The sequence below is a fragment of the Kitasatospora sp. NPDC023118 genome, assembly GCF_055560875.1.
The window spans coordinates 57672-171907 of the sequence record NZ_JBVHHW010000001.1 but is presented as its reverse complement, the minus strand read 5'-3'; the positions used below and the strand labels follow the sequence as shown (position 1 = coordinate 171907).

Below are 114236 nucleotides of genomic sequence, written 5' to 3'. Positions count from 1 at the left end.
CCGCCCACCCCACGGAGGCGGCCCGCCGCTCGGTCCTCACCAAGCTGCGCCGGATCGCCGAACTGCTGGAGGCCCCGGTCCCCGAGGCGGACCGCCGCCGCCACGACGCGCGGCTCGCCGAGACCATCGACCTGATGTGGCAGACCGACGAGCTGCGGGTGGTGCGCCCCGAGCCCACCGACGAGGCCCGCAACGCCGTCTACTACCTGGACGAGCTGCACGCCAACGCGGTCGGCGACGTCCTGGAGGACCTCGCCGCCGAGCTGGAGCGGGTCGGCGTCCGACTGCCCGACGGCACCCGGCCGCTGACCTTCGGCACCTGGATCGGCGGCGACCGCGACGGCAACCCCAACGTCACCCCGGAGGTCACCTGGGACGTCCTGATCCTCCAGCACGAGCACGGCATCAACGACGCCCTGGCGATGGTCGACGAGCTGCGCGGCCTGCTCTCCAACTCCATCCGCTACACCGGCGCCACCGACGAGCTGCTCGGCTCGCTGGAGCACGACCTGGCCCGCCTGCCCGAGATCAGCCCCCGCTACAAGCGGCTCAACTCCGAGGAGCCGTACCGCCTCAAGGTCACCGCGATCCGCCAGAAGCTGGTGAACACCAAGCACCGGCTCGCCGAGGGCGGCACGCACGAGGAGGGCCGCGACTACCTCGGCACCGCCGAACTGCTGCGCGACCTCACCCTGGTGCAGACCTCGCTGCGCGAGCACCGCGGCGGCCTGTTCGCCGAGGGCCGACTGGGCCGTACGATCCGCACCCTCGCCGCCTTCGGCCTGCAACTGGCCACCATGGACGTGCGCGAGCACGCCGACGCCCACCACCACGCCCTCGGCCAGCTCTTCGACCGGCTCGACGAGGAGTCCTGGCGCTACGCCGACATGCCCCGCGACTACCGGCAGCGGCTGCTCGCCAAGGAGCTCACCTCCCGCCGGCTGCTCGGCCCGGCGCAGCTGGACCGGGCCGGGGAGAAGACCCTCGGGGTCTTCCACACCGTCCGCCGGGCCCTGGACTCCTTCGGGCCCGAGGTCATCGAGAGCTACATCATCTCGATGTGCCAGGGCGCCGACGACGTCTTCGCCGCGACCGTGCTGGCCCGCGAGGCCGGCCTGGTCGACCTGCACGCCGGCATCGCGAAGATCGGCATCGTGCCGCTGCTGGAGACCACCGACGAGCTGAAGGCCGCCGACACGATCCTGGAGGACATGCTCTCCGACCCGTCCTACCGGGCCCTGGTCGCCCTGCGCGGGGACGTCCAGGAGGTCATGCTCGGCTACTCCGACTCCTCGAAGTTCGGCGGCATCACCACCTCGCAGTGGGAGATCCACCGGGCCCAGCGCCGGCTGCGCGACGTCGCCCACCGCTACGGGGTGCGGCTGCGCCTCTTCCACGGCCGCGGCGGCACCGTCGGCCGCGGCGGCGGCCCCTCGCACGACGCGATCCTCGCCCAGCCCTGGGGCACCCTGGAGGGCGAGATCAAGGTCACCGAGCAGGGCGAGGTGATCAGCGACAAGTACCTGGTGCCGTCGCTGGCCCGGGAGAACCTGGAGCTGACGGTCGCCGCCACGCTGCAGGCCTCCGCGCTGCACACCGCCCCGCGCCAGGCCCCCGAGGAACTGGCCCGCTGGGACGCCGCGATGGACGTGGTCTCCGACGCCGCGCACGCGGCCTACCGCGTGCTGGTGGACGACCCGGACCTGCCCGCCTACTTCCTGGCCTCCACCCCGGTCGACCAACTCGCCGACCTGCACCTGGGTTCGCGGCCCTCGCGCCGCCCGGACTCCGGCGCCGGCCTGGACGGCCTGCGGGCCATCCCCTGGGTGTTCGGCTGGACGCAGTCCCGGCAGATCGTGCCGGGCTGGTACGGCGTCGGCTCCGGGCTGAAGGCACTGCGCGAAGCGGACCTCGGCGGCGTCCTGGACGAGATGTACGGCCAGTGGCACTTCTTCCGCAACTTCGTCTCCAACGTGGAGATGACACTGGCCAAGACGGATCTGCGGATCGCCCGGCACTACGTGGAGACGCTGGTGCCCGCTGAGCTCCAGCGCGTCTTCGCGGCGATCGAGGCCGAGCACGACCTGACCGTGAGCGAGCTGCTGCGGATCACCGGCGAGCGCGAACTCCTGGACGCCCAGCCGGTGTTGAAGCAGACCTTCGAGATCCGCGACGCCTACCTCGACCCGATCTCCTACCTCCAGGTCGCCCTGCTCAAGCGCCAACGGGACGCGGCCGCCGCAGGCGAGGAGCCGGACCGCACGCTCTGCCGGGCCCTGCTGCTGACCGTCAACGGGATCGCCGCCGGCCTGCGCAACACCGGCTGATCCCCAGCCCCACGAAGCCACCCCCACGAACTCCCCACGAAGGCCCCTCCCACACAAGAAGGCCCAGCCATGACAGAGCCACCCGAACACCCAGGCGCTCCTTCCCGGCGCGGCGTGCTGCGCAGCGCCGTCGTCGCCGGCGCGGCCCTGGCCGTCCCACTCGCCGGCGGACTCCCCCAGGCCGAGGCCCGGGAGCGGACGCCGGCCCGGGAAGAAGCCCGGCCCCGGGAAGAAGCCCAGACCCGGGAAGAAGCCCAGACCCGGAAGCAGTCACAGCCCGCCCACCGGATCGGCTCGCTCGGCGACCAGTCCGCCGTCCGCACGTTCACCCTGGGCGACGTCCGGCTCACCTATGTCGTCGACGCCGCCATGGAGTTGGACCGCACCGGCTTCCTGCCCGCCGTCCCCTCCTCCTACTGGGCGGAGCACCCCGAGGAGGTGGCGCCCTCCGGTCGGATCGCCGCCTCGGCGGGCGGCGTCCTGGTCGAGCGGGGCCACCGCCGGCTGCTGATCGACGTGGGCCTCGGCGCCAACACGCTCCCACCGTCGCTCGGTGTCTCCCGCGGCGGAGCACTGCCGCGCACCCTCCGGGCGCTGCGGGTGCGGCCGGAGACCATCGACACCGTGGCCTTCACCCACCTGCACACCGACCACACCGGCATGGGCTTCGTCACCGCGCCGGGCCGGGCGCCGCGCAAGGCGTTCCCGCGCGCCGGCTACCTGGTGGCCGGGGCCGAGTGGGAGCCGTTCTGGGAGCACCAGGTCAAGGTCGGGGCGCCGTCCTGGGACAGCTTCATGGTGCCGATGTCGAAGGTGCTGCGCCGCTTCGACGACGGCGCCCAGGTGTGGCCCGGCGTCACCGCGCTGATCACCCCCGGCCACAGCCCCGGCCACACCACCTTCGTCGTCTCGGCCGGCGGCGGGCGGCGGATCCTGGTGTTCGGCGACGCCTTCCACACCCCGGCCCAGGTGGCCCACCCCGAGTGGCCGTCCGGACCGGACACCAACGTCGACAAGGTGCTGAAGGCCCGCCGGACCCTGCTGGCCGAGCTGCGCAAGCCGCACACCTACGGCTTCGCGTTCCACTTCGGCGACCAGGCGTTCGGCCGGGTCGGGGAGGACGGCCGCTGGCACCCGGTGCCCGCCCGGGCCCTGCTGCCCACCCCGATCCAGTTGCCGCAGTAGGTGTTACGACACCACGTCCTTGCGCGCGAACCCGCGGAACGCCAGCGCCAGCAGCACCACCGCGTACGAGAGCGACAGCGAGACGCCCTGCAGCATGCCGCCCCACTCCAACTGCGGCTGCAGGGCGTCCGCCCACGCGTACTGCCAGTGCGCCGGCAGCCACTCCCGCAGGTCGCCGAGCGCGGTGACGGCGTCCAGCACCCCGGTGATGATCGAGATGAACACCGCCCCGCCGACCGCCCCCAGCGGCGCGTCCGTCGCCGTCGACAGCCAGAAGGCCAGCGCGGCGATCACCAGCTCGCTCAGGAACACGAACGCCACCGCGAGCGCGATCCGGGGCAGCGCCTGCCCGGCGGGCAGACTCGCCCCGGCGGGCAGCTTCAGGTCGCCCCAGCCGTACGCGGCGGTGCCGACGGCCAGCCCGATCGCGGGCAGCATCACCACCGCCACCGCCGAGAACGCCAGCCCGACCGCGAACTTGCGGGTCAGCAGCCGGGCCCTGGGCACCGGCGCGGCCAGCAGGTAGCGCAGCGAGGACCAGCTGGCCTCCGAGGCCACCGTGTCCCCGCAGAACAGCGCGACCGGGATCACCAGCATGAATCCGGTGCCCACGAACAGCATGGTGACGGCGAAGTTGGCCCCGGAGGCGGTGGCCAGATCGATGAAGGTGGTCCGGTCCGGACGCCCCGGGGTGCCGCCGATCTGGAACGCGGCCAGGATGACGAACGGCATCGCCGCCAGCACCCCGCCGATCACCAACGTGCGGCGCCGGCGCAGCTGCCGCATCGCCTCCACCCGCAGCGGCAGGGTCCGGCTCGCCCGGTACCCCTCGGCATGGTCCGTCGAGACGGCGCTCACGCCGCACCTCCGATCAACGACAGGAACGCGTCCTCCAGGCGCCGCTGCGGTCCGGCGCTCTCCACCGGCACCCCCAGCCGCACCAGCTCCGCCAGCAGCTCGCTCGCAGCGAGCCCGTCCAGCCGGACCAGCAGCCCGCCCTCGACGGCCTCCGCCGAACCGACCCCGGCCAGCGCGCCGACCTTGGCGACCACCGACTCCGGGTCGCAGGAGTCGGCGACACCGATCATCAGCAGCTCACCGGCGCCGACGATCTCCCCGACCGGACCGGCCGTCACCAGCTGCCCGCGGTCCATCACCACCAGGTCCGTGCAGCTCTGCTCGACCTCGGCCAGCAGGTGGCTGGACACGATGACGGTCCGTCCGCCGGCCGCGTACCGGATCATCACCTCGCGCATCTCGCGGATCTGCGGCGGGTCCAGCCCGTTGGTCGGCTCGTCCAGGATCAGCAGGTCCGGCATCCCGAGCATCGCCTGCGCGATGGCCAGGCGCTGCCGCATGCCCTGCGAGTACGTCCGCACCGCGCGGTCCAGCGCCTCGCCGAGCCCGGCGATCGCCAGCGCCTCGCCGAAGCGGGCGTCCTCCTCCGGCCGTCCGGTGGCCTGCCAGTACAGTCGCAGGTTGGCCCGGCCGGTCAGGTGCGGCAGGAAGCCCGCGCCCTCGACGAAGGCCCCGACCCGCGAGAGCACCGGCGCCCCGGGCCGCACCAGGTGCCCGAAGATCCGGATCTCCCCGGCGTCCGGCCGGATCAGGCCCATCAGCATCCGCAGCGTGGTGGTCTTGCCCGCGCCGTTCGGCCCGAGCAGGCCGAGCACCTGGCCCTGCTCCACCCGGAAGCTCAGGTCCCGTACCGCGTACCGGTCCTGCGCGCCCTTGTAGCGCTTGCTCAGCCCGCTGATCTGCAACGGCACCCCGGCCAGCTCCGGATCGAACCCGGGCCCGGCGGCCGCCGAACGCCGTCGGCGCAGCACGGGCACCAGCACCAGCGCGGCGGCCACCACCACGGCCGCCACCGGCAGCAGCCAGGTCCGCGCGGGCAGCGGCGCCGCTTCGGTGACCAGTTCCTCGTCGGTCGGCGCGGTGAGTGCCCCGGCCGGCGCGACCCGGTAGGTGGCCGGCTCGGCCGGCGAGGCGTACGCCAGGTCGGTGGACGCCAGCACCAGCCGCACCCGGTGCCCGGCCGGGAAGGTGTGGTCCACAGCGGGCAGCTGGACGGTCACGGTCTTGCCCGCGTCGGCGCCGACCACCCGCAGCGGGGCCGCGAGCTGCTGCGGCAGCACCGACTTGCCGTCCGGCCCGACGTCGTACAGCTTCGCGAACAGCACCGCGTCCGGCCGGTCCGCCGTGACCGTCACGGGCACGGTCGGCTGCCCGGTCAGGTGCAGCGGCGTGTCCAGCGGCGCCGAGTCGAAGGCGGCGTTCTGGCCCGGGAAGTCCAGCGACAGCCCGGCCCCGAGCGAGGCCGCCTGGCTCAGCGCGCCGATCCCCGGCAGCGTCGAGATCCCCGGCGGCGCCCCGCCGGGCGGGTTGGCGAGCGACTTCTCCCCGCCCGCCAGCTCGATCGAGCGGGTGCCGGTCCCGCCCAGCCCCGGGTACCGGTCGGCGGAGGCCCCGCGCAGCACGGCCTGGAAGCCGGTGGAGTCCACGCCCCCGGTCCGGGTCACCCGGAAGGCCGGCCCGGTGTCGTTGCCACGCCCGCGCAAGCCGCGATTTTTCAAGAAATGATCGAACCAGGCCGTCACCCGGTCGTCCACCCGGGCGCTGGTGTCCGTCCCGCCGTCGTGCCCACCCGCGAACCAGTCCACCGAGACCGGTGCGCCGTTGGCCGCCACGGCCTTCGCGATCTTGTCCCCCTGGTCCAGCGGGAACAGCGAGTCCTGCTGCCCCTGCACCACCAGGGTGGGCGCCTTGAGCTGCGTCGCCACCGAGGACGGGCTCGACTTCTCCAGCAGCGCGACGGCCTCCGGATCGGCGTGCCCGGCGGTGGCGACCCGGTCGTACATCTGGCAGAGCGAGTCCAGGAACCGCCCGCAGCCGACCTGTCCGTCCGCCTGCGGCTTGGCCCCGTCCCCGCCGCGCGGTGCCCCGCCGGAGGGCCCGAGGTCCCCGGCCGCGCCGGTGGTGAAGAAGATCCCGGCCCACAGCTTCTTGAACACGCCGTCCGCCGCGCCCGAGCCCTGCACGCCCTGCGGGAACAGCGCGTCGGCCAGGTTCCACCAGGTGATCTGGGTCGCGACGGCGTCGATCCGGTGGTCGTACGCGGAGGCCAGCAGCGAGATCGCCCCGCCGTACGAGGCGCCGGTGATGCCCACCCGGGGGTCGCCGGGCCCGTCGAGCTGCACCTCGGGCCGCTGGGCCAGCCAGTCCACCAGGTGCTTGACGTCCTCGACCTCACGGTCGGGCGCGTTCAGCCCGATCTTCCCGCCCGAGTTCCCGAAGCCGCGCGCCGACCAGGTCAGCACCGCGTACCCCTGCCGGGCCAGCTGCTGGGCGCGCTCCCGCTCGCCGTCCTTGGAGCCGCCGAAGCCGTGCGCCAGCAGGACCGCCGGCCGCGGGCTGCTGCCGGTGGTGAAGAACGAGGTGTCCAGCTGGACCTGCTGAGCGCTGCCAGGGGTCTCCGGCATGCTGAGGAAACGATCCTCCTGGTGAACCGCCTGCTCGCCGCCCGACGCCACCGCCACCGTACCGACCCCGGCGACCGCCACCAGGGCCACCGCCCCGGCCAGCACCTTGCGCCGCACCGACCTGCCGCGGCCGCGCCAGCGACGCCATGCCCCACCGAACTCCATGGGGGCTGATCGTATCCGCCGCCCGGGTAGGCGTCCGATAAAGCCACCACCCCTTTTCGCCCGGTTCTGCCCGGTAAGCGGCGGTATCGTACGGCTCACCCGGCTCTCTCCCCACCCCGAGAAGGTCCCGTGTTCTGGCCGCTGATCACCCTGCTCGCCACCGTCGCCGCCACCCTGGTGATCGGCTGGATCGTCGACCAGGCCCTCCAACGGATCAGCGCGGGCCACCCCGACGCCCCGCTCTGGTCACTGCTCCGCCGCTGCCGGATCCCGCTCCAGCTCGCCGTCGTCACAGCCCTGCTGCTCGCCGCCGACCCGCTCAAGCGGATCCTCCACCTCAAGGACGACGAGGGCGCGCACCACGTGGTCCTGCTGCTCCTGCTCGCCTCGCTCGGCTGGCTCACCGTCCGGGTGGTGGCCGCCGCCTTGGAGGCCGTGCTCAGCCGCTACGAGACGGTCACCGGCGACCCGGCCCGGGTACAGCGGGTGCACACCCAGATCAGCATGCTGCGCCGGGTGGTCAGCGCGGCGATTGTCGTGGTCACCGCCGCCGTGATGCTGCTGACCTTCTCCGCCATGCGCACCGTCGGTGCCAGCCTGCTCGCCTCGGCCGGCATCATCGGCATCGTGGCCGGCATCGCCGCCCAGAGCACCCTGGGCAACTTCTTCGCCGGCCTGCAGATCGCCTTCGGCGACACCGTCCGAATCGGCGACACCGTGCTGATGGACGGCCAGCAGGGCACCGTCGAGGAGATCACCCTCTCCTACCTGGTGGTCCGGCTCTGGGACCACCGCCGGCTGATCGTCCCGGTCTCCTACTTCGTCAACAAACCCTTCGAGAACTGGACCCGCCGCGACCCCGGCCTGCTCGCGGCCGTGCTGCTCCACCTCGACCACACCACCCCGGTCGACGAGCTGCGCACCGCCCTGCACACCCAGCTGGAGCGGCACCCCCTCTGGGACGGCACCGAGTGGGCCCTCAACGTCACCGACACCACCCCCAGCACCATCGTCGTCCGCGCCACCATGACCGCCCGCACCCCCGACGACGCCGCCCAACTCCGCTTCGACATCCGCGAGCACCTCATCGCCCACCTACGCGACCACCACCCCCACGCCCTCCCCCGCCTCCGCACCACCGACACCTGACACCCCGCGCACCCCTCTCCCCCGAAACAGAGTTCCCCGCGCCCCGAAAGGGGCGCGGGGAACTGCGCGAAGCGGAAGGCCGAGACCCGCACGAGCCTCCCGACCGCTCACAAAACCCGAGTCATCGTCCGATGCGGAATCCCCGCGTCGTCGTACACCGGCCCCTCCGCCACGTACCCCAGCCGCTCGTAGAACCCGAGCGCCTGCACCTGCGCGTGCAGCTCGACCTCGACGGCCCCACGCTCAAGCCCCGCCGCCTCGATCGCCCGGACCAGCTCGGCCCCGAGCCCGGTCCCCCGCGCGGCGGCGAGGACCGCGAGCCGCCCGAGCAGCACCCGCCCCTCGACGCCCCCGGTCAGCTTCAGCGCGTGCTCACCGAAGATCAGCCGCCCGGTCCCCAGCGCGGCCCCGTCGGCCCCGACGGCCAGCAGGTGCACCGAGGTCCCGTCGTACTCGTCGTACTCCAGCTCCTCCGGCACGTTCTGCTCGACGATGAACACCTCACGCCGAACCTCCCGCACCAGCGCCAGGTCCGCCTCCCCCTCGGCGACCCGGATCGAGGCCGGCACGTCAGCTCTCCGCCGCGATGATGTCCAGCGCCTTCCGCAGGTCCGCCGGGTACTCGCTGCTGAACTCGACCCACTGACCGTCCGCCGGGTGCTCGAAGCCGAGCGAGACGGCGTGCAGCCACTGCCGGGTCAGCCCGAGCCGCTTCGCCAGCGTCGGGTCGGCGCCGTACGTCAGGTCACCGACGCAGGGGTGCCGCAGCGCGGACATGTGGACGCGGATCTGATGGGTGCGGCCGGTCTCCAGCTTGATGGCGAGCAGCGAGGCCGCCCGGTACGCCTCGATCAGGTCGTAGTGGGTGATCGACGCCTTGCCGTCACGCGTCACGGCCCACTTCCAGTCCGAGCTGGGGTGCCGCCCGATCGGCGCGTCCACCGTGCCGCTCATCGGGTCCGGGTGCCCCTGGACCAGGGTGTGGTACCGCTTCTCGGTGATCCGGTCGTGGAACTGCCGCTTGAGGTCGGTGTACGCCCGCTCGGACTTGGCGACCACCATCAGCCCCGAGGTGCCGACGTCGAGCCGGTGCACGATGCCCTGCCGCTCGGCGGCACCCGAGGTGGAGATCCGGTAGCCGGCTGCGGCGAGCCCGCCGATGACGGTGGGCCCGGTCCAGCCGGGGCTCGGGTGCGCGGCGACGCCGACCGGCTTGTCGACCAGCACGATGTCCTCGTCGTCGTGGACGATCCGCATGCCCTCGACCGGCTCGGCCACGATCTGCACCGGGGCGGCGGGGGCGGGGATCTCGACCTCCAGCCAGGAGCCGGCGGTCACCCGGTCCGACTTGCCGGCCACGGCGCCGTCGAGCGTCACCTTGCCCTCGGCGGCCAACTCGGCGGCCTTGGTCCGGGAGAACCCGAACATCCGGGCGAGGGCGGCGTCGAGGCGCTCGCCCTCCAGGCCGTCGGGTACGGGGAGGCTGCGGATCTGCGCTGCGGTACTCACCCGTACGAGTATGCCGGAAACGCGGCCCGGCCCCTCCCGCCGGCGGTTCCGACGGGGAAGGGCGGGTCCCTACTTGTCGCCCTTGTCCGTCTGCTGGTGGACGGTCCCGTCCGGGTTGCTGCCCTTGAAGGAGAGCAGCACCACGAGGATCCCGCCGCAGACGATCGCCGAGTCGGCGAGGTTGAACACCGCGAAGTGCTGGACGGAGATGAAGTCCACGACGTGCCCGCGGAAGACGCCCGGCGCGCGGAACAGCCGGTCGGTGAGGTTGCCGAGCGCCCCGCCGAGCAGCAGCCCGAGGGCGATCGCCCACGGGAGGCTGTACAGCCGGCGGGCGATCCGCCAGATCACCACGATGACGGCCGAGGCGATCATCGTGAAGACGACGGTCAGCGCCTGCCCCATGCCGAAGGCCGCACCGGAGTTGCGGATCACCTGGAGGGTGACGACGTCGCCGATCACCTTGATCGCGGCGTGGTTCTCCAGCTTGGCGACGACCAGCAGCTTGCTGCCGAGGTCGATCAGGAAGGCGAGCACCGCGACGACCAGCAGCACGCCGACCCGCCGTCGGCCCTTGGGCTTCTCGACCGCCGGGGTGCCGCCCGCGGGAGCCGTCCCGCCGTCGGTCGAAGCCGCCTCCGCGGGGTCGGTGGGATCGGCCACGGCCACCTCCACGGCATCGGCGGGGTTCGGGACGGCGTCGTCCCGGGTCTGGGGGGAACCTTGCGTACTGATGATCCGCTCCGCTGCCGGTGGAGCTCCCCCGGGCAGGAGGTGGGGGAGGGTGGTGGGCCGATGCCGCCCTGGAATCCGTCGAGGAACCGCTCCGGACACGTCAGGCGACGTTACGGGGTCGAGCGTACGGCAAGCCCGACCCCCCGCGCCGCCCCTGCGGCCCGGTTCAGCGGCGTTCCTGCTTGGCCTTGCACTGGACGCAGAGCGTCGCCCGGGGGAAGGCCTGCATCCGGGCCTTGCCGATGGCCTGGCCGCAGGATTCGCAGATGCCGAAGCCGACGCCTTCGAGCCGCTCCAGGGCGCGCTCCGTCTGGGCGAGGCTGTCCCGAGCGTTGTTGGCGAGCGCCAGCTCGCTCTCCCGCGAGATGTTCTTCGTACCGGCGTCCACCTGGTCGTCGCCGGCTCCGTCGTTGGAGTCACGCATCAGGCCCGCGATGGCGGCGTCGGCGGCGTCGATCTCGCCGCGCAACCGCGCCAGGTCGCTGATCAGCTCGTCGTGGAGCTCGTGGACCTCCGCCGAGGTCCACGGGTCCTCGCCGGGTCGGACCGGCAGGGTGGCCGGGTCGACGGATTCGGCTCCGCGCGGCGCGGTGACGATGTCGGTGCTGTTCTGAGGTGCGGTAGTGGTCACGGTCCCCTCCCCTGGATCGGCCGCCACGGCCTTGCGTGCCCGCTTGGTGGCGGTACCCGCGCCGGATGCCTTCTCAGCCATGGCTTCGACCCCATCTACGAACGAATCGAGCCGCCGGTTCCCGGCGGCTTCCAGTGCCGGAACGATAATCCCGATCAAAACCGGTCACAACATGACATACCGGCGCCTCGCGATGATCCCACCCAGGCAGCCGCCCCAACCGCCACGCCCCGCGCGCTGACAGACTTGTGCCCACCTCACCCCCGCCTAACCACCCCCGCCGACCAGCCCGTCCATGCCCGGAACCAACCCCGCGGAAACGGTTTGGACAAACCGACTCGCCCGGCCGATACACTGGGCCTGCAAGGCGCAGATGGGACGAGTACCGACGTACGCAGCCACCAGCGACCCGGGGACGGTGCGAGCCCGGGGGTGTGCACGACGGGAAGATCACCCCGGAGCCGCCGGAAGAACGGCCACCGCACAGCCCGCGGCGGCCCACTAGACCCGGCAGCAAGCCCAAACAAGAGGGCCGCAACGCAGCACCGCGGCCAAGGAGGGTGGTACCGCGGGACGGCCAGGCCGTCTCGTCCCTCCGGAGGATCCAGTCCCAGCATCCGCCGGAGGTAGACGCCCGCGATGAGCAGCTCCTACAACCCCGTCCCGGCGCAGGTGGACCTGCCTGCCCTGGAGCACCAGATCCTGTCGTTCTGGCAGGACAACAAGATCTTCCAGCGCAGCCTGGAGCAGTCCGAGGGCCGCCCCGAGTGGGTGTTCTACGAGGGCCCGCCGACCGCCAACGGCATGCCCGGCGCCCACCACATCGAGGCCCGCGTCTTCAAGGACGTCTTCCCGCGCTACCGGACGATGAAGGGCTACCACGTCGCCCGCAAGGCCGGCTGGGACTGCCACGGCCTGCCGGTCGAGCTGGCCGTCGAGAAGGAGCTGGGCTTCTCCGGCAAGCAGGACATCGAGGCGTACGGCATCGCCGAGTTCAACGCCAAGTGCCGCGAGTCGGTGACCCGCCACACCGACGCCTTCACCGAGCTGACCACCCGCATGGGGTACTGGGTCGACCTCGACGATGCCTACCGGACGATGGACCCGTCCTACGTCCAGTCCGTCTGGTGGTCGCTCAAGCAGATCTTCGACAAGGGCCTGCTGGTCCAGGACCACCGCGTCGCCCCCTGGTGCCCGCGCTGCGGCACCGGCCTGTCCGACCACGAGCTGGCCCAGGGCTACGAGACCGTGGTCGACCCCTCGGTCTACGTCCGCTTCCCGCTCACCGGCGGCCCGCTGGCCGGCCAGGCGGCCCTGCTCGCCTGGACCACCACCCCGTGGACCCTGGTCTCCAACACCGCCCTCGCGGTCAACCCGACGGTCACCTACGTAGTGGCCACCGACGGCGACGAGAAGCTGGTCGTCGCCGAGCCGCTGCTCGCCAAGGCCCTCGGCGAGGGCTGGGAGCCCACCGGCGAGTCCTTCACCGGCGCCGAGATGGAGCACTGGAACTACCAGCGCCCGTTCGAGCTGGTCGAGATCGAGAACGCCCACTTCGTCCTCAACGCCGACTACGTCACCACCGAGGACGGCACGGGTGTCGTCCACCAGTCCCCGGCCTTCGGTGCGGACGACCTCGCGACCTGCCGCAAGTACGGCCTGCCGGTGGTCAACCCGGTGCTCGCCGACGGCACCTTCGCCCCCGAGGTCCCGCTGGTCGGCGGCCAGTTCTTCAAGAAGGCCGACGAGGCCCTGGTCGCGGACCTGAAGGAGCGCGGCCTGCTCTTCCGCCACGTGCCGTACGAGCACAGCTACCCGCACTGCTGGCGCTGCCACACCGCGCTGCTCTACTACGCGCAGCCGTCCTGGTACATCCGGACCACCGCCGTCAAGGACGCGCTGATCCGCGAGAACGAGGCCACCAACTGGTTCCCGGAGACGGTCAAGCACGGCCGCTTCGGCGACTGGCTGAACAACAACATCGACTGGGCGCTCAGCCGCAACCGCTACTGGGGCACCCCGCTGCCGATCTGGCGCTGCGAGCAGGGCCACCTGACCTGCGTCGGCTCGCTGGCCGAGCTCACCGAGCTCACCGGCACCGACCAGAGCGGCCTCGACCCGCATCGCCCGTTCATCGACGAGGTGACCTTCGCCTGCCGCGACTGCGGCGGCACCGCCACCCGCGTGCCCGAGGTCATCGACGCCTGGTACGACTCGGGCTCGATGCCCTTCGCCCAGTACGGCTACCCGTACCAGAACAAGGAGCTGTTCGAGAAGCGCTACCCGGCGCAGTTCATCTCCGAGGCGATCGACCAGACCCGCGGCTGGTTCTACACGCTGATGGCGGTCGGCACCCTGGTGTTCGACAAGAACAGCTACGAGAACGTCGTCTGCCTGGGCCACATCCTGGCCGAGGACGGCCGCAAGATGTCCAAGCACCTGGGCAACATCCTGCAGCCGATCCCGCTGATGGACCAGCACGGCGCCGACGCCGTCCGCTGGTTCATGGCGGCCGGCGGCTCGCCCTGGTCGGCTCGCCGGGTCGGCCACGGCACCATCCAGGAGGTGGTCCGCAAGACCCTCCTCACCTACTGGAACACCGTCGCCTTCCAGGCCCTGTACGCCCGCACCTCGAACTGGGCCCCCTCGGCGGGCGACCCGGCCCCGGCCGACCGCCCGCAACTGGACCGCTGGGTGCTCTCCGAGCTGAACACCCTGGTCCGCGAGGTCGACGCGGCCTTCGAGGCGTACGACACCCAGCGCGCCGGCAAGCTGCTCTCCGGCTTCGTCGACGACCTCTCCAACTGGTACGTCCGGCGTGGCCGCCGCCGCTTCTGGCAGGGCGACGCCGCCGCGCTCGCCACGCTGCACGAGGCGCTGGAGACGGTCACCCGCCTGATGGCCCCGCTCACCCCGTTCATCAGCGAGCGGGTCTGGCAGGACCTGGTCGTCCCGGTCACCCCGGACGCCCCGGCCTCGGTGCACCTGGCCTCCTGGCCGGTGGCCGACGAGAGCCTGATCGACACCGAGCTCTCCCGGCACATGGCGCTGGTCCGCCGCCTGGTCGAGCTGGGCCGGGCCACCCGCGCCGAGTCCGGCGTGAAGACCCGTCAGCCGCTGTCCCGCGCGCTGGTCGCCGCCCAGGGCTGGGAGGAGCTGCCCGCCGACCTGCGCGCGCAGATCGCCGAGGAGCTCAACGTCTCCACCCTGGAGTCGCTCTCTGCGTCGTCCCCGTCCGGGGCGGGCGGCGGTTCACTGGTCGACACCACCGCCAAGGCCAACTTCCGCGCGCTGGGCAAGCGCTTCGGCAAGGGCGTGCAGGACGTCGCCAAGGCGGTCGCCGCCGCCGACGCCGCCCGCCTGGCCGCCGAACTGCGCGCCGACGGCGCGACCAGCGTCGAGCTCGACGGCGAGACGATCACCCTGTCGCCCGACGAGGTGATCATCACCGAGACCCCGCGCGAGGGCTGGGCCGTCGCCAACGAGTCCGGCGCCACCGTCGCCCTCGACCTGGCCATCACCCCGGAGCTCAAGCGCCTCGGCATCGCCCGCGACGCCATCCGCCAGATCCAGGAGGCCCGCAAGAACTCCGGCCTGGACGTCGCCGACCGCATCGTCCTCCGCTGGCGCGCCACCGCCGAGGAGACCGCCGAGGCCATCGCCGAACACGGCCCCCTCGTCGCCGAAGAGGTCCTCGCCACCGACTTCGCCGCCGGCACGGCCGACTGGGCCTCCGAAACCTTCACCGACGAATCCCTCGGCCTCGCCTTCCAACTCCGCAAGGCCTGACCCACCCCACGAAGCCGCCGTCGCCTCAGGGCGACGGCGGCTTCGCCACACCCACCGGAAGACTCCAGTCCGCACGACCCCCCACCACACACCCGGCCAGTCGAGAGGGACGCCCCGCACCCACCCTCCCGAGAGCCACCCCCGAACACGAACAAAGGCGCCCCCTCCCCAACCCGAAGGTCAGAAAGGGGACGCCCTCGAAGAGCCCTGCTACAACCTCAGTTGTCGCCGTCCTCGTCGATCAGGAAGCCCCGCATCGGCGCCGGAGCCTGCTGCATCGGCTGCGGCGGCTGCGGCCGGACTGCCGCCATCGGCTGGGTCATCCCGGCCGGCTGCATCTGCGGAGCCCCGCTGTTGCCACCGGCAGCCTGCCCGCCGAAGCTCGGCGCCGACGGGTTCCCGCCGAAGGAGCTCTGCCCACCGAACGACGGCGAGCTGCCACCGAAGGCCGGCTGGTTCCCACCGAACGACGGTGCACCGGAGGTCATCGCACCGGCACCGGCCGGAGCCATCGACGACGCCGCCGGCGGCAGCGAAGCGGTGGCGGGGATCCGCGGCGGGGCGAGCGAGTCGTCGGCCTGCGACTCCAGCTGACGCAGCTGGGTCTCCAGGTACGACTTCAGACGCGTCCGGTACTCACGCTCGAACGCCCGCAGGTCCTCGACCTTGCGCTCCAGCGTGGCCCGCGCGGACTCCAGCGACCCCATCGCGACGCGGTGCTTCTCCTGCGCGTCCCGCTCCAGGGCGTCGGCCTTGGCACGGGCGTCGCGCTCCAGGCCCTCGGCCCGGCTGCGCGCCTCGCCGACGATCTTGTTGGCCTCGGAGCGGGCCTCGGAGATCGCCTGGTCGGCGGTCTGCTGGGCGAGCGCCAGCACGCGGGCGGCGCTGTCGCCGCCGGGGCCCTGCTGCTGCATCGGGCCGCCCATCGGGCCACCCATCGGGCCGCCCATCTGCTGCGGCGGGCCGCCCATGGGGCCGCCCATCGGCTGCATCTGCTGCTGGCCCATGCCCTGGCCCATCGGGTTGCCCATCTGCTGCGGGCCACCGGGACCGCCCATGGGCTGGAGCATCTGACCGCCCATCGGCTGGACCAGCTGCTGCTGGCCGCCCATGGTCTGGTTCATCTGCTGCTGCTGGCCGCCCATCTGCTGGGGGCCACCCGGACCGGCCGGGAGCTGCGGGGCGCCGGAGGGCAGGCCGAGGGGCTGGTTGCCCATCTGCTGCTGCTGGGGACCGCCCTGGCCCATCTGCTGCGGACCACCGGGGCCCATCTGCTGCGGGCCGCCCGGGCCCTGCTGGCCGGGGATCGGCGGGCCGGATATGGCGGCCGGGACGGGAGCGGCGGGACGCTGCGCGTCCTGCGGCGGCTCCTTCCGCATGTTGGCCTGGTTCTGCGCGGCGGCGCGAGTCGCGGCGGCCAGCTTGGCCCGCAGGTCCTCGTTCTCCCGGAGGAGGCGGGTCAGCTCCGCCTCGACCTCGTCGAGGAAGGCATCGACCTCGTCCTCGTCATAGCCTTCACGCAGGCGGACGGTCGTGAACTGCTTGTTCCGAACGTCCTCGGGGGTCAATGGCATCTCTTCACCTCAACGTGATCGTCGGCACACCGGCATCCTGTCGCATCGCTCACCTACGACTAGGGGTGCACAAGCGAGATCAGGACATACACAATGATCATCAGTACGAAGAAGGACAGGTCGAGCGCCACGCCCCCGAAACGCAACGGCGGAATGAACCGCCGAAGAAGCTTGAGCGGCGGATCCGTGACAGTGTACGTGGCCTCCAGGACCAGGACCATGGCCTTGCCGGGCCGCCACGAACGCGCGAACTGGAAGACCCAGTCCATGACCAGTCGCACGAGCAGGAACACCAGGAAGACGGTCAGGGCGTAGTAGAGCACCGCCCACACGATGTCCATCGCGTTTCCCTCTCCCCGGTCCCGGGCCCTAGGGCCTGCCGCTCGTCACCTGTCGCCAACCACTGTCGATCAGATCCACACGTAAAGTCGTGGCCGGGTCAGCTCTGGTTGAAGAACCCACCCTCGGCGATCCGAGCCTTGTCCTCCGCCGTGACATCGACGTTAGCAGGCGACAGCAGGAACACCTTCTGTGTCACGCGCTCGATACTGCCGTGCAGACCGAAGACGAGTCCAGCGGCGAAGTCTACGAGCCGCTTCGCGTCGGTGTCGTCCATCTCGGTCAGATTCATGATCACGGGGGTACCGCCACGGAACTGTTCCCCGATGGTACGGGCCTCGTTGTAGGTCCGCGGGTGCAGCGTGGTGATGCGGTAGGGCTCTCGTTCGTTCACTACCTTGGGCATGATCACCGGGGCGCTCTTCTCCAGATTGTGGCGGCGTTCGGGTGTGATGGACGACACGGGGGCCATCCGCGGGGTCTCCTGCCGGATCGGCACCGCCGCCGGGACCGGTTGCGGGGTGATCGAGGAGACCGGGGCGGGTGCTGCTGCGGGGGCGGCCGGCCGGGGAATGTCCTCGGTCCGCTGCCCGGTACGGATCGGCTCGGGGTCCGCGTCGTAGTCGTCGTCGGGGTCGTACCCCTGGCCGTCGTACGTCTCGTCCTCCACGAGGCCGAGGTAGACCGCCATCTTGCGCATCGCGCCGGCCATGCTCCTGTCTCCTCCGCTCATGGCCACCTCGCTGACGCTCGGTGGCTGCTTCGCGAAACGCGCACCTTCCGATGGTCGCTCGCTTCGCTCGCTCCGTGCGGACCACCGGCTCCGACTCGACGGCCGGGCCACGGCCCTGCCTGCGGATTCCGCAGTCCGCCCACGACGGCCCGTCAAGGCGACGCGCCGTCAGAGTTCGTGGGTAGGTGCCGCGGAGCTGCGATCCACGGTTCGCTAGCGCTCCGCAGAGCTGCTAGATTCTGTCCTATTTTGTCCTGCAGTCTGATCTACTACCCGGTGACGTTACCCGAGGGGTGACCTCACTCCGAGTACCGCCGTTCCGACGCGCACATGTGTCGCCCCGGCGGCAATCGCCTGCTCAAGGTCGCCGCTCATCCCTGCGGAGACCATGGTGGCAGCCGGATGGGCCGCCCGTACGGCGGTTGCGATTTCCGCCAGCCGGTCGAAGGCGCGCACCGGGTCGCCGGCCAGTGGACCGGCCAGCGGAGCGACGGTCATCACACCGTCCAGTCGCAGCCCGGGCGTGTCGGCGATCGCGTCGGCGAGTTCCGCGACGTCCTCCGGGGCGACCCCGGCGCGGTGCGCGCCCTCACCGTGCTCCTTGTCCAGCGCCACCTGCACCAGGCAGCCCAGCTCCGGGCGCTCGGACTTCAGCACCGCCGCCGAGAGCGACTCGACCAGCCGCAGCCGGTCCACCGAGTGCACGTGGTTCGCGTACCCGACGACCGAGCGGACCTTGTTGGTCTGCAGCTGTCCGACGAAGTGCCAGTCAAGAGGAAGGTTTCTGCACCGCTCCGCCTTGGGTGCGGCGTCCTGGTCGCGGTTCTCCGCGACGTCCGTCACCCCCAGTCCGGCCAGCAGCGCGGTGTCCTCGGCCGGGTAGGTCTTGGTGACGACGATCAGGGTGACGTCCTCGCGCGGGCGCCCGGCGGCCGCACAGGCGTCCACGATCCGGCGCTCGACCACGTCGAGGTTGGTCCCCAGTTCCTCGAACCGGGCCCGCTGACCCTCCGTCAGTGCGGCAAGCCAGCTCCGATCGGGAAAGAAGGGGCCGGGGCCCCCCGGGAACGGTCCGTAGATGTCGTTCGTCATGACAGCGCCTCCGTCACGCTGCGTGCAGCCTGATATGCTGTGCGTATCCGACTGCGATAACCGAGCCGTCGGATGTGTCGCCGAAAATGCGACAACTACCGCCGGGCTGGCGGAATGTCAGGCCTGTGGAGCTGATGTAAGACCTTATCTCGGGTTCGTCCCGGAGGGCTGTCGGCCGCGAAGCAGGAAACCCTCCGGGCGACCGGCGGAAGCGCCCCTCCCCAGGTGGCGTTGATGTCAACAGTGATCAGAGCCCAACCAGACATAGCTGGCGAGTCGCCCGGTCCGCTGCTCACGCCTGTAGGAGTAGTGATCGAGCGACTCGAGGGTGCAGACCGGTGATCGCGCCAGCTCGGTGACCCCCACCGCGGCCAGCTGGGCCGCGACCCCCTCCGGTACGTCCAGGGCCGGGGTGCCCCACGAGGTCTCGGCGAAGGCTGCCGGGACCGCCTCGGCGACCTCGGCGCGCAGCCGGGCCGGCACCTCGTAGCAGCGGCCGCAGACCGCGGGGCCGGTGGCGGCGGTGATCCGCGCCGGCTCGGCCCCCAGTTCGACCATCGCCCTGACGACCGCGGGCACCACCCCGGCCGCCAGCCCGGGCCGGCCCGCGTGGGCCGCGCCCACCACGCCCGCCACCGGGTCGGCCAGCAGCACCGGGGTGCAGTCCGCGGTCAGCACCGCGAGCGCGAGCGGCCGGTCGGTGACCACCGCGTCCACCGTGGGGGCCTCCCCCAACGGCTGGCGCCCCGTCACCACGGCGACCTCGGCGCCGTGCACCTGGTTCATCCACACCACGTCGGCCGGGTTCAACCCCAGCTCCCGGGCGGCGATCGCCCGGTTCTCCCGGACGGCCTCCGGGTCGTCCCCCACGGCGCCGCCGAGGTTGAGCTCCCCGTACGGCGAAGTGCTCACCCCGCCCCACCTGTCGGTGAAGGCGAAGTGAGCACCCGCGTGTACCGCGTGATCGATCACTTAAGGAAGTCCGGGACGTCGAGCTCCTCGGCCGGGCTCTCCACGAACGGCTGCCGGGCCGGCTGCACCTGCGGCGGCACCGGGGCGGCGGCGGTCGTGGTGGCCTGGGTCTCGGCCGGACGCGACGGGGCGGCCGGGGCCTCCCCCTCCGAACGGGACGTCACCGAACCGATGCTCCCGTAGGACGGGCGGCCGGCCGGGCGCTCCGGGGCGGCCGGGGCCGCGGGGGTGGTGGACTTGACCACCGGGTCGCGGACGATCGCCGGCGGCTGGCCACCGTCGAAGCCGGCCGCGATGACGGTGACCCGCACCTCGTCGCCGAGCGCGTCGTCGATGACCGCACCGAAGATGATGTTGGCCTCGGGGTGGGCGGCCTCGCTGACCAGCTGGGCCGACTCGTTGATCTCGAACAGGCCGAGGTCCGAGCCGCCCGAGATGGACAGCAGCACGCCGCGGGCGCCGTCGATCGAGGCCTCCAGCAGCGGCGAGGAGATCGCCATCACGGCGGCCGCCTTGGCGCGGTCCTCGCCGCGGGCCGAGCCGATGCCCATGAGCGCCGAACCGGCGTCCGACATGACGGACTTGACGTCGGCGAAGTCGAGGTTGATCAGACCCGGGGTGGTGATCAGGTCGGTGATGCCCTGGACACCCGAGAGCAGGACCTGGTCCGCGGAGCGGAACGCGTCGAGCACGCTGACCTGGCGGTCCGAGATGGACAGCAGTCGGTCGTTGGGGATCACGATGAGGGTGTCGACCTCTTCGCGCAGGGCGGCGATGCCGTCCTCGGCCTGGTTGGCCCGGCGACGTCCCTCGAAGGTGAAGGGGCGGGTGACCACGCCGATGGTCAGGGCGCCCAGCGAGCGGGCGATGTTGGCGACGACGGGCGCGCCGCCCGTGCCCGTGCCACCACCCTCACCGGCGGTCACGAAGACCATGTCGGCCCCCTTGAGGACCTCCTCGATCTCCTCGCGGTGGTCCTCGGCGGCCTTGCGGCCGACCTCGGGGTTGGCGCCGGCGCCGAGGCCCCGGGTGAGTTCACGGCCCACATCGAGCTTGACGTCGGCGTCGCTCATGAGGAGGGCCTGCGCATCGGTGTTGATCGCGATGAACTCGACGCCCTTGAGACCGACCTCGATCATCCGGTTGATGGCGTTGACACCACCGCCGCCGATACCGACGACCTTGATGACTGCGAGGTAGTTCTGCGGTGCTGCCACGTCGAAGGCCTCTCGCCTCGAGATTCCGGGTCGGCCCGGCCCGGGCGAGGGGCCGTACCGACGGATGTCGATGGGTAGGGAGCCTGGTTTCTGACTGAATGTCCGAAATGCCGACCGCCGACCCCAACCCTAAACTTGACCTTTAGGGTTAGTCCTGTGCCTCCGTCACATCGCCAGGGGACACAGTCTGGTGACACAGGACACTAGGTGGCTCCGGGCACGCGTTTCAACGAACACGCCGAGCTTCCCTTTTTCTTTTGAGCCTATGTGATCATCGGCCGGCAATGGAAACCGGGGTGACCACCAAGAGTCGGGCCGACACTTCGACGCGTCAACCCCTCCCTCGGGCACAGAATCTAGCGGATCACCCGGACACCGCCGGCGCCTCCGGCGCACTCACGTCGAAGTTCGCGCCCTTCTGGGCCATCAGCGCCTGCAGCACCCGGGCCTTGCGGTCGTTCTGCTCCGGGCTCCCCCAGCGCACCGTCGCACCCCCGCTGAGCTGCAGTTCGATGTCGTCGTAAGAGTGCACGAGGACCGATCCGGCCCGCTTGGCGATCTCCGGCGGAAGCCCGGCGGCCACCGCCACCGCGCCCTGCACCAGCTGCGCGCGGGAGATCACCCCGGCCACGTCCTTCGCCTGCTGACTGAGCCGCAGCTCCACCACCGGCACGCCCTCCGGCGGGGCCGCCTCGGTGGCGAAGCTCACGCCGGTGGCATCCACCTGGGTGAACTGGCCGTCCTCCCCCTTGACGGCGGCCGCGGCCGTCCGCTGCACCACCTTGACCTGCAGGGTGTGCGGCCAGCCCCGCCACACCTCCGCCTTGGCCACCCGGGGGATCGCCTCCACCCGGTGCCTGACCTCGTCCAGGTCCACCCGGGCCAGCGGGCCGCCGGCCAGCCCGCCGACCGCGCCACGGACCTGGTCCGACGTCAGCTTCTCGTCCTTCGCGCCCTGGACGGCGACATCGCGCACGTCCAGTACCGGGGAGTAGAACACCAGCCAGGCCAGCCCGCCCAGCACCGCGGCGACGAGCACGCTCAGCACCACGATGCCCCGCCGGGAGAGCCGGAGGCGGGGAGCGGACTCCTCCCCCTCCAGCTCCTCGTCCAGAGGGTCGGCGAGCCGACCGTCAGCCACGGCGCCGGCCGCCCCGGTGGGCCTGGATCGCCTCGTACACCATGCCGACCAGCAGGTCGTCGGCGTCCCGGCGGCCGAACTCGGCCGCGGCCCGGCTCATGTCCCACAGCCGCTGGGGGTCGGTGAGCACCGGCAGCACGTTCTGCAGCACCCAGTCCGCGGTCAGTTCGGCGTCGTCCACCAGCAGACCGCCGCCGGCCTTGACCATCGGCTGGGCGTTCAGCCGCTGCTCGCCGTTGCCGATCGGCAGCGGCACGAAGGCGGCGGGCAGGCCGACCGCGGCCAGCTCGGCCACCGTCATGGCGCCGGCCCGGCAGAGCATCAGGTCGGCGGCCGCGTAGGCGAGGTCCATCCGGTCGATGTACGGCACCGGGCGGTACGGCGGCATCCCGGGGACGTCCGCGACCTGCGGCAGCTCGTTCTTCGGGCCGACCGCATGCAGGATCTGCACGCCGTACTGCTGGAGCCGCGGGGCGATCGCGGTGACCGTCTCGTTCAGCCGGCGCGCGCCCTGGGAGCCGCCGGAGACCAGCAGGGTGGGCAGCCGCTGGTCGAGGCCGAAGTACTGGCGGGCCTCCGGCCGGGTGGCGTTGCGGTCCAGGGTGGCGATGGTCCGGCGCAGCGGGATGCCGATGTACCGGGAGTCGCGCAGCTTGCTGTCCGGGGTGGAGACGGCGACGAAGTCGGTGTAGCGGGCACCGATCTTGTTGGCCAGGCCCGGACGGGCGTTGGCCTCGTGCACCACGATCGGCACGCCGGCCCGCTTGGCGGCCAGGTAGGCGGGCATCGCGACGTAACCGCCGAAGCCGACCACGGCGTCGGCGTTGACCCGCTCGATGATCTCCTGGGCGGCCCGGACGGTGCCGCGCAGCCGGCCGGGGACGGTGATCAGCTCGGGGGTGGGCTTGCGGGGCAGCGGGACGGCCGGGATGAGCTCCAGCTGGTAGCCGCGCTCGGGTACCAGCCGGGTCTCCAGACCCTTCTCGGTGCCCAGGGCGGTGATCCCGATGGACGGGTCGTGCCTGCGGAGGGCGTCCGCGAGGGCCATGGCCGGCTCGATGTGACCGGCGGTCCCCCCGCCGGCGAGTACGACATGCACCGAAATTCACCGCTCCCTGCGTGCCGACCCGGGGGCCGGGCGCGCTGTGGTTCGTCGTCGTGGCAGCACCCGGGCCAGTCGCTTCCTGATCCGGGAGTTCTTGCTCCGGGCGGCCAGGGCCGCCTTCGCGCCCGAGGAGCTGCGTGCCAGGCACAGCAGCACTCCGATCGCGGACATGGCCGACAGCATGGCGGAACCGCCGTAGGAGAACAGCGGGAGCGGGACGCCCGCGATGGGCAGCAGTCCCAGCGCCGACCCCAGGTTGATCACGGCCTGCGCCATGATCCAGGTGGTGGCGGCTCCCGCGGCGTACCTGACGAAGGGGTCCTTCGTACCGATGGCCACACGGATACCCGCGTAGCCTAGTGCCGCGAAGAGACCGATCACCGACAGCGTCCCCACCAGGCCCAGTTCCTCGCCGGTCGCGGCGAAGATGAAGTCGGTGTGCGCCTCGGGCAGCTGGCCCCACTTCTCCACGCCGGCGCCGAGGCCGGTGCCGAAGCCGCCACCGAGCGCGAACGAGTACACGCCGTGCAGGGCCTGGAAGCAGGCGCCCTCCGGGTCGAGCTTGGTGACGCCGATGCAGCCCAGGCGCTCGGCCCGGTGCGGGACGGTGATCACCAGGGCGGTGCAGACCACGACCGCCACCCCGAGGGTGGCCACGAACAGCCGCAGCGGCGCGCCGACCATCCAGAGCAGCGCGAACACCATGGCCACCAGGATCATCGAGGTGCCCATGTCGCCGCCGATCATGATCAGCGCGAGCAGCAGCAGGGCACCCGGCACCAGCGGCACCAGCAGGTGCTTCCACGAGGTGAGGGTGCCGGCCTTCTGCTTGCGGGCGAGCAGGTCGGCGCCCCAGAGCACCAGCGCGAGCTTGGCGAACTCGGAGGGCTGGAACTGGAAGAACCCGAAGTCCAGCCAGTTCTGGTTGCCGTTGATCCGCACCCCGATGCCGGGCACGGCGACCAGCGCGAGCGCGCCGATCACCCCGAACATCACGGGATAGACGATCACCCGCAGCACCGCCACCGGGACGGAGGCGAAGCCGACCAGCAGGACCAGGCCGAGGATGGCCGCGATCAGCTGCTTGAGGAAGTAGTACTGCGCCGTGTGGTGCTGGTTCAGGGCCAGGATCTGCGAGGCCGAGAAGACCATCATCAGACCCAGCACCACCAGCAGCAGCGTGGTGCCGACGACCAGCAGGTACGGCGTGAGCGGCCGGTCCAGCCAGTACCGTACGCGGGCCCGGAAGGCCTGCAGGCGGCCCAGCGGACCGGCCGACTTGTACTTGGTCGTGGTGGCGGAGATCACTCGCCACGGCTCGGCGGCATCCTGCTTGGAAACGCCGGAATCCGCCCTGCCCTGCCCCGCCACCGCTCCCCGCTCCAATCTCTGCGGCTCGTTCGCCTCCCGAAGGGCCGCTCTCACTCGCCGGAGGGGTTCGCCAGCTCCCGGACGGCCGCCGCGAACAGGTCGCCGCGCTCGCCGTAGTTGGTGAACATGTCCATCGAGGCGCAGGCCGGGGCCAACAGCACCGTGTCACCCGATCGGGCGAGCGACGCGGCCGTGCGAACCACCTCGGTCATCGCCACCGCGCCAGTCTGGCCCTCGGCCGCCTCGATCACCGGCACATCCGGAGCGTGTCGCTCCAGCGCCTCGCGGATCAGCGCCCGGTCCTGACCGATCAGCACGACCGCGCGCAGCCGCTCGGCCGCGCCCTGGACCAGGTCGTCGAAGGTCGCGCCCTTGGCCAGGCCGCCGGCGATCCAGACGATCGGCCGGTAGGCGGCCAACGAGGCCGCCGCGGCGTGGGTGTTGGTGGCCTTGGAGTCGTCGATGTACGTGACCTCGCGGACCGTACCGACCTCGGCGATCCGGTGGGCGTCCGGGCGGAAGGCCCGCAGGCCCTCCCTGACGGCCTTCGGCTCAACCCCGTAGGCCCGGGCCAGCGCCGCCGCGGCGAGCGCGTTGGCGATGTTGTGCGGGGCCGGCGGGTTGACGTCCTCGACGGAACCCAGCTCGGCCGCGTTCACGGCCCGGTCCTCGACGAAGGCGCGGTCCACCAGCAGGCCGTCCACCACGCCGAAGTTCGACGGGCTCGGCGCGCCGAGGCCGAAGCCGATCGCCCGGCAGCCCTCCTCGACGTCGGCCTCGCGGACCAGCGCCTCGGTGGCCGGATCGGCCAGGTTGTACACGCAGGCGACCACGTTGCCCTCGTAGATCCGGCCCTTGTCGGCGGCGTACGCCTCCATCGAGCCGTGCCAGTCGAGGTGGTCGGGGGCCAGGTTGAGCACCGCCGCCGAGTACGGGCGCAGCGAGGGCGCCCAGTGCAGCTGGTAGCTGGAGAGCTCGACGGCGAGCACGTCGTACGGCTCCTCGGCGAGCACCGCGTCCAGCACCGAGACCCCGACGTTGCCGACGGCGGCGGTGCGCTTGCCCGCCGCGGTGAGGATCGAGGCGAGCATCTGGACGGTGGTGGTCTTGCCGTTGGTGCCGGTGACGGCCAGCCAGGGGGCGGGCTCGCCGGTGCCCGGCAGCGGCTTGCGCAGCCGCCAGGCCAGCTCGACGTCGCCCCAGACCGGGACTCCGGCCGCCTCGGCGGCGGCGAACAGCGGGCTGTCGGGGGCCCAGCCGGGCGAGGTGACGATCAGCCGGGTGCCCTCGGGCAGGCTCGCGCCGTCGCCGAGGCGCACCGCGACGCCCAGCGCCTCCAGCTCGGCGGCGCGGGCCTGGAGGCCCTCGCCGCTGCCGCCGTCGACCACGGTGACGCTCGCGCCGAGCCCGTTCAGGACGCGCGCGGCGCTGATGCCCGAGACGCCGAGGCCGGCGACCACCACGGGCAGGTCATTGAACTGCGACATGTTCATCAGGGGGTTCGTCATCCGGTCCGATATCCCGCGTAGAAGAGGCCGAGGCCGACGGCCACGCACAGGCCCTGGATGATCCAGAAGCGGACCACGACCAGGACCTCGCTCCAGCCCTTGAGTTCGAAGTGGTGTTGCAGTGGTGCCATCTTGAAGACGCGCTTGCCGGTCATCCGGAAGGAACCGACCTGGATGATCACCGACAGGGTGATGATCATGAAGAGGCCGCCGAGCAGGATCAGCAGCAGCTCGGTGCGGGAACAGATCGCCAGACCGGCCAGGGCGCCGCCGAGGGCGAGCGAGCCGGTGTCACCCATGAAAATCTTGGCGGGCGAGGTGTTCCACCACAGGAAGCCGAAGCAGGAGCCCATCAGGGCGGCGGCCACCACCGCGAGGTCCAGCGGGTCGCGGACGTCGTAGCAGGCGTTGGTGGCGGAGAGGAAGTAGGCACAGCTCTGCCCGTACTCCCAGACGCCGATGAAGGTGTAGGCGCCGAAGGCCATCACCGAGGCGCCGGTGGCGAGGCCGTCCAGGCCGTCCGTCAGGTTCACGCCGTTGGAGGTCGCGGCGATCATGAAGTAGGCGAAGATGACGAACAGCACCGGGCCGATCGACCACTTGAAGTCGCGCACGAAGGACAGCGACTGGGAGGCCGGGCTGAGCCCGCGGTCGTCGTGGAACTGCAGTGCCAGGACGGCGAACACCAGGCCGACGATGGACTGGCCGGCCAGCTTCGCCTTGGCCCGCAGGCCCAGCGAGCGGCGCTTGACCACCTTGATGTAGTCGTCCAGGAAGCCGACCAGGCCGAGGCCCGTGGTCAGGAAGAGCACCAGTAGTCCGGAGGCGGTCGGGCTCTCGCCCGTTATCGCCTTCGTGCCGAAGTACGCAATCAGGGTCGCCAGGATGAAGGCGATGCCGCCCATGGTGGGCGTGCCCTTCTTGCTGTGGTGCGCCTTGGGGCCGTCGTCACGGATGTACTGGCCGTAACCCTGCCGGGCGAGCAGCTTGATCAGGGCGGGCGTGCCGACCAGCGAGAGGACCAGGCCGATCATCCCGGAGAAGAGGATCTGCTTCATCATCGGGCAGCACCGTCCGCCAGGAGGGCCTCGGCCACCTTCTCCAGCCCCACCGAACGGGACGCCTTCACCAGGACCACATCCCCCGGCCGCAGCTGACTGCGCAGCAGCTCGACCGCCGCGTCCGCGTCGGACACCAGCACCGACTCCTCACCCCACGAACCTTCGTTCCTCGCGCCGAGTTCCATGCAGGCCGCCTCGCGTCCGCCGACCGCCACCAGCTTGGTGACGTCCAGCCGGACGGCGAGCCGCCCGATGGCGTCGTGCTCGGCCAGGCTGTCCTCGCCGAGCTCCCGCATCTCGCCGAGCACCGCCCAGGTGCGGCGGCGCTCCGGACCGCGGCCGCCCATCGAGACCAGCGCCCGCAGCGCGGCCCGCATCGAGTCGGGGTTCGCGTTGTAGGCGTCGTTGACGACGGTGACACCATCGGCCCGGTCGACGACCTCCATGCGCCAGCGGGACAGCGCACCCGCCTCGCCCAGGGCTGCCGCGGTGTCGTCGACGGTCATCCCGAGCTCCATCGCCACCGCGGCGGCGGCGAGGGCGTTCGAGACGTGGTGCTCACCGTACAGGCGCAGCTGCACGGGAGCGGAACCGGCCGGGGTGGTGAGCGTGAACGATGGCCGTCCGGTGGCGTCCAGGCGAACGTCCGTGGCCCGGACGTGGGCCTCCGGGGACTCCCCGAAGAAGACCACCTTCGCCCTGGTCCGGGAGGCCATCGCGCGCACCAGCCGGTCGTCCGCGTTGAGGATCGCGGCGCCCTCGGCGGGCAGCGCCTCGACCAGCTCGCCCTTGGCCTCGGCGATCGCCTCCTGGGAGCCGAACTCGCCGACGTGGGCGGTGCCGACGTTGAGCACCAGGCCGATCCGGGGCGGGGTGATCGAGGTGAGGTACTCGATGTCGCCCTTGTGCCGGGCGCCCATCTCCATGACCAGGTGCCGGGTGCCGGCCTCGACCCGCAGCGCGGTCATCGGGTGGCCGATCTCGTTGTTGAGCGAGCCGGGCGGGAAGACGGTCTCGCCGTGGCGCTGGAGCAGCTGGGCGATCAGGTCCTTGGTGCTGGTCTTGCCGGCCGAACCGGTCAGCGCGACCACGGCGGTGCCCTCGGCGCGGGCGACCACGGCGCGGGCCAGCTTGCCGAGCGCGTCCACCACACTGTCGACCAGGACGGCGGGCACGCCGACCGGCCGGGAGGCCAGCACCGCGACGGCGCCGGCCCCGATCGCCGTGGCGGCGTATTCGTGGCCGTCCACGTGCTCGCCGACGAAGGCCGCGAACAGGCCGCCGGGGCACACCTTCCGGGAGTCGACCTCGACCGGGCCGGTGACCAGGACGTCCGGGTCCGCGCCGTCCAGGGTGCCGCCGACCGCGGCGGCCACCTCGGCGAGGGTCAGTGCGATCACTGCTGCTCTACTCCTCGGTCGCCCCCGGCGGCCGTGGTCCGCGCGATGGACTCGCGCAGCACCTCCCGGTCGTCGAAGGGGCGGATCTCGTCTCGTACGTACTGGCCGAGTTCGTGGCCCTTGCCGGCCACCAGCACGGTGTCCCCCGCCTGGGCGCGGGCGACCGCGAGCTGGATCGCCTCGGCCCGGTCGGGGACGACCAGGACGGCCCCGCGCTCGGCCTCGGGCACCTCGGCGGCGCCGGTCAGCATGCTGGCGAGGATCGCCAGCGGGTCCTCGCTGCGCGGGTTGTCGCTGGTCAGCAGGGCGGTGTCGGCGAGGCGGGCGGCGATGGCGCCCATCGGGCCGCGCTTGTGCGGGTCGCGGTCGCCGCCGCAGCCGACGACCACGTGCAGGCGGCCCTTGGTGACCTCGCGCAGCGAGGCGAGGACGGCCTGCAGGGCGTCCGGCTTGTGAGCGTAGTCCACGACGGCGACGAAGGGCTGTCCGGCGTCCACGCGCTCCAGTCGGCCCGGCACCCCGGGGACGGCGGCGACGCCGGCCACGGCCCGCTCCAGCGGCAGTCCGGCGGCGACCAGCACGGTGATCGCGGCCAGCGCGTTGGAGACGTTGAACGGGCCGGGCAGCGGGACGGCGGCGTCCGCCTGGGCGCCGTCCGGGCCGAGCACCCGGAAGGTGGAGCCGGTCGGGCCGAGCTGGACGTCCACGGCCCGCCAGTCCGCCTCGGCGGCGCCGGCGGCCGAGAAGGTCGTCACCGGGATCTTCGCCTCGGCGACCAGCCGGCGGCCGTACTCGTCGTCCAGGTTGACCACGCCGTGGCGGGACTTGCCGGGCTGGAAGAGCCGGGCCTTCGCCTGGAAGTAGTCCTCCATGTCCGGGTGGAAGTCGAGGTGCTCGGGGGTGAGGTTGTTGAACAGCGCGACGTCGTACGCCACCCCGTCGGTGCGGCCGAAGACCAGGGCGTGGCTGGAGACCTCCATGGTCACCGCGTCCGCGCCGCGCTCGGCCATCACGCCGAGGATCGCGTGCAGGTCGGTGGCCTCGGGGGTGGTGCGCTCGCTCTTGATCCGCTCCTCGCCGACCCGCATCTCCACGGTGCCGATCACGCCCGGGCTGCGCCCGGCGCCGCGCAGACCGCCCTCGACCAGGTACGAGGTGGTGGTCTTGCCGTTGGTGCCGGTCAGCCCGATCATCAGCAGCCGCTCGGAGGGGCGGCCGTAGACGATCGCGGCCAGCTCGCCCATCCGGGCCCGCGGCCGGTCGACGACCAGCAGCGGCAGACCGGTGGGGGCAGCCAGCTCGGCGCCCGCGGGGTCGGTGAGCACCGCCACCGCGCCGGCGTCCGCGGCCTTGGCCGCGAAGGCCGCGCCGTGGTGGTTGGCGCCCGGGAAGGCCACGTACACGTCGCCCGGGCGCACCGCGCGGGAGTCGTGGGTGACGCCGGTGACGGCGCCGCCCTCGACGGGCGGCAGGCCCAGCTGTGCGGCCAGCTCGGCGAGCGGCAGGGCGGCGGTCCCGGTCGGGCGGGGCGGACTCACGGTGGTTTGATCGGGTTTCGGCACGGCGGGAAGGCTATCCGCCGAAGGGTGCCCAGGGCCAAACCGGGCCTTCCCCGCGTCGCTGGCCGCACCGGCCCGCTGGTTGCTCATCCGCGCTCACGGCTTCCACTCGACGGGCAGGTTGGGCGCCTGGCTGCCGCTCGGCGGGACCTGCATGGTCTTCAGGGTGAACTCCATCACCTGCTTGAACACCGGCCCGCACAGCTGGCCGCCGAAGTGGCCGTTGACCGGGCCCTGGAGGGTGCAGGAGACGGTGTAGCGGGGCGCGTCGGCCGGGGCGAAGCCGATGAAGGAGGCGGTGTAGCCGTCGTAGCCGACCCCGTTGGCGGCCCCCCGGTTGGCGGTACCGGTCTTGCCGGCGACCCGGTAGCCGGGGATGGCGGCCTTGCCGCCCGTGCCCTGCTCGTCGTCGACGACCGACTCCAGCATCGAGGTGAGGGTCTTGGCGGTCTGCTCGCTGACCACCCGGGTCCGCTCCCCCGGCGGGGTCGGGGTGAACTTGCCGTCCGGCCCGGTGGTGCCCTGGACGATGCTGGGCGCGACCCGCACCCCGCCGTTGGCGATGGTCGAGTACACCGAGGTGGCCTGCAGCGCGTTCATCTGCAGCGGGCCCTGGCCGAAGGAGATGTTGTACTTCTCCGAGGCGACCAGGTCCTCCGGCTTCTTGAGCATCCCGGAGGTCTCCCCGGGGAAGTTCAGGCCGGTCGGCTGGGCCACGCCGAACTTGCGCATGTAGCCGTCCAGCACCTGGTTGGCCTTCAGCTGGTCGCCGTCGCCGAGGGTCTCGATCGCCTCGATGGTGCCGATGTTGGAGGACTTGGCCAGCACCCCGGCCAGGGTCAGGTACCAGTCGCCGTGCTCGACGTCGTCCTTGAACTGCTGGCCGGCCCGGACCAGCCGGTTCGGCACGGTGACCTTGGTGTCCCAGTTGGCCTTGCCGGAGTCCAGGACGGCGGCCAGGCTCATCAGCTTGGCGGTGCTGCCCGGCTCGTAGGCGTCGACCAGGGCCGGGTTGCCCATCTGGGACTGCTTGGAGAGGCTCAGGTCGTTCGGGTTGAAGCCGGGCGCGGTGGCCATCGCGAGGACCTGGCCGGTCTTCACGTCCTGGACCACCACGTAGCCCTTCTCCGCGCCGGAGTTGGCCACCTGGTCGGTGATCGCCCGCTGGGCGGCCCACTGGATGTCCCGGTTGATGGTCAGCTTGACGTCGCTGCCGGGCACGGCCTCGTCCATCGAGCCCCCGGCGGTGGGCACCAGCCGCCCGCCCGCCTGGGCGTAGCTGCTGTGGCCGTCCTTGCCGGCCAGCAGCTTCTGGTACTGCAGCTCCAGGCCGCCCGCGCCCGCACCCTCGCCGTTGACGAAGCCGACCAGGTTGGCGGCCAGGCCGTCCGCCGGGTAGACCCGCTTCTGGGTCTCCTGGTTGAACACCCCGGCCAGCGGGTTGGCGCACTCGTTGTCCACCCGGGTCCGCCCACCCTGGTCGGCGGGCTTGCCGAGCAGCTTCTTCTGGGCCAGGCAGGTGCGCGAGCCGGCCTGCTTCTCCAGGGTCGACTTCAGGTCGCTGATCTGGTTCTTGGCGGCCGGGGTCTGCTGGGCGGCGAGCCGCTTGTAGCGGGTCTTGGGGGTGTGCAGGTCGGCGGCGAGCTTCTCCTTGGACACGCCGAGGATCGGCGACAGCAGGGCGGCCGCCTGTTCCGGCGCGTCCGGGATGCCGGTCGCCTCCGGGGTGAACATCGCCGGGTCGGCGGTGATGTCGTACGCGTCGACGGTGGCCGCCAGCGCGACGCCGTCGGAGGACGTTATCGAGCCGCGCTCGGCGGTGATCGGGATGTTCAGGTAGCGGTTGGTGTTGGCGTCGGCGGCCAGCGCGTCGGCGTCCACCAGCTGGAGCTGCACCAGGCGCCCGGCGAAGACCGAGAACACCAGGGACAGCGCCACGGTGATCACCCGCAGCCGGCGCTTCGGCTCGGCCAGCTTCAGCGCCTTGGGGCGCTGCGGCGGGCGGGTCTTCGGGCGCGGCCGCACCGCCGCCTGGCTACGGGCCGGCGGACGGCCCTCGGGGCGACGCTGCTGCGGCGCGCGCGGGGTGCGGGCGGCGGCGGCCTTGGCGGGCTGGGCCTTGGCCGACTGGCCGCGCGCGGGCTGGCCCTTGGCGGCCTGCGGCTTCGCGGCCTGCGGCTTGACGGGCTGCGGCTTCGCGGCCTGGCCCTTCGCCGGCTGGCTGCGGCCCGCGGCGGGCCGGGGGGCACCGCTGCGCGGCGGCTGACGACGGCCCGAGCCGGAGCCAGAGCCCGACGGCTGACGAGGAGTAGTCACCGGTTGCCACCCCCGTGCGGCGCGGGCGGGACCGGGTTGAGCTGGATCACCGAGTCACCGGCCGAGGCCGCCGGGGTCGGCGCCGGCGGGACCGCGGCCGGAGTGCTCGGCTGGGCGCTCGGCTGCGCGGTGGGCCGCGCCGAAGGCGCCGGGGCGCCCTGTGCGGCCGGGGAGGCAGGGGAGGCCTTCATCGGCCACGGCTCGACCGTCGACTTCTTCACCGGCGGGCTGTCCTGCGCCGGTCCGGGCGTGCCGATCACCTTGCCTCCGTTCGGCACGTCCAGGAATGCCATCCCCCCGGCCGGGACCATGCCCAGCTCTCCGGCCCGCTTGGCCAGCGCGTCCGGGGCCGAGCTCTGGTCGATCTCGTGCTGGAGGCTCTGCTGCTCGTCGGTCGCCTTGGTGGTCTGCTTCTGCAGCCGGGACAGCTCGAAGGAGCCCTCGTTGAGCGCGGTGTTCAGCGCCAGCAGCCCGAACAGACCGCCGGCCAGCAGCATCACCACGAGCACCGCGAACGGCGTGCGCCCCCGCACGGGGCGCCGCCCCGGCCGGACCGTGATGCGTGCCCTGCCCTGTCCGGGGAGTCCTCCCCGCCCCGCCCGGACCTCACCGGCCACCGGCCCCACCGCTTTCCTCCGCCCTTCGGACCCCGCCGGGGCTCAGCCCCGCTTGCTTCGGTCCCTGATCCTCTCCGCCACCCGCAGTCGCACGGGCGCGGCGCGCCGGTTCTCCTCGATCTCCTGCTCGGTGGCCAGCTCGGCACCTCGGGTGATCAGTTTGAGCCAGGGCTGGTGCTCCTCCGGGATGAACGGGAGCCCCGGCGGGGCGGTGCTGGTCGCCCCGGCGGCGAAGTACTGCTTCACCAGCCGGTCCTCCAGCGACTGGTACGACATCACGACCATCCGGCCGCCGAGCGCCAGGACGTCCAACGCCCCCGGGATCGCTCGGTCCAGGACCTCCAGCTCGCCGTTGACCTCGATCCGCAGTGCCTGGAACGTCCGCTTGGCCGGATTCCCGCCGGTCCGACGGGTCGCCGCCGGAATGGCGTTGCGCACCAACTCGACCAGACGCGCGCTGTTGGTGAACGGTTCCTTGGCCCGCTCCCGCAGGATGACCGAGGCGATCTTCCCGGCGAACCGCTCCTCGCCGTACACCTTGAGGATCCGGGCCAGGTCACCATGGCTGTAGGTGTTCAGCACCTCCGCCGCGCTGATCCCCCGGGTCTGGTCCATCCGCATGTCCAGCGGCGCGTCCTGGGCGTACGCGAAACCGCGGTCGGCCTCGTCCAGCTGCATCGAGGAGACACCGAGGTCGAACAGGATGCCGTCCACCTCGTCGATGCCCAGGCGCTCCAGCACCTCGGGGATCTCGTCGTACACCGCGTGCACCAGGGTGGCGCGGTCGCCGAACGGGGCCAGCCGCTCGCCGGACAGCTTCAGCGCCTGCGGGTCGCGGTCCACCGCGACCAGCCGGACCTCCGGGAACTGGGTGAGCAGCGCCTCGCTGTGCCCGCCGAGTCCGAGGGTGGCGTCCACCACCACGGCACCGGGGCGCGAGATCGCGGGGGCGAGGGCGTCCATGCACCGCTGCAGCATCACCGGAACGTGCTTGGGACCCGGTTCGTTGGTGGTCATGCGCGGTGGCGCCCTTCCTCGGTGCGGAGCAGCCCGATCTCCGGGAGCTCCGACCATTCTCGCCCACCGTCCCCCGGTACGACGACGCGGCCCGTGGTCCCCGCCCGCTCAAGGGAAGGTCGTGACCGCCCGGCGCCGGGGAAGGTGCGCCAGGTGGGCACGGAGCGGGTGGAGGCCACGAACCGCATCGACCGGGCCACACCGGCCGACAAGGCCCGGTTGACGGGCTCCGGCGGGTGTGCTCCACTGCGCCGCAACTCTATCGCGCGGGCCCCGGCAGTCAATGGTCCGCTCCGGCGCACCACCCGGGCGGCGGTACGGATCACCGCAGGTCGCAGCCGTCGGAGCGGTCCGGTGGAGGCCCCGGCTGGCGAGCCGCGACGAGCGCCGCGCGCCCCCGTCGAGCGACCGGGTACGAACCCACTCCGGGACCAGCCCGGACAAACCCTCCCGTTGTCGCTATGCACTCGATCACAGCGGCCGGTTCTGTAGCTCCCGACCCCACCGCGGGGCCCGGAATCGCACTAACGTCGCCAGCATGACAGTGACCCCCGACCGGCCCACGCCGAACGCCGCTGCCGACACCACCCGACCAGTCATCATCGACCGTTTCGTGACGGCCAACCGCGAGTACGCGGTGACCTTCCGGGACGGCGGCATGGACGCCCGCCCGGTGCAGAGGATCGCCGTGGTGGCCTGTATGGACGCCCGCCTCGACCTGTTCGCGGCGCTCGGCCTCGAACTGGGCGACGCACACGTCATCCGCAACGCGGGCGGTGTCGTCACCGACGACACCATCCGCTCCCTGACCATCAGCCAGCGCGCCCTCGGCACCCGCTCGATCGCGCTGATCCACCACACCGGCTGCGGCCTGCTCGGGCTCACCGAGGACTTCCGCCGCGAGCTGGAGCTGGAGGTCGGCCAGCGCCCGCAGTGGGCGGTGGAGTCCTTCGTCGACCTGGACGGCGACGTCCGCCAGTCCATGCAGCGGGTGCGCACCTCCCCGTTCCTGCTGCACACCGACGACGTGCGCGGCTTCGTCTTCGACGTCCACACCGGGCTCCTGCGCGAGATCGTCTGACACTCGCCCGCTCTCCTCCGGGCATTCGGGGACAGCCGAATGGTGACTTCGGGCCAGCGCCCGGGGGAGAATGCGCCTGCCGGTCGGACCCCGAACCACCTGGGGCGGCCGGGCCGCAGGCCGCCACCCCGGCGCCGGATCCACCGTCGGAACCGCCCCCGGGACGGCCGCGTCAAGCATGGGGTGGGGTCCGGCCTCGGGTGAGGCGGGCACAGGGTGCCAGGGAGCGTAAACGGGTGACGAGCTACAACGACCAGGCCGGTCTCGGCAGTCCTGCGGGGGGCGAACAGCGGGCGAACGGGTACCGCCAGGTCGGACTCCCCGAGCTCGCCGCGGTCGTGGACCGCGTCCGCGCCAACATCGAGAGCGTGATCGAGGGCAAGCCGGAGGCCGTCCGGATCGCCCTGACCGTCCTGCTCGCCGAGGGCCACCTGCTGCTGGAGGACGTGCCCGGCGTCGGCAAGACCATGCTGGCCAAGGCGCTCGCCCGCTCGGTCGACTGCACCGTGCGCCGCATCCAGTTCACGCCCGATCTGCTGCCCTCGGACGTCACCGGCACCAACATCTACGACCAGCAGCGGCACGACTTCGAGTTCCGCCCGGGCGCGATCTTCGCCCAGATCGTGGTCGGCGACGAGATCAACCGCGCCTCGCCCAAGACTCAGTCCGCACTGCTGGAGTCCATGGAGGAGCGCCAGGTCACCATCGACGGCACCAGCTACGAGCTGCCCTCGCCGTTCATGGTCGTGGCCACCCAGAACCCGGTCGAAATGGAGGGCACCTACCCCCTCCCGGAGGCCCAGCGGGACCGCTTCATGGCCCGGATCTCGATCGGCTACCCCAGCCCCGAGGCCGAGTTCGCGATGCTCGACGTGCACGCCGGCGCCAGCCCGCTGGCCGACCTCCAGCCGGTCGCGCACGCCACCGACATCCTCAAGCTGGTCGACCTGGTCCGCACCGTGCACATCGCCGACCCGGTCCGCCGCTACGCCGTCGACCTGGTCGCCGCCACCCGCACCAGCCCCGAGCTGCGCCTGGGCGCCTCGCCGCGCGCCACCCTGCACCTGGTCCGGGCCGCCCGCGCCGCCGCCGCGCTGGACGGACGCGACTACGTCACCCCGGACGACATCCAGCGCCTGGCCGTCCCGGTCCTCGCGCACCGCCTGATGCCGACCGCCGAGACCCAGCTCGGCCGCCGTACCTCCGAGCAGATCGTGGCCGACCTGGTCGCCCGGCTGCCGCTGCCGCGTCCGCAGGGCGGCCCGGCCGTCCGGAGGGGCTGAGGTGGCCTCATCCGATCAGACGGGTGGACTGCGGGCCGGACTGCGCGGCCTCACCACCCGCGGCCGCTCCTTCCTCGCGGCCGGACTGACCGCGGTGGTCTGCGCCTACCTGCTCAACCAGGACGCCCTGCTGCGGGTCGGCGTGCTGCTCGCCGCGCTGCCGCTGGCCGCCGCCCTGGTGGTCGCCAACACCCGCTACCGGGTGGCCAGCGGCCGCCGGCTCAGCCCGCGCCGGGCGATCGCCGGCCAGGAGGCCCGGGTCCACCTGCGGGTCGACAACGTCTCCCGGGTGCCCACCGGCCTGCTGCTCCTGGAGGACAAGGTCCCGTACGTGCTCGGGCCGCGCCCGCGCTTCGTGCTGGACCGGGTCGAGCCGCGCGGGTTCCGCGAGGTCTCCTACCGGGTCCGCTCCGACCTGCGCGGCCGCTACCCGCTCGGGCCGCTGCAGCTTCGGCTGTCCGACCCGTTCGGGATGTGCGAGGTCAACCGGTCCTTCACCGCCTCCGACGTGCTCACCGTCGTCCCGCAGGTCCAGGCGCTGCCGCAGGTGCGGCTCAGCGGCGAGTGGATCGGCCAGGGCGAGAGCCACACCCGCACCCTCGCGCTGGCCGGCGACGACGACGTGATCCTGCGCGAGTACCGGCCCGGCGACGACCTGCGCCGGGTGCACTGGCGCTCCACCGCCCGGTACGGCGAGCTGATGGTGCGTCGCGAGGAACAGCCGCAGAAGGCCCGGGCCACCGTCCTGCTGGACACCCGCGAGGTCGGCCACCGCGGCAGCGGCCCGGCCTCCTCCTTCGAATGGGCGGTCAGCTGCGCCGCCTCCGTCGCCGTGCACCTGCTGGAGCGCGGCTACCAGACCCAGCTGCTGACCGACACCGGCCAGTGGGTGCCCGGCACCGGCGGCAACAACGTCGCCGCCGACACCTCCGGGCTGATCCTGGACGCCCTCGCGGTCGCCGACCTCTCCGACGGCGGCGGGCTCTCCCGCGCCGAGGAGCCGCTGCGGGCCGGCGGCGAGGGCCTGCTGGTCGCCGTCATCGGCGCACTGGACGAGGCGCAGACCGCCCGACTGGCGCGGCTGCGCAGCCGTACCGGCGGGGCGATCGCCTTCCTGCTCGACACCAACACCTGGGCCGGCCTGCGGATGCTCGCCCCGAACACCGGCGGCGACGAGTTCCGCAAGCGGGTCCGGCAGCTGCGCGAGGCCGGCTGGACGGTCCTGCCGGTGCGCTCCGGGGACTCCGTACCGGACCTGTGGCGGGCCGCCGAGGGCGCCAGGACCACCGCCCCCTACCGAGAAGAGGCCGGCGCGTGACCACCCGGGCCAAACTGACCGTGTACTCGGCGCTGGCCACCACCCTCGCCGCGCTGTGCATGCTCCCGCTGCTCACCACCCGGAGCTGGCTCACCCACGCCGTCCTGGTGGTCGCCGTGATCGCGGCGGTCGGAGCGGGCCTGCGCCGCTCCCCGCTGTTCCGCTGGACGGTGCCGGTGGCGCAGCTGCTGGTGCTGCTCCTGCTGATGCTGATCGGCTTCGCCGGCTCCGGGATGACCGGCGGCGTGCTGCCCGGCCCGAACGCCATGCGGGTGCTGAGCCGGGTCTTCTCCTCCGGCATCGACGACATCACGCAGTACGCCATCCCGGCGCCGCCGACCGCCGGACTGCGGCTGATCCTGGTCTCCTCGGTCGGCCTGATCGCCGTCCTGGTGGACACCGTCGCGGTGACCTACCGGCGCTCCGCGCTGGCCGGGCTGCCGCTGCTGGCGCTGTACTCGATCGGCAACGGCCTGGCCGGGGACCACGGCAGCTGGGTCTGGTTCGGCCTGGCCGCGGCCGGCTACCTGGTGCTGCTGTTCGCCGAGGGCCAGGACCGGGTCTCCCGCTGGGGCCGGGTCTTCCGCGGCGGCGCGCGCGGCACGGTCGGCTCCAGCCGGGTCAGCCCGGGCGGCCAACAGGTCGGCGTCCTGGCGCTGGCCCTGGCGATGCTGCTGCCGGTCTTCCTGCCGCGCTGGGACTTGGGGCTGCTGGACTCCGACTCCGGCGGGTCCTCCGGCAAGGGCACCTCGGGCAGCGTGACGACCAGCCTCGACCCGCTGGTCAGCCTGGAGGCCGCGGTCACCAAACCGACCGACACCGAGCTGCTCAGCTACACCCTGGACAGCGACCTGGCCGACCAGATCTACCTGCGCACCGGCTCCCTGGACCAGTTCGACGGCACCAACTGGAAGCTCAGCAGCCCCGTCGTCAGCGACCTCCCGGCCACCCTGCCCTCCCCCGAGGGCCTGCGCAGCACCGACGTCCCCCGGATCCAGGGCGACTTCCAGGTCAGTGACCGGTTGGAGAAGAGCTGGCTGCCGATGCCGTACCCGGCCGCCTCCGTCCAGCTCCCCAACCGCGGCGACTGGAAGCTCGACCCGATGACCCGCACCGTGGTGCCGACCAACGACAAGGCGATCCGCGGCCTGCGCTACCAGGTCACCTCGCTGGACCTGCGGCCCACCGCCGCCGAGCTGCGCGCCGCGCCGCTCGCCCCGCAGGACATCCGGGACCACTACACCGCCCTGCCCACCGACCTGCCACCGGTGGTGGCCGAGCAGGCCAAGGCCGTCACCGCCAAGGCGCAGAACGACTACGACCGGGCGACGGCACTGGTGAACTGGTTCACCGGTCCGCAGTTCACGTACGACACCAAGGTCGCGGGCGGCACCGGCAGCGACGCGATCGCGGTCTTCCTGCGCGACCGCCGGGGCTTCTGCGTGCACTTCGCCTCCACCATGGCGGCGATGGCCCGGGTGCTGAAGATCCCGTCGCGGGTCGCGGTCGGCTTCACCCCCGGCGACAGCAAGGGCGGCAACGTCTACTCGGTCACCGGCCGGATGTACCACGCCTGGCCCGAGCTGTACTTCTCCGGCTACGGCTGGATGCGCTTCGAGCCGACCCCGAGCCGCGGTGTCCCGGCCCACTACCAGGAGGCATCCAGCGCCCCGACCACGGCGCCCACCCAGCAGCCGACCGCCGCCGCGTCGAGTGCGGCCGCCGTCCCGGCGCCGACCGGCAGCTCGGGCTGCACCGCCAAGCAGCGCCAGCTGGGTGACTGCGGCACCAAGAACAAGGCCGTCGACAAGGCCGACGAGCAGTCCTGGCTGCTCTCCACGCAGGTGCTCGGCGCCCTGGCCGCGGTACTGGTGGTGATCGCACTGCTGCTCGCCCCGATGCTCTGGCGCACGGCCCTGCGCCGCCGCCGGCTCGGCGGCGGACGGCGCCGCCCCGGCGGGGACGGCCCGCTCGAACTGACCGACGCCCAGGTGCTGGCCGCCTGGGACGAGCTGATCGACTCCGCCTGGGACCTCGGAATTCCCCCGGACGAGTCACGCACCCCGCGCTCGGCCGCCCGGAGGATCACCGAGACGGCGGAGCTGAACGCGGACGCGGCGGCGGCCGCCGGGCGCCTGGCGCTGGCCACCGAGCGGGTGCTCTACGCCCCGGCCGGGCAGGTCACCACGGCTGCGCTGGCCGCCGACGTCCGAACCGCCCGGCACGGTCTGTGGGCCGGCGCCGGGCGGATGGACCGGGCCCGGGCGCTGCTGCTGCCGCCGTCCTCGGCGCAGCTGTGGTGGCGGGTCTCCGACGCGGTGCGGGCGGCCCGTACCGCTGTCGGCACCCGGGTCGGCCGGGCCGTCGAGGCGGTCACCGGGCCGGTGCGGCGGGTGTTCACCCGGCGCAAGCGGTCCACCCCCCAGTCCTGAGCCGTCCTGGAACGCAATGAGCCGGGGCGGGCAGTCGATCGACTGCCCGCCCCGGCTCATTGCGTTCCACGCCGTCGTCGAGCGGCTCAGAAGCCGCCGGTCTGCTCGTCCCGGCGGCGCTGCCAGCGCTGTTCCACGCGGTCCATCATCCCGGCCTTGCGGCGCGGGGCGGCGGCCTGACGGGGGCCGGAGCCCTGGCCCGCGGGCCCGCGGCGCCAGCCGGTCACGGCGAACACCGCGCACCCGAGCATCACCAGGAAGCCCACGACGCTGACCCAGATCTGGTCCGGAACGACCATGCCGCCCATCAGCAGGCCGATCCCCACCGCGAAGCCGGCAATGGCCAGATAGACCCGCCGACGGGTGTAGGTGCGCAGCCCGGTTCCCTCAAGCGCCGACGCGAATTTGGGATCTTCGGCATACAGCGCTCGCTCCATCTGGTCGAGCAGTCGCTGCTCGTGCTCCGAGAGCGGCACGGAGTCCTCCTACTCGTCGGTCGCGAGTGCGACCGGTCCGCCACCCCGGTCGGGGAGGCAAGTCCAATCAGCCTTGGGCACACGGTCGGACACCTGTGCGGGGGGGACCCGGCCCGTGTCGTCCATATGCCCCACGCATCCGGCTGTCATGCTTTCCGGCTTTACCCAGATCATACGGTCCGTGAGCCCGTTACGGGGTGGTCTGCGCCGCGTGGGACGGGCCACTTCGACCGGGCGGGGCCGCACCCGTCTCAACGCGGGCCGGCCCGGACAAGTGCCCGATGCGATGGAATCGGCCCGGAGCTAGGGAGGATTCGCGAGCGCACCGAGGCGAGGCGCAGAAGACCGGCACCCGTCCGGAAAGCGAACCGCCGCCGCACGGTGTGCGAACCGTACGGCGGCGGGCGGGCCTCAGGGTTTGGACCGAGGGCTCGGCGGGGGCTCAGGCCAGGGTGGCCAGCAGGTGCAGCTGGGTGGCCACGGCGTGGAAGGCGGGCTGCGCGGCGGCGGCCTCCTCCAGCTTCAGCAGCGCCTCCATCGCGCCCGGCTCGGTGTCCACCAGCACGCCGGGCACCAGGTCGGCGAAGACCCGGACGCCGTGCACCGACTCGACCCGCAGGCCCGCGCCCTCGGCCAGTCGGCCAAGCTCCTCGCCGGTGAAACGGCGCGGCATCGGGTCCTGCTCGCCCCAGCGGCCGTCGGCGGCGGAGAGCACCGTCCGGGCCTCGTTGAAGTGGCCGGCCAGCGCGCGGGCCAGGACGGCGCCGTTGCGGTTGGCGGCCAGCAGGCTGACCAGGCCGCCCTTGCGCAGGGCGGCGGCCAGGCTGCCGAGCGACTCGGCCGGGTCGTCCACGACCTCCAGCACGCCGTGGCAGAGCACCGCGTCCACGGTGCCGGGGGCGACCAGCTCGGGCAGCGTCTGGGTGTCGCCCTGGACGGCGCGCACCAGATCCGTCACGCCGGCCTCGGCGGCCCGGCGCTCCAGCGCGAACAGCGCGTCCGGACTCGGGTCGACCACGGTGACCCGGTGGCCGAGCTTGGCCACCGGCACGGCGAAGTTGCCGGTGCCGCCGCCGGTGTCGACCACGTCGAGCACCGGCTGGTCCAGCTCGGCCGCCCGCTTCTCCAGAGCTGCCCGCACCACCTCCCACACCACGGCGGTACGCAGGGCACTGCGGGGACGCGTCGGGTACAAGGTCGGGCTCCTTGGCACGTGCAGTTCGATCAGGATGCCTCCACCTTAAGCCTGCCTGGTGGCCGCGCCGTTCATGGCCGGGAGCTCGTCGGCGTCCAGCGGGAGCCTGGGGGCGGGCGGGGTCGGGTGGAGGCCGAGCAGGCGCTCAACCAGACGCAGGAACAGGGCGGAGTTGCGGATCAGGTCGTCGGCGTCGCGGGCCGAGGCGGCGCCCCGGATCCCGGCCTCGGCGGCGGCCCGGCGGCGGGCGCCGGCACCGTAGTAGAGCGCCCACTCGGCGAGTTCGGGGGCCACCTCGGGCAGCACCTCCCAGGCGCTGCGGATGGCCTTGCGCCTTCGCGGGCTCTTCTCCGGCCGCCCACGCACGGCCAGCACGGCCGCCACCGTGCGCAGCGCGGCCAGGTGGGCGGTGGCGTAGCGCTCCAGCGGGTCCTCCAGCGCGCGGGCGCGGGCGAGGGTGCGGTGGGCGTCGGCGAGCAGGTCGAGGGCGGCGGGCGGCGCGGCCGTCCTGCGCGGCACGGGATGGACGTCCCGCCCGGCGGGGCGTCCCCCGGAGGAGCCCGGGGAGTGCGGGGAGCCCTGGGAGTGCGGCAGGGCGGCGGAGTGGAGGCGGGCGGTGACGGGCTCAGGACGGCCGATGGTCATGGTCTCCCCCGTTCCGAGGCAGCGCGCGGACCGGGTGGTCCGTGCTCCCCCATCGTGAACGGCACCACTGACAATCCTCATCCGGTCGGCGTACCGGCGGCGGGCGCGGGCCCTCCCCCGTGCCGCGCCGCCGCCGTGTGCCGTCGCTCCGCCGTCCCCCCACCGGGAGGCGGGGCGCGATCCCCCCTCGCTGGCCGGTCTCCCCCCGGCCCGCTCCGCCGCCCCGTGTCGGCGGTGCGGGTCCGTGACCGGCACCTGTGCGGACGTCCGCCGCCGTCCCCCGGGCCCTCCCGGCCGGGGGGACGGACGGATCCGCCACCCGGGCGGTCCGGCGCCCGACGCGCCGTCCCTCCCGGGTGCCACTACTTTCCCGTCCCGGCAGGTCGGAGGCCATCCGCTGAGGTACTCAACCCTGGATCTGAGTATCCGTACTCAGTCCGCCGTCCTCCGCCCGGTCCGGAACCGCGGCGGTGGGCCGTGGCGTCCCGGGTCCCGGTACGGTACGCGGGGCCGGAGCTGCCCGGCCGGGGTTTCTCGAATCCCGGGACTGCGAGGAGGGGGACGCGATGACGGTCCTGCCGCTGATCTTCACCAGCGGCCTGGCCAGCGGCATCAACGCGTACGCGGTGGTGCTGCTGCTCGGTCTGCTGGGCCGCTTCGCCGACGCCCAGTCGGTGCCGCACGCGCTGGAGCGCACCGATGTGCTGATCGCGGCGGCGGTGCTGTTCCTGCTGGAGGCGGTGGCGGACAAGATCCCGTACGTGGACACCGTCTGGGACGCCGTGCACACGGCGATCCGGCCGATCGCGGGCGCCGTGGTGGGCGTGCTGATCGCGAGCACCGACCCGGGCTCGCTCAGCGAGGTCGCGGCCGGCGCGATGGGCGGGACCACGGCGCTGGGCAGCCACCTGGTGAAGGCCTCGCTGCGGATGGCCGTCAACACCTCGCCCGAGCCGGCCAGCAACATCGTGGTCAGCCTGCTGGAGGACCTCTCGGTGGCCGGTTTGGTCATCCTGGCGATCTTCCACCCCTGGCTGGCGGCCTCGATCGCCGCCGTGCTCCTGGCCGTCGGCCTGCTGCTGGCCTGGCTGGCGATCAGTAGGATCCGTGCCTTCCGGGCCCGCCGCCGCGAACGCAGGGCCGCCCGGGCGGCCGGGGCGGGTGCGCTCTCCCGACAGGCCTAGGATCGGGTGCCATGGCAAAGATCGTCATCATCGGTGCAGGAATGAGCGGGCTCGCGGCGGCCTCCCGGCTGGCGACCCTCGGCCACCGGGTGACGGTCTGCGAGGCGGGCGGCACGTACGGCGGCATGGTCGGCCGGTACGAGCGCGACGGCTTCGCCTTCGACACCGGGCCCGGCCTGCTCCCGCTGCCCGCCGTCTACCGCGACCTCGCGCTGAAGACCGGCAAGGAGCCGCTGGAGCAGCTGGTCGAGCTGGCTCCGGTGGACCCGGAGAGCCGGCACCTGTTCGCCGACGGCACCGCCGTCACCCTGCCCAACGCCTCGCGGGGCGGCGTCAGCCAGGCCCTGGACGCCGCCTTCGGCGCGGGCTCCGGCGCTCGCTGGAGCGCGGTGATGAACCACGGCCGGACGGTCTGGGAGGCCACCCGCCGCCCGCTGCTGGAGGAGCCGCTCCCGGCCGACCGGGGCTTCCTGGGCACCGACCCGTACCCCGTCCCGGCGCGCAGCGGTCTGGCCCGGCTGCGCCGTCCGCGGCCGTGGACGCTGGCGGACGTGGCGCGGCGCGAGCTGGGCGGCCACCCCGGCCTGTCCGCCCTGCTGTTCGAGGCCGCGGTGCGGTACGGCTTCACCCCGGGGCAGGCTCCGGCCGGGGCCACCGTGCTGCCGTACATGGAGCAGTCCTTCGGCGTCTGGTACGTCCGGGGCGGCCTGCGGGCCCTCGCGGAGGCGGTGTTCCGGCGCTGCGAGCTGCGCCGGGTCGAGTTCCGCTTCGGCACCCCGGTCACCCGGGTGGTCGTCGAGGACGGCCGGGCGAGCGGGGTCGAGACGGCGGGCGGCCGGATCGGCGCGGACCTGGTGGTCTCGGCGATGGACGTCAACGCCCTCCACCGTCACGGCCTCGCCGAGTGGCCGGGCCTGCCGGTCGAGCACTGGGAGCCCCAGGAGGTGCCCGGCCGGTTCAGCGTGCTGCTGGCGCTGCGCGGTCCGCGCCCGGAGGGCACCGCGCACCGGACGGTGGTGCACGCGGCCGACCCGGCCGCCGAGGAGAACGCCCTGACCCTCTCGGCGCCGCCCTGCGAGCGCCCCACCGTCCAGGTGCTGCGCCCGGACGACCCGGCGCTGCGCCCCGACGACGCCCACGAGAGCGTGGTGCTGACCGCGACCGTCCCGGCCCAGGGCGAGTTCGACTGGACCGCCCCGGGTGTGGCCGACCGCTACGCCGACCGGTTGCTGGCCCACGTGGACGCGGCCGGCCTCGGCCTGCGCGAGCGGGTGCTGTGGCGGGTCGTGCGGACCCCGGAGGACACCCGCCGGGAGACCGGCGCGCTGGGCGGCGCGATCGCCCAGCCGGTCCTGGCCGGATCCTCGGGGGCGTGGCTGAAGGCCGCCAACGAGTCCCCCGTCCCCGGGCTCTACCTGGTCGGCGGCAACGCCCATCCCGGCGGCGGGCTCTCCCGGGTCGGTATGTCGGCCTGCATCGCGGCCGGCCTCATCGGCCCGGCGTAACCGGGGAGCTGCCGTCCGTCAGCCCTGGTGCCAGGTGCTCTGCTGCTGGTAGCCGTAGCCGCTCTGGTCGTACATCGGCTGCTGCGGGATGCTCTGGCCGTGCTGGTCCAGGTGGGGCTGCTCAGGCTGGGGCTGCCACTGCTGCTGGGCGTTCGGGTCCCAGGACTGCTGCTGGTGCTGCTGCTGGTAGCCGCCGTACGGGTCCTGCTGCTGGACGTAGCCGCCGTACGGGTCCTGCTGCTGGGGGTAGCCGCCGTAGGCCTGCTGGTCGTAGGCGAAGGCGGGCTGCTGCTGGGTCTGCCACTGCTGCTGGTCGTAGCCGGACTGGTAGGCCGCGGCGTACGGGTCCTGGGGCTGCTGCTGGGACTGCTGCTGCTCGTAGTACGCGGGGGCGTAGACGCCGTCCTGGGCCAGCTCCTGCATCTCGAAGGCGGCGGTCTGCTCGAAGGCGGCGGTCTGCTCGACCTCCGGGACGTCCTCGGTGACCGGTTCCGGGGCCGGGGTCTCCTCGACCGCGCTGACCTCGCCGACCAGGTCCTCGGTCGCCGCGACGGCCGTGACCGCCGCCGCGCCGCCGGTGAGGGCACCGAGCAGCGGCACCTTGGCGAGCGGGCCGGGCAGGCTGCCGTCGGCCTTCCGCAGGGACCAGCCGTTCCGGTAGCCGCGCTTGACCGACAGGGTGACGAAGGCCTGGCCCACCGCGAACAGTCCGGCGCCGGCGCCGATCACCACGACGGAGCCGAGGGTCATCCCGGCGGCGACGCCGAGGAAGCCGACCAGGGCGAGCACCCGCCAGTGCAGCGGCGCCCGGTTCTGCAGCAGGACCTCGGCGATCAGCCAGAGCGCCACCACCGCCAACGCGACGTACAGCAGCAGGAATCCGATGCCCATCCGCGCGCTACCTCCAGTCGCGTGCCCGCGCGCGCCGCGCGTGTGCGGCGACTGTACCGGTTCAACGGCCGGGGTACCGCATCGCGTTCCCGCCGTCGGCGGCACCGGCCGCACACGACCGAGCCCGCCACCGTCGAGACGGTGACGGGCTCGTGAACAGCCGCCCAAGAACGCGCGTGACCGGCGCGCCAGGCACTTCTACCGCCGGTGCAGCCCCAGGTTCTGGTAGATCTCCAGCGTCGCCGTCGAGTGGTTGAGCGTGATGAAGTGCAGGCCGGGCGCGCCCTCGGCGAGCAGGCGCTCGGCCATCGCGGTGGCGTGCTCCATGCCGATCCCCCGCAGCGCCGCCGGGTCGTCGATGGCCGCCCGCAGCCGGGCCTCCAGCTCCGCCGGGAAGGCCGAGCCGCTGAGCTGCGGGAAGCGCTCCAGCTGCTTGGCGTTGGTCACCGGCATGATCTCCGGGATGATCGGCGTCTCGCAGCCCGCGGCGGTCACCCGGTCGCGGAACCGCAGGTAGTCGTCCACCTCGAAGAACATCTGGGTGATCGCGTAGTCCGCGCCGGAGCGGATCTTCGCGACGAAGTGCCGGATGTCCTCGTCCCAGTCGTCCGAGCGCGGGTGCCGGTTCGGCGAGGCCGCGACGCCGACGCAGAAGTCGCCGATGCCCTTGATCAGCTCCACCAGCTCGTACGCGTAGGTGACGCCGTCCGGGTGCCGGACCCAGTCGCCCATCGGGTCGCCGGGCGGGTCGCCGCGGACCGCGAGGATGTTCCGCACCCCCTGGTCGGCGTACTGGCCGATGATGTTGCGCAGCTCGGCCACCGAGTGGTCCACCGCGGTCAGGTGGGCGACCGGGGTGAGCGTGGTCTCGGTGGCGATCCGGCCGACCATGTTGACGGTGCGCTCGCGGGAGGAGCCGCCGGCGCCGTACGTCATGCAGACGAAGTTGGGGTCCAGCGGTTCGAGCCGACGGATGGCGTCCCAGAGCTTCTGCTCGCCGACCTCGCTGCGGGGCGGCATGAACTCGAAGGAGAAGGAGCGCTTTCCGGCCGCCAGGAGCTCGCGGACCGTCTGCGCGCGATCCGGTCTCGTGGAAGCGATGCCGAGTGCCATGCTGGCAGGTTATCCGGCGTTCGAAGGGGCCGGACAACTCGATTCCACGATGTGGGACAAGAGGTGGCCCCCGTCCGCTCGTCTTTCCGGGCGCCCCCGGGATCCCGCTCGCACGCCCGTTCCCAGCTGCCCCGCTACGCTTGCTGCACCCCAGCGAACCAGCGGAGCATCATCGTGACCTCGTCCAGCAACCGGCCGGCCAACCCCATTGACGTGGAGGACGTCCGCGCACGCGTCAACGCCGCCCTCGCCGCGTTCATGGACGGTCAGTCCGTGCTGCTCGGCAAGATCTCGCCGCAGCTGGTGCCCGCCTCCGACGCGCTGCGCGACTTCCTGCTGGACGGCGGCAAGCGGCTGCGCCCGGCCTTCTGCTACTGGGGCTGGCGCGGCGCCGGCGGCCCGGCCACCGGTGAGGGGATCGCCAACGCGGCGGCCGCGCTGGAGCTGCTGCAGGCCAGTGCCCTGGTGCACGACGACCTGATGGACCGCAGCGACACCCGCCGCGGCCTGCCCTCCGTCCACCGCCGCTTCGAGGCCCTGCACCGGGACAGCGGCTGGCGCGGCGACCGCGAGCAGTACGGCACCTCGGCCGCGGTGCTGCTCGGCGACCTGCTGCTGATCTGGTGCGACGAGCTGTTCCTGCGCTCCGGCCTGGACCCGGCCGCGGTGCTGGCCGCCAAGCCGGTGTTCGACCTGATGCGCACCGAGGTCATGGTCGGCCAGTACCTGGACGTGCTGGAGCCGGTGGCGGGCGACTCGACCGACGAGGGCGCGCTGGACCGCGCGCAGACCGTCCTGCACTACAAGTCGGCGAAGTACACGATCGAGCGACCGCTGCAGGTCGGCGCCCTGCTCGCCGGGGCCGGGCCGGAGCTGGTCGAGGCCTTCGGGGCGTTCGGGCTGCCGCTGGGCGAGGCCTTCCAGCTGCGGGACGACCTGCTCGGGGTCTTCGGGGACCCGGCCGTCACCGGCAAGCCGGCCGGGGACGACCTGCGCGAGGGCAAGCGCACCCTGCTGGTCGCGCACGCGATGCGCGCCCTGCCGCCCGGCGACGCCCGGCACCTCGACGCCCGGCTCGGCGCGCCGGACCTGGCCGCCGAGGAGGTCGTCGAGCTGCGCGAGCTGGTCGCCCGCAGCGGCGCGCCCGAGCTGGTGGAGCGCCGGATCGAGGAGCTGATGCGGCAGTCGCTGGCCGCGCTGGAGGCGGCGCCGCTCGCCGACGAGCGGGCCCGTGCGGTGCTGCTGGCGCTGGCCGAGGCCGCCACCGTCCGCAAGTACTGACGGACGGCGCCGGCCCCGGAGGCGGTCAGAGCGCCGCGCGCACCCGGCGGGACAGCTCGGCGGCGGCCGCCTGCGGGTCCTGCGCCGCGGTGATGGCCCGGACCACGACGATCCGGCGGGCCCCGGCGGCCAGCACCTCGTCCAGGTTGCCGAGGTCGATCCCGCCGATCGCGAACCACGGCCGGTCGGTCGGCTGCTTCGCCGCGTACGACACCAGGCCGAGGCCCGGCGCCGGGCGGCCCGGCTTGGTCGGGGTCGGCCAGACCGGGCCGGTGCAGAAGTAGTCCACGCCCGGCTCGGCGACCGCCGCGTCCACCTCGGACTCGGCGTGGCAGGACCGTCCGATCAGCACGTCCTCGCCCAGGATCGCCCGGGCGGCCGGCACCGGCAGGTCGTCCTGGCCGAGGTGCAGCACGTCCGGCCGGGCCGCGTGGGCGACGTCGGCGCGGTCGTTGACGGCCAGCAGCTTGCCGTGGCGGCGGCAGGCGTCGGCGAAGACCTCCAGGGCCGCCAGCTCCTGCCTGGCCTCCAGGCCCTTGTCGCGGAGCTGGACGATGTCCACCCCGCCGGCCAGCGCCGCGTCCAGGAACTCGGCGAGGTCGCCCTGCTCGCGGCGGGCGTCCGTGCACAGGTAGAGCCGGGCGTCGGCCAGGCGGGAGCGCAGGCCGGTCATCACAGCGCCATGGCCTGGGCGCGGCGCTTGACCTCGGTGGCGCGGTTCTCCCACAGCGCCTGCACCGGGGTGCCGGGCAGCGTCGGGTCCTCGGTGAACATCCACTCGATGATCTCCGCGTCGGAGAACCCGCTGTCCCGCAGCACGGTCAGCAGTCCGACCAGGTGCTTGACCGGGCCGGTCTCCGCGATGAACGCCGCCGGGACCTGCAGCGACTTGTTGGGGCCGCGGCGGACCGCGATCAGGTCACCGTGCTTGACCATGTTGCGGACCTCGGTGACCACCACACCCCACCGCTCGGAGATGTCGGGGAGGTACAGCCACTCGGGGACCAGGGCTTCAGTCTTGGCATCGATCTCACTCACGGCACCAGACTGCCACCTCAGCCCCCCGCCACGCACATGCCCCCCTAGCTGGTGGCGGCCTTCAGCGGCACCGACGGGTCCGCCGCGCGGGCCGGGTCCAGCGCCGCACCGCGCTCGATCAGCTTCCGCCCCTGGGTCAGGTCGCGCGGCCGGTCCACCGCCAGCAGCGCGCTCGGCACCCCGTCGCGCAGCCAGAGCACCGACCAGGCGGCGTCCTGCGGGCTGCCGCGCCACAGCAGTTCGTCGCCCTCGGCGTGCCGGCCGGCGTACTGGACCATCCGGCCGAACTGCTCGGACCAGAAGTACGGCACCGGGTCGTACGGCGCGTCCGCCCCCAGCACGGCGGCGGCCGCGGCCTCGCCGGACTGCAGCGCGTGGTCCCAGTGCTGCACGGCCAGCCGGGCGCCGGAGCGGGCCGACGGGTAGCTGACGCAGTCCCCGGCCGCGAAGACCCCGGGCAGGCCGGTGCGCAGCCGCTCGTCCACCAGGACCGCCCCGGCCTCGTCCAGCTCGACGCCCGAGCCGGCCAGCCAGCCGGTCGCGGGCCGGGCGCCGACGCCGACCACCACCTCGTCGGCGGGCAGGTGCGAGCCGTCCGCCAGCAGCACCGCGCCCGGCTCGACGGCGGCCACGCCGACCCCGCAGCGCAGCTCGACCCCGGCCTCGGCGTACCAGGCGGCCATCGCCGAGCCGACCCCGGTCGGCAGCGCGCCCGGCACCGGCGCCGGGCCGGCCTCCACCACGGTCACCTCGCAGCCGGCCTGCCGCGCGGCGGTGGACACCTCGGCGCCGATCCAGCCCGCGCCGACCAGCACCAGCCGCAGCCCTGGGCGCAGCAGCGCGCGCAGCGCCAGGGCGTCGTCCAGGGTGTGCAGCAGGTGGGCGCGCTCGGCGCCGGGCAGGGCGCGCGGGGTGGCGCCGGTGGCGATCACCAGCGAGTCGTACGGGAGGTCGCCGCCGTCGGTGTGCAGCACACCCGGGGTGAGGCCGGTGGCGCGACGGCCGGTGAGCAGCTCGATGCCGAGCTGCCCGTAGTCGATGTCCAGAGTGGTGGCGTCGGCCTTGCCGAGCAGCACGTCCTTGGAGAGCGGCGGCCGGTCGTACGGCGCGTGCGACTCCTCGCCGACCAGGGTGATCCGCCCCCGCCAGCCGCCCTGCCGCAGCTTCAGGGCGCACTGCGCCCCGGCCAGCCCGGCCCCGACGACGACCACCTGATCCGTTCCGCTCAGCTCTGCCACGCCCGTCACTGTACTCAGCGCCGCGGCGGCACCCGGCGGCCGTCCACCCCTCGGTCGGCCCCAGCGGCAGCCGTCCTGCTCACCCGTCCCACCCCTCACACGGCCCTTCGGCCGGGCCGACCCCCGGCGTTAAGGTGGGTGCACCACACGGGAGCCCGGCGTACCGGGCTGAGAGGCGGGCTGGCACGGCCCGCGACCGTCCGAACCTGATCCGGGTCATACCGGCGAAGGGAGAAGAGCAGCTTTGTCACGCTTGCCATCAGGCGCCCGCGCCGACGTGCTGGTGATCGGCGGGGGCATCATCGGCCTCGCCGTCGCGTGGCGCGCCGCGCAGCGCGGGCTGAGGAACGTGATCGTGGTCGACCCCTCCCCCGGCGGCGGGGCGGCCTCAGTCGCGGCCGGGATGCTCGCCCCGGTCACCGAGCTGCAGTACGGCGAGGAGCCGCTGCTGCGCCTCGGCATGGCCTCGAACGAGCGGTACGCGGCCTTCGCCGCCGAGCTCACCGAGGCGAGCGGCGGCGAGGACACCGGCTACCGCCGGTGCGGCACGATCGCCGTCGCACTGGACTCCGACGACCGCGAGGAACTGCGCGAACTGCACGCCTTCCACCAGCGGCTCGGCCTGGAGTCGAGCTGGCTGACCGGCCGGGAGGCCCGCAGGCTGGAGCCGATGCTGGCCCCCGGCGTGCGCGGCGGCCTGCACGTCGCGAACGACCACCAGGTGGATCCCCGGCGGCTGCTCACCGCACTGCTGCTGGCCGGTGAGCGCGCGGGCGTCGTCGGTCGGCGCGCCGAGGCCGTCGAGCTGCTCGTCGAGGACGGCCGCGCGGTCGGCGCCCGGCTCGGCACCGGGGAGACGGTGACCGCCGATCAGATCGTGCTCGCCGCCGGCCCGCACAGCCACCGGCTGCCCGGCCTGCCCGAGGGCGTGCTGCCCGCGATCCGCCCGGTGAAGGGGCAGGTGCTGCGGCTCCACATCCCGGACGCCTACCGGCCGTTCCTCTCCCGCAACGTCCGCGCGGTCGTGCGCGGGCAGCACCTGTACCTGGTGCCGCGCGAGAACGGCGAGCTGGTGATCGGCGCGACCACCGAGGAGCAGGGCTACGACACCACCGTCACCGCCGGCGGTGTGTACGAACTCCTGCGCGACGCCCACGAGTTGGTCCCGGGCATCACCGAACTCCCGCTGGTGGAGACCTCCGCCGGGCTACGCCCCGGCTCGCCGGACAACGCCCCGCTGCTGGGACCGACCCCGCTGCCCGGGCTGGTCGCCGCCACCGGCCACTACCGCAACGGCGTGCTGCTCACCCCGGTGACCGCCGACCTGGTCGCCGACTACCTGGCGACCGGCGAAGTCCCGGACCTCGCGAGGCCGTTCACGCCCGCCCGGTTCTCCCCCGACCACTCCACCACGAAGGCCTCCGCATGACCGAGATCGCCCTGACCGTCAACGGCGAGCCCCGCCGGACGCCCGCCGCCACGACCCTCGCCGAGCTGGTGGCCACCGTCAGCAAGGCCAACACCGGCGTCGCCGCCGCCCTCAACGAGGCCGTGGTGCCCCGTAGTTCGTGGTCCGAGACGCCGCTGAGCACCGGCGACCGGGTCGAGATCCTCACCGCCGTCCAGGGAGGCTGAGCCATGGCCGACGACCTTCTCACCATCGCCGGGACGACCTTCTCCTCCCGGCTCATCATGGGCACCGGCGGGGCGCCCAGCCTGGAGGTCCTGGAGCGCGCGCTGCTCGCCTCCGGCACCGAGCTGACCACGGTGGCCATGCGCCGGGTCGACGCCACCACCCAGGGCTCCGTCCTGGACGTCCTGACCCGCAACGGCATCCAGGTGCTGCCCAACACGGCCGGCTGCTTCACCGCCGGCGAAGCCGTGCTGACCGCCCGGCTGGCCCGCGAGGCGCTCGGCACCGACTGGGTGAAGCTGGAGGTGATCGCCGACGAGCGCACCCTGCTGCCCGACCCGATCGAGCTCCTGGACGCCGCCGAGATCCTGGTCGACGACGGCTTCACCGTGCTCCCGTACACCAACGACGACCCGGTGCTGGCGCGCAAGCTGGAGGACGTCGGCTGCGCGGCGATCATGCCGCTGGGCTCGCCGATCGGCTCCGGTCTGGGCATCCGCAACCCGCACAACTTCCAGCTGATCGTGGAGGACGCGGGCGTCCCGGTGATCCTGGACGCGGGCGCCGGCACCGCCTCCGACGTCGCGCTGGCGATGGAGCTGGGCTGCGCGGCGGTGATGCTGGCCTCGGCGGTGACGCGTGCTCAGGACCCGGTGCTGATGGCCGAGGCGATGCGGCACGCCGCCGACGCCGGCCGGCTCGCCCACCGGGCCGGCCGCATCCCGCGCCGTTTCCACGCCGAGGCCTCGTCCGCGATGGCCGGCCGCGCCGCCCTGGACACCCGGGAGCAGCCGGCCTTCTGAGACCGGGTGTCCCGTGTCACAAGCCGGGCACAGCCGGGCCCGGAGGAGGTGTCCTCCGGGCCCGGCGCGCGGCTTCACCACTAGAATCGCCCGGGTGGACATGGCTTTGCACGACCCCCTGATCGGTACCCTGCTCGACAACAGGTACCGGGTCGAGCAGCGCATCGCGACCGGCGGGATGTCCACCGTGTACCAGGGCACCGATACCCGGCTGGACCGGGTGGTCGCCCTCAAGGTGATGCACCCCCAGCTGGCCGGGGACGAGGGCTTCACCGCCCGCTTCATCCGCGAGGCCAAGGCGGTCGCCAAGCTCACCCACCCCAACGTGGTCAACGTCTTCGACCAGGGCGCGGACGGCGGAAACGTTTTCCTCGCCATGGAGTACGTCCCCGGCCGCACCCTGCGCGACCTGCTGCGCGACCGCGGCGCCCTGTCGGTGCGGGCCGCGCTGGACGTCCTGGAGCCGGTGCTCGCCGCCCTCGGCGCCGCCCACCGGGCCGGGCTGGTCCACCGGGACGTCAAGCCGGAGAACGTCCTGATCACCGAGAGCGGCCTGGTCAAGGTCGCCGACTTCGGCCTGGTCCGGGTGCTCGGCAGCGCCGACGGCGCACCCACCTCGACCGGCACCGCCACCGGCGGCACCGTGATGGGCACCGTCTCCTACCTGGCCCCCGAGCAGATCCTCCCGGACGCCCCCACCGACCAGCGGGTCGACGTCTACGCGGCCGGCATCCTGCTGTACGAGATGCTCACCGGCCGCCGCCCGCACACCGGCGACAACCCCGTCCAGGTCATGTACAAGCACCTGCACGAGGACGTCCCCGCCCCCTCGTTGGTCGCCCCCGCCGTCCCCCCGGCGCTGGACGCCATCGTGGCCGGCGCCTGCGCCCGGGCCGCCGACGCCCGCCCGTACGACGCGGTCGAGCTGCTCGCCGCCGTCCAGCGGGTCCGCCGCACCCTCGCCCCGGCCGAGCTGGACGCCGAACCGCCGGCCTCCACCCGGCCCAGCCCGCGCTACCCGACCAGCGAGCCGACCTCGGTGATCCAGCCGCTGCCCCGGACCGCCGACGCCCCGCCGCCGGAGCGCACCAGCGTGCTGGACGTCCCGGCGGAGCTGATGGACCAGCTGCTGGTCGAGCCGCGCCCGTACGACGAGCCGACCCCGGTGCGGACCCGCCGGCCGGGCCGGCCGCGCCGCCTCCCGCGCAAGCCGATGATCTGGGCGGCCGCGCTGACCGCCCTGGTGCTGGCGGTCGGCGGCGCCACGTACGGGATCTCCGAGGGGCTGTACGGCTCGGTGCCGGGCGTGCTCGGCAAGGACCGGGGCGAGGCCCAGCGGATCCTGGACGAGGAGGGCATGCACGGCAGGTTCGTCGAGGTGTACAGCGAGTCCGTCCCGACCGGACAGGTGATCTCCACCGACCCCGGGGTGGGCGCTCGCACCCGCAAGAGCGACTCGGTGACGGTCACCGTCTCCAAGGGCCCCAAGCGGATCGCGGTGCCGGACGTCACCGGCAAGAGCGCGGACGACGCGGCCGCCGCGCTGGCCGCCGCCCGGCTGACCAGGGGCACCGTGACCGAGACCTACGACGACGGGGTGCCGGAGGGCTCGGTGATCAGCAGCTCGCCCGCCGCCGGGCAGCTGCTGCAGGAGAACGCCGCGGTCTCGCTGGTGGTCAGCAAGGGCATGGTGGCGATCCCGAACGTCACCGGCATGAGCCGGGACGACGCGCAGAAGGCACTGCAGGCGGCGGGCTTCACGATGAAGGCCGCCACCGACTGGACCCTCGGCATCGGCAAGGTGAGCGGCCAGTCCCCGGCGGCCGGCGAGCGGCGCCCGCAGAAGACCGCGGTGACGGTCACCTTCTCGCTCTTCTGACGGGGCCGGGCCTCAGCGCAGCGGCCCGTCGCCGGGCTCCTCCTGGTGGGAGTAGCGCTGCTCGCGCCAGGGGTCGGCCAGGTTGTGGTAGCCGCGCTCCTCCCAGAAGCCGCGCCGGTCGGCCCGCATGTACTCCACCGCGCGCACCCACTTGGGGCCCTTCCACGCGTACAGCCGCGGGACCACCAGCCGGACCGGGAAGCCGTGCTCGGCGGTCAGCGCCTCGCCGTTGCGGTGGGTGGCGAGCAGGGTGCGCTCGTCGGCGAAGTCGGCCAGCCGTAGGTTGGCGCTGTAGCCGTACTCGGCCCAGACCATGACGTGGGTGACGCCGGGCGCCGGGGGAACGAGGTCGAGCAGGGTGGCGGCGGGCACGCCCGTCCACTCGTTGCCGAGCAGCGAGAACTTGGTGACGCAGTGCAGGTCCGCGACCACGGTGGTGCGCGGCAGGGCGGTGAAGGCCTCGAAGTCCCACCTGTGCTTCTCCGCCGAGGCGGTGGCTCCGAACACCTGGAGGTCCCAGGTCAGCGGCTTGAAGCGGGGCACCGGCCCGTAGTGCAGGGCGGGCCAGCCGCGCTGCGCGCGCTGGCCCGGGGGGAGCCTCGGGTCAGACGGCGGAAACGGTTCTTGTTCGGACTGACCCATGGCTCCATGGTGACAGACGGCGGACAAGCCCTGGCGCGCGCCCCTTCACGCGCGGTTCACGCCCTTCCCGTACGGACCAATGGTCGATCGCTCACCCTCCGGCTTCACCCCAAATCGGATATTCCGGCACATGTCCTGGTGAGTGTGAACTTACTGGAATTTCCTCCCAATACGGTGCCAGGATGCGCAGCGCAGGACTCACCGCAGGACGTAGCGCAGGGAGGCAGCACCATGCAGGGCGACCCGGAGGTCATCGAGTTCCTCAACGAGCAGCTCACGGCCGAGCTCACCGCGATCAACCAGTACTTCCTGCACGCCAAGATGCAGGAGAACTTCGGGTGGACGAAGCTCGCCGAGTACACCCGGCACGAGTCGTTCGACGAGATGAAGCACGCCGAGACGCTCACCGACCGGATCCTGTTCCTGGAGGGGCTGCCCAACTACCAGCGGCTGTTCCACGTCCGGATCGGCCAGACGGTCAAGGAGATGTTCGAGGCCGACCGCCAGATCGAGGTCGAGGCGATCGACCGGCTCAAGCGCGGGATCGTGGTGATGCGGGCCAAGAACGACGTCACCTCGGCGAACATCTTCGAGGACATCCTGGCGGACGAGGAGCACCACATCGACTACCTCGACACCCAGCTGGAGCTGCTGGAGAAGCTCGGGGAAGCGCTCTACATCGCCCAGGTGATCGAGCAGCCGGAGTCCTAGGCCACTCGCAGCGGGACCACCGGGGCGATCGGGGCCGCCGGGCCTGGCTTCGAGGCAGCCGGCGCGGGAACGTCCTGGACCTCCGGGTCCGCGAGGCCGAGCTTCGCGGCCAGCCGGGCGGTCGGGCAGGGCCGGGCGCCGTGCTCACCGAGCAGCGTCTGGATGCGGCGGACGCAGGACCCGCAGTCCGTGCCCGCCTTGCAGCCCTTGGCTATCTGGCGCGGGGTGTTGGCGCCCCCGTCGATCGCCTTCTTCACCTGGTCCTCGGTGACCGCATGGCACATGCACACGTACATCGAGGTCTCTCCCAGGGTGAAGCGCGAGTGAAGCGCACAGAGTGGATCTTGACTAAGGCTTGCCTTAGTTCACTAAGCCTCACCTTACCCGGCGATCCGGGTACGAAAAAGCCCCTCCGGGCTCGGGAATCCCGAATCCGGAGGGGCCTTCGTCACATGTGACGCCGCCAGGGGCCTACTGGCCGCGGTACATCTCCGCCACCAGGAACGCCAGGTCCAGCGACTGGCTGCGGTTGAGCCGCGGGTCGCAGGCCGTCTCGTAGCGCTGGTGCAGGTCGTCCACCAGGACCTCGTCGCCGCCGCCGACGCACTCGGTGACGTCGTCCCCGGTCAGCTCCACGTGGATGCCGCCCGGGTGGGTGCCGAGCGCGCGGTGCACCTCGAAGAAGCCCTTGACCTCGTCCAGCACGTCGTCGAAGCGGCGGGTCTTGTGACCGCTGGACGCCTCGAAGGTGTTGCCGTGCATCGGGTCGCAGATCCACACCGGCTGGGCGCCGGAGGCGGTGACCTTCTCCACCAGGGTGGGCAGGTGGTCGCGGATCTTGCCCGCGCCCATCCGGGTGATGAAGGTGAGGCGGCCGGGCTCGCGCTCCGGGTCCAGCTTCTCGATCAGGGTGAGCGCCTCGTCCACCGAGGTGGTCGGGCCCAGCTTGACCCCGATCGGGTTGCGGATCTTGGAGGCGAACTCGATGTGCGCGTGGTCCAGCTGGCGGGTGCGCTCACCGATCCACACCATGTGCCCGGAGACGTCGTACAGGTCGCCGGTGCGCGAGTCCACGCGGGTCAGCGCGGTCTCGTAGTCGAGGATCAGCGCCTCGTGCGAGGAGAAGAACTCGACGGTCTTGAACTCCTCCGGCGCCACACCACAGGCGTTCATGAACGCCAGGGCGTTGTCGATCTCCCGGGCGAGCTGCTCGTAGCGCTGGCCGGCCGGCGAGTTGCGCACGAAGTCCTGGTTCCAGGCGTGCACCTGACGCAGGTCGGCGTAACCACCGGTGGTGAAGGCGCGCACCAGGTTGAGCGTCGCGGCGGAGGCGTTGTACATCCGCTTCAGGCGCTCCGGGTCCGGGATGCGGGACTCGGGGGTGAACTCGAAGCCGTTCACCGAGTCGCCGCGGTAGACCGGCAGGGTCACGCCGTCGCGGGTCTCGGTCGACTTGGAGCGCGGCTTGGAGTACTGACCGGCGATCCGGCCGACCTTCACGACCGGGACCGAGGCCGCGTACGTCAGCACGGCGGCCATCTGCAGCAGGGTCTTCAGCTTGTTGCGGATGTGCTCGGCCGAGACGCCGTCGAAGGCCTCGGCGCAGTCGCCGCCCTGGAGGAGGAACGCCTCCCCACGCGCCACGGCAGCGAGCCGGGCGCGCAGCTGGTCACACTCGCCGGCGAAGACGAGGGGCGGATAGGAGGCGAGCTCAGCAAGGGTCTTGCGCAGAGCCTCTTGGTCCGGCCATTCAGGCTGCTGCGCCGCGGGCAGGGACTGCCAGGAGTGGAGATTCGTCACGGTCACAAGGCCAAGGCTACGGGGTGACACGAGCGATTCGTGCCGATTGCCCGAGGGATGAGACACATCCCGGACAAAGCCGCGTGCACCCTCACCCGCTCGGCAGTATCCGATACGCTCGACCCATGTACGCGCCCCACACCCACTCCTGGTGGTGGGCCTCCCCCATGGGTGGCCCACAGATCGCGCGTTCCTAGACGAACACGACGGCCGCCCCTCGGGGCGGCCGTCGACGTCTGAGGCAGAGACGGCCCTCCGGGAGCGGAACCCAGCACCGCCCTCGACATTCCTCCCGGAAGGAAGCCGTACTCGTGACCACCTCTGCCGAGCTGCTCGCCCGCCTCACCGCCCCCGGCGCGCCCGCCTTCGCCCTGCTGCACCGCCGCACCCCCCGACACGCCCCGGACACCGTCGAGGTGCTGTTGGGCACCGTCGGCAGCTACGACCGCCTCGCCGACCTGCCGGTCCGCGCCGGCATCCCGTCCGCCGGCCCGGTCCACGACCTGCTCGCGCTCGTCCCGTACCGCCAGATCCGCGAGCGCGGCTTCGAGGCGCACGACGACGGCACCCCGCTACAGGCCCTCTCGGTGACCGAGCAGCACGCCCTGCCGCTGGCCGAGTTCACCGCCGCCCTGCCGCAGCTGCCGGTGTCCCTGACCGGCGGCGCCTTCGACGTGGACGACGCGGAGTACGCGGCCATCGTCCGCCGGGTGATCGAGGACGAGATCGGCAACGGCGAGGGCGCCAACTTCGTGATCCGCCGCGACTTCCACGCCACACTGGACGACTTCTCCCCCGAGCTGGCCCTCTCCCTGTTCCGGCGACTGCTGGACCAGGAGCGCGGCGCGTACTGGACCTTCCTTGTCCACACCGGCGAGCGCGTGCTGGTCGGCGCCTCCCCCGAGGTGCACGTCCGGCAGAGCGGCGGCACCGTCGTGATGAACCCGATCTCCGGCACCTACCGCTATCCGGCCGGCGGCGGCGACCTCGACTCACTGCTCCAATTCCTGCACGACCCGAAGGAGTTGGAGGAGCTGACCATGGTGGTCGACGAAGAGCTCAAGATGATGTGCACGGTCGGCGACCTCGGCGGCCAGGTGCTCGGGCCCCGGCTCAAGGAGATGTCCCACCTCGCCCACACCGAGTACGAGCTGCGCGGGCAGACCTCGATGGACGTCCGCGAGGTGCTGCGCGAGACGATGTTCGCCGCCACCGTCACCGGCAGCCCGGTGCAGAACGCCACTCGGGTGATCAAGCGCTACGAGCCCGCCGGGCGCGGCTACTACTCCGGCGCGCTCGCCCTGATCGGCCGCTCCGCCAGCGGCGGGCAGCTGCTGGACTCGCCGATCTGCATCCGCACCGCCGACATCGACCCGGCCACCGGGCAGCTGGTCGTCCGGGTCGGCGCCACCCTGGTGCGCCACTCCGTCCCGGAGTCCGAGGTGGCCGAGACCCACGCCAAGGCCGCCGGGGTGCTCACCGCCATCGGCGCCCGGCCCGCCCCCGTCCGGCTGCCCAGCCCCACCGGGCCCCGGCTCGCCGACGACCACCGGGTGCAGGCCGCGCTCGACGCCCGCCGGGCCGACCTCGCCCCGTTCTGGCTGCGGATGCAGTCGCCGTCCGAGGTCACCGAGGCCGAGCCGACCCTGGTCGTGGACGGCGAGGACACCTTCACCTCGATGCTCGCCCACCTGCTGACCTCGCTCGGCCACCGGGTCACCGTGGTCCGCTTCGACGAGCCGGGCCTGCGCGAGCTGGTCGCGGCGCACCGCGGCCCGCTGGTGCTCGGCCCCGGCCCGGGCGACCCGGCGCTCGCCGACGACCCCAAGATGGCGGTGCTGCGCCCGATCGTCGCGGACGCCCTGGCCGCCGTCCGCTCCGGCGCCCGCACCGCGCCGCTGCTCGCGGTCTGCCTCAGCCACCAGCTGCTCTCCGCCGAGCTCGGACTCGCGCTCGGCCGCAAGGCCGTCCCGTACCAGGGCGCGCAGGAGGGCATCGACCTGTTCGGCAGCAAGCGGACGGTCGGCTTCTACAACACCTTCACCGCGCGCTGCTCGGAGGCCGACGCGGCCCGGCTGGCCGCCGAGGGCATCGAGGTCGCCCGGGACGCCGTCACCGGCGACGTCCACGCCCTGCGCGGCCCCGGCTTCGCCGGCCTGCAGTTCCACCCGGAGTCGGTGCTCACCCGGGACGGCGTGGACATCGTGGCGGCCCTGCTGAAGCAGGCGGCTGCCGTACCGCGCTGAGGAAGTGGAAGGGTCCCGGGCGTGCGCCGTCCCGGGACCGCTTCACAGCTCCTCGTCCAGCCCTCGCTCGATCGCGTACCGCACCAGCTCCACCCGGTTGTGCAGCTGCAGCTTCCCCAGCGTGTTCTGCACGTGGTTCTGCACCGTCCGGTGCGACAGCACCAACCGGTCGGCGATCTGCCGGTAGGACAGGCCCTTGGCCACCAGCCGCAGCACCTCGGTCTCCCGGGCGGTCAGCTGGGGGACGGCGGGCGCCGAGGCCGGGGCCGGCTCGGCGGCCAGCCGGCGGAACTCGCCCAGCACCAGACCGGCCAGCCCCGGGGTGAACACCGCGTCGCCGACAGCCGTACGGCGCACCGCGTCCAGCAGTTCGTCCCGCCCGGCCGACTTCACCAGATACCCGGTCGCGCCGGACTTCACCGCCTCCAGCACGTCCTGGTGCTCACCGCTGGCCGACAGCACCAGCACCCGTACCGCCGGATCGTGCGCGACCACCTGACGGCACACCTCGGCGCCGGGCAGGCCGGGCAGGTTGAGGTCCAGCACGACGACCTGCGGTGAGCAGGCGCGGGCGCGGCGCACGGCCTCCTCGCCGTCGCCCGCCGTGGCCACCACGTCCAGCCCGGCCTCGGCCAGGTCGCGGGAGACGGCGTCGCGCCACATCGGGTGGTCGTCCACCACCATCACCCGCACCGGCCGGTCGGTCGTCGGCTGATCGGTCATCAGAACCCTTCCCTCGGGACCCGCAGTTCGACCTCGACGCCCTCCCCGGGCGCCGAGTACAGCTCGGCCGTACCGCCGAGGTCCAGCAGCCGGCCGCGGATGGACTGGGAGACGCCGAGCCGCCCGGCCCGCTCCGCCTCGCCGAGTCGGCCGGGGGCGAAACCGGGCCCGTCGTCGCGGATGCTGACGGTGACGGCCGCCGGCTCGTCCTCGACCAGGATCCAGGCCCGGGGCTGCTCCCCCGCGTGCTTGCGCACGTTGTCCACGGCCGCGCCGACCGCCGCGGCGAGCTCCCGCGCCGCCGGGCCCGGCAGCAGCACCGGGGTGCCGGGGGCGGAGAGCGTGATCCGCTCGTCGGCGTACGGGCGCAGCAGCGCGGTGAGGTCGCACGGATCGGCGGCGTCGGCCTCCGGCAGGTCCACGGCGCGCTGGACCGGGAGCGGACCGCCGGTCATCAGCGCCCGCAGCGCGCGCTCCTGCTCACCGGCGAGCCGGCCCAGCTCGGCGAAGTCCGCGCCGCCGCCGACGCCCTCGCCCAGCTCCGCGCCCCGGCGCTGGACCAGCGCGAGCACCTGCAGCACGCCGTCGTGGATGTCCCGGGAGAGCCGCTCGCGCTCCCGGGTGGCCGCCTCGACCTGGAGCGCCCGGGCCAGGGTGGCCTCGCTGGCGCGGGCCAACTCGATCACGTACCCGATCGCGATCCCGGCCACCAGCAGCAGCACGATGTTGTGGATGTTGTCGCCGGTCGGGCCGCCGTGCCCGAGGATGTTGGCGACCCCGATCACCGAGCCGGCCGCCGCCGCGGGACGCCAGCCGCCCTTCGCGGCGCACCCGAGCACCGAGCCGGCGGCCCAGATGGTCGGCAGGGTGAGCGCGCCGTGGCTGATCCGGGCCGGGGCGTCGATCATCCCGCTCATCACGATGCCGGTCACGGCCAGGGCGAGGTCGAAGCCCAGCACGAACCAGGTGCAGCGCTGCGGGTCGGCGAAGGCCCGGGTGCTGGCGAGCGTCCAGAGGGTGAGCGCGCCGAGGAAGATCCAGCCGGAGACCGGGTGCAGGAAGTGCAGGTAGGCGTTGAAGTACCGCAGCAGGGCGTAGCAAAGGGCCAGTACCCGGAAGTAGGAGATCGCCTTCCACAGCGGGAGTTCGACGGACATCCCGCCGGCCGCCACCGTGCCGCCGAGCGCTCCGGCTCTCGCGCCCTCCGCCATCCCCAAGCCTCCCCTGGCCCCGACCGGGTCGGTCAGTCCGACCCGGTCCCCTTCTGCTCCGGCTTCCCGGTGTTCTCGCCGTTCTCGGCCTCGGCGGCCTTCTCGGCTTCCGCGGCCTTCTCCGCCTCGGCGGCCTCCGCCTTCTCGGCCTTGGCGGCCGCGCGGCGCTCGGCGTCGGCCTTCTTCTTCTCGTCGGCGATCTGCCGCTTGGCGGCGGTCGCGTAGATGTCCACGTACTCCTGGCCGGAGAGCCGCATGATCTCGTACATCACCTCGTCCGTCACCGAACGGAGGATGAAGCGGTCGTTCTCCATGCCGTGGTAGCGGGAGAAGTCCAGCGGACGGCCGATCCGGATGCCCGGGCGGATGCCGAAGTTCGGGACCACCTGGCCGGGCGGCTGCACCTTCTCGGTGTCGATCATGGCGACCGGGATGACCGGCGCGCCGGTGGCCAGCGCGACGCGGGCCAGACCGCCGACCTTGCCGCGGTAGAGCTTGCCGTCGGGCGAGCGGGTGCCCTCGGGGTAGACGCCGAACAGCTCGCCGCGGTCCAGCACCGCGATGGCGCTGCGGATCGCCGCCTCGCCGGCGCCGCGCACGCCCGAGCGGTCCACCGGCAGCTGGCCGACGCCCTTGAAGAAGGCGGCGGTCAGCCGGCCCTTGAGGCCCGGGGTGTTGAAGTACTCGGCCTTCGCGATGAAGGTGACCCGCCGTTTGATCAGCGCGGGGAAGAAGAAGGAGTCCGAGAAGGACAGGTGGTTGCTCGCGATGATCGCCGCACCTTCGGTGGGGATGTTCTCCTCACCCTCGATCCACGGCCGGAAGAAGATTCGAAGCAGTGGCGCGACGATCATCTTCATCAGTCGGTAGAACAACCCGGGCCTCCTGTTATGCGGACCGGTCGATCCTAATGCCCCGCGGCCGTCCGCTGTGCCCGGCCCCGCCGTAGGGGGTGTACGTCCCGGCGCGGGGCGTGGGACGATGCGAAAACCCGCAGCTCCCCCTTTCAGCGTCCCCTCCCCCAGCGCCACCAGCCCGCGAAGGAGTCCGCCATGCCGCTGCTGCCCGGTGCCGAACCGTACCGCCACCGCGGCGGACCGGTGGGAGTGCTGCTGTGCCACGGCTTCACCGGCTCGCCGCAGTCGCTGCGGCCGTGGGCCGAGGAGCTGACGGCGGCCGGGTACACCGTCTCGCTGCCGCTGCTGCCGGGGCACGGCACCCGGTGGCAGGACATGCAGGTCACCCGGTGGGAGGACTGGTACGCCGAGGTCGAGCGCGAACTGCTGGCCCTGGCCGGGGAGTGCGAGCAGGTCTTCGTCTGCGCGCTGTCGATGGGCGGCGCGCTGGCGCTGCGGCTGGCCGCGCTGCACGGTCCGAAGGTTTCCGGACTGGTCCTGGTCAACCCGTCGGTGCGCTCGGACAACCCCGCGAGTGTGCTGCTTCCGGTGCTCCGTCACCTCGTCCCCAGCCTGCCCGGGATCGTCGACGACATCCAGAAGCCGGACGTGAAGGAGCTCGGCTACGACCGCACCCCGCTGCACGCCGCGTGGTCACTGGCCCGGCTGTGGCAGGAGGTCCAGCGGCGGCTGCCACAGGTGACCCAGCCGGTGCTGCTCTTCCACAGTCCGCAGGACCACGTCGTCTCGCCGGCCAACTCGGAACTCGTGCTGGCCCGGATATCCTCGACCGACGTGACGGAGCGGCTGTGCCAGCGCAGCTTCCACGTCGCGACGCTGGACCACGACGCGGCGGAAATATTCTCGGCGAGCCTGGACTTCATCCGACGGCTGGCCCCCGCGCACGCGGCGGGGGCGGGCAGGGCCGAATCCGACGATCACCAGGGCTGAAGGGCCGGAAGTGCACGAGAGCAGCACGGCGGGCGGCGGGGACGACAAGCCCCGCGAGGACGGCGCGCGGACGGACGGCGCGCCCAAGGACAGCACCGTCCAGGGGGACGGCACCATGGGCGGCCCGACGGGCGGTACGGAATCGGACGGTACGGAGGCGGACGGTACGGAGGCGGGCGCAGCCGTGCCCGCCGGGAGCGCCGCCGAACCGGACGCCGCCCCGGCCCCCGCGGAGTCCCGCGCGCGCCGCACCCCCGAGCGCAGCCAGGCCGAGCAGGACGCGATCTTCGCCGCGCTGGTGGCCCAGTTCGACGACCCGGTGGACCTCACCAACCCCAACTGGCCGGAGATCGAGAACCTCCGGGCGCAGAACGAGCTCAAGGGCGGCTTCAAGGACGGCGTCGGCCCCAAGGCCGACCCCGACGACCTCGCCGACCTGGCCCCGCAGCCCCGTTCCCGCTCCGGCCGGCCCGTCCTCCCGGCCGCCGCGTCCGGCCCGCGCGACTTCGAGCTGGACGAGGAGAGCGACGAGGGCCACTACATCCCGCCGGAGCCCCCGCCGCTGCCCGCCGCCGACGTGACCGCCAAGTTCGCCTGGCTGGCCGTGCTCGGCGGCCCGGCGCTGCTGCTGATCGACGCGGTGGTGTGGCGGGAGATCTCCGGCTTGCCGGCCTGGGTCGGGATCACCGCCTTCCTCGGCGGCTTCGTCACCCTGGTCGCCCGGATGAAGGACCGCGACGAGGACGAGCCGGAGGACCCGGACCACGGCGCGGTCGTCTGACCTTTCAGCCCTCGGGAAGCTCCAGGAACGCCAGCACCGGCAAGTGGTCGGTCGCGGCCCGCAGGTCGGCTCCGGTGACGCCGGGCAGCCCGTGCGGCACCCCACAGCCGAGGACGGTGATCCCGGGCGTGGCGAAGACGGCGTCGATCCGCTGGTACGGGTTCTCGGGCACGGAGGTGAACTCCCCGCCCCAGGGCGCGGTCGGGTAGCCGTCCCACAGCCGCGAGGCCAGCAGCCGCCAGCCCGGCCCGTCCGGGTGCTCGTTGAAGTCCCCGGCCACGATGCCCTGTTCGGCGACGGCGAGCTGGTCGAGCAGCAGCTCGAACTGCCCGTACCGCTCCTCGGCGTCCAGGCTGAGGTGGCAGCTGGTGACGGTGAACGGCGCGGCGCCGGGCAGCCGCAGCAGCGCGGTCGCGAAGCCGCGCGCGTGCAGGCCGCGGGTCTTGGGCAGCAGCCGGTCGTGCACGCCGAGCACCTCCACCGCGCCGGGCCGGCCGAGCAGCAGCGGCCCCGCGGCGGTGCGGCCGCCCCCGGCCAGCACCACCGTCCCGGTGCTCCGGGCCAGCCAGGCGGCCTGCCCCTCGGGCCGCCAGTAGCGCGGCGACTCCTGAATGCAGACCAGGTCGGGCGCGCAGGCCCGGATCACCCGCACCAGCGCCCGCCGGTCGTCGCGCAGCGAGCGGATGTTGTAGCTGAGCAGGCGCAGCCGGCGCGGGCCGGGCGGCGGCGGTTCGACGGGTGCGGCGGGTGCGGCGGTCATGGTCCCCCCTGAGCGTGCGTCACTGGGTCCGACCGTAATGCGACGGCGGCGGCACGTCCGGGATTGGTCGGGGCCCGGTCGCACCGCCGCCGGCGGGCTTGAAGGATCCCCCTGAGCCGCTCTGGCGAAGGGGGTACAGCAGTCAGGCGGTACGGGCGAGGTCCGCCGCGCCGACGATGCCGGCCGCGGAGCCCATCGAGGCGAGCACGACCTCGGCGCGCGGGCGGTGCACGCCGCCGGTCAGGTAGTGCTCGAAGGCCTTGGCGACCGGGTCGAGCAGCAGGCGGCCCGAGTCCGAGACGCCACCGCCGAGGACGAAGACGCCCGGGTCGAACAGCGCGGCGAGGTCGGCCATGCCGCGGCCCAGCCAGTCGGCCAGCTCGGCGTAGCACTCCAGGGCGAGCGGGTCGCCCGCCTCGGCGGCCTCGGTGATGTGGATGCCGCGGATGGTCTCGGCGACGCCGTCGTTGAGCTCCAGCATCCGCCGGCCGCGCACCGGGTCGGCCGCCGCCTTCTCCCGGCCGTAGCGGCGCAGCGCGCGCCCGGAGCCGTACTGCTCCCAGCAGCCCTTGCCGCCGCAGCCGCACTGCAGACCGTCCGGGACCATGTTGAGGTGGCCGATCTCGCCGGCCACGCCGAAGCGGCCGCGGTGCAGCCGGCTGTCCAGGACGATGCCGCCGCCGATGCCGGTGCCGACGGTGATCAGCACCATGTCGTGGTGGTCGGCGGCCGCACCGAAGCGGAACTCGGCCCAGGCGGCGCAGTTGGCGTCGTTCTCGACCACCGTGGACAGGCCGGTGAGCTCCTCGATCCGGCCGCGCAGCGGCTCGTTCTCCCAGTCGATGTTGGGCGCGAAGATCACCGTGGAGCGGTTGCTGTCGACGAAGCCGGGGGCGCCGACGCCGACCGCGGTGACGCCGGGGTGCTGCTCCTTGAGTTCGCGCACGGCCTGCGCGATGGCGTCGACCGCCCACTGCGGGTCGGCCGGGGTGGGAACCCGGGTCCGGGCCAGGATCGCACCCGCATCGTCGACCACGCCTGCCGCGATCTTGGTCCCGCCGACATCGACGCCGATGGTCAGAGCCATGTGTCCCTCAGCTATTCACTCGTTCCCGCTGGACGGAACGGTACCGCCCAACCCTGCCCCCGTACACAGCCTCGCATACATTATCCGAAGACATTTCTGGGACAGCCGGGCCGAGACGCTTCAAAAGTCGTATCTAATCTCCTCTTTCGTGACGCACGAGAGCACAGCGATCACGCTGCGAAATTCACGGATTCACTGCTTGGCGGACGGCCCGTCAGCCCTGTCGGCCCTGTCGGCCCTGTCGGCCCTGTCGGCCCCGTCGGCACCCTCGGCCCCGCCCGGCGCGTCGAGGTCGATCTTCTCCACCGACGCCCCGTCCCCCGCCGTCCAGCGCCGCTCGTGCCCGGCCACCGCGGCGCGGTAGGCGGCCAGCAGCTCGGCGCCCGCGGCGGCGATCCCGGAACCGGCGGCGGCGAGGTGGGAGTAGACCTCCGGCTGCTGGGTGCGCAGGCGGTCGGCCAGCCCGGAGAGGGTGATCAGGGTGGTGGCGCTGGTCTCCTGCGCCTTCTCGCCAAGGGCGGTGGCGAACCGGCGCACCTCGTCCACCAGCGGGCCCAGCTCGGGCCCGAAGGGGTGGGACTGCCCGTCGGCCGACTCGGTGCGGTCGGCGCCGGGCTCGGTGCGGTCGTCGGTGCTGGTCATCGCGGGCGCCTCCTCGGCCGTGGCCGCACCCCGCGGCCCTTGGGCCCGACGCTACCGGACGGCCCCGCGCCCGAAGAAAAGTCGGAAGACCCGTCAGCCGTGCGGCCAGAGCGAAGGGTCGGGCGCGAACCGCACCGAGAGCAGCCCCTCGTGCAGCCCGGCCCCGGCCACCGTGCAGCGGCGCAGCGCGGAGGGCAGGGCGAGCACCCGGCGGTGGGCGCCGAGGCCGACCACCAGGTCGTCGCCCCGGCGGACCAGGTCGAGTTCGGCGCGGTCGGCGCCGGGCAGGTCGAGGTGCCAGACCAGCAGGCCCTCCTCGGCGAGCCGGTCCTCGACCGTCCAGGGCGCCGGGTCGAGCCGCTCAGGGCCGGGCCCGTCCCCGTACAGGTGGTCGGCGACCGCCTCCAGGGTGCCCTCGGCCTGGCTGGAGACCAGCACCGGGGCGTCGGTGTCGGCGGTGAGCCGGTCCAGCTCCTCCTGGCGGCGGCGGGCCAGTGCGGCCAGCCAGGAGTCGGGCGAGGCGAGGGCGGCCGGCGGCAGGGCGCCGTGCACGACGACGGCGTCCGGCCGGTGCCCGTGCAGCGCGAGCCCGGCCCGGATGCGGCGCAGCTCCCGGTACGGGTGGCCGTCGGCCGGGACGACCAGGCGCACGCTGGTGCCGGGGTCGTCGATCGCGGCGCGGGACTCGGCGAGCACCGCGGCGGCCTTGGTGCGCCCCCCGTACAGCCACTCGGCGGGCATCGGGACGCCGGCCAGCCCCGCCAGCAGCGGGCGCAGCGCCCGGGCGGCCTGGCGTTGCTCGGGGACCAGCCGGTCCAGGTAGCGGGTCAGCTGCTCGGGCAGGGCGAGGGTGGCGATCAGCTCGGCGGGCGGCGGGGCGAGCACCACCAGGACGTCCTGGTCGGCGGCGGGCAGGGCACGCAGCAGGGCGAGCCTGGCGATGCCGGGGAGGGCGGTCAGCTCCTCGGGGTCGAGCTGTTCGGCGCCGAGCAGGTCGAGGGCGGGCTTGAGTCGGCCGGTCAGCTCGCCGACGGCGTAGCGGAAGGCGGCCTGCTCGTCGATCCGGGAGACGGTCAGGCCCGGTGCGTAGCGCCGCGGTTCGGGTTCCAGGCGGGTGCCGAGGACGGAGTCCAGGGCGCGGTGCGGGTCGTCGGCGGCCAGCAGCCAGGTGCGGTGGCCGCGCCCGGCGGCGTGCAGGGCGGTGGCGGCGGCCACGGTGGGCGCGCCCGCGTCGCCGCTGACCAGGATGGTGCGCGTCGCCGTCATGCCGTCAGCCCCGTTCCGCCGTGTCAGCCCTCGTCAGCCCTCGACGCGCTTCTTCAGACCGTCCAGCGCGCGGTCGATGATGACCTTCTCGGCCTTGCGCTTGATCATGCCGAGCATCGGGATCTTGACGTCCACGGCGAGCTGGTAGGTGACCTCGGTGCGGCCGCCGGCCAGCGGGGCGAGGGTGTAGGAGCCGTCCAGCGAGCGGAGCATCTGGCTGCGCACGAGGGTCCAGCCGACCTCGCGGTCGCCGTCCCAGGTGTAGGCGAGGACGTGCTCGTCGCGGATGGCGCCGGCGTCCAGCAGCAGCCGGACCTTGGCGGCGCGGCCGTCCTCGCCGGTCTCCAGGACCTCGATCTCCTTGACCTCACCGGTCCAGGCCGGGTAGGCGGCGAAGTCGGCGATCACGGCCATGACCGTGGCCGGGGTCGCGTCGATGGTGATGCTCGACCTGGTGTGCTCCGCCATGGAATGGCCCTCCGTGTCGTCCCTCTGGCTGCCGGTCCGGTCGGGGCGCGCTCGACCCGATCCGCCCGGAGCAGGCTATCGCGACCGACGATCCACTCGGCCGCTCGGGCACCGGCGCCGGGCGGTGCGGGCCGGGCGGCGGGGCATGCCACCGAACGGTCACCCGGGCCCTGCCGTAGGGTGCCAGTCGAACGACCCGGTCACCGCCTGGTCCGACCCGGCCGGGTGTGACACTTCGAACACCGGGGCCGCCCCCCTGGTCGAAGCTGCCTACCGGGCAGTAACGTCCTGCCGTCCCGCAGCGTCGCGAACGAGGAGCAGTCTTGCTCGACTTCAGCCTTCCGGCCCTCTATCAGGTACCGAGCGGCGGTAACCTCTCCGACCCTGTGCACCGGAACGCCGAGGAGCACCCGGACGTCGCGGTGCTCAGCCGGAAGGTGGACGGCCGCTGGCAGGAGTTGACCGCGGTCCAGTTCCTCGCCGAGGTGCACGCGGCCGCGAAGGGCCTGATCGCCTCGGGCATCGAGCCGGGTGACCGGGTGGGCATCATGTCCCGCACCCGCTACGAGTGGACGCTGCTGGACTTCGCGATCTGGACGGCCGGCGCGATCACCGTGCCGGTGTACGAGACCTCCTCCGCCGAGCAGGTCGAGTGGATCCTCGGCGACTCGGGCGCGGTCGCCGTCCTCACCGAGACCGACCAGCACCACAAGGTGGTCGAGGAGGTCCGCGACCGGCTGCCGGAGCTGAAGCACCTCTGGCAGATCGAGGGCGGCGCGCTCGCCGCGCTGGCCGAGGCGGGCAAGGACGTCCCGGACGCGACGGTCCAGGAGCGCCGCTCGATCGCCGGCCCCGACTCGGTCGCCACCATCGTCTACACCTCGGGCACCACCGGCCGCCCGAAGGGCTGCCAGCTGACGCACGGCAACTTCCTCGCCGAGTGCGGCAACGTGGTCGAGCGCCTGACCCCGCTGTTCCGCACCGGCGACAGCTCCGTCCTGCTCTTCCTGCCGCTGGCCCACGTGCTCGGCCGGATCGCCGAGATCGCCCCGGCGATGGCCCCGATCAAGCTGGGCCACGTCTCCGACATCAAGGACGTCACCGCCGAGCTGGCCGCCTTCAAGCCGAGCCTGATCCTGGGCGTGCCCAGAGTGTTCGAGAAGGTCTACAACACCGCCCGCGCCAAGGCCCAGGCGGACGGCAAGGGCAAGATCTTCGACAAGGCCGCCGAGACCGCGATCGCCTACAGCCGGGCGCTGGACGCCGGTGGCGCGGGCCTCGGCCTGCGGATCAAGCACGCGGTCTTCGACAAGCTGGTCTACAGCAAGCTGCGCGCCGCCCTCGGCGGCCGGGCCACCCATGCCATCTCCGGCGGCGCCCCGCTCGGCGAGCGGCTGGGCCACTTCTACCGGGGCATCGGCTTCACCGTCCTGGAGGGCTACGGCCTGACCGAGACCTGCGCGGCCACCACCTTCAACCCGTGGGACAAGCCGAAGATCGGTACGGTCGGCCAGCCGGTCCCCGGCGCCTCGGTCCGGATCGCCGAGGACGGCGAGGTCTTCTTCAAGGGCCCGCACGTGTTCACCGGCTACTGGAACAACCCGCAGGCCACCGCCGACACCCTCAAGGACGGCTGGATCGCCACCGGCGACCTCGGCTCGCTGGACTCCGAGGGCTACCTGACCATCACCGGCCGCAAGAAGGAGATCATCGTCACCGCGGGCGGCAAGAACGTCGCCCCGGCCGTGATGGAGGACCGGATCCGGGCCCACGCCCTGGTCGGCGAGGTCATGGTGGTCGGCGACCGCAAGCCCTTCGTCGCCTGTCTGATCACCGTCGACCCGGACTTCTTCCCCAAGTGGAAGGAGCTCAACGGCAAGCCCGCCACCGCCACCGTCGCCGAGCTCGCCGACGACCCGGACCTGCTGGCCGCCCTGCAGTCCGCGGTGGACGACGGCAACGCGGCCGTCTCGCACGCCGAGGCGGTCAAGAAGTTCCGCCTGCTGGACATCGAGTTCTCCGAGGAGAGCGGCCACCTGACGCCCTCGCTCAAGCTCAAGCGCAACGTCGTGCTGAAGGACTTCGCCGCCGAGATCGAGGCGCTCTACAAGAAGTAGGCACAGCGAGAAGTAGGCAGACGTGCGAGGGCCCGGCCTCCCCGGGAAGGAGGCGGGGCCCTCGCCGCGTCAGCCCGGACTAGCCCGCCAGGAGCGAGGTCAGCCGCCCGGCCAGCAGGTCCCAGCGCCAGGAGCGCTCCACCCAGCGCCGCCCGGCCTCGCCCATCCGCCGCCGCAGCTCCTCGTCCCGCAGCAGCCGCACGATCCGCTCCGCGGCCGCCGCGGCCGAGCCGCCCGGCACCACGTACCCGGTCTCGCCCTCCAGCACGGCGTCGGGCGCACCACCGGAGTCCCCCGCGACCACCGGCAGGCCGGTCGCCGACGCCTCCAGGTAGACGATCCCCAGGCCCTCCACGTCCAGCCCGCCGCGCCTGGTCCGGCAGGGCATCGCGAAGACGTCCCCGGCACCGAAGTGGGCGGGCAGCTCCTCCCACGGCACCGAGCCGGTGAACCGCACCGAGGCCCGTACGCCCTTGGCGTCCGCCAGCTTCTCCAGGTCCGCCCGGTACGGGCCGCCGCCGACGATCAGCAGCACCGCGTCCGGCACGTCCGCCAGGATCTGCGGCATCGCCTCGATCAGGGTGTCCTGGCCCTTGCGCGGCACCAGCCGGGAGACGCAGACCACCACCGGCCGGTCCGCCAGTCCCAGCCGGCTGCGCACCTCAGCGCCCCCCGACTCCGGGTTGAAGGTCGTCTCGTCCACGCCCGGCGGCAGCTGCACCATCCGGGCCGCGGCCTGCGGCCCGACCGCGGCGGCGATCCGCGAGCGGGTGTACTCCCCCAGGTAGGTGAGCACGTCGGTGCCGGCGCCGATCCGCCGCAGCAGCTGCCGGGAGACCGGCAGCTGGGCCCAGGCGGCCTCGTGCCCGTGGGTCATGCCCAGCAGCCGCCCGGCCCCGGCGCGGCGCAGCGTGGGCGCCATCAGGCCGAGCGGGGCGGCGGCGCCGAACCAGACCGAGTCGCACTTCTCGGCGCGCAGGATCTCGGCGGCCCGCCGGGTGACCCGGGGTGTGGGAACCATCACCTTCGTGCGGTCCCGGATCACCGGGAACGGCTGCTCGGCGTCGAACCGCCGCACCTCGCTGCCGTCCCGCCAGGTCGAGGCGTACACCACGACGCTCCCGGCGGGCTGACGGACAGCCATGTTGTGCACGAAGGCCTGGATGCCCCCGGGGCGGGGCGGGAAGTCATTGGTGACGATCAAGGTTCTGTGCATCAGGCCACGGCTCGCTCGGTCGGGGGGTGCTCGGTGTACCGCTGGGTGATCCGTACGATAGGTCAACACCATGACCCGTCGGGAACGGATCCGCGCACGGCAACCGTTTGACCCCCGGGTCAGTCCTAGTACCTAGGCCGTGGCGGACCGCGGCCCGGGCGTCCGTCTGTACGACGCCTCCGGTGAGGACGTCCGAGACGAACGAGGGAGCGCAGTGGAATTGGCCCCGGCCACCGAGCCAGGTTCTTCGCGCGGCCGCCTCGGCCGCCCGCTCGGGGCGCTCGCCGCCCTCGGGGCGACCTGGGTGGCCACCCGTACCGTGCTGGTACTGCTGATGACCGGCGTGCTGAAGGCGCCCGGCGGCGACGTCACCGCCGACGTCTGGATGATCTACCACGCCTGGTACGGGGTACTGCAGACCGGCACCTTCCCGTTCGACGACGTGACCTGGCAGTACCCGCCGGGCGCCGCCCTGGTGATCCTGCTGCCGGGCCTGCTGCCCTGGTCGTACCTGGTCTCCTTCTGGGTGATCTGCGGGATCGCCGACGCCGCCGCGGCCGCACTGCTGATCCGCACCGGCCTGCGCAAGGGCCGGGCGCTGACCGGCGCCTGGATGTGGGTGGTCGCCGTTCCGCTGCTCGGCCCGATGATCTACAACCGCTTCGACCTCCTGGTCACCGCGCTCACACTGGCCGGCCTGCTGGCGCTGATCCGCCGCCCGGCGGTCGGCGGGCTGCTGCTGGGCCTGGGCGGCATCGTCAAGATCTGGCCGCTGCTCGGCCTGATCGGCACCCCCTCCGGCCGCCGCACCCGCCGCGCCTGGACGCTGGCCGCGGCCACCGCCGTCTCGGTGGGCTTCCTGCTCGCGGCCGGGATGAACGGCGCCTTCGACTTCCTGACCTTCCAGGCGGGCCGCGGCATCGAGGTCGAGTCGGTCGGCGCGCTGCCGCTGCACTTCGCCCGGATCGCCGGGGCCTGGGACGGCAGGGTCACCATGAACTACGGCTCCCCCGAGATGCTCGGGCCGTGGGTCAGCGTGATCAGCAAGGTGATGATGGCCGGCACCGTGCTCGGCTTCCTCTGGCTGCTGCTGTGGCGCTTCACCGCCCGCCGCCGCAACGCGGCCACCATGTACGACGCCGCGCTGTGCGCGCTGCTGGTCTTCGTGGTGACCAGCCGGGTGATCAGCCCGCAGTACCTGGTCTGGCTGATCGGCGTCGCCGCGGTCTGCCTGACCGTACGCGGCACCAGCCAGCGCCCGGTGGCGCTGCTGATCCTGATCGCCTGCCCGCTGACGCTGGTCGAGTTCCCGACCATGTTCACCCAGATCCTCGCCAGCGATCCCTGGGCCATCACCGTACTGACCCTGCGCAACCTGCTGCTGCTGACCGCCGCCGTGCTCTCCGGCATCCGGCTCTGGCGCTCCACCCGCGCCGCGGCGGCCCTGCCGCCCACCGTGGTGCTGGACAAGACCCCGGCGCTGCCGCCCGCCTCCTCCTACCCGGTCCGCCCGGGCATCGCGTACGAGCAGGACCTGCTGGACGGCATCGACCACCCCGCCGGCCGTTGACCCTCGGGCCCGGCCGGGCGCCGGCCGCCCTGGCTAGCCCTTCAGGGACGAGACCTCGGCCAGCCAGAGCGCGGTGAACTCGGCCAGCCCGACGCCCAGCTCACCGCGCGACAGCCGGTCGATCCGGTGCTCCCGGTCCTCGCCCTGCCCGTCGCCCGCGCCGACCGCCCGGTAGAAGGCGACCAGCCGGTCGGTCCCCCAGCGACGGGCGATCAGGTCGCAGGCGAGCCAGGACTGCTCGTAGGCCTGGGCGATGCCGGTGGAACCGGCGGTGAAGTCCGCGTCGGCGGGCAGCGCGGTGGGCAGCTTCCCGGCCGCGACGTCCCGGGCCAGCTCGGGGGCGATCTGCTGGGGGCGGCGGCCGGAGTCCCGGTAGGCGGTCCAGTCGGCGACGCCCTCGGAGAGCCACAGCGGGGTCCAGCCCCGGGTGTCGGCCCTGGTCGCGACGTGGGTGGCCTCGTGGGTGACGACCACCTGCCGGCCGAAGTCGCTGAGCCGCCCGAACGCCTCGGGGTTGACCACCACCCGGTCCACCGGGGTGTGCCAGGGCGCGCCGGGGGCGGCCACGGTGACCGCCGCCATGCCCGTCCAGCCCGCCGGGTCGGCTTCCAGCAGCCGGGCGAACTGGGTCTCGGTGGCGGGCAGTTCGAGCAGCAGCCGGCCCGGCCAGGCGCCGCCCCACACCGCGCTGACGGCCGGCACCGCCTTGTCCCCGACCGCGACCAGCCCGGCCGGGTCCGGCCCGTCGGCCAGGCCGAGCACCAGGCAGTGCGCGCCGGGGGCGGTACGGGCCGGGCCGAGGTCCCACAGCGCCGGGGGCCCGCTCACGGCCTCCTCCCGCTCGACCCGCCAGCCTCCCGCCTCCCGGACCAGCGCGATCCGGCGCGGGTACACCACCGGGTACTCGTCGTAGCCGGCGATCCGCACCGCCAGTTCGACGGCGGCGGTCAGCCGGTCCGGCCCGTCGGCCGCCGAAGACCCCTGACCGGGCGACAGCACCAGGTTGCGGTAGACCGCCTCGGCCCCCGTGAGCCCGGACCAGGCGGGCAGTGAGCGCGCCCGCGCCGCCAGCAGATCGGCCACCTCGGCCCGCTGGTCGGCCGGCCGCCCGGCCGGTGCCGGCGGCGCGGCCGGGGGCAGCGACAGCTGGGCCAGCCCGCCGGCCGCCAGCAGCAGCGCAGCGCGCCGGGACAGCACGCGACCGGGTATGTCGGCCGGGTCGGAGGGCGTCGCGCTCAGAGCCTGACCACCCCGGTGACCGGCATCGCGTTGACGCTCTCGTACCGCACCTTGGCGCCCGGGTAGGGGGCGTGCACCATCACCCCGCCGCCGGCGTACATCCCGACGTGGTGCATGTCCCGGTAGAAGATCACCAGGTCTCCCGGCCGCGCTTCGGAGAGGCTGATCCGCTGCCCGGCGTACGCCTGGGCCTGCGAGGTGCGCGGCAGGGTCACTCCGGCCTGCCGCCAGCTGTAGTACATCAGACCGGAACAGTCGAAGGCGCGGGGCCCGGCGGATCCGTAGACGTACGGCGAGCCGATCATCCGCACCGCGGCGGCCAGCGCGGCCGCCCCGCGCTCGGAGGCGGCCGGGGTGGTGCCGAGGTCCAGCCGGTCGGTGCCGCGGGTGGCGCGCCGCTCGGCGTCGTTGGCGTCCTGGACGACCATCCGGGCCCGCTCGGCCGCGCCCAGGCTGTTGAGCAGCTTCTGCGCCTTGACCAGCCGCTGCTGGATCTGCTGCTTGTTCTCGACCAGCGAGCGCCGGGCCTGGTCCAGTTCGGCGAGCTTGCCCGCGGTCTCGGTGCGGCGCTGGTCGAGCCTGCGCTGACGGCTGACCAGCTCGTGCAGCGTCTCCCGCTGCCGCTCGGCGGCCTGCCCGAAGGTGCGGGCACGGGCGAGGTAGGACTCGGGGTCGCTGGAGAGCATCAGCTGGGCGGTCTGGGTCATCCCGCCGCCGCGGTACTCGGCCCCGGCCACGGTCGCGAGGTCCCCGCGCAGCTGGTTGAGCTGGTCCTGGCCGGCGGCGACCTCGCCCTGCAGGAGCGTGGTCTCGGCCTGGAGCCGCTTCTGCGCTTCCTGCGCGGCGTTGCACTTCTCGGACGCCTGCTCGGCCTCGTCGTACAGCTGCTCGACCTGCGCCTTGACGTCTCTGCGGTCGGGTGTGCCCGGTGCGCCGGGAGCGGCCTGGGCGCTGCCGCCGGCCGTCACACCCAGGGCCGTGGTGGCGGCCGCGGTCAGCACCAGCGCACGGACGAGCAGTTGGGAACGACGGTGCACGGACATGGCGGCAACGGCTCCAATCCTGCGGCGCGGCCCCGCGGCCGCGCCCCAGCGGGCGGCCGTCGAGCGGGAGTCCGGTGGCAGACGTTAGCGAGTCAGGGCAAGCGAGTCCAAACCCCTCCAGACCCGAATATTTGATTCCTAATCGGACATCCGCTCGATCCGTCGGAAAAGCCGCAGGCCCGGCCCTCCGTGATGGTGGGCCGGGCCCGAACGGCCTGGGCGGGGATCAGACCCGCACGATGGAGGCCAGCGGCATGTTGGAGACCGCCTCGTAGCGGACCGAGGCACCCGGCTTGGGCGCGTGCAGCACCTGGCCGTTGCCCGCGTAGATGCCGACGTGGTGGGCGTCGCTGTAGAAGATCAGCAGGTCGCCGGGCTGGGCCTGGGAGATGTCCGAGCCGATCCGGGTGCCGGCGCCGGCCTGCTCCTGCGAGGTGCGCGGCAGCGACACGCCGACCTGGTTGAATGCCCAGACCATCAGGCCGGAGCAGTCGAAGGAGCCCGGGCCGGTGGCGCCCCACACGTAGGGGCTGCCGACCTTGCCCGCGGCGGCGGCCAGCGCGGCGGCACCGTGCGAGCTGCCGGGGGCGGCCGGCTTGGCGACCGGCGAGGCCGAGGAGCCCGAACCCGAGCTGATGTCGGTGCGGCCGCTGTCGCGCGAGGCGCGGTCGGCGGCGGCCTGCTGCTGGGCGGCCTTGGCGGCGGCGTCGGCCTGGGCCTTGGCGTCGGCCGCGGCCTTCTCCTCGGCCTGACGGATCGCCTGGCGCTCCTGCTCGGTCAGGGTGTTGAGCAGGTCCTGCGCGGCCTTCAGCTTGTTCTGGACCTCCTCCTTGGAGGTCTTCAGCTGCTGGGTGGTGGACTCCAGCTCGGCGAGCTTGCCCTGGGCCTCGGTGCGGTCCTGGTCGAGCTTGCGCTGCTCCTCCTGGAGCTGCTTCAGCTGGTTCTTCTGGGTGTCACCGGCCTGGTTGAGCGCACCGGCCTGGTTGAGGAAGTTGTCCGGACTGGAGGAGAGCATCAGCTGGACGGTCGGGGATATGCCGCCGTTGCGGTACTGCTCACCGGCGATCTCGGCGAGCCCGCCCTGCATGTCGGTCACCTGGGCCTGCTGCCGGGCCACCTGGTCCTGCAGGCCGGAGACCTGCTTCTCCAGGGCCTGCTGCTTCTCCTGGGCGGCGTTGTACTTCTCGGTCGCCTGCTCGGCCTGCTCGTTGAGCTGGTCGACCTGCTCCTTGACCTGGTCCTTGGTCGGCTGCGGGTCGGCGTGCGCGCCGGACTGCGCGGAGAGGGCGACGGCTGCCGCGGCAACACCGGTCAGGATCGAGACACGGGCGCGACTGGCGGGCTTGGGACGACGATGGGACGCCACGAAGGCGGACTCCTTCTTCCTACGTCCGCCTACCGGGTGAGCTGACGGGTTCGGGCCGGAAGCATGCCCTACGACGCCTCACGGCCGTTCCATCGGCCGACCTGGCGCCGATTCACCCCGGAGGAACGTGGTTCCCCGGCTCCGCTCCGCAGCGCCCCCGACCACTGGGCTCCCCTGTCGGACAGTCGTTTCGACCTGCCCCGCTGTTTCGCGAACTCGACGGTAACCACCGCCGCCACCCCGGCTGGGTGATCGACAGTGCGGTGGTTCGAGGCACGACCCTAGTAACTGAACCGTGATCCGTTCAAATCCTTGTCAGAAAAAAGACGGAAGATTTCCCGTGTTCTTTTGTGAAAATGACCGATGGTGATCGCCGCCGCACGCAAAGCTGATCAGGCCTCATCAGCCGACCACGGAACGGGCAAACCCGAAGCGCCACGCCCGGCAGGAGGGTGGCGCGGATCACAGGGCCGGAACCCGGACTTTCGGGCGTGTCGGGCCGTCAGACCCGGCGGATCGTGTTGATCGGCATCGCGTCGGCCTTCATCACCTTCACCACGTCACCGGTGTGCGGCGCGTGGACCACCATGCCGTTGCCGATGTACATCCCGACGTGGTGCCGGTCACTGCCGTAGATCACCAGGTCGCCCGGCTGGGCCTGGTCCAGCGAGGGCACCCGGGTGCCGACGTTGCCCTGCTCCTGCGAGGTGCGCGGCAGCGAGACGCCGGCCTGGGCGTACGACCAGACCATCAGACCCGAGCAGTCGAAGGTGCTCGGCCCGGTGGAGCCCCAGACGTACGGCGAGCCCTGCTTGCTCATCGCCTTGGCGACGGCCACGGCCGCGTAGCCGCTGGCCGGCGGCAGGCTGCTGAGGTCGACCCGGGCGCTGCCGCGCGAGGCACGGTCGTCCTGCTGCTGCTGGGCCTTCAGCGCGGCGCGGTCGGCGGCGCTGAGCGAGTTCAGCAGGTCCTGGGCGGCCTTCAGCTTCTGGTTGACGTCCGACTTGGCCTGGTTCAGGTCCTTGGTGGTGGAGTCCAGCGAGGACAGGACGGCGGCGGCCTCCGCCTTCTCCTGGTCCAGCCGGCGCTGCTGGTCGAGCAGGCTCTTGAGCGCCTCGGTCTGGCTGGCGCTGGCCTGCTGGACGCTGGAGGCCTTCTCCAGGTAGCCGGACGGGTCGGAGGAGAGCATCAGCTGGACGGACGGGTCGATGCCGCCGGTGCGGTACTGGTCGCCCGCCACCTCGGCCAGGCCCGTCTGCAGCTGGGTCATCTGGTCCTGGCTGCGGGCCACCTGGTCCTGCAGCTGATCGGCCTGCTTGCGGAGCTGGTCGGCCCGCTCCTTGGCGCCGTTGTACTTCTCCGCCGCCTGCTCCTGCTCCTGCTGGAGCTGGTCGATCTGCGCCTTGACGTCGTCCTTGTTCGGCTGCGGCGCCGCGTGCGCGGCCACCTGGGCGGAGAGGGCGACCGCGGTCGCAGCGGCAGCGGTGAGCACGGAGACCCGCGCGCGGCTCGGCTGCTTGGGACGGCGGTGGGAGGCCAAGGGAGCGGCTCCTTCTTCCATCGGACTCACCTGATCGGATGAGATTCCGGAAAATAGGTTTGACGCCAGACCCTAGTGAAGATCTATCCGTTTTGCCACTCCCCCGAAGGCGTGAACTCCGGTCCCCACGCTGACTTCACGGGATCCGCACACCTCGCAAAACGCGCGCTGACCGGCCTTCACGCCGTCCGACCCGAGGTCAGGGCCGGGCCAGCCGGTTCAGCAGCAGCACCGAGGCCACCGGGCGCGCGCCCGCCTTCCGCACGCCCTCCGCGACCTCCCGGTCGGCGGACACCACCACCACCGGACGGCCCTGCGGCTCGGCCCGCACCAGACGACGGATCAGCTCGTCCGCGGTCTCCCCGGTCCGACTGAACCGTACCCGAACCCCGCGCGGTGGCGCCATGATCACCGGAACGTCCAGGTCCTGCCCGTCGAACACGCAGGTGACCTCCGCCTGGGTGCGCTGGGCCAGCATCGCCAGCCCGCCCAGCAGCCGGATCCGCTGCTGCTCCAACGGCAGCGTCGGATAGCCGGTCTTGGTCACGTTGTAGCCGTCCACCACCAGGTGCACCTGCGGGATCGCCAGCAGCTGGTCCAGCAGCGCCGGATCGTCCTCGGCCAGGCCGCGCCGGGCCACGTCGTGCGGCGAGGCCGCCCCCGGCACCACCGCCTCCACCAGGTCCGCCGGGCGGATCTGGGAGACCGGCAGCGCCAGCTCCCGCTGCAGCCCCTGCGCCGACTGCAGCACGGTGTCCAGCAGCAGCCGCAGCCGCATGTCCTCGACGCCGCGCCCCTCGCGGGCCGAACGGCGGCCCTGCTCGGCGGCGTTCTCCAGCTCGGACACCCGGTGCCGCAGCCGCCGCGCCTCGCTCTCGGCCGCGCTGCGCTCGGCCACGGCCTGCGCCTTCGCGGCCTCCAGTTCCCCGGTCACCCGCCGGGTCTCGGCCTGCGCCCGGCGGGTGTCGCTCTCCAGCGAGCGCACCTTCTTGCGCAGCGACTCGGCCTCCCGCCGGACACCCTCGAACTCCGCGCGCTGCCGGTCCAGGTCGCTCCGCGCGGCCGCCCGCACCTCGGCCAGCTCGGCCTGCAGCTTCTCCACCAGCCGGGTGGCCTCCGCGGCCGCGTCCTCGGCGCCCGCCCGCTCGGCCTCCTCGCCGGCCTCGGCGACCAGCCGGCTCCAGCCGGCCGAACGCACCAGGTAGGCGGCGGCTGCGACGTCCATCGGATCGGCGGCACCGGGAACGGTGCCCGACTCCAGCGCCTTCACCAGGTCCGGCTGGCCCAGCCGCAGCCGCTCCGCTATCCGCACCCGGAAGGCCGGCTCGGACTCCAGCGCCGCCGCCAGCGCGGTGGCCGCGTACTTGGCGCGCCGCGCGGGGGTGAACTTGACGTACTGACGCAGGCTCTGCGGCAGCTCCCCGGGCGGCAGCCCGCCCAGCGCGTCCGAGGCCAGCCCGACCACCCTCCGGCGCACCCCCTCGGGCAGCGGCCGGTCGAGCTTCTCGACCGCACGCTCCGCAGCGGCGTCGGCATCGCCGGACTCACCTGACTCACCGGACTCCGCGGTCTCCGGCGCAGCGGCCGCCGGGAGGGGGGTCTCCGTGCGAGGGTTCTCCGTGAGAGGGGTCTCGGACGGGACCGCCTCGGCGCCCGGCTCCGGTGCCGGCGCAGCGGGCTGAAGCCCCTGCGCTTCGGCGGGCTCCTTCGCTGCGTCCACCACGTCCTCGGCTCCGATCCTGGTCCAGCGGGTGCGGCCGCGGCCGCCCCTGTCGTCACGCTCCGTGCGTCTTGTCTGTATTGTCCCGTGCGGCGGACGGGCGCGTCGCGCACCGCCCACCACACCGGCGGGGATCAGCCCTACGCGGCGGGGGCCTCCGCGCCCTCGGCGCCAGGACGGGCCACCAGCTCGACCTGGTCCACCGCGTTGCACCAGCGGCAGCGCACCGACTCGATCGTCTCGCTGAGCACCTCGGTCTCCTCGACCTTGGATTCGCCGGCCAGGTCGAAGTGCAGGAACTCGGTCACCCGCGCGGTGCGGGTCACGTCGAAGCGGGTGAGGTTGCTGCACAGCGTGCAGCGCCAGCGCGTCTCGGCGGTCAGAGCGGGGACGGTCATCGGGGATCCTCTCGGCTGGTCCCTGGGTGGGCTAGGCGCTTCCCCCGGAGCCCCGGCGTCGGCGGCGGGAGGCGGGAATGCCCGCCCCAAGCCTATTGCCTGGGGCAACCACCACGACCACCGGTTGCCGGAACATGAGGGCTAGCCCACCTGCCGTAAACCGCCGTGTCACCTGCGCCGTCCGGAGGGATGCTTGGCCGCATGGCGCTCGCGGCCCCCGACCACACCGACGCGCGGGACGGCCGCCCGGCGGTGCCCGCCCCGGCGGTCACCTACGCCCTGATCGCGGTCAACACCCTGGTCTTCCTGCTCGGCCCCGCCGCCGGGCTCAACCCGCTGTACGGCCGGGACCAGGCCCGGGTCTGCGCCGAACAGAGGTACGAGCAGCGCTGGGGCGCCGTCCCGGCCGAACTGCTGACCGGACACCCGCTGACCGCCGAACAGCTCGCCGAGGCGCCCGACCCCGTCCCCGGCTGCCCGGCCGCCCCCACCCCGGGCAAGCACCCGGCGGTGTCCGCCCTCACCGGCCTCTTCCTGCACGCCGGCTGGCTGCACCTGCTGGGCAACCTGCTCTTCCTCTACGTCTTCGGTCCCACCGTCGAACGACGGCTCGGCCGGCCCAGGTTCCTCCTCTTCTACCTGGCGGCCGGCAGCCTGGCCGCGTACGGCTTCGCGCTCGCCGAGGCGCACTCGGCGGATTCCACCCGGGTCCTGATCGGCGCCTCCGGCGCGATCTCCGGGGTGCTCGGCGCCTATCTGCGCTTCCACCCGCGTGCTCGGGTGACCACCCTGGTCCCGCTGCTCCTCTTCCTTCCGCTGCGCTTCCCGGCCTGGCTGGTGCTCGGCCTCTGGTTCGCCCTGCAGTGGTGGTCGGTGCACTCGGCCGGGCCCGGGGTGGCCTACCTGGTCCACGTGATCGGCTTCTCGGCCGGCTTCCTCTACGCGTGCACGGCGGTCGGCCACCCCCCGAGACGCCCCCGCTGAGGCCCGATACGCTGGCGGCACCCCACAAAGGAGCCCGAACAGTGATCACCGCCATCGTCCTGATCAAGACCAGTGTCGACCGCATCCCGGAGATCGCCGAGGCCATCGCTGCCATCGAGGGCGTCAGCGAGGTGTACTCGGTGACCGGCGGCTACGACCTGGTGGCGATGGTCCGGGTGCGCCGCCACGACGACCTGGCCGAGGTCATCCCGGGCCGGCTCAACAAGGTCCCGGGCGTGGCCCACACCGAGACCCAGATCGCCTTCCGCACCTACTCCCAGCACGACCTGGAAGCGGCCTTCGCCCTCGGCCTGGACGAGTAGGGCTCAGCCCTCGCGACGCCCCCTGTCGATCTGCACGGTCGCCACACAACGGCCGCCCTCGTTGCGGTAGTTCCAGGCCGCGCCGTCCGTGACCAGCTCGCGGACGGCGGTCAGGAAGCGCTCGACGTGCTCGTCCGGGGTCCCGGCGCCGAAGCTCACCCGGATCGCGTTCAGGCTTCGCTCGCCCGGCAGCGAGGGCTCGGGCGCCCCGCACTCGGACGCGGGGACGTCCTCGTCGCCGAGCAGGGTGCGCACCAGCGGGTGCGCGCAGAACAGCCCGTCGCGCACCCCGATGCCGTACTCGGCGGACAGCGCGGCCGAGAAGTGCGAACTGTTCCAGCCCTGGACGACGAAGGACAGCACGCCCACCCGGGCCGAGCCCGCCCCGAACAGGTTCAGCACCTTGACCTGCGGGATCTCCGCCAGCCCCGCCGTCAGCCGCTCGACCAGCTGCCGCTCCCGGGCCTCCAGCGCGTCGAAGCCGGCCTCGGTCAGCGCCCGGCAGGCCGAGGCGATCGCGTAGGCGCCGATGACGTTCGGCGAGCCGGCCTCGTGCCGGGCCGGGCCGCTGTGCCACTGGACGGCCACCGAGCCGTCCACCTCCCGCGCCACCGTCCGGGTCGCCCCGCCACCGGCCAGGTACGGCTGGGCCGCGTCCAGCCAGTCGGAGCGCCCGGCCAGCACCCCGGCGCCGAACGGCGCGTACAGCTTGTGGCCGGAGAAGGCGATCCAGTCGACGTCCAGCTCGCGCACCGAGACCCGGTGGTGCGGGGCCAGCTGGGCGGCGTCCAGCACCACCCGGGCGCCGTGCCGGTGCGCCGTCCCGGTCAGCTCGGCGACCGGCCACAGCTCGCCGGTCACATTGGAGGCACCGGTGACGCACAGCAGCTTCGGCCCCTCGGGCGCCGCGGCCAGTGCGGCGTCCAGTGCGGCCACCGCCTCGGCCCGCGAGCGCGGCGCCCGCAGGTAGCTGACCTCCAGCCCGGCGTGCGCCCAGGGCAGCAGCGAGGCGTGGTGCTCGGTCTCGAAGGCGAACACCCGGGTGCCGTCCGGCACGGCGGCGGCCAGCAGGTTGAGCGAGTCGGTGGTGGCGCGGGTGAAGACCACCTGGTCGCCCTCGCGCAGGTCGAGGAACTCGGCGACGGTCCGGCGGCTCTGCTCGAACAGGTCGGTGGAGAGCTGGGAGAGGTACCCGGCGCCGCGGTGCACGCTGCCGTAGTACGGCGCGTAGGCGGCGACGTCGTCCCACACCCGCTGGAGCACCGGCGCGCTGGCCGCGTAGTCGAGCGCCGCGTAGCCGACCTTCTCCCCGCTGGCCAGCGGGACCTGGACATCGTGGCCCAGGACGGCGAGCGGCGCGCAGATTTCGGTGGAGAGGGACATGAGGATGCACTCCTTCAGGGATGAGGGACCCCGGGAGTGCTGGTCGTCGGGCGTCCGCGCTTGTCGCACGGACGGCTTGCCGAGCGACCCGGTCCTCACCCAGGGCACCCCGCCACGGACGGAGGGTTGCCGGACAGCAAGCTGGGGCTTGACGCTGTCACTCATGACCTGGCCAAGACTCTAGGTCGGGTCCGCCGAGTGGTCAAACAGTCATCCACCATCCGGACAGTGTTCTCGCCCGCTCGCCTCCGGGGCGCTCGAACCCGGCGCCGACGCTCGTCACTGCGGCGCTCGTACCTCGCTCGTCGCTCCTCAACTTTCGGCGCCGGCGCGCCCCTTCGGCTCGGGGCGTGTGCGCAGGGCCCGCACCGGCGAACCGGTACGGGCCCTCGACTTCCGCCTCAGCTACGGCTGGTGGCATCCGCCCAGCGCCGCAGCAGGTCCCGCGCGGCGCCCGAGTCGATCGCCTCCGCCGCCCGCGCCATGCCCGCGGCGAGCTGCTCCGTCAGCGGCGCGTCGCCCAGGTCGAGCGCCACCAGCGCCGCCGCGGTGTTCAGCAGCACGGCGTCCCGGACCGGCCCGTGCTCTCCGGCCAGCAGCCTGCGCGCGACCTCGGCGTTGTGGGCGGCGTCCGCCCCGCGCAGCGCCTCGATGCCGACCAGCTCGATGCCGACGTCCCGCGGGTCGAAGGAGGTCTCGGTGACCACCCCGTCGCGCACCAGCCACACCTGCGAGGTGGTGGTGATGGTCAGTTCGTCCAGCCCGTCGTCGCCGCGGAACACCAGCGCGCTCGCCCCGCGCCGGGCGAGCACCCCGGCGATCAGCCCGGAGAGCCGGGTGTCGAAGCAGCCGATCGCGTGCGAGGTGACCTTGGCCGGGTTGGTCAGCGGGCCGAGGATGTTGAAGGCGGTCGGCACCCCGAGGTCGCGCCGCGCGGTGGCGGCGTGCCGCATCGAGGGGTGGAACTTCGCCGCGAAGCAGAAGGTGAGCCCGACCTCCTCGGCCACCTCGGCCACCCGGCGGGCCGACAGGTCCAGCGCCACGCCGAGCTTCTCCAGCACGTCCGAGGAGCCGCTGGTGGACGAGGCCGACCGGTTGCCGTGCTTGACCACCTTGGCCCCGGCGGCCGCCGCGACGATCGCCGACATCGTGGAGATGTTGACGGTCTTCGCCCGGTCCCCGCCGGTGCCGACGATGTCCACCGCCGGGCCGGGGATGTCCAGCGGCTCGGCGTGCTCGTACATCGCGTCGACCAGGCCGGCGATCTCGTCGACCGACTCGCCCTTGGCCCGCAGCGCCACCATGAACCCGGCCACCTGGACGGGGGACGCCTCGCCGCTCATGATCCGGTCCATCGCCCACGCGGTGGACGAGCGGTCGAGGTCCTCCCCCTTCAACAGTGCCGCCAGGAGGTCCGGCCAGGTGCGGACCACCTGCGCGGGGTCACTACCGCCGTTCGCAGGGTTCACGTTCACCATGGCTGACTCCAGCTGTCGTGGGTTCCCCTGTACCGGGGACGTCCGTACGGATGGAGCCAGCCTATCGAGCGGTGGGGTTCCTACGGCGGTGTCTTCTCTAGTACTGAGACAACCCCGCTCAACGCGTGGCCGGGGCCCGCTTGGCCAGTCGCGCCCGCAGCAGGGTGGCGACCGCCCCGGCCAGCGCGACCGGGTCCACCGGGCGGGAGATCGCGGCATCGGCCCTGCTCCAGGCGGCCAGCCAGGAGTCCTGCGGCCGGCCGATCAGCACCAGCACCGGCGGGCAGCCGTAGATCTCGTCCTTGAGCTGGCGCCCGAGACCGAGCCCGCCGGCCGGCACCGCCTCGCCGTCCAGGACGCAGAGGTCGATGCCGCCCTTCTCGAGCGCCTTGAGCACCGCGGGGGTGGTCGCGCACTCCAGGTAGGACAGCTCCGGAAGATCCTCGGCGGGTCGACGGCCGAGCGCCGTCAGCACCTGCTCGCGGGTGTTGCGGTCGTCGCTGTAGACGAGGACGGTGAGCGTCTCGTCGGTCGTGTACGCCATGGACCCTGCTCCCTCAAGTGTGATCCGGACCACGTTCACCTGATCCGGATGCTACTCCCGTTTCCCCCCGTCCCGGGTCCCCCTCGCGCACGTTCCCGCTCAAGCCGCCACGCCCACAGCTCACCCGCCCGGAGGACGGCCCGTCACCCGGACCCGCCCAGACCACCCGGACGGCCGATGCGGCACCCTGTCCCCTACAACCCGACGCTGCGCCGACCGTGCAACGACCCGCCGGGCAAGGGGGTCGTGGGCCTCGCCAAGGAACCGTCAGAAAAGGGACACGCCGCTGCTCAGCCCCCGCCCGGACACCCCGTCGACCGCCAAGCGGGCATACCGCACGCACCGGACACTCCGAGGGACACCCCCCGACGTGAAGACGGAATAAGGGACCGACATAATGTCCGTCGTGGCGACAGCAACAGCAGTAGAAACCGGGCACGCGCACGGATCGGTCAACCGACCGAACATGGTCAGCGTCGGAACGATCGTCTGGCTCAGTTCCGAGTTGATGTTCTTCGCGGCCCTCTTCGCGATGTACTTCACGCTCCGCTCCGTCAAGGGAGCCGAGTTCTGGACCGAGAAGGCGCACGCCCTGAACGTGGGCTTCTCCTCGGTCAACACGACCATCCTGGTGCTCTCCTCGCTGACCTGCCAGCTCGGCGTGTTCGCCGCCGAGCGCGGGGACGTGAAGAAGCTCCGCATGTGGTTCATCATCACGTTCATGATGGGCGCGATCTTCATCGGCGGCCAGGTCTACGAGTACACCGAGCTGGTCAAGAAGGACGGCCTCTCGCTGTCCTCCGACCCGTACGGCACGGTGTTCTACCTGACCACCGGCTTCCACGGGCTGCACGTGACGGGTGGTCTGATCGCCTTCCTGCTGGTCCTGGGACGGACGTACGCAGCCAAGCGCTTCACGCACGAGCAGGCCACCGCCGCGATCGTCGTGTCGTACTACTGGCACTTCGTCGACGTCGTGTGGATCGGCCTGTTCGCGACCATCTACCTGATCAAGTAACCAGCTGATCAGGTCGCTGGCCACCGGCTGCGGCCCCCGCCCTCATCGGCGACGGGCCGCTTCTGCCGGTGCCGACGCTCCCACCGACCGACCGCGCGCGCAGCCTTGGAACAGGCAGCCTCGTGCCGGCCAGACCGGCCGCCGGGTGCACCCACCAGTCGACCAGATCCTGACACCGGGGTTATTCCGTGAAAAAGCTCTCCGCACGACGGCGCCACCCATTGGCGGCGCTGGTCGTCCTACTTCTCGCCCTGGCGGCAACCGGGGGGCTGTACGCCGCGTTCGCGCCCGCCGACAAGGCGCAGGCCGACGTCGCCGCGCAGTCGCTCGCGATCGATGAGGGCAAGAAGCTCTTCGCCGTGGGCTGCTCCTCCTGCCACGGCCTGAACGGCCAGGGCGGCAGCGACGGTCCGAGCCTGGTCGGCGTGGGCTCCGCCGCTGTCGACTTCCAGGTCGGCACCGGCCGCATGCCGGCCCAGCAGCCCGGCGCCCAGGTGCCGCGCAAGAAGAACATCTACACGCAGGCCGAGATCGACCAGCTCGCCGCCTTCGTCGCCTCCCTCGGCCCCGGCCCGGTGACGCCGGACCAGAAGCAGTACACCTCGACCGACCCCGAGGACATCTCCAAGGGTGGCGAGCTGTTCCGCACCAACTGCGCCCAGTGCCACAACTTCGCCGGCCAGGGTGGTGCCCTGACCAAGGGCAAGTACGCCCCGTCGCTGGAGGGCGTGGACGCCAAGCACATCTACGAGGCCATGCAGACCGGCCCGCAGAACATGCCGTCGTTCCCGGACACCACCATGCCCGAGGAGCAGAAGAAGCAGATCGTGGCCTTCGTCCGCCACACCACTAGCGAAGAGCCCAACCCCGGTGGTCTCACGCTGGGCAGCCTCGGTCCGGTGACCGAGGGTCTGTTCGGCTGGATCTTCGGTCTCGGCACGCTCATCGCGGTCGCGATCTGGGTCGCCGCCCACACCACCAAGGCCAAGAAGTCATGAGCCACGACATGTCAGAAGAGAAGCTCCCGGAGCCGCACGGCTCCGCCGGCGAGGTCGCCGAGCACGGCAACCCCTTCGCCGACCCGGGCCTGCCGGCCCACGAGCCCCGTCGCACCGACATCGACGAGCGGGCCGCCAAGCGCGCCGAGCGCCAGGTCTCGCTGATGTTCGTGGTCTCGATGCTCGCCACCATCGGCTTCATCGCCTCGTACGTGGCCATCGACCCGGACAAGATCGTCTACATCTTCCCGCTGGGGCACGTCAGCGCACTGAACTTCGCGCTCGGCCTGACCCTGGGCGTCGCGCTGTTCATGATCGGCGCGGGCGCGGTCCACTGGGCCCGCACCCTGATGTCGGACGTCGAGCTGCCGGCCGAGCGTCACCCGATCGAGGCCGACGACGAGGTCCGCGCGGACGTCATCGAGCAGTTCAAGACCGGTGCCGCCGAGTCCGGCTTCGGTCGCCGCAAGATGATCCGCAACACCCTCATCGGGTCGATGGCGCTGGTCCCGCTCTCCGGCGTGGTCCTGCTCCGCGACCTGGGCCCGCTGCCGGAGAAGAAGCTCCAGGAGACGGGCTGGAAGGAGGCCACCCCGGCCAAGCCGCTGCCGCTCGTCAACATGAGCACCATGCAGCCGCTGAAGCCCGAGGACCTCGTGGTCGGCTCGCTGACCTTCGCCATGCCGGAGGGTCTGACCACCCACGACGAGGACTTCCAGCAGCGGATCGCCAAGGACGCCCTGATGCTGGTGCGCATCGCGCCGGAGGACATCAAGGACGACAAGTCCAAGGAGCTGGGCTTCGAGGGCATCCTCGCCTACTCGAAGATCTGCACCCACGTCGGCTGCCCGATCAGCCTGTACGAGCAGCAGACCCACCACGCGCTCTGCCCCTGCCACCAGTCGACCTTCGACCTGTCGGACGGCGCGCGCGTCATCTTCGGCCCGGCCGGCCACCCGCTGCCGCAGCTGAAGATCACCACTGACGAGAAGGGCAATCTGGTCGCCACCGGCGACTTCGAGAAGCCTGTCGGCCCGAGCTTCTGGGAGCGTGCTCGATGAGTAGCGCGAGCAGCACCACCACCGGTGCCGCCAAGCCCTCCAGCACGCGCGCCAATCCCGCCAACAAGTGGGAGGCCGCGGCTGACTGGACGGACGGCCGGCTGGGGATCTACTCCCTCGCCAAGGCCAACCTGCGGAAGATCTTCCCGGACCACTGGTCCTTCATGCTGGGCGAGATCTGCCTTTACTCGTTCGTCATCATCATCCTGACCGGTGTCTACCTGACGCTGTTCTTCAAGCCCTCGATGGGCGAGGTCGTCTACAACGGCGCCTACATCCCGCTCAAGGGCATCGGGATGTCCGAGGCGTACGCCTCGACGCTCGACATCAGCTTCGAGGTTCGCGGCGGTCTGCTGATCCGCCAGATCCACCACTGGGCCGCCTTGGTCTTCGTGGCCGCGATGTTCGTCCACATGATGCGCGTGTTCTTCACCGGCGCGTTCCGCAAGCCGCGTGAGATCAACTGGGTCTTCGGCTTCCTGCTGCTGGTCCTGGGCATGTTCGACGGCTTCTTCGGCTACTCGCTGCCGGACGACCTGCTGTCGGGTACCGGTATCCGCTTCATGGAAGGCGCGATCCTCGCCGTCCCGCTGGTGGGCACCTACATCCAGATGTTCCTGTACGGGGGCGAGTTCCCCGGCACCGACATCATCCCGCGGTTCTTCACCATCCACGTGCTGCTGATCCCGGGCATCATGCTCGGCCTGCTGGTGGCGCACCTGATCCTGGTCTTCTACCACAAGCACACCCAGTGGGCGGGCCCGGGCAAGACCGAGAAGAACGTCGTCGGCATGCCGCTGATGCCGGTCTACATGGCCAAGGCCGGTGGCTTCTTCTTCCTCGTCTTCGGCATCATCGCCGCCATGTCGGCGATCGCCTCGATCAACCCGATCTGGGCCTACGGCCCGTACCGCCCCGACCAGGTGTCCACCGACGCCCAGCCGGACTGGTACATGGGCTTCTCCGAGGGGCTGATCCGTGTCATGCCGGGCTGGGAGATCAGCCTGTGGGGCCACACCCTGAACCTGGGTGTCTTCGTCCCGCTGATGATCTTCCCGCTGGTCCTGGTCGCGATCGCGGTCTACCCGTTCATCGAGGGCTGGATCACCGGCGACAAGCGCGAGCACCACATCCTGGACCGCCCGCGCAACGCCCCGGTCCGCACCGCCCTGGGTGCCGCCTGGATCAGCCTGTACCTGGTGCTGTTGGCCGGTGGTGGCAACGACCTGTTCGCCACCCACCTGCACCTGTCGCTCAACTCGATCACCTACTTCGTACGCGCCGGCTTCTTCGTGGTGCCGGTCATCACCTTCATCGTCACCAAGCGCTGGTGCCTCGGCCTCCAGCGCCGTGACAAGGAGAAGGTGCTGCACGGCCGCGAGACCGGTGTCATCAAGCGCCTGCCGCACGGTGAGTTCGTCGAGGTCCACGCCCAGCTTCCGCAGAAGGACCTGTTCAAGCTCACGGCGCACGAGCAGGTCCAGCCGATCGAGCTGCCGGCCCAGACGGACGAGAACGGCGTGGCCCGCAAGGCCGGCGTCCTCACCCGCACCCGGGCCAAGCTCTCCCGCGGCTTCTACGGCGAGGGCAGCCAGATCCCCAAGCCGACCAGCGAGGAGCACCACGAGATCACCAGCGGCCACGGCCACCACTGATCCCGTACGCACCCCGGCGTCACCCCGAGGGCCGCTGACCAGAGTTCACCTGGTCAGCGGCCCTCGGGCTTTCCTGTACCGCACCGCCTCTCCAGGAGCCCCTGTGCAGCTGTCCGTCGACCCCGCCGCCGCCACTCCCCCGTACGAGCAGATCCGCGCCCAGATCGCCGAGCGGGCCCGCTCCGGCGAGCTGCCGACCGGGCTGCGGCTGCCCACCGTCCGGGCGCTGGCCGAGGAACTGGGCCTGGCCGCCGGGACGGTGGCGCGGGCCTACCGGGAGCTGGAGGCGGACGGCGTGGTGGAGACCCACGGCCGGCGCGGCACCCTGATCGCCGCCACCGGGGACACCGCCCACCGGCTGGCCGCCGCGGCCGCCGGTGAGTACGCCGAACGGGCGAACCGTCTGGGCCTGTCCCACGCCGACGCCCTGGCCGCCGTGGTCACCGCGCTGGGGCTGGCCTACCCGGAGGCCTGAGTCGCCCCCTAGCCCCCTGCCTCCCCCCTCCCCCCTCCCCCCTCCCCCCTCCCTCCTCCCCCCCCGAGCCGAAGGGCGCGCCGCTGCCGAAAGCGAGGAGTGACAAGCGAGGCACGAGCGCCGGAACGACGAACGTCGGCAGCGGATCAGAGCGCCCGGAGGCGAGCGGGGGAATACCAGCCTCAGACCTCCGGCCGCATCATCCCCGCGGCGGGGGCCTGGGAGGCCGGTGCGGTGGTGCTGAGGGGCTGTCCGAGGGCGCTGTGCTTGACCCAGTCCGTCCAGGAGACGTTCCAGTCCCCGAAGCCGTTGCCGAAGGGCTCCATCCTGGCGCCGCGGCTGTTCACCACCGTGACCAGATCCCCCACCCGGGTGTTGTCGTAGAACCACTTGGCGTTGTCGGTGCTCATGCCGGTGCACCCGTGGCTGACGTTGTCGATGCCCTGGGAACTGACCGACCAGGGCGCCGCGTGGACGTACTCGCCGCTCCACGTCACCCGGGTGGCCCACTCGACGTTCAGGTCGTAGGAATCCGAGGTGCCGGCGGCGATACCGATCGTCTCGCCGTTCATCCGGACCGAGCGCTCCTGGCCGAGCACCACCTTGATGCCGTTGCGGGTGTCGAAGCCGGGCCTGCCGGTGGTCACCGGGATGGTCCGGAGCACCTGGCCGTCGCGCTTCAGGGTGAGCTCGTGGGCGGCCGCGTCGATCACCGACTCGACCCGCGCCCCGATCCGCAGCCGCAGCGAGCTGCGGTCGCCGCCGTAGAGGCCGTCCGCGATCCGGGTGCCGGTGCCGTCGAAGGCCAGCGAGACGGTCGTCCCGACCGGCCAGTACTCCTCCGGGCGGAAGTGCAGGTTCTTGTCGTCCACCCAGTACCAGGCGCCCGTGACGGCGGGCTGGGAGGTCACCGTCAGAGCCCGTTCGACCTCCTGGCGGGCCTGCGGGTCCTTCACCGCCTGGGAGAGCTGCACGGTGAGCGGCTGGCCGACGCCGTAGACGCCGCTGCCGGAGGAGTCCGGGCCGAGCTTGGCGGTGAGCACGCGCTGGCCGGCCAGGGTGCTGAAGCCGGCGGTGGTGTCGCCGCGGCCGTTCCTGCCGTCGTCGGCGGAGATCCGGACGCTGTACGCGGTGTCGGCCTTCAGCCGGCCGGTGGTCTGCCAGCTGCGCTGGTCGTCGGCGAGTTTGCCGGCCACCACCCGGCCGTCCGGGCCGACCACCGTGACGTCGGTGAGCCGGCTGCCCTCCACGGCCGTCACGGTGACCGGCTGGGACGGGTCGACCTTGCCCTTGGCCGAGAGGTGGACGAGCCGGGCCGCGTCGATCCGGTGGGGTCCGGACTCGTCACCGGACGAGCAGGCGGCCAGCGGGGCCAGCACTGCGAGGGTCAGCGAGATGCCGCCGATACCTGCGATTCCGCGCCTGTCGGCCATAGCCGCCTCCCAGGTTTTCGCACGATTAATCAGATCGTAGGAACGCCCTGCTCCGAACGACATCCGAGCGACCCGCCGTTCACCCGGGCGAGTGAGGCGGTCACCCCCGGGACGCGGCAGGGCCGGTTCCCCCGTGCGGGGGAACCGGCCCTGTCGGCGGAAGCTGAACCTTACTGGTTCTGGTTCTCGCCGCGGTAGAACTCGAAGACCCATCCGAAGATGCCGATCATGATGATCGGGGCGGCCCAGAACATCAGCCACCAGCCGAAGATCACGCCCAGGAAGGCGAGCGCGCCACCGAGCGCCAGCGAGAGCGGCTGCCAGCTGTGCGGGGCGAAGAAGCCCAGCTCGCCGGAGTCGTCCGCGACCTCGGCCTCGGGGTTGTCACCCGCGCCGCTGTCCACCCGGCGGGCGGTGAAGGCGAGGTAGTACCCGATGAAGGCGCAGAGGGCGAAGGCCAGGAACAGCGCCGTGGTACCGGCGGCCTCCAGACCCGGGCCCGAGTTGTTGGTCCACAGGCCGTAGGTGATGGCCATGGCCAGCACGAAGACCGACAGGCCAAGGAAGATCTTTCCCTGTTCCTTCATCAGGCGTCGCCCTCCTTCTTGCCCTTGCCCAGCTGCGGGGCGTCGTACTTCGCCGGGGTCACGCCGGCGAGGTGCTTGGCCGGCTCACCGTGGTTCTCCAGGTAGTCCAGCGCGGCGATCTCCGGGTGGTGGAGGTCGAAGGCCGGGGATTCGGAGCGGATCCGGGGCAGGGTGAGGAAGTTGTGCCGCGGCGGCGGGCAGGAGGTCGCCCACTCCAGCGAGCGGCCGAAGCCCCACGGGTCGTCCACGGCGACCTTCTCGCCGTACTTGGCGGTCTTCCAGACGTTGTAGAGGAACGGCAGGATCGACAGGCCGAGCACGAAGGAGCCGACGGTCGAGATGGTGTTCAGGGTGGTGAAGCCGTCCGAGGCCAGGTAGTCGGCGTAACGGCGGGGCATGCCCTCCGCGCCGAGCCAGTGCTGCACCAGGAAGGTGGTGTGGAAGCCGAAGAACAGCGTCCAGAAGGTGATCTTGCCGAGGCGCTCGTCCAGCATCTTGCCGGTCATCTTCGGCCACCAGAAGTGGAAGCCGGCGAACATCGCGAAGACGACGGTGCCGAAGACCACGTAGTGGAAGTGGGCGACGACGAAGTACGAGTCCGAGACGTGGAAGTCGATCGGCGGCGAGGCCAGCAGGACACCGGTCAGACCACCGAAGAGGAAGGTGACCAGGAAGCCGACCGTCCACAGCATCGGCGTCTCGAAGCTCAGCGAGCCCTTCCACATGGTGCCGACCCAGTTGAAGAACTTCACACCGGTCGGGACCGCGATCAGGAAGGTCATGAAGGAGAAGAACGGCAGCAGTACCTGTCCGGTGACGTACATGTGGTGCGCCCACACCGTCACGGACAGACCGGCGATCCCGATGGTGGCCGCGATCAGACCGGAGTAGCCGAACATCGGCTTGCGGCTGAAGACCGGGATGATCTCCGACACGATGCCGAAGAACGGCAGCGCGATGATGTACACCTCGGGGTGGCCGAAGAACCAGAACAGGTGCTGCCAGAGCATCGCCCCGCCGTTGGCCGGATCGAAGACGTGGGCACCGAACTTGCGGTCGGCCTCCAGCGCGAACAGCGCGGCGGCCAGGACCGGGAAGGCCAGCAGAACCAGCACCGAGGTCAGCAGGACGTTCCAGACGAAGATCGACATCCGGAACATCGTCATGCCCGGAGCGCGCATGCAGATGATCGTGGTGATGAAGTTGACCGCACCGAGGATCGTGCCGAAGCCGGAGAAGGCCAGACCCATGATCCACATGTCGCCGCCGATGCCGGGCGAGTGCACCGCGTCCGACAGCGGGGAGTAGGCGAACCAGCCGAAGTCGGCGGCACCGTTCGGGGTCAGGAAGCCGCAGACCGCGATGGTCGAACCGAAGAGGTACAGCCAGTACGCGAACATGTTCAGACGCGGGAAGGCCACGTCCGGGGAGCCGATCTGCAGCGGCATGATCCAGTTCGCGAAGCCCGCGAACAGCGGCGTCGCGAACATCAGCAGCATGATCGTGCCGTGCATCGTGAACGCCTGGTTGAACTGCTCGTTCGACAGGATCTGGGTCCCGGGACGAGCCAGCTCGGCACGCATGACCAGGGCGAGGATGCCACCGATCAGGAAGAAGGCGAACGACGTGCCCAGGTACAGGGTGCCGATCGTCTTGTGGTCAGTGGTGGTCAACCACTTGATGATGGTCGAACCCGGCTTCCGGGTCCGCTGCGCCCCGACCGTGACGGCCTCGGCGCCCCCGCCGGCCGCGGCGGGCTCGTTGAGGATGGTCACTTCGCTTCACTTCCCATGGTGATGAGGCCGGAAGGCACCGCACCTTCCTGGCCCTTGGCACGAAGGTCGGCCAGGTGCTTGTCGTAGTCGGCGCGGTCGACGACCTTGACGTTGAACAGCATGCGCGAGTGGTCCTCGCCGCAGAGCTCGGCACACTTGCCCACGTAGTCGCCCTTGACGGTCGGGGTGACCTCGAACTTGTTCACCACGCCCGGCACGACGTCCATCTTCATCATGAAGTTGACGGGCCAGAAGTCGTGGATGACGTCACGAGAGGTGAGCCGGAACTGCACCGTCTCGTTGACCGGCAGCCAGAGCGTCGGAACGTCCTTGGGCGTACCGACCTCGTACGCGGCGTCCTTGTTGGCCGGGTCGGGGGTCTCGGTGTTCTCGTAGTTGAACGCCCAGCTCCACTGGAAGCCCACCACGTTGACGTAGTGCTGCGGCTTCGCGGAGACGTGCGTCAGCTTCGCCTCGTCGCGGGCGACGAAGTAGAAGAGGACCGAGACGATGATGATGGGGACCGCGGTGTAGAGCGCCTCGATGGGCACGTTGTACCGGGTCTGCGGGGGGATCTCCACACCGGTGCGCTTACGCCGGTGGAAGATCACGCTCCAGATGATCAGACCCCACATCAGTACGCCGACCACCAGCGCCGCGATCCAGGAGCCCTGCCACATCTGGAGGACCATGGGTCCTTCCTTCGTGACGGGGCTCGGGAGGCCAAGCCTGGGGAGGTCGTTGGCCGAGCAGCCGGTGGCGGTCGCGATGACGAGGCCCAGTGCCAGCGCCTGAGGCAGCTTCCGCCGCATCGTGCGCCGCGGCGAGCGGTCGGAGCCGTTGGGACTCACGTAGCGCCTTCCCGAAGTCTCGCCCGCCTTCGCGTCGCACCGAAGGAGGATTGTGAGCCTCCCTGGCGACCCGTCCACGGGCACGGTTTGAATGCTTATGCGGGCCAAACCCTACTCCAGCCTTATGCGCTCCTGACGGGCAGCCCCCAGTAACGCGCCGCCCGGTCGCCCGATCAGGCCCGGCAAGGACTACGTCGCAGGTCATCGTAGGCATTCGAGGTCCTTACGCCCGATCGGGGGATGACCTCGAACAACGCGAGTGACGGCCCGTCGGTCGCGGACGAAGCGGACATTAAGGATGATCGACTGACGGCCGGTGAGCCACGCGCCCGGAGCGGAGACGCTCCCGGGTGTGCCGTTAAATGTGACCGTGTACTTCGACGTGGCTTCGACGGCCCCTCTGCACCCCGTCGCGCGGCAGGCCCTGACCGCCGCCCTGGACGAGGGCTGGGCCGATCCGGCCCGGCTGTACCGCTCCGGCCGACAGGCCCGGATGCTGCTGGACGCCGCCCGCGAGACGGTGGCCGCCGTCCTGGGCGCGCGGGCGGACGAGATCGCCTTCACCGCGAGCGGGACCCAGGCCGTCCAACTCGGCCTGCTGGGCGCCCTGACCGGGAACCGGCGGCGCGGCGGGCACCTGGTGCACTCCGCGGTGGAGCACTCCAGCGTGCTGCACGTCGCCGAGCGATGGGGGTACCCCCGGCCGGAGGCTGGCGGAGAGGCGGGCGGGGGTACGGTCTCCGTCGCCCCGGTGGACCGTACCGGACGCGTGGACCCGGAGGTCTTCGGCGCCCTGCTACGCCCGGACACCGCGCTGGCCGCGCTGCAGAGCGCCAACCACGAGGTGGGCACCGTCCAGCCGGTCGGCGAGGTCGCCGCGCTGTGCGCCGAGGCCGGGGTGCCGCTGCTGGTGGACGCGGCGCAGAGCGTCGGGCGGATGGACGTCCCGGCGGGCTGGTCGCTGCTGACCGCGAGCGCGCACAAGTGGGGCGGGCCACCCGGGGTCGGGGTCCTCGCCGTGCGCAAGGGGGTCCGGTACTCCTCGCCGCTGCCGGCCGACGAGCGCGAGGGCGGCCGGGTGCCCGGCTACGTCAACGTCCCGGCGATCGTGGCCGCGGCCGCCTCGCTGCGCGCCGTACGGGCCGAGGCCGAGCGGGAGAACGCCCGGCTCCACGCGCTGGTGGAGCGGATCCGCACCCGGGTGCCGCAGCTGGTGCCCGAGGTCGAGGTGGTCGGCGACCCGGTGCGGCGACTGCCGCACATCGTCACCTTCTCCTGTCTGTACGTGGACGGCGAGGTGCTGCTCACCGAGCTGGACCGGGCGGGCTTCGCGGTCTCCTCCGGCTCCTCCTGCACCTCCTCGACGCTGGCGCCGAGCCATGTGCTGGCCGCGATGGGGGTGCTCACCGAGGGCAACGTCCGGGTCTCGCTGCCGTACGGGACGGCCGAGGCGGACGTGGAGCGCTTCCTCACCGTGCTGCCGGACCTGGTGGCGGGCGTCCGGGCCCCGCTCGGGCTGGACCTGCCGGCGTCGGAGCCGGTAGCGCCGGAGCCGGTGGCACAGGAGCCTGTGGCGCAGACCCCGAGCGGGCGAGTCCCGCCCCGAGCCGAAGGGCGCGCCGGTGCCGAAAGCGATGAGCGACAAGCGACCGACGCAGGAGGGAGTGCCGGAGCGAAGAGCGTCGGCACCGGGTCCGAGCGCCCGGAGGCGAGCGGGCGAGTCCCGCCCCGAGCCGAAGGGCGCGCCGGTGCCGAAAGCGAGGAGCGACCAGCGACCGACGCAGGAGGGAGTGCCGGAGCGAAGAGCGTCGGCACCGGGTCCGAGCGCCCGGAGGCGAGCGGGCGAGTCACAGTCGTCGACGCGCTGGGCCAGCGCTGCCCGCTGCCGGTGATCGAGCTGGCGAAGCGGATCGGCGAGGTGCCGGTGGGCGGCACGGTCGCCGTGCTGGCGGACGACGAGGCGGCCCGGCTGGACATCCCGGCCTGGTGCGAGATGCGCGGGCAGGAGTACGCGGGCGAGGCCCCGGCCGCCGAGTACGGCGGCGACCGGGGCTCGGCCTACCTGGTGCTGCGCCGCTCCTGAGGGAGCGGGACTACTTGACCAGGCGGGCGCGGATCTCCGCGGCGGCCTCGGCGCCGTAGTTCTCCTCGAAGCGCCGCAGGAAGGCGCTCGGGCGCAGCTCGTACTCCTGGGTGCCGACGGTCTCGATCACCAGGGTGGCGAGCATGCAGCCGAGCTGGGCGGCGCGCTCCAGGTCGAGCTGCCAGGACAGTCCGGTCAGGAAGCCGGCCCGGAAGGCGTCGCCGACGCCGGTCGGGTCGACCTTGGCCTCCTCCTGCGCGCAGCCGACCAGGATCGGGGCCTCGCCCTTGCGGTCGATCCGGACGCCCTTGCTGCCCAGGGTGGTGACCCGGGTGCCGACGCGGGTGAGCAGTTCCTCGGCGCCCCAGCCGGTCTTGTTCTCGATCAGCGCGGCCTCGTACTCGTTGGTGAACAGGTACGCGGCGCCGTCCACCAGCTCGCGGATGTCGTCGCCCTCCAGGCGGGCCAGCTGCTGGGAGGGGTCGGCGGCGAAGGCGTAGCCGCGGGTGCGGCACTCCTGGGTGTGGCGCACCATGCCCTGCGGGTCGTCGGCGCCGACCAGGACGAGGTCGAGGCCGCCGACGCGGTCGGCGATCGGCTTGAGCTCGATGTTGCGGGCCTCGGCCATGGCACCGGTGTAGAACGAGGCGATCTGGTTGTGGTCCTCGTCCGTGGTGCACATGAAGCGGGCGGTGTGCCGGGTCTCGGAGATGTGGACGGAGTCGCAGTCCACGTTGTTGCGCTCCAGCCAGCTGCGGTACTCGGCGAAGTCCGCACCGGCGGCGCCGACCAGGACCGGCCGGAGCCCGAGCACGCCCATGCCGAACGCGATGTTCGGCGCGACGCCGCCGCGGCGGATGTCCAGGGCGTCGACCAGGAACGACAGCGACACGGTGTGCAGCTGCTCGGCGACGAGCTGGTCGGCGAACCGACCGGGGAACGTCATCAGATGGTCGGTGGCGATCGAGCCGGCGACGGCGATACGCACGGAGGTCTCCTCAAGATGGCAACAGGGCCAGCGGGCGGGGTCGGATGAACCCACTCACGGTACCGGGCCCGCACTGTGCGCCAGCAAGAGTGCCGCTCAAGCTGTCGCCCTCCGGCCATGGTGGCACCCCTTGCCCTCGAACGTGTACTACCTCCGGGTAGCACTGGTGGGTGTACGGAACCCGGGCCTAGGGTCGGCCTTAGAGGGGTCCGGCCGGACCGGGTGGGCCCCGACTTCGACCGTGGCAGTGCCGCCGCGGCTCTGGATCGGAGCGATGCCCGATGATTCCCAAACACTCCCCGCCGTCCGCCCTCCGGGTCGAATCCGACGGCGAGACCCTTGACGCGCTGGTGAGCTCCTCGCGGCGGCTGCGCCGGTTCTGGCCGCTGCTGGCGGCGGATCCGGAGCCGGCCGCCCCCGCGTCCGTCGGCGTCCGGGTCCCGTCCGGGGCGCAGCGGCTGGTCGCCGGGATGGCCGAGTACGGCATGATCCGTTCCGTCTGAGAACGGAACCGGATCCGACCGGGGCACGTCACATCCGCGCGGAGCGGCCGAGGGGCGGCGCCGCTGAGCCCTCGGGAGGATGTGCAGATGGACCTGGAGACGATGCCCCGGCGCGGTCGGCGGACGGTGGCCCTGGCGGCTGTGGCGCTGGCGGCGGTGGTGACGGTGGCCGGGTGCAACGGGGACGGCAAGAGTTCGGCGGATTCGGCGAGCGCCGCCGCCTCCGCGAGCTCCACGGCCTCGGCGAGTGCCTCCCCGCAGGCCCCGACGGCCTCCGGCACTCCGTCCGCGACGGCGTCCGGCGCGACCGACCGGCCGGCCCAGACGCCGCCGACCGGCGGGGCCCCGACTCCGGCCCCGCCCGCCCCGGGGCAGCCGTCGGGGGCGGCCACTCCCCCGGGCAACGCGATCGCCCCGGGCGAGCCCAACCCGGCCGGCACCGGGGCCGGCACCGCGGTGCGTCCGCCGATCGCCTACCGGGCGGACGGCGGCAACAAGCTGACCGTCTACTTCTTCGGCGGGGTCTGCACCAAGTACGCGCTGAAGGCGGACGAGTCACAGACGGGCAAGGTGGCCGTCGAGATCGTGCCGGGCCCGCCGGCCGTCCAGCCGGGGCAGGTCTGCACCGCGCTGGCCAAGCGGCAGGCGGTCGCCGCCGATCTGCGCTCGCCGCTGGCCGGGCGGACGGTGGTCGACCGGACGAGCGGCCAGGAGGTGCCGCTGGAGGGCGACCCGCACGCCGGCCCGGACCCGGTGACCCCGGACGGCGCGGCTCGGTAGCCGTGGAAACGCGTGAGGCGGCCCCGGGGAGTTCCCCGGGGCCGCCTCACGCGTTTCGGGCTGGGCCCGCGCTTCAGGCTCAGCTGAAGGAGTCGCCGCAGGCGCAGGAGCCGGTGGCGTTCGGGTTGTCGATCGTGAAGCCCTGCTTCTCGATGGTGTCGACGAAGTCGACGGTGGCGCCGCCCAGGTACGGGGCGCTCATCCGGTCGGTGACGACCTTGACGCCGTTGAAGTCCTTCACCACGTCGCCGTCGAGCGAGCGCTCGTCGAAGAACAGCTGGTAACGCAGGCCGGAGCAGCCACCGGGCTGGACGGCGACGCGCAGCGCGAGGTCCTCGCGGCCTTCCTGCTCCAGCAGGGCCTTGACCTTGGCCGCGGCGGCATCGGTGAGGAGGATGCCACTCTCGACGGTGGTCTCGTCCTGGACGGTCATCTGCTTTCTCCCGGTCTTGACGACGGTCTGCCGCCAGTGCCAACCAACGGCCGTCCGGTTTCATTTCCCGGACGGCGATGGTTTTCTGCGGCCTGTTCGGCGGCTGGTTTCCGTGGGCCGGGTGTACCACCCGTCTCCCTTACGCTCCCCATGCTCGCACAACCGGGCAGCGCAGGTCACCGCACTGGTCGTGGATCCGGGTGAACCGGCCCCGCGGCCGTCCGTCGGACGCCAGGATGTCGGCATGATCCTTCGCCAGGTCAGGGACACCGCAGAGGACGCGGAGGCCGTCCAGGAACTGTCCTTCGCCGCCTTCGCCGAGCCGACCGCCGCTCCGGCGCCGCCCGAGCCGACACCGCTGCAGCTGGCCCGGAGCCGGCACCTGGCGCGCATCGATCCCCGGGGCTGCTGGCTGGCGGAAAGCGGCGGGGAGGCGGTCGGGGTGGTGCTGTCGATGCGCCGCGAGGGCCTGTGGATGCCCTCGCTGTTCGCCGTCCGTCCGTCCGCGCAGGGCAAGGGGGTCGGCCGGCTGCTGCTGGAACGGGCCACGGCGCACGCGCGGGGCTGTCTGCGCGGGATGGTCTGCGCCTCCTCCTCCCCGGCGGCGGCCCGCCGCTACCGGCTGGCCGGGTTCACCCTGCACCCGGCGATGCGGCTGACCGGACGGGTGGACCGGAACGGACTGATCGACCCGGGGGACATCCCGGTGCACCGCGGCAACGCCACCCAGCTGCACCTGCTGGACTCGGTGGACCGGCGGCTGCGCGGGTCGGCGCACGGCCCGGACCACGAGCTGATGCTCGGGCACTTCGAGGAGCTGCTGGTCGCCGACGCGCTGGCCGGCAGCGGCTACTGCTACCGGGACGGCGGCACGGTGCGGCTGCTGGCGGCCACCAGCAAGCGGATCGCCGCCCGGCTGCTGCGCGAGGCGCTGGCCCGGGTACCGGACGGGGTCGAGGCGCGGGTGGAGTACCTGACCGCCGAGCAGGAGTGGGCGCTGGACGTCGGCCTGGAGGTCGGGCTGACGCCGGAGACCGGGGGCTTCGTCGGGGTGCGCGGGATGCGGCCGCCGAGCCCGTACCTGCCGAGCGGAGCGTTCCTGTAGGTACGCGTGCGGCCCCGCCGGGCGAGCCGGTGGGGCCGTACGCGCGGAGCGTCGATCAGGCCATGGTGTCCAGGATCTCCCGGACCATCCCCATGGTCGTGCCCGGGTGCAGGAAGGCGAAGCGGGCCACCGTCTCGCCGTCCCAGCCGGTCGGGGTCACGAAGCCGATCTGGTCCGCGAGCAGCTGCTGCGACCAGCGGTAGTAGTCGTCGTTGGTCCAGCCCTTGCGCTTGAAGCAGACGGCGGAGAGCTGCGGATCGAACAGCAGTTCCAGGTGCTCGGTGTCACGGATCAGCTGGGCGGTATCCCGGGCCAGCTGGAGGCCGGTCTCGATGGCGTCGGTGTAGGCCTGGACGCCGTGGACGGCCAGCGAGAACCAGAGCGGCAGGCCTCGGGCGCGCCGGGTCAGGTGGTAGGCGTAGTCGGTGGGGTTCCACTCGTCGCCCTCGGTGTGCAGGACGTCCAGGTAGGAGGCGTCCTGGGTGTGCACGGCGCGGGCGAGCTGCGGGTTGCGGTAGATCAGCGCGGCGCAGTCGAAGGGGGCGAACAGCCACTTGTGCGGGTCGACCACGAAGGAGTCGGCGTGCTCGATGCCGTCGTAGCGCTCGCGCACCGAGGGGGCGAACAGGCCCGCGCCGCCGTAGGCGCCGTCCACGTGGAACCACAGGTCGCGCTCGCGGGCGACCTCGGCCAGGCCCTTGAGGTCGTCGACGATGCCCTCGTTGGTGGTGCCGGCGGTACCGACGACCGCGATCACCGTTTCGGGGTTGGGGTCGGCGGCCAGGGCGGCGCGCAGCGCCTCGCCGGTGAAGCGCCGGTTGACGGTCGGGACCTTGAAGGCCTCGACGCCGATGATGTTGAAGGTGTTCTTGACCGAGGAGTGCACCTGGTCGGCGACGGCTATCCGCAGCCGCGCCGGGCCACTGTGACGACCGTCATCGGCCAGGCGGCGGCGGGCGGTGTCGCGGGCGACGACCAGGGCGGAGAGGTTGCCCGCCGATCCGCCGGAGACGAAGCAGCCGCCGGCCGTCTGGGGCAGGCCCGCGCGGTCGGCGATCAGCCGCAGCACCTGGTTCTCGGCGGCTATCGCGCCGGCCGCCTCCAGCCAGGAGATGCCCTGCAGCGAGGCGCAGGAGACGACCATGTCGAACAGCAGCGCGGCCTTGGTGGGGGCGCACGGGATGAAGGACAGGTAGCGCGGGCTGTCGGCGGAGATGACCGCGCGGGACAGCTCGTGGTCGTAGAGCTTGAGCACGTCGGCCGGGTTGTTGCCGTCCTGGTTCAGCAGGCCGGACAGCTGGGCGCGCAGGTGCTCGCCGTCACCGGGGTGGTCGAGCGGAACGGGGTCGTACTGCAGCCGCTCCCGCATGTAGTCGAAAACCAGGTCGACCAGTTCGTTGTCGGGCCGGTGCATGCGGTCGGGTGCTGCGGACACGGCTGTCCCTCTCGGCTGTGGGTGTCGGGGGGATCCGGTCTACGGGACGCCTCACCGCGCTGACCGGACGTGATCAGCGTAGGCAGCGGCGGTGCTTCGACGCGCGTCGGAACGCGGCTGGTCGGGCAGGTTTCGAGCGTCTTCTGGCGGGTCCGCGCAGGATTCCTGCGTGGGGCCGGACGGGTCAGCCGATCAGCTGGGAGAGGACCACCGAGGAGCGGCTGCGCTGGACGCCGGGCTCGCGCCGGATGCGCTCGATGACGGCCTCCAGATGGCGCATGTCGGCGGCCCGCAGGTGGACCAGGGCGTCCGGGTCGCCGGTGACCGTCCAGGCGGCGACCACCTCGGGGAACTGGCGCAGGCTGGCGAGGATCTCCTCGGGGGCGGTGCGCTCGCGGCAGTAGACCTCGACGAAGGCCTCGGTCTGCCAGCCGAGCACGGCCGGGTCGAGCACCACGGTGAAGCCCCGCACCACACCGCGCGCCCGGAGCCGGTCTATCCGACGGCGCACGGCGGTGGCGGAGAGGTTCACCTGCAGGCCGATCTCGGCGTAGGAGGCGCGGCCGTCGCTGCCGAGGCGGGCGAGGAGCTGCCGATCGGTCTCGTCCAGGTCGGCCCCGATCACCTCGTGCGCTCGGCTGCTGGTCATCGGTGCGGGGCTCCACGGGTCGTGCGGGGGTCGAGGGGGCGTCCCGGCGGCGGCTGGTGCTCGGCCCCGGCCGCTGCCGAAACGGTTCGCCACCCATTCTGGCGGATGACCTGAACGAGTTCATCGCTGGCGGATGACGGGGAGAAGGCCGTCAGTCCACCAGCAGGACGATCTTCCCCCTGGTACGCCCCTCGGCGCTGAGCGCCTGGGCGGAGGCCGCCTGGGCGAGCGGGAAGGTGGAGGCGACGGTGACGGTCAGCCGGCCGTCGTCGGCGAGCGCGGCCAGTTCGGCCAGGTCCGCCGCGTCCGGGCGGACCCAGACGTAGTGGCCGCCGAGGGCCTTCACGCCGAAGTCGGTGATCGAGGCGATCCGGCCCGGGTCGGCCACCAGCCCGGCCGAGACCTGGACGGCGCCGCGGCCGATCAGGTCGAGGGCCGCGTCCACGCCGTCCGGGGCGAGCGCGCGGACCCGTTCGGCCAGGCCCTCGCCGTAGGCGACCGGCTCGGCGCCCAGGCCGCGCAGGTAGTCGTGGTTGCGATCGCCCGCCGTGCCGATCACCCGGGCGCCGCGGGCGCGGGCGATCTGGACGGCCAGGTGGCCGACCCCGCCGGCCGCGGCGTGCACCAACAGGGTCTCCCCCTCGGTGAGCCGCAGCGCCCGCAGGCTCTGCAGCGCGGTGAGCCCGGCCAGCGGCAGGCCGCCGCACTGCGCCCAGTCCAGCGCGGCGGGCCGGCGGGCAAGGGTGCGGACGGGGGCGGAGACCAGCTCGGCGTAGGTGCCGTGCTCGACGGCGTCCTTGCGGACGTAGCCGTACACCTCGTCGCCGGGGGTGAACTCGGTCACCCCGCCTCCGACGGCGCGGACCACGCCGGCCACGTCCCAGCCCATGACCAGCGGGAAGTGGACGTCCAGCATGCCGTCCAGGGCGCCGTCCCGGACCTTCCAGTCCACCGGGTTCACCCCGGCCGCCCGCACCTGCACCAGGACCGAGTCGGGCCCGACCTTGGGGTCGGGCAGGTCGGTGTACTCGACCACCTCGGGGCCGCCGTAGCGGTTGATCGCGATTGCCTTCATGGGCTCAGCCATACCCGGCGGCTTCGAAATATCGATTCGGCCACGCCCGGAAGCATTCGTTTTGGCGAGCGGTTCTCGTCACATCGACAGGATGGCCATCGTCACTCTGACGCTAACCGGTTAGAATAGATAGCGTCAGATAGACGAAAAGGCTCAACCGCTTGATCGGCCGCACAGAAGGGCACCCGCCCGTGACCACCACCATCACCGAGACCTACGGCGTCGACCCCACTCCGACGCCGCTCGCTCTGCTGCTGCTCGGCCGGGAGGCCGATCCGAACAGCGAGCGCGGCGTCGAGTGCCCCGGTGACCTCCCCCCGGCCTCCGACCCGGACCTCGTCGAGCGCGCCCGCGCGGCCAAGGCCGCGCTCGGCGACCGCGTCTTCATCCTCGGGCACCACTACCAGCGCGACGAGGTGATCGAGTTCGCCGACGTCACCGGCGACTCCTTCAAGCTCGCTCGCGACGCGGCGGCCCGCCCCGAGGCCGAGTACATCGTCTTCTGCGGCGTGCACTTCATGGCCGAGTCCGCGGACATCCTCACCAGCGACCGGCAGCAGGTCGTCCTGCCGGACCTCGCGGCCGGCTGTTCGATGGCCGACATGGCCACCGCCGAGCAGGTCGCCGAGTGCTGGGATGTGCTGACCGACGCCGGCATAGCCGACGTCACCGTCCCGGTCTCGTACATGAACTCCTCCGCCGACATCAAGGCCTTCACCGGCAGGCACGGCGGCCTCATCTGCACCTCCTCCAACGCCAAGCGCGCCCTGGAGTGGGCGTTCGAGCAGGGTGAGAAGGTGCTCTTCCTGCCCGACCAGCACCTCGGCCGCAACACCGCCGTGCGCGACATGGGCTTCTCGCTGGACGACTGCGTCGTCTACAACCCGCACAAGCCGAACGGCGGCCTGACCGCCGATCAGCTGCGGGACGCGAAGATGATCCTCTGGCGCGGCCACTGCTCGGTGCACGGCCGGTTCAGCCTGGACTCGGTGAACGACGTCCGCGAGCGGATCCCCGGTGTGACCGTCCTGGTGCACCCCGAGTGCAAGCACGAGGTTGTCGCGGCCGCCGACATGGTGGGCTCGACCGAGTACATCATCAAGGCCCTGGACGCCGCCGAGCCCGGCACCAAGTGGGCCATCGGCACCGAGCTGAACCTGGTCCGCCGCCTGGCCAAGGCGCACCCGGACAAGGAGATCGTCTTCCTGGACCGCGCGGTCTGCTTCTGCTCCACCATGAACCGGATCGACCTGCCGCACCTGGTCTGGGCGCTGGAGTCGCTGGTCGAGGGCCGGGTGCCGAACGTGATCACCGTCGACCCGGAGACCGAGAAGTACGCCAAGGAGGCGCTGGACCGGATGCTGGCCCTGCCGTAGTCCGGCCCCGCGACCGGAGGCGAGCGGGCGAGCCCCCGCCCCGAGCCGAAGGGGCGCGCCGGTGTCGAAAGGGAGAAGCGACAAGCGAGGCACGAGCGCCGGAGCGCCGACCGTCGGAACCGGACCCGAGCGCCCCGGAGGCGAGCGGGCGAGTCACAGCGAAGGGCGGGCCCCCTCCCATCGGAGGGGGCCCGCCCTTTCGTCTGGCAACAGCCGGAGGAGCTACTCGTACTCGGGGAACCCCGGGATCACGCCCTCGCCCTCGGACAGCAGCAGCGTGCGGACCTCGCTGATCGTCGCCTCGGAGTTCGGCAGGATCAGGTCGGACGGCTCCAGAGCGTCGTCGGGCAGCCGGGTGCCGTACCGCATCACCGCGTCCAGCAGCTTGCCGTAGGCCTGGCGGAAGTTCTCCTCGTCGCCCGACTCCACTGCGGTGAGCAGCTCGTCGTCGAGCTGGTTGAGCAGGTTCAGGTGGTCCTCGCCCACCTCGAACTGCCCCTCACCCATGACCCTCATGATCATGCCGTGCGTCTCCCTGGTTCGTGGGGTCGAGCTCAGATCACTTGTTGTAGTTGATGCGCGGGGTGTCCTGCGGCTGCTGCTGGGGCTGCTGCTGCGGCTGCCCCTGCTCGATCGCCGCCGGACCGGAGGAGGGACCGCCGGACAGCTCGGCCTTCATCCGGGCGAGCTCCAGCTCGACGTCGGAGCCGCCGGCCACCCGCTCCAGCTCGGCCTCGATGTCGTCCTTGCGGCCGAGACCGCTCGCGTCGTCGAGCGCGCCGGAGGCCAGCAGCTCGTCGATCGCACCGGCCCGGGCCTGCATCTGCGCGGTCTTGTCCTCGGCACGCTGGATGGCCAGGCCGACGTCGCCCATCTCCTCCGAGATGCCGGAGAAGGACTCGGCGATGCGGGTCTGCGCCTGGGCCGCGGTGTAGGTGGCCTTGATGGTCTCCTTCTTGGTGCGGAAGGCGTCCACCTTGGCCTGCAGCCGCTGGGAGGCGAGCGTGAGCTTCTCCTCCTCGGCCTGCAGGGCCTGGTACTGCGTCTCCAGGTCGGAGATCTGGGACTGCATGTTGGCCTTGCGGGTCAGCGCCTCGCGCGCGAGGTCCTCGCGGCCGAGCGACAGCGCCTTGCGGCCCTGGTCCTCGTACTTCGCGGACTGCTGCTGGAGCTGGGTCAGCTGGAGTTCCAGGCGCTTGCGCGAGGTCGCGACGTCCGCGACACCACGCCGTACCTTCTGCAGCAGTTCGAGCTGCTTCTGGTAGGAGTAGTCGAGCGTCTCACGCGGATCCTCCGCCCGGTCCAAGGCCTTGTTCGCCTTGGAGCGGAAGATCAGCCCCATACGCTTCATGATTCCGTCGCTCATGGGCCTCGGGTGCCCCCTTCTCCGGCCTGCGGTGTATATCTCGTTACCAGACACGACGAGTGTATGTGCAGCGAGCCCGTCGCCGCAGTGCACCTGCCTGCAACAAGACTGCTACAGCGACCGGTGGCAGTTCCTCATCCCCCGGGTGGATCCGGCTCTCATCCTCCCCATAGTCCATCCGATTGATCCCCTACGGGAAGGGCCCGGGAAACCCGGGTCGGGGCCGGACCCGGAGGATCGATATGCGTTTGGGTCCGAGGGGACCCGTGATCGCAGCGGCGCACCCCGTACGCTGGTGGTGTGTTCCGACGCCGTTCAGATGATGCCGCTGCCTCCGCCACCGTGCTGGAGAAGCAGGACGAGACGACCCAGGCCCGCCACCCGCAGGCCAAGAAGGGCCGCCCCACCCCCAAGCGCAGTGAGGCCGAGGCCAACCGGCGTACCCGGGTGACGGTGCCCAAGGACCGCAAGGAGGCCTCCCGCCAGGCGCGCGACCGGATGCGGGTCGAGCGCGAGAAGCAGCGCCAGGCCCTGATGGACGGCGACGAGCGCCACCTGCCGGCCCGCGACAAGGGCCCGGTGCGCAAGTTCGCCCGTGACTACATCGACTCCCGCTGGTCGCTGGCCGAGTTCTTCCTGCCCGCCGCCGTCGTCATCCTGGTGCTCAGCATCATCAAGGTGCAGGCCCTGCAGCTGCTGTCGACGCTGCTGTTCCTGCTGTTCTTCGTCCTGGTGATCCTGGACTTCGTGCGCCTCGGCTTCGGCCTGCGCAAGCAGCTGGGCGAGCGCTTCGCCGGACAGAACACCCGCGGCGTGATCGCCTACGGCATCATGCGCACCCTGCAGATGCGCCGGCTGCGCCTGCCCAAGCCGCAGGTGCGGCGCGGGGAGAAGCCCTGACCGCCGAACCGGTGGACTCCGGCTGGGCCCCGCCTTCCTGGGAGGGGCCCGGCCTGTACGCGCTTCCCGGACAGGGGGACGGCGGCCACGACCGGTTCGGCCAGGAGCGTCGGCTGCCCTCGCGCAGCGGTTCCTTCGCCGGCGGTGCCGGCGCCTGGCTGGACCGGCTCGGCGGACTGCGCAACTTCGTCCGCCAGGAGCTCGTCTCCCGCCAGCTCGCCGAGCAGCTGACCGGCCGCACCGCGCAGCGCGTCCTCGACATCGGCTGCGGCCAGGGCACCCAAGCCCTGCGGCTCGCGCGGGCCGGCCACTACGTCACCGGGATCGACTCCGACCCGGTCGCGCTCGGCGTCGCCCAGGGGGCGCTGGCCGAGGAGCCGCCCGAGGTGCGCGGCCGGCTGCAGCTGCTCAGCGGTGACGGCCACCAGTGCGGGCGCTGGTTCGGCCCGCGCAGCTTCGACGTGGTGCTCTGCCACGGCGTCCTGATGTACCTGCCCGACCCGGACCCGATGATCGCCTCGCTGGCCCGGCTGCTGGCGCCCGGCGGTCTGCTCTCGCTGCTGGTCCGCAACCGCGACGCGCTGGCGCTGCGGCCCGCCGCCGCCGGGGACTGGCGGGCCGCCCTGCACGCCTTCGAGAGCGACCGGTACTACAACCGGCTCGGACTGGCCGCCCGGGCCGACCGGCTCACCGACCTGACCGTCACCCTCTCCGAGGTGTCGGTGCCGCTCAAGCACTGGTACGGCGTGCGGGTCTTCACCGACAACGCGCCCGACGACGCGACCCCGCCGGTGGACGGGCGCCAACTGGCCCAGCTGCTGGAAGCCGAGGACCGGGCCGCCCGTACCGACCCGTACCGGCGGGTCGCGGCGCTGCTGCACGTGATCGGGGCGAAGTAGCGGCCGATCGCCCGCCCGCCTCCGGGGCGGGGGCTCAGGCCTCGTGCAGGCTCATCGCGTAGATCTGCTGACCGTCGTCCAGCAGGACCGCGGTGTCCACGCCGTCCTCGACGAGCTGCTTCCAGCTCTCCCCGATCCAGGTCTCGGCGTCCCCCTGGCCGGCGAACTCCTCCTGGGCGCCGCTCGGCGTCACCGCGCTGCCGTCCGCCTTCTCGTACCGCCACGTCCAGACCATGCCCGGCTCCTCCCACGCTTCCCGCTGCCTATGTGGTGCGCACCATAGCCTGCCCGGCCCGATCTTCCGTATGCCTGGTCGGGCAGGATGGGCGCCATGTCGACCCACTCCCCGCTCCCCCGCACGCTGCTGCTCGGCGGCGCGCGCTCCGGCAAGTCCACCCGCGCCGAGCAGCTGCTCGCCGACCGGCCGGACGTCCTGTACGTGGCCACCGGCGGCACCCGGGACGGCGACGCCGAGTGGGCCCAGCGGATCGAGCTGCACCGGGAGCGGCGGCCGGCGAGCTGGCGCACCGCCGAGACCTGCGACCTGGAGGCCGTGCTCACCGACGCCGCCGACCCGGCGCCGGTGCTGATCGACTGCCTGGCGCTGTGGCTGACCTCGGTGATGGACGAGTGCGGCGCCTGGGACGACCGGGCCTGGGCGGACGGCGGCGAGGCCGCGGTGCAGCGCCGCTGCCGGACGTTGGCCGCGGCCTGGGCGGCCACCCCGCGGACGGTCGTCGCGGTGAGCAACGAGGTCGGCATGGGTGTCGTCCCGGCGACCGCCGCGGGCCGGCGCTTCCGCGACACACTGGGCCGGCTCAACATGGCCGTGGCGGACGCCTCGGAGCGTGTGCTGCTGGTGGTGGCCGGGCAGGTTGTAACAATCAAGCCAACCGCAGCCTGAACACCTGTGGCGTGTAGCCTTCCGGACGATGGACACGACCGTGGATCTCGATACGTTCTCCTCGCTCGTCGAGCGCCCCGACGACAGCGCCCGGCGGGCCGCCGAGGAGCGCTGGCAGGAGGCCGGCCGGCCGCGCGGCGGGCTCGGCAAGCTGGAGGAGCTGGGCAGCTGGCTGTCGTCCGTACAGGGGCGCTCCCCGGTGCGGCCGGTGTCGGCGCCCAAGGTGCTGCTGTTCGCCGCCGACCACGGTGTGGCCGCGCTCGGGATCTCCCGGCTGCCCGCCCAGGGCGGCACCGCGGCCCGGGTGCGGGCGGTGCTGGACGGCACCGCGCCGGTGGCCCGGCTGGCCGCGCGCTACGGCGCCGAGGTGCGGGTGGTCGACGTCGGCGTGGACACCGACGCCGCGAACCTCCCGGACGAGGTGGTCACCCACCGGATCCGGCGCGGCTCCGGCCGGATCGACGTCGAGGACGCGCTCACCCCGGAGGAGACCGTACGGGCGTTCCGGGCCGGCATGGCCGTGGCCGACGAGGAGGCCGACTCCGGCACCGACCTGGTGCTGCTCGGCGACCTCGGGGTCGGCGCCACCACGGTGGCCGCCGTGCTGGTCGGCGCGCTGTGCGGGACGGACGCCGCCGCGGTCTGCGGGCGCGGCTCGGGCATCGACGACCGGGTGTGGATGGTCAAGTGCGCCACCATCCGGGACTCGCTGCGGCGGGCCCGGCCGGTGCTCGGCGACCAGATCGCCCTGCTCGGCGCGACCGGCGGGGCCGACTTCGCGGCGATCACCGGCTTCCTGCTGCAGGCCGCGGTCCGGCGGCTGCCGGTGGTGCTGGACGGTGTGGTCTCGGCCGCCTGCGCGCTGGTCGCGCAGCGGATCGCCTTCCGGGCGCCGGAGTGGTGGCGGGCCGGGCAGTCCAGCGGCGAGCCGGCCCAGGCGAAGGCGTACGACCGGCTGACCCTGACGCCGCTTCAGGACCAGGGGATCACCATGGGCGAAGGTGTCGGCGCGCTGCTGGCGCTGCCGCTGCTCCAGGCGGCGGGCGACGCGCTCGCGGACGAGGCGCCGAGGCCGTTCGTGCCGGCGGCTCCCAAGGAGCAGCCGAAGCTGCCCTCGGCGGCGGATCTGCTGCGGAGGCTGTAGCAGGGGCGGGGCGCCCGCGGCTGAGCGTCTGTGCTCAGGTGGGCAGGCCCGGCCCTTCCGCCTCGCGCAGTTCCCCGCGCCCCTTTCGGGGCGCGGGGATTCCGTTTGTTCGGGGCCCAGCCTTCGGTTGGCGCGGGGCCCGGGGGCTTCTGTTCGTGCGGTGCGGTGCGGTGAGGGAGTGGAGCGATGGCCGGCGGCGAGCGGGCGACGTGGGGCGAGGGGCTGCGGTTCGCGTTCGGGACGCTGTCGGTGCTGCGGGTGCGGGTGGAGCGGTGGGACCGCGCGGCGGGGGCGCGGGCGATGACGGCGGCCCCGGCGGTGGGGTTGGTGCTGGGCGCCGTCGCGGCCGGGGCGGGGGCGCTGGTGGCCTGGCGGGCGGGCGGGCTGCTCGGGGCGGTGACGGCGGTGGGGGCGCTCGCCGCGCTGACCCGGGGGCTGCACCTGGACGGTCTGGCGGACGTCGCCGACGGGCTGGGCAGCGGCAAGCCGGCCGAGGACGCGCTGCGGATCATGAAGCAGTCCGACATCGGCCCGTTCGGCGTACTGACCCTCCTTCTCGTACTGCTGGCCCAGGTCGCCGCGCTGGCCGGGCAGTTCGGGCACTCGGTGCCGCGCGGCGCACTCGCGGTGCTCGCCTCGGCGGTGGCCGCCCGGTGCGCGCTCGGCTGGGGCTGTCTGCGGTCGGTACCGGCCGCCCGTCCGGGCGGGCTCGGGGCGATGGTGGCGAGCACCGTGACGCCCGCCGGGGCCGCCGCCGGGACGGCCCTCGGGGCACTGGCCGTCGCCGCGACCGGGCTGTTCGACGGATGGTCAGCTCTTCGACTTCCGCTGGCGGTTGTGCTCGGCGTCGGCTGCGCCCGGCTGCTGCTCGGACGCTGTGTCCGGCGGTTCGGCGGAATCACCGGGGACGTGCTCGGCGCGACGGCGGAGACGGCGGCCACCGGCACGCTGTTCGCCTTGGCGTTGCTCGGCTGACACCGGGCGGCGCGTGATCCCACCATGCGGACTACCATGCGTGAAGCACCGCAGCCCTGCACCGTGGCAGGTCCTGCCCGCCCGGCGCGTACCGAGGAGCCGGGGCCTCTGGTGTGCGCGGCCGCGACGGCGGACGCGCGCGCCAGGGGACCCGGACCCGCAGACCCGTCGGCGGACGGCCTGCCACGGCGGGCTGCGCCGGTTCGGCAGTCACGCCGCGACCGGCCGTGGACCCGCGAAAGAACAGGACGCATTACGTGACTGCATTGTCTGTGAGCACCTCCTCCGCCGCCTCGCTGCGCGCGGACGCCCTGGTGGTCGGTCTCGCGAAGGGCCCGAAGGGCATCGTGCTGGCCCCCGGCGCCGAGGCCGTGAACGAGGCGTTCGAGGGCAAGCTGGCCGAGGTCCTCAGCACCCTGGGCGCGACCGGCACCGAGGGCGAGACCGTCAAGGTGCCCTCCCCCGCCGGCCTGAAGGCCCCGCTCGTGCTCGCGGTCGGCCTCGGCGAGGCCGCCGAGGAGCGTTACGACCTGGAGGCGCTGCGCCGCGCCGCCGGTGTCGCCGCCCGCGCCCTGGCCGGCGTCAAGAAGGCCGCGCTGGCCCTGCCGGCCGAGTCCGCGGAGGACGTGGAGGCGCTGGCGCTGGGTGGTCTGCTCGGCTCGTACGCCTTCGGCACGTACAAGGGCAACGGCAACGGCAAGGAGCCGGTCGGCGAGCTGGTCGTGCTGGCCGCCCGCAAGGGCAGCAAGGACGCCAAGGCCGCCGTGGAGCGCGCCGCCGCGATCGGCGAGGAGATGAACCGCGCCCGCGACCTGGTCAACACCGCGCCGAACGACCTGAACCCGAAGAGCTTCGCCGCGATCGCCCAGGCGGCCGGCAAGGAGCACGGCCTCAAGGTCGAGGTGCTGGACGAGAAGGCCCTGACCAAGGGCGGCTACGGCGGCCTGCTGGGCGTCGGCGGCGGCTCGGCCAACCCGCCGCGGCTGGTGAAGGTGGCCTACACCCACCCGAAGGCGAAGGCCACGCTGGCCTTCGTCGGCAAGGGCATCACCTACGACTCGGGCGGCATCTCGCTGAAGCCGGCCGGCCACAACGAGACCATGAAGTGCGACATGGCTGGCGCCGCCGCCGTGTTCGCCGCCGTGGTGGCCGCCAAGCGCCTGGGCCTGGTCGTCAACGTCACCGGTTGGCTGGCGCTGGCCGAGAACATGCCGTCCGGCTCCGCCACCCGCCCGGGCGACGTGCTGCGCATGTACGGCGGCAAGACCGTCGAGGTGCTGAACACCGACGCCGAGGGCCGTCTGGTGCTGGCCGACGCGATCGTGCGAGCCGGCGAGGAGAACCCGGACGTCATCGTCGACGTGGCGACCCTGACCGGCGCCATGGTGCTGGCCCTGGGCACCCGCACCTTCGGCGTGATGTCCAACAGCGACGAGCTGCGCGAGAACCTGCACGCCATCGCGGGCGAGGTCGGCGAGCAGTCCTGGCCGATGCCGCTGCCGGCCGAGCTGCGCAAGGGCTTCACCGAGTCGACCATCGCCGACCTGGCCAACATGGGCGAGCGGATGGGCGGCGGCCTGGTGGCCGGCCTGTTCCTGAAGGAGTTCGTGGCCGAGGGCACCGACTGGGCGCACCTGGACATCGCCGGCCCGGCGTTCCACGAGAGCGCTCCGT

The 114236-nt window shown here is 72.6% G+C and carries 101 protein-coding genes, 1 pseudogene and 3 riboswitches (2 of these 105 cut by a window edge); of the genes and pseudogenes, 39 read left to right on the top strand and 63 right to left on the bottom strand.

Annotated features, from left to right (window positions below; all coding sequences use genetic code 11):
* Positions 1–2327: the 3' portion of a phosphoenolpyruvate carboxylase gene (gene ppc, locus ACZ3UD_RS00725; protein WP_465580726.1), read on the top strand. The gene continues 385 nt to the left of window position 1, outside the view; the window shows 2327 of its 2712 coding nt (coding positions 386–2712); its start codon lies off the left edge, out of view; the stop codon is at positions 2325–2327.
* 69 nt (positions 2328–2396) lie between these two features.
* Positions 2397–3512: an MBL fold metallo-hydrolase gene (locus ACZ3UD_RS00720; RefSeq protein ID WP_465580724.1), complete on the top strand. Its 1116-nt coding sequence runs from the start codon at positions 2397–2399 to the stop codon at positions 3510–3512.
* 3 nt (positions 3513–3515) lie between these two features.
* Here the strand turns inward: ACZ3UD_RS00720 and ACZ3UD_RS00715 are convergent, their stop codons facing one another.
* Both ACZ3UD_RS00715 and ACZ3UD_RS00710 read right to left on the bottom strand, forming a co-directional pair.
* Complete coding sequence (locus ACZ3UD_RS00715; RefSeq protein ID WP_465580722.1) at positions 3516–4370, bottom strand: ABC transporter permease; 855 nt, start codon at positions 4368–4370, stop codon at positions 3516–3518.
* Entirely contained in the window at positions 4367–7159 is a 2793-nt protein-coding gene (locus ACZ3UD_RS00710) for an alpha/beta fold hydrolase (protein ID WP_465580720.1), read from the bottom strand. Before ACZ3UD_RS00710 ends, ACZ3UD_RS00715 begins: the two co-directional genes overlap by 4 nt.
* Before the next feature lie 129 nt (positions 7160–7288).
* On the opposite strand from ACZ3UD_RS00710, the gene ACZ3UD_RS00705 reads away from it, so the two are divergent.
* A complete protein-coding gene (locus ACZ3UD_RS00705) occupies positions 7289–8308 on the top strand; it encodes a mechanosensitive ion channel family protein (RefSeq protein ID WP_465580718.1) in 1020 nt (339 codons plus the stop codon).
* Positions 8309–8415: 107 nt separating this feature from the next.
* On the opposite strand, the gene ACZ3UD_RS00700 is transcribed toward ACZ3UD_RS00705, so the two are convergent.
* From ACZ3UD_RS00700 to ACZ3UD_RS00685, 4 genes are all read right to left on the bottom strand, one after another.
* The gene (locus ACZ3UD_RS00700) at positions 8416–8877 is read right to left on the bottom strand and encodes a GNAT family N-acetyltransferase (RefSeq protein WP_465580715.1); all 462 of its coding nucleotides are present in this window, start codon (positions 8875–8877) and stop codon (positions 8416–8418) included.
* Between the two features lies 1 nt (position 8878).
* Entirely contained in the window at positions 8879–9817 is a 939-nt protein-coding gene (locus ACZ3UD_RS00695) for an RluA family pseudouridine synthase (protein WP_465580712.1), read from the bottom strand.
* Positions 9818–9886: 69 nt separating this feature from the next.
* Positions 9887–10480 carry a signal peptidase II gene (lspA, locus tag ACZ3UD_RS00690; RefSeq protein ID WP_465580709.1) on the bottom strand — a complete coding sequence of 198 codons (594 nt, stop codon included), beginning with the start codon at positions 10478–10480 and terminating at the stop codon, positions 9887–9889.
* Positions 10481–10718: 238 nt separating this feature from the next.
* Positions 10719–11183 carry a TraR/DksA family transcriptional regulator gene (locus tag ACZ3UD_RS00685; protein WP_465580707.1) on the bottom strand — a complete coding sequence of 155 codons (465 nt, stop codon included), beginning with the start codon at positions 11181–11183 and terminating at the stop codon, positions 10719–10721.
* Between the two features lie 639 nt (positions 11184–11822).
* Here ACZ3UD_RS00685 and ileS point away from each other — a divergent pair.
* Positions 11823–14972: an isoleucine--tRNA ligase gene (ileS, locus tag ACZ3UD_RS00680; protein ID WP_465580705.1), complete on the top strand. Its 3150-nt coding sequence runs from the start codon at positions 11823–11825 to the stop codon at positions 14970–14972.
* Positions 14973–15190: 218 nt separating this feature from the next.
* Here ileS and ACZ3UD_RS00675 read toward each other — a convergent pair whose 3' ends face one another.
* From ACZ3UD_RS00675 to rsmH, 16 genes are all read right to left on the bottom strand, one after another.
* Positions 15191–16546 carry a DivIVA domain-containing protein gene (locus ACZ3UD_RS00675; RefSeq protein WP_465580702.1) on the bottom strand — a complete coding sequence of 452 codons (1356 nt, stop codon included), beginning with the start codon at positions 16544–16546 and terminating at the stop codon, positions 15191–15193.
* A gap of 59 nt (positions 16547–16605) precedes the next feature.
* On the bottom strand, positions 16606–16887 hold the full coding sequence (locus ACZ3UD_RS00670) for a YggT family protein (RefSeq protein ID WP_030282903.1): 282 nt from the start codon (positions 16885–16887) through the stop codon (positions 16606–16608).
* Between the two features lie 98 nt (positions 16888–16985).
* Positions 16986–17597, bottom strand: coding sequence for a cell division protein SepF (locus ACZ3UD_RS00665; RefSeq protein WP_387620590.1), 612 nt, complete (start codon positions 17595–17597; stop codon positions 16986–16988).
* Positions 17598–17900: 303 nt separating this feature from the next.
* Positions 17901–18710 carry a YggS family pyridoxal phosphate-dependent enzyme gene (locus ACZ3UD_RS00660; RefSeq protein ID WP_465580699.1) on the bottom strand — a complete coding sequence of 270 codons (810 nt, stop codon included), beginning with the start codon at positions 18708–18710 and terminating at the stop codon, positions 17901–17903.
* A gap of 237 nt (positions 18711–18947) precedes the next feature.
* Positions 18948–19682: a peptidoglycan editing factor PgeF gene (gene pgeF / locus ACZ3UD_RS00655; RefSeq protein WP_465580696.1), complete on the bottom strand. Its 735-nt coding sequence runs from the start codon at positions 19680–19682 to the stop codon at positions 18948–18950.
* Positions 19679–20899, bottom strand: coding sequence for a cell division protein FtsZ (gene ftsZ, locus ACZ3UD_RS00650; RefSeq protein ID WP_465580693.1), 1221 nt, complete (start codon positions 20897–20899; stop codon positions 19679–19681). Before ftsZ ends, pgeF begins: the two co-directional genes overlap by 4 nt.
* Positions 20900–21263: 364 nt before the next feature.
* Positions 21264–22040, bottom strand: a complete 777-nt coding sequence (locus ACZ3UD_RS00645) for a cell division protein FtsQ/DivIB (RefSeq protein ID WP_465580691.1) — start codon at positions 22038–22040, stop codon at positions 21264–21266.
* Positions 22033–23139: an undecaprenyldiphospho-muramoylpentapeptide beta-N-acetylglucosaminyltransferase gene (gene murG / locus ACZ3UD_RS00640; RefSeq protein ID WP_380609295.1), complete on the bottom strand. Its 1107-nt coding sequence runs from the start codon at positions 23137–23139 to the stop codon at positions 22033–22035. The genes ACZ3UD_RS00645 and murG overlap by 8 nt, the downstream gene beginning before the upstream one ends.
* Before the next feature lie 6 nt (positions 23140–23145).
* Positions 23146–24453 (bottom strand): putative lipid II flippase FtsW, encoded by a 1308-nt coding sequence (gene ftsW / locus ACZ3UD_RS00635; RefSeq protein ID WP_465580688.1) that lies wholly within the window; start codon positions 24451–24453, stop codon positions 23146–23148.
* 113 nt (positions 24454–24566) lie between these two features.
* Positions 24567–26024: a UDP-N-acetylmuramoyl-L-alanine--D-glutamate ligase gene (murD, locus tag ACZ3UD_RS00630; RefSeq protein WP_465580686.1), complete on the bottom strand. Its 1458-nt coding sequence runs from the start codon at positions 26022–26024 to the stop codon at positions 24567–24569.
* The gene (gene mraY / locus ACZ3UD_RS00625) at positions 26021–27082 is read right to left on the bottom strand and encodes a phospho-N-acetylmuramoyl-pentapeptide-transferase (RefSeq protein ID WP_465581365.1); all 1062 of its coding nucleotides are present in this window, start codon (positions 27080–27082) and stop codon (positions 26021–26023) included. The genes murD and mraY overlap by 4 nt, the downstream gene beginning before the upstream one ends.
* Positions 27082–28485, bottom strand: coding sequence for a UDP-N-acetylmuramoyl-tripeptide--D-alanyl-D-alanine ligase (locus ACZ3UD_RS00620; RefSeq protein ID WP_465580684.1), 1404 nt, complete (start codon positions 28483–28485; stop codon positions 27082–27084). Before ACZ3UD_RS00620 ends, mraY begins: the two co-directional genes overlap by 1 nt.
* Positions 28482–30047, bottom strand: coding sequence for a UDP-N-acetylmuramoyl-L-alanyl-D-glutamate--2,6-diaminopimelate ligase (locus ACZ3UD_RS00615; protein ID WP_465580682.1), 1566 nt, complete (start codon positions 30045–30047; stop codon positions 28482–28484). Before ACZ3UD_RS00615 ends, ACZ3UD_RS00620 begins: the two co-directional genes overlap by 4 nt.
* A gap of 93 nt (positions 30048–30140) precedes the next feature.
* Positions 30141–32360: a peptidoglycan D,D-transpeptidase FtsI family protein gene (locus ACZ3UD_RS00610; RefSeq protein ID WP_465580680.1), complete on the bottom strand. Its 2220-nt coding sequence runs from the start codon at positions 32358–32360 to the stop codon at positions 30141–30143.
* Positions 32357–32893 (bottom strand): cell division protein FtsL, encoded by a 537-nt coding sequence (gene ftsL / locus ACZ3UD_RS00605; protein WP_465580678.1) that lies wholly within the window; start codon positions 32891–32893, stop codon positions 32357–32359. The genes ACZ3UD_RS00610 and ftsL overlap by 4 nt, the downstream gene beginning before the upstream one ends.
* Before the next feature lie 126 nt (positions 32894–33019).
* Positions 33020–33994, bottom strand: a complete 975-nt coding sequence (rsmH, locus tag ACZ3UD_RS00600; protein WP_387620623.1) for a 16S rRNA (cytosine(1402)-N(4))-methyltransferase RsmH — start codon at positions 33992–33994, stop codon at positions 33020–33022.
* Positions 33995–34532: 538 nt separating this feature from the next.
* Here rsmH and ACZ3UD_RS00595 point away from each other — a divergent pair.
* From ACZ3UD_RS00595 to ACZ3UD_RS00580, 4 genes are all read left to right on the top strand, one after another.
* A complete protein-coding gene (locus tag ACZ3UD_RS00595) occupies positions 34533–35075 on the top strand; it encodes a beta-class carbonic anhydrase (RefSeq protein WP_465580675.1) in 543 nt (180 codons plus the stop codon).
* A 236-nt stretch (positions 35076–35311) separates the two neighbouring features.
* The gene (locus ACZ3UD_RS00590; protein WP_465580672.1) at positions 35312–36358 is read left to right on the top strand and encodes an AAA family ATPase; all 1047 of its coding nucleotides are present in this window, start codon (positions 35312–35314) and stop codon (positions 36356–36358) included.
* Between the two features lies 1 nt (position 36359).
* A complete protein-coding gene (locus tag ACZ3UD_RS00585) occupies positions 36360–37676 on the top strand; it encodes a DUF58 domain-containing protein (RefSeq protein WP_465580670.1) in 1317 nt (438 codons plus the stop codon).
* Positions 37673–40108 carry a transglutaminase TgpA family protein gene (locus tag ACZ3UD_RS00580; RefSeq protein ID WP_465580668.1) on the top strand — a complete coding sequence of 812 codons (2436 nt, stop codon included), beginning with the start codon at positions 37673–37675 and terminating at the stop codon, positions 40106–40108. The genes ACZ3UD_RS00585 and ACZ3UD_RS00580 overlap by 4 nt, the downstream gene beginning before the upstream one ends.
* 86 nt (positions 40109–40194) lie before the next feature.
* Here ACZ3UD_RS00580 and ACZ3UD_RS00575 read toward each other — a convergent pair whose 3' ends face one another.
* The 3 genes from ACZ3UD_RS00575 to ACZ3UD_RS00565 form a co-directional block, all read right to left on the bottom strand.
* Positions 40195–40584, bottom strand: a complete 390-nt coding sequence (locus ACZ3UD_RS00575; protein ID WP_465580666.1) for a DUF3040 domain-containing protein — start codon at positions 40582–40584, stop codon at positions 40195–40197.
* Positions 40585–41026: 442 nt separating this feature from the next.
* Positions 41027–41779 (bottom strand): methyltransferase domain-containing protein, encoded by a 753-nt coding sequence (locus ACZ3UD_RS00570; protein WP_465580664.1) that lies wholly within the window; start codon positions 41777–41779, stop codon positions 41027–41029.
* 45 nt (positions 41780–41824) lie between these two features.
* Positions 41825–42424 (bottom strand): SAV_6107 family HEPN domain-containing protein, encoded by a 600-nt coding sequence (locus ACZ3UD_RS00565; RefSeq protein ID WP_465580662.1) that lies wholly within the window; start codon positions 42422–42424, stop codon positions 41825–41827.
* 566 nt (positions 42425–42990) lie between these two features.
* On the opposite strand from ACZ3UD_RS00565, the gene ACZ3UD_RS00560 reads away from it, so the two are divergent.
* Positions 42991–43608 (top strand): DUF4126 domain-containing protein, encoded by a 618-nt coding sequence (locus ACZ3UD_RS00560; RefSeq protein ID WP_465580660.1) that lies wholly within the window; start codon positions 42991–42993, stop codon positions 43606–43608.
* A gap of 11 nt (positions 43609–43619) precedes the next feature.
* On the top strand, positions 43620–45113 hold the full coding sequence (locus ACZ3UD_RS00555) for a phytoene desaturase family protein (protein WP_465580657.1): 1494 nt from the start codon (positions 43620–43622) through the stop codon (positions 45111–45113).
* Between the two features lie 18 nt (positions 45114–45131).
* On the opposite strand, the gene ACZ3UD_RS00550 is transcribed toward ACZ3UD_RS00555, so the two are convergent.
* Both ACZ3UD_RS00550 and metF read right to left on the bottom strand, forming a co-directional pair.
* Positions 45132–46004, bottom strand: a complete 873-nt coding sequence (locus ACZ3UD_RS00550; protein WP_465580654.1) for a hypothetical protein — start codon at positions 46002–46004, stop codon at positions 45132–45134.
* Between the two features lie 198 nt (positions 46005–46202).
* Entirely contained in the window at positions 46203–47117 is a 915-nt protein-coding gene (gene metF / locus ACZ3UD_RS00545; protein WP_465580652.1) for a methylenetetrahydrofolate reductase [NAD(P)H], read from the bottom strand.
* Positions 47118–47291: 174 nt separating this feature from the next.
* Here metF and ACZ3UD_RS00540 point away from each other — a divergent pair, with 174 nt between their 5' ends.
* Complete coding sequence (locus tag ACZ3UD_RS00540; protein ID WP_465580650.1) at positions 47292–48398, top strand: polyprenyl synthetase family protein; 1107 nt, start codon at positions 47292–47294, stop codon at positions 48396–48398.
* A 25-nt stretch (positions 48399–48423) separates the two neighbouring features.
* Here ACZ3UD_RS00540 and thiE read toward each other — a convergent pair whose 3' ends face one another.
* From thiE to ACZ3UD_RS00525, 3 genes are read right to left on the bottom strand one after another with little or no spacing between them, the layout of a single operon-like run.
* Complete coding sequence (gene thiE, locus ACZ3UD_RS00535) at positions 48424–49071, bottom strand: thiamine phosphate synthase (RefSeq protein ID WP_465580647.1); 648 nt, start codon at positions 49069–49071, stop codon at positions 48424–48426.
* Complete coding sequence (locus ACZ3UD_RS00530; RefSeq protein WP_465580644.1) at positions 49071–49436, bottom strand: Rv2175c family DNA-binding protein; 366 nt, start codon at positions 49434–49436, stop codon at positions 49071–49073. Before ACZ3UD_RS00530 ends, thiE begins: the two co-directional genes overlap by 1 nt.
* A 44-nt stretch (positions 49437–49480) precedes the next feature.
* Positions 49481–50683 carry an NAD(P)/FAD-dependent oxidoreductase gene (locus ACZ3UD_RS00525; protein WP_465580641.1) on the bottom strand — a complete coding sequence of 401 codons (1203 nt, stop codon included), beginning with the start codon at positions 50681–50683 and terminating at the stop codon, positions 49481–49483.
* Between the two features lie 128 nt (positions 50684–50811).
* Positions 50812–50924: riboswitch (TPP riboswitch) on the top strand.
* A 3-nt stretch (positions 50925–50927) separates the two neighbouring features.
* On the opposite strand from ACZ3UD_RS00525, the gene thiO reads away from it, so the two are divergent.
* The 4 genes from thiO to pknB all read left to right on the top strand — a co-directional run bounded on the left by thiO (position 50928) and on the right by pknB (position 54989).
* Positions 50928–52103: a glycine oxidase ThiO gene (thiO, locus tag ACZ3UD_RS00520; RefSeq protein ID WP_465580638.1), complete on the top strand. Its 1176-nt coding sequence runs from the start codon at positions 50928–50930 to the stop codon at positions 52101–52103.
* Positions 52100–52309: a sulfur carrier protein ThiS gene (gene thiS, locus ACZ3UD_RS00515; protein WP_465580635.1), complete on the top strand. Its 210-nt coding sequence runs from the start codon at positions 52100–52102 to the stop codon at positions 52307–52309. The genes thiO and thiS overlap by 4 nt, the downstream gene beginning before the upstream one ends.
* Before the next feature lie 3 nt (positions 52310–52312).
* Entirely contained in the window at positions 52313–53110 is a 798-nt protein-coding gene (locus tag ACZ3UD_RS00510) for a thiazole synthase (RefSeq protein ID WP_465580633.1), read from the top strand.
* Positions 53111–53210: 100 nt separating this feature from the next.
* The gene (pknB, locus tag ACZ3UD_RS00505) at positions 53211–54989 is read left to right on the top strand and encodes a Stk1 family PASTA domain-containing Ser/Thr kinase (protein ID WP_465580630.1); all 1779 of its coding nucleotides are present in this window, start codon (positions 53211–53213) and stop codon (positions 54987–54989) included.
* A gap of 12 nt (positions 54990–55001) precedes the next feature.
* On the opposite strand, the gene ACZ3UD_RS00500 is transcribed toward pknB, so the two are convergent.
* Entirely contained in the window at positions 55002–55631 is a 630-nt protein-coding gene (locus ACZ3UD_RS00500) for a sulfite oxidase-like oxidoreductase (protein ID WP_465580627.1), read from the bottom strand.
* A gap of 231 nt (positions 55632–55862) precedes the next feature.
* On the opposite strand from ACZ3UD_RS00500, the gene bfr reads away from it, so the two are divergent.
* A complete protein-coding gene (gene bfr / locus ACZ3UD_RS00495) occupies positions 55863–56342 on the top strand; it encodes a bacterioferritin (protein ID WP_465580625.1) in 480 nt (159 codons plus the stop codon).
* Here the strand turns inward: bfr and ACZ3UD_RS00490 are convergent.
* Positions 56339–56638, bottom strand: a complete 300-nt coding sequence (locus ACZ3UD_RS00490; protein ID WP_465580622.1) for a (2Fe-2S)-binding protein — start codon at positions 56636–56638, stop codon at positions 56339–56341. The genes bfr and ACZ3UD_RS00490 overlap by 4 nt on opposite strands.
* 175 nt (positions 56639–56813) lie before the next feature.
* Entirely contained in the window at positions 56814–58148 is a 1335-nt protein-coding gene (locus ACZ3UD_RS00485; RefSeq protein WP_465580619.1) for a class II 3-deoxy-7-phosphoheptulonate synthase, read from the bottom strand.
* 305 nt (positions 58149–58453) lie between these two features.
* On the opposite strand from ACZ3UD_RS00485, the gene ACZ3UD_RS00480 reads away from it, so the two are divergent.
* On the top strand, positions 58454–60388 hold the full coding sequence (locus ACZ3UD_RS00480; protein WP_465580617.1) for an anthranilate synthase family protein: 1935 nt from the start codon (positions 58454–58456) through the stop codon (positions 60386–60388).
* A gap of 42 nt (positions 60389–60430) precedes the next feature.
* Here ACZ3UD_RS00480 and ACZ3UD_RS00475 read toward each other — a convergent pair whose 3' ends face one another.
* The 3 genes from ACZ3UD_RS00475 to ACZ3UD_RS00465 are packed head-to-tail and all read right to left on the bottom strand — an operon-like array spanning position 60431 to position 63197.
* On the bottom strand, positions 60431–61111 hold the full coding sequence (locus tag ACZ3UD_RS00475; RefSeq protein ID WP_465580614.1) for a response regulator: 681 nt from the start codon (positions 61109–61111) through the stop codon (positions 60431–60433).
* Positions 61111–62322, bottom strand: a complete 1212-nt coding sequence (gene macS, locus ACZ3UD_RS00470) for a MacS family sensor histidine kinase (RefSeq protein WP_465580611.1) — start codon at positions 62320–62322, stop codon at positions 61111–61113. Before macS ends, ACZ3UD_RS00475 begins: the two co-directional genes overlap by 1 nt.
* 32 nt (positions 62323–62354) lie before the next feature.
* Positions 62355–63197: a lysophospholipid acyltransferase family protein gene (locus ACZ3UD_RS00465; protein ID WP_465580608.1), complete on the bottom strand. Its 843-nt coding sequence runs from the start codon at positions 63195–63197 to the stop codon at positions 62355–62357.
* Between the two features lie 177 nt (positions 63198–63374).
* Between ACZ3UD_RS00465 and ACZ3UD_RS00460 the strand changes: the two genes are divergently transcribed.
* Together ACZ3UD_RS00460 and ACZ3UD_RS00455 are read left to right on the top strand one after the other, a co-directional pair.
* Positions 63375–64169, top strand: a complete 795-nt coding sequence (locus ACZ3UD_RS00460) for an alpha/beta hydrolase (RefSeq protein WP_465580606.1) — start codon at positions 63375–63377, stop codon at positions 64167–64169.
* A 10-nt stretch (positions 64170–64179) separates the two neighbouring features.
* Entirely contained in the window at positions 64180–64950 is a 771-nt protein-coding gene (locus ACZ3UD_RS00455; RefSeq protein WP_465580603.1) for a hypothetical protein, read from the top strand.
* A gap of 4 nt (positions 64951–64954) precedes the next feature.
* On the opposite strand, the gene ACZ3UD_RS00450 is transcribed toward ACZ3UD_RS00455, so the two are convergent.
* The 5 genes from ACZ3UD_RS00450 to ACZ3UD_RS00430 all read right to left on the bottom strand — a co-directional run bounded on the left by ACZ3UD_RS00450 (position 64955) and on the right by ACZ3UD_RS00430 (position 69173).
* Positions 64955–65710, bottom strand: a complete 756-nt coding sequence (locus tag ACZ3UD_RS00450; RefSeq protein ID WP_465580600.1) for an endonuclease/exonuclease/phosphatase family protein — start codon at positions 65708–65710, stop codon at positions 64955–64957.
* Positions 65711–65852: 142 nt separating this feature from the next.
* Complete coding sequence (locus ACZ3UD_RS00445; protein WP_465580596.1) at positions 65853–66797, bottom strand: ROK family glucokinase; 945 nt, start codon at positions 66795–66797, stop codon at positions 65853–65855.
* A 192-nt stretch (positions 66798–66989) separates the two neighbouring features.
* Positions 66990–67439 carry a DUF5304 family protein gene (locus ACZ3UD_RS00440; RefSeq protein WP_465580593.1) on the bottom strand — a complete coding sequence of 150 codons (450 nt, stop codon included), beginning with the start codon at positions 67437–67439 and terminating at the stop codon, positions 66990–66992.
* A 93-nt stretch (positions 67440–67532) separates the two neighbouring features.
* Entirely contained in the window at positions 67533–68705 is a 1173-nt protein-coding gene (locus ACZ3UD_RS00435) for an ArsA family ATPase (RefSeq protein WP_465580590.1), read from the bottom strand.
* Between the two features lie 33 nt (positions 68706–68738).
* On the bottom strand, positions 68739–69173 hold the full coding sequence (locus tag ACZ3UD_RS00430; protein WP_465580587.1) for an SRPBCC family protein: 435 nt from the start codon (positions 69171–69173) through the stop codon (positions 68739–68741).
* A gap of 323 nt (positions 69174–69496) precedes the next feature.
* On the opposite strand from ACZ3UD_RS00430, the gene ACZ3UD_RS00425 reads away from it, so the two are divergent.
* Entirely contained in the window at positions 69497–71290 is a 1794-nt protein-coding gene (locus ACZ3UD_RS00425) for an AMP-dependent synthetase/ligase (protein ID WP_465580585.1), read from the top strand.
* Between the two features lie 79 nt (positions 71291–71369).
* Here the strand turns inward: ACZ3UD_RS00425 and ACZ3UD_RS00420 are convergent, their stop codons facing one another.
* Positions 71370–72506, bottom strand: a complete 1137-nt coding sequence (locus ACZ3UD_RS00420) for a glycosyltransferase family 4 protein (RefSeq protein ID WP_465580582.1) — start codon at positions 72504–72506, stop codon at positions 71370–71372.
* Positions 72507–72720: 214 nt separating this feature from the next.
* On the opposite strand from ACZ3UD_RS00420, the gene ACZ3UD_RS00415 reads away from it, so the two are divergent.
* Positions 72721–74076, top strand: coding sequence for a glycosyltransferase 87 family protein (locus tag ACZ3UD_RS00415; RefSeq protein ID WP_465580579.1), 1356 nt, complete (start codon positions 72721–72723; stop codon positions 74074–74076).
* A 33-nt stretch (positions 74077–74109) separates the two neighbouring features.
* Here the strand turns inward: ACZ3UD_RS00415 and ACZ3UD_RS00410 are convergent, their stop codons facing one another.
* The 6 genes from ACZ3UD_RS00410 to ACZ3UD_RS00385 all read right to left on the bottom strand — a co-directional run bounded on the left by ACZ3UD_RS00410 (position 74110) and on the right by ACZ3UD_RS00385 (position 81382).
* Positions 74110–75273, bottom strand: a complete 1164-nt coding sequence (locus tag ACZ3UD_RS00410) for a hypothetical protein (protein WP_465580576.1) — start codon at positions 75271–75273, stop codon at positions 74110–74112.
* Positions 75274–75311: 38 nt separating this feature from the next.
* Positions 75312–76358: a C40 family peptidase gene (locus ACZ3UD_RS00405; protein ID WP_465580573.1), complete on the bottom strand. Its 1047-nt coding sequence runs from the start codon at positions 76356–76358 to the stop codon at positions 75312–75314.
* A gap of 226 nt (positions 76359–76584) precedes the next feature.
* Positions 76585–77724 carry an NlpC/P60 family protein gene (locus ACZ3UD_RS00400; protein ID WP_465580570.1) on the bottom strand — a complete coding sequence of 380 codons (1140 nt, stop codon included), beginning with the start codon at positions 77722–77724 and terminating at the stop codon, positions 76585–76587.
* Positions 77725–77734: 10 nt separating this feature from the next.
* Positions 77735–77888: riboswitch (cyclic di-AMP (ydaO/yuaA leader) on the bottom strand.
* A gap of 338 nt (positions 77889–78226) precedes the next feature.
* Entirely contained in the window at positions 78227–79264 is a 1038-nt protein-coding gene (locus tag ACZ3UD_RS00395) for a C40 family peptidase (RefSeq protein WP_465580568.1), read from the bottom strand.
* 199 nt (positions 79265–79463) lie between these two features.
* Entirely contained in the window at positions 79464–80987 is a 1524-nt protein-coding gene (locus ACZ3UD_RS00390) for an NYN domain-containing protein (RefSeq protein ID WP_465580566.1), read from the bottom strand.
* Between the two features lie 137 nt (positions 80988–81124).
* Positions 81125–81382 carry a hypothetical protein gene (locus ACZ3UD_RS00385; protein ID WP_387623486.1) on the bottom strand — a complete coding sequence of 86 codons (258 nt, stop codon included), beginning with the start codon at positions 81380–81382 and terminating at the stop codon, positions 81125–81127.
* Positions 81383–81583: 201 nt separating this feature from the next.
* Between ACZ3UD_RS00385 and ACZ3UD_RS00380 the strand changes: the two genes are divergently transcribed.
* The gene (locus tag ACZ3UD_RS00380; protein WP_465580564.1) at positions 81584–82366 is read left to right on the top strand and encodes a rhomboid family intramembrane serine protease; all 783 of its coding nucleotides are present in this window, start codon (positions 81584–81586) and stop codon (positions 82364–82366) included.
* 41 nt (positions 82367–82407) lie between these two features.
* Positions 82408–82689, top strand: a complete 282-nt coding sequence (locus ACZ3UD_RS00375) for an Lrp/AsnC ligand binding domain-containing protein (RefSeq protein WP_030240061.1) — start codon at positions 82408–82410, stop codon at positions 82687–82689.
* 3 nt (positions 82690–82692) lie between these two features.
* Here the strand turns inward: ACZ3UD_RS00375 and ACZ3UD_RS00370 are convergent, their stop codons facing one another.
* The 3 genes from ACZ3UD_RS00370 to ACZ3UD_RS00360 form a co-directional block, all read right to left on the bottom strand.
* Positions 82693–84072, bottom strand: coding sequence for an aminotransferase class V-fold PLP-dependent enzyme (locus ACZ3UD_RS00370; RefSeq protein WP_465580561.1), 1380 nt, complete (start codon positions 84070–84072; stop codon positions 82693–82695).
* Between the two features lie 51 nt (positions 84073–84123).
* Positions 84124–84241: riboswitch (SAM riboswitch) on the bottom strand.
* A gap of 232 nt (positions 84242–84473) precedes the next feature.
* Positions 84474–85550 (bottom strand): anthranilate phosphoribosyltransferase, encoded by a 1077-nt coding sequence (gene trpD, locus ACZ3UD_RS00365; RefSeq protein ID WP_465580559.1) that lies wholly within the window; start codon positions 85548–85550, stop codon positions 84474–84476.
* Between the two features lie 118 nt (positions 85551–85668).
* Entirely contained in the window at positions 85669–86094 is a 426-nt protein-coding gene (locus ACZ3UD_RS00360) for a response regulator (RefSeq protein ID WP_465580557.1), read from the bottom strand.
* Between the two features lie 397 nt (positions 86095–86491).
* Between ACZ3UD_RS00360 and ctaE the strand changes: the two genes are divergently transcribed.
* The 5 genes from ctaE (at position 86492) to ACZ3UD_RS00335 (ending at position 91301) form a co-directional block, all read left to right on the top strand.
* Entirely contained in the window at positions 86492–87112 is a 621-nt protein-coding gene (gene ctaE / locus ACZ3UD_RS00355; protein WP_355673336.1) for an aa3-type cytochrome oxidase subunit III, read from the top strand.
* Between the two features lie 188 nt (positions 87113–87300).
* Positions 87301–88110 (top strand): cytochrome bc1 complex diheme cytochrome c subunit, encoded by an 810-nt coding sequence (qcrC, locus tag ACZ3UD_RS00350; protein ID WP_465580555.1) that lies wholly within the window; start codon positions 87301–87303, stop codon positions 88108–88110.
* Positions 88111–88118: 8 nt separating this feature from the next.
* The gene (gene qcrA / locus ACZ3UD_RS00345) at positions 88119–89171 is read left to right on the top strand and encodes a cytochrome bc1 complex Rieske iron-sulfur subunit (RefSeq protein WP_465580553.1); all 1053 of its coding nucleotides are present in this window, start codon (positions 88119–88121) and stop codon (positions 89169–89171) included.
* Complete coding sequence (qcrB, locus tag ACZ3UD_RS00340; RefSeq protein ID WP_465580550.1) at positions 89168–90826, top strand: cytochrome bc1 complex cytochrome b subunit; 1659 nt, start codon at positions 89168–89170, stop codon at positions 90824–90826. Before qcrA ends, qcrB begins: the two co-directional genes overlap by 4 nt.
* 103 nt (positions 90827–90929) lie before the next feature.
* Positions 90930–91301 carry a GntR family transcriptional regulator gene (locus tag ACZ3UD_RS00335; RefSeq protein ID WP_465580547.1) on the top strand — a complete coding sequence of 124 codons (372 nt, stop codon included), beginning with the start codon at positions 90930–90932 and terminating at the stop codon, positions 91299–91301.
* A 182-nt stretch (positions 91302–91483) separates the two neighbouring features.
* Here the strand turns inward: ACZ3UD_RS00335 and ACZ3UD_RS00330 are convergent, their stop codons facing one another.
* The 4 genes from ACZ3UD_RS00330 to ctaC all read right to left on the bottom strand — a co-directional run bounded on the left by ACZ3UD_RS00330 (position 91484) and on the right by ctaC (position 95947).
* Positions 91484–92734 (bottom strand): L,D-transpeptidase, encoded by a 1251-nt coding sequence (locus ACZ3UD_RS00330; RefSeq protein WP_465580545.1) that lies wholly within the window; start codon positions 92732–92734, stop codon positions 91484–91486.
* A gap of 170 nt (positions 92735–92904) precedes the next feature.
* Positions 92905–93321 carry a cytochrome c oxidase subunit 4 gene (locus ACZ3UD_RS00325; protein ID WP_189915175.1) on the bottom strand — a complete coding sequence of 139 codons (417 nt, stop codon included), beginning with the start codon at positions 93319–93321 and terminating at the stop codon, positions 92905–92907.
* On the bottom strand, positions 93321–95096 hold the full coding sequence (gene ctaD / locus ACZ3UD_RS00320) for an aa3-type cytochrome oxidase subunit I (RefSeq protein ID WP_465580542.1): 1776 nt from the start codon (positions 95094–95096) through the stop codon (positions 93321–93323). The genes ACZ3UD_RS00325 and ctaD overlap by 1 nt, the downstream gene beginning before the upstream one ends.
* Entirely contained in the window at positions 95093–95947 is an 855-nt protein-coding gene (ctaC, locus tag ACZ3UD_RS00315) for an aa3-type cytochrome oxidase subunit II (RefSeq protein WP_465580539.1), read from the bottom strand. Before ctaC ends, ctaD begins: the two co-directional genes overlap by 4 nt.
* Positions 95948–96311: 364 nt before the next feature.
* Between ctaC and ACZ3UD_RS00310 the strand changes: the two genes are divergently transcribed.
* Complete coding sequence (locus ACZ3UD_RS00310) at positions 96312–98030, top strand: aminotransferase class V-fold PLP-dependent enzyme (protein ID WP_465581363.1); 1719 nt, start codon at positions 96312–96314, stop codon at positions 98028–98030.
* 10 nt (positions 98031–98040) lie between these two features.
* Here ACZ3UD_RS00310 and ACZ3UD_RS00305 read toward each other — a convergent pair whose 3' ends face one another.
* Positions 98041–99018 (bottom strand): carbohydrate kinase family protein, encoded by a 978-nt coding sequence (locus tag ACZ3UD_RS00305; RefSeq protein ID WP_465580536.1) that lies wholly within the window; start codon positions 99016–99018, stop codon positions 98041–98043.
* 281 nt (positions 99019–99299) lie between these two features.
* Here ACZ3UD_RS00305 and ACZ3UD_RS00300 point away from each other — a divergent pair, with 281 nt between their 5' ends.
* A complete protein-coding gene (locus ACZ3UD_RS00300; RefSeq protein WP_465580534.1) occupies positions 99300–99521 on the top strand; it encodes a hypothetical protein in 222 nt (73 codons plus the stop codon).
* An 87-nt stretch (positions 99522–99608) separates the two neighbouring features.
* A complete protein-coding gene (locus tag ACZ3UD_RS00295) occupies positions 99609–100301 on the top strand; it encodes a hypothetical protein (protein ID WP_465580531.1) in 693 nt (230 codons plus the stop codon).
* 79 nt (positions 100302–100380) lie between these two features.
* Here the strand turns inward: ACZ3UD_RS00295 and erpA are convergent, their stop codons facing one another.
* Positions 100381–100734, bottom strand: coding sequence for an iron-sulfur cluster insertion protein ErpA (gene erpA / locus ACZ3UD_RS00290; RefSeq protein WP_387623529.1), 354 nt, complete (start codon positions 100732–100734; stop codon positions 100381–100383).
* A 244-nt stretch (positions 100735–100978) separates the two neighbouring features.
* Here erpA and ACZ3UD_RS00285 point away from each other — a divergent pair, with 244 nt between their 5' ends.
* Positions 100979–101839 carry a GNAT family N-acetyltransferase gene (locus tag ACZ3UD_RS00285; RefSeq protein ID WP_465580529.1) on the top strand — a complete coding sequence of 287 codons (861 nt, stop codon included), beginning with the start codon at positions 100979–100981 and terminating at the stop codon, positions 101837–101839.
* A gap of 55 nt (positions 101840–101894) precedes the next feature.
* On the opposite strand, the gene ACZ3UD_RS00280 is transcribed toward ACZ3UD_RS00285, so the two are convergent.
* From ACZ3UD_RS00280 to ACZ3UD_RS00270, 3 genes are all read right to left on the bottom strand, one after another.
* Positions 101895–103274, bottom strand: a complete 1380-nt coding sequence (locus tag ACZ3UD_RS00280; protein WP_465580526.1) for a pyridoxal phosphate-dependent decarboxylase family protein — start codon at positions 103272–103274, stop codon at positions 101895–101897.
* 184 nt (positions 103275–103458) lie between these two features.
* Entirely contained in the window at positions 103459–103923 is a 465-nt protein-coding gene (locus tag ACZ3UD_RS00275; protein WP_270147404.1) for an Lrp/AsnC family transcriptional regulator, read from the bottom strand.
* A 151-nt stretch (positions 103924–104074) separates the two neighbouring features.
* Entirely contained in the window at positions 104075–104998 is a 924-nt protein-coding gene (locus ACZ3UD_RS00270) for an NADP-dependent oxidoreductase (protein WP_465580523.1), read from the bottom strand.
* A 191-nt stretch (positions 104999–105189) separates the two neighbouring features.
* Here ACZ3UD_RS00270 and nadA point away from each other — a divergent pair, with 191 nt between their 5' ends.
* Complete coding sequence (nadA, locus tag ACZ3UD_RS00265; RefSeq protein WP_465580521.1) at positions 105190–106374, top strand: quinolinate synthase NadA; 1185 nt, start codon at positions 105190–105192, stop codon at positions 106372–106374.
* Positions 106375–106596: 222 nt separating this feature from the next.
* On the opposite strand, the gene pspAA is transcribed toward nadA, so the two are convergent.
* Both pspAA and ACZ3UD_RS00255 read right to left on the bottom strand, forming a co-directional pair.
* Positions 106597–106896, bottom strand: coding sequence for a PspA-associated protein PspAA (pspAA, locus tag ACZ3UD_RS00260; protein WP_465580519.1), 300 nt, complete (start codon positions 106894–106896; stop codon positions 106597–106599).
* Positions 106897–106933: 37 nt separating this feature from the next.
* A complete protein-coding gene (locus ACZ3UD_RS00255; protein ID WP_465580517.1) occupies positions 106934–107740 on the bottom strand; it encodes a PspA/IM30 family protein in 807 nt (268 codons plus the stop codon).
* Positions 107741–108040: 300 nt separating this feature from the next.
* On the opposite strand from ACZ3UD_RS00255, the gene ACZ3UD_RS00250 reads away from it, so the two are divergent.
* Both ACZ3UD_RS00250 and ACZ3UD_RS00245 read left to right on the top strand, forming a co-directional pair.
* Positions 108041–108640, top strand: coding sequence for a DUF3043 domain-containing protein (locus tag ACZ3UD_RS00250; RefSeq protein ID WP_465580515.1), 600 nt, complete (start codon positions 108041–108043; stop codon positions 108638–108640).
* Positions 108641–108798: 158 nt separating this feature from the next.
* On the top strand, positions 108799–109539 hold the full coding sequence (locus tag ACZ3UD_RS00245) for a methyltransferase domain-containing protein (protein WP_465581361.1): 741 nt from the start codon (positions 108799–108801) through the stop codon (positions 109537–109539).
* Between the two features lie 34 nt (positions 109540–109573).
* Here ACZ3UD_RS00245 and ACZ3UD_RS00240 read toward each other — a convergent pair whose 3' ends face one another.
* Complete coding sequence (locus ACZ3UD_RS00240) at positions 109574–109774, bottom strand: hypothetical protein (RefSeq protein ID WP_465580513.1); 201 nt, start codon at positions 109772–109774, stop codon at positions 109574–109576.
* A 120-nt stretch (positions 109775–109894) separates the two neighbouring features.
* On the opposite strand from ACZ3UD_RS00240, the pseudogene cobU reads away from it, so the two are divergent.
* The 4 genes and pseudogenes from cobU to ACZ3UD_RS00220 form a co-directional block, all read left to right on the top strand.
* Positions 109895–110443: pseudogene (gene cobU, locus ACZ3UD_RS00235) on the top strand (bifunctional adenosylcobinamide kinase/adenosylcobinamide-phosphate guanylyltransferase); the annotation flags it as partial.
* 28 nt (positions 110444–110471) lie between these two features.
* Positions 110472–111587 (top strand): nicotinate-nucleotide--dimethylbenzimidazole phosphoribosyltransferase, encoded by a 1116-nt coding sequence (locus tag ACZ3UD_RS00230; RefSeq protein WP_465580511.1) that lies wholly within the window; start codon positions 110472–110474, stop codon positions 111585–111587.
* A 186-nt stretch (positions 111588–111773) separates the two neighbouring features.
* Complete coding sequence (locus tag ACZ3UD_RS00225; RefSeq protein WP_465580509.1) at positions 111774–112562, top strand: adenosylcobinamide-GDP ribazoletransferase; 789 nt, start codon at positions 111774–111776, stop codon at positions 112560–112562.
* Between the two features lie 257 nt (positions 112563–112819).
* A protein-coding gene (locus tag ACZ3UD_RS00220) for a leucyl aminopeptidase (protein ID WP_465580506.1) crosses the window boundary here: on the top strand, positions 112820–114236 show its 5' portion. 89 nt of this gene lie beyond the right edge of the window; the window shows 1417 of its 1506 coding nt (coding positions 1–1417); it begins with the start codon at positions 112820–112822; its stop codon lies off the right edge, out of view.

Coding starts and splice junctions, on each gene's coding strand:
- ACZ3UD_RS00720 (WP_465580724.1), top strand. CDS start 2,397: ATGACAGAGCCACCCGAACACCCAGGCGCTCCTTCCCGGCGCGGCGTG.
- ACZ3UD_RS00710 (WP_465580720.1), bottom strand. CDS start 7,159: ATGGAGTTCGGTGGGGCATGGCGTCGCTGGCGCGGCCGCGGCAGGTCG.
- ileS (WP_465580705.1), top strand. CDS start 11,823: ATGAGCAGCTCCTACAACCCCGTCCCGGCGCAGGTGGACCTGCCTGCC.
- ACZ3UD_RS00675 (WP_465580702.1), bottom strand. CDS start 16,546: ATGCCATTGACCCCCGAGGACGTTCGGAACAAGCAGTTCACGACCGTC.
- ACZ3UD_RS00670 (WP_030282903.1), bottom strand. CDS start 16,887: ATGGACATCGTGTGGGCGGTGCTCTACTACGCCCTGACCGTCTTCCTG.
- ACZ3UD_RS00665 (WP_387620590.1), bottom strand. CDS start 17,597: ATGGCCGGCGCGATGCGCAAGATGGCGGTCTACCTCGGCCTCGTGGAG.
- ACZ3UD_RS00660 (WP_465580699.1), bottom strand. CDS start 18,710: ATGACGAACGACATCTACGGACCGTTCCCGGGGGGCCCCGGCCCCTTC.
- murD (WP_465580686.1), bottom strand. CDS start 26,024: ATGACGAACCCCCTGATGAACATGTCGCAGTTCAATGACCTGCCCGTG.
- mraY (WP_465581365.1), bottom strand. CDS start 27,082: ATGAAGCAGATCCTCTTCTCCGGGATGATCGGCCTGGTCCTCTCGCTG.
- rsmH (WP_387620623.1), bottom strand. CDS start 33,994: ATGACCACCAACGAACCGGGTCCCAAGCACGTTCCGGTGATGCTGCAG.
- ACZ3UD_RS00595 (WP_465580675.1), top strand. CDS start 34,533: ATGACAGTGACCCCCGACCGGCCCACGCCGAACGCCGCTGCCGACACC.
- ACZ3UD_RS00565 (WP_465580662.1), bottom strand. CDS start 42,424: ATGACCATCGGCCGTCCTGAGCCCGTCACCGCCCGCCTCCACTCCGCC.
- ACZ3UD_RS00560 (WP_465580660.1), top strand. CDS start 42,991: ATGACGGTCCTGCCGCTGATCTTCACCAGCGGCCTGGCCAGCGGCATC.
- ACZ3UD_RS00555 (WP_465580657.1), top strand. CDS start 43,620: ATGGCAAAGATCGTCATCATCGGTGCAGGAATGAGCGGGCTCGCGGCG.
- ACZ3UD_RS00550 (WP_465580654.1), bottom strand. CDS start 46,004: ATGGGCATCGGATTCCTGCTGCTGTACGTCGCGTTGGCGGTGGTGGCG.
- metF (WP_465580652.1), bottom strand. CDS start 47,117: ATGGCACTCGGCATCGCTTCCACGAGACCGGATCGCGCGCAGACGGTC.
- thiE (WP_465580647.1), bottom strand. CDS start 49,071: ATGACCGGCCTGCGCTCCCGCCTGGCCGACGCCCGGCTCTACCTGTGC.
- thiS (WP_465580635.1), top strand. CDS start 52,100: ATGACCGAGATCGCCCTGACCGTCAACGGCGAGCCCCGCCGGACGCCC.
- ACZ3UD_RS00510 (WP_465580633.1), top strand. CDS start 52,313: ATGGCCGACGACCTTCTCACCATCGCCGGGACGACCTTCTCCTCCCGG.
- pknB (WP_465580630.1), top strand. CDS start 53,211: ATGGCTTTGCACGACCCCCTGATCGGTACCCTGCTCGACAACAGGTAC.
- ACZ3UD_RS00500 (WP_465580627.1), bottom strand. CDS start 55,631: ATGGGTCAGTCCGAACAAGAACCGTTTCCGCCGTCTGACCCGAGGCTC.
- bfr (WP_465580625.1), top strand. CDS start 55,863: ATGCAGGGCGACCCGGAGGTCATCGAGTTCCTCAACGAGCAGCTCACG.
- ACZ3UD_RS00490 (WP_465580622.1), bottom strand. CDS start 56,638: ATGTACGTGTGCATGTGCCATGCGGTCACCGAGGACCAGGTGAAGAAG.
- ACZ3UD_RS00475 (WP_465580614.1), bottom strand. CDS start 61,111: ATGACCGATCAGCCGACGACCGACCGGCCGGTGCGGGTGATGGTGGTG.
- macS (WP_465580611.1), bottom strand. CDS start 62,322: ATGGCGGAGGGCGCGAGAGCCGGAGCGCTCGGCGGCACGGTGGCGGCC.
- ACZ3UD_RS00460 (WP_465580606.1), top strand. CDS start 63,375: ATGCCGCTGCTGCCCGGTGCCGAACCGTACCGCCACCGCGGCGGACCG.
- ACZ3UD_RS00450 (WP_465580600.1), bottom strand. CDS start 65,710: ATGACCGCCGCACCCGCCGCACCCGTCGAACCGCCGCCGCCCGGCCCG.
- ACZ3UD_RS00445 (WP_465580596.1), bottom strand. CDS start 66,797: ATGGCTCTGACCATCGGCGTCGATGTCGGCGGGACCAAGATCGCGGCA.
- ACZ3UD_RS00440 (WP_465580593.1), bottom strand. CDS start 67,439: ATGACCAGCACCGACGACCGCACCGAGCCCGGCGCCGACCGCACCGAG.
- ACZ3UD_RS00435 (WP_465580590.1), bottom strand. CDS start 68,705: ATGACGGCGACGCGCACCATCCTGGTCAGCGGCGACGCGGGCGCGCCC.
- ACZ3UD_RS00430 (WP_465580587.1), bottom strand. CDS start 69,173: ATGGCGGAGCACACCAGGTCGAGCATCACCATCGACGCGACCCCGGCC.
- ACZ3UD_RS00420 (WP_465580582.1), bottom strand. CDS start 72,506: ATGCACAGAACCTTGATCGTCACCAATGACTTCCCGCCCCGCCCCGGG.
- ACZ3UD_RS00405 (WP_465580573.1), bottom strand. CDS start 76,358: ATGTCCGTGCACCGTCGTTCCCAACTGCTCGTCCGTGCGCTGGTGCTG.
- ACZ3UD_RS00385 (WP_387623486.1), bottom strand. CDS start 81,382: ATGACCGTCCCCGCTCTGACCGCCGAGACGCGCTGGCGCTGCACGCTG.
- ACZ3UD_RS00380 (WP_465580564.1), top strand. CDS start 81,584: ATGGCGCTCGCGGCCCCCGACCACACCGACGCGCGGGACGGCCGCCCG.
- ACZ3UD_RS00370 (WP_465580561.1), bottom strand. CDS start 84,072: ATGTCCCTCTCCACCGAAATCTGCGCGCCGCTCGCCGTCCTGGGCCAC.
- trpD (WP_465580559.1), bottom strand. CDS start 85,550: ATGGTGAACGTGAACCCTGCGAACGGCGGTAGTGACCCCGCGCAGGTG.
- ACZ3UD_RS00360 (WP_465580557.1), bottom strand. CDS start 86,094: ATGGCGTACACGACCGACGAGACGCTCACCGTCCTCGTCTACAGCGAC.
- ctaE (WP_355673336.1), top strand. CDS start 86,492: ATGTCCGTCGTGGCGACAGCAACAGCAGTAGAAACCGGGCACGCGCAC.
- qcrA (WP_465580553.1), top strand. CDS start 88,119: ATGTCAGAAGAGAAGCTCCCGGAGCCGCACGGCTCCGCCGGCGAGGTC.
- qcrB (WP_465580550.1), top strand. CDS start 89,168: ATGAGTAGCGCGAGCAGCACCACCACCGGTGCCGCCAAGCCCTCCAGC.
- ACZ3UD_RS00330 (WP_465580545.1), bottom strand. CDS start 92,734: ATGGCCGACAGGCGCGGAATCGCAGGTATCGGCGGCATCTCGCTGACC.
- ACZ3UD_RS00325 (WP_189915175.1), bottom strand. CDS start 93,321: ATGAAGGAACAGGGAAAGATCTTCCTTGGCCTGTCGGTCTTCGTGCTG.
- ACZ3UD_RS00300 (WP_465580534.1), top strand. CDS start 99,300: ATGATTCCCAAACACTCCCCGCCGTCCGCCCTCCGGGTCGAATCCGAC.
- ACZ3UD_RS00295 (WP_465580531.1), top strand. CDS start 99,609: ATGGACCTGGAGACGATGCCCCGGCGCGGTCGGCGGACGGTGGCCCTG.
- erpA (WP_387623529.1), bottom strand. CDS start 100,734: ATGACCGTCCAGGACGAGACCACCGTCGAGAGTGGCATCCTCCTCACC.
- ACZ3UD_RS00285 (WP_465580529.1), top strand. CDS start 100,979: ATGATCCTTCGCCAGGTCAGGGACACCGCAGAGGACGCGGAGGCCGTC.
- ACZ3UD_RS00275 (WP_270147404.1), bottom strand. CDS start 103,923: ATGACCAGCAGCCGAGCGCACGAGGTGATCGGGGCCGACCTGGACGAG.
- ACZ3UD_RS00270 (WP_465580523.1), bottom strand. CDS start 104,998: ATGAAGGCAATCGCGATCAACCGCTACGGCGGCCCCGAGGTGGTCGAG.
- pspAA (WP_465580519.1), bottom strand. CDS start 106,896: ATGATCATGAGGGTCATGGGTGAGGGGCAGTTCGAGGTGGGCGAGGAC.
- ACZ3UD_RS00255 (WP_465580517.1), bottom strand. CDS start 107,740: ATGAGCGACGGAATCATGAAGCGTATGGGGCTGATCTTCCGCTCCAAG.
- ACZ3UD_RS00240 (WP_465580513.1), bottom strand. CDS start 109,774: ATGGTCTGGACGTGGCGGTACGAGAAGGCGGACGGCAGCGCGGTGACG.
- ACZ3UD_RS00230 (WP_465580511.1), top strand. CDS start 110,472: ATGGACACGACCGTGGATCTCGATACGTTCTCCTCGCTCGTCGAGCGC.
- ACZ3UD_RS00225 (WP_465580509.1), top strand. CDS start 111,774: ATGGCCGGCGGCGAGCGGGCGACGTGGGGCGAGGGGCTGCGGTTCGCG.